Raw genomic sequence first — 114,501 nt, 5'->3', positions numbered from 1 at the left:
CTTCGGCGGCATGTGGGACCACTGGAACGTGCCGGTCAACGACTTTGACCCGACCGGCCAGTACAACCACCTGAAGACCTTCACCCAAGATCCGTTCTCGACGCACCGCACCATCCAGCTGCCGGCCGACCGCATCAACATCGGCAAGCACTCGACGGACCTGTTCGCCGACACCATGATCCAGGCGATCAAGGACCATCAGGACTCGACCCAGCCGTTCTTCATGTACGGCGCGTTCATGGCGCCGCACGACCCGCGGACCATGCCGGACAAGTACTCGGCCATGTACGATCCGGCCACCATCGAGCTGCCGGACAACTACCTGCCCCAGCACCCGTTCGAGTTTGACATGCGGGCCCAGCGCGACGAGTCGCTTGAAGCCTACCCGAGAAAAATCAGCGCCGTCAAGCAGCACATCGCCGATTACTACGGCATGATCACGCACATCGACGACCGCGTCGGTGACATCGTCGCGGCGCTTGAGGAAACCGGGCAGCTCGCAAACACCCTGATCGTCTACGTCGCCGACCACGGGATTTCCCTGGGCCAGCACGGCTTGATCGGCAAGCAAAACCTCTACGACAACTCGATTCGCATCCCGATGATTCTCGCCGGTCCAAACATCCCTAAGGACAAGCGCGTCGCCGGCAAGGCACTGCTGCTCGACATGATGCCGACGATTCTGGATTACGTCGGTCTGCCGATTCCAGACGGCGTGTTCGGCCACAGCCTGCTGCCGCAAATTCAAGGTCAGGCAGGCGGCCGCGACGAGGTTTACCTGCAGTTCACCGACAAGATTCGCGGCCTGGTGACCAAGGACTACAAGCTGATCGAGTACCGCACCGTGCAGGGGTCGCACACCCAGCTGTTCGACCGGCACCGGGACCCAAACGAGGAGTACGACCTGTCGCACACCGCGGCGGCTCAGCCGGTGATTGCCCGGCTGCGCAAGCGCATGTTCGAGCTGGCGGCGGCCCAAGGCGACCTGGACTTCTCGCAGGGTGAGGAATTCTGGTCCCGCGACGAGCGGTAGGAGGTCTCATGAAACCCAATATTTTGCTGATGATTGCCGACGACCAGCGCTTCAACACGATTCACGCGCTGGGCAATCCGGAGATCATCACCCCGCACTTCGACCAGTTGGTTCACCGCGGCACCAGCTTCACCGAGGCGTTCATCCCCGGCGGCTCAAGCGGGGCGGTTTGCATGCCCAGCCGCGCGATGCTTCACACCGGCCGCTACGTGACCAGCTGGGAGGACGCCGGCGATGACCTGCCGGCCGACCAGCCCCTGTTGGGTGAGCAGCTGCAAAAAGGCGGCTACGCGACGTTTGGCACCGGCAAGTGGCACAACGGCACCAACAGTTTTGCCCGCAGCTTCGGTGACGCGGCCAACGTGTATTTCGGCGGCATGTGGGACCACTGGAACGTGCCGGTCAGCGATTTTGACCCCACGGGCCGCTACGACCACGTCAAAAACTTCACCTACGATCCGTTCTCGACCAACACCGTCTGGCACCTGCCGGCCAATCGCATCAACGTCGGCAAGCACTCGACGGACCTGTTCGCCGACACCCTGATTCAGGCGATCAAGGACCGCAAGGATTCAACGCAGCCGTTCTTCATGTACGGCGCGTTCATGGCACCGCACGACCCGCGAACGATGCCGGACAAGTACTCGGCCATGTACGATCCGGAGCGCTTGACGCTGCCGGACAACTACCTGCCGCAGCACCCCTTCGAGTTCGACATTCGCGGCGAGCGCGACGAGCAGTTGGTCGACTACCCGCGGCCGATCAGCGAAGTGCGGCGCCACCTGGCCGACTACTACGCGATGATCACGCACATCGACGATCGCGTCGGTGACATCGTGGCGGCGCTTGAGGAAACCGGGCAACTCGCAAATACCCTGATCGTCTACGTCGCCGACCACGGCATCTCCTTGGGCCAGCACGGCCTGATGGGTAAGCAAAACCTCTACGACAACTCGATTCGCATCCCGATGATTCTCGCCGGCCCCAATATCCCTAAGGATAAGCGCGTCGCCGGCAAGGTACTGCTGCTCGACATGATGCCGACGATCTTGGATTACGCCGGCCTGCCGATTCCAGACGGCGTGTTCGGCCACAGCCTGCTGCCGCAGATTCAGGGCCAGGCAGGCGGCCGCGACGAGGTTTACCTGCAGTTCACCGATAAGATTCGCGGCCTGGTGACCAAGGACTACAAGCTGATCGAGTACCGCACCAAGGACGGCGCCCACACCCAGCTCTTCGATCGTCACTTGGATCCGGATGAAGAAGTTGATCTATCGCACACAGCCAAGGCGCAGCCGGTGATCGCCGCGATGCGCAAGCGCATGTTCGAGCTGGCGGCCGCCCAAGGCGACCTGAGCTTCAGCCAGGGCCAGCGCTTTTGGGCGCGGGAGGAAAAATGATGCGGTTAACCACGTACAACATTCGCTACGACACGCCGGTTGACGGCGACTGGGCCTGGGCGGCGCGGCGGCCCTATGTGATTGAGAACCTGCGGCGGCTGGCGCCGGACCTGTTTTGCGTCGAAGAGGCGCTGCCGCACCTGTACGCCGACCTGAACGCGCTGGCCGGCTTCGCCCATGTCGGCATTCCCCGAGACGGCGACGGCCAGGGGGAGGCGGCCGCGATTTACTACGACCCGGCCAAGTTCACCCTAGAAGATGCCGGGCACCAGTGGCTGTCGGCCACCCCGGCGGTGCCGTCGTTTTACCCCGGCACGGGCAACCGCCGCGTGTTTCAGTGGGCAAAGCTCCAAGAAGCGGCGTCCGGCCGCGAGTTTGTGGCGGTGACCGCGCATCTGGACGACGGTTCGGCCGCCGCACGAGTCGCCGGCGTTCGCCAGATTGGGGCCTTCTTGACCGCCCAGCAACCAGGGCTACCGGTGTTTGTCTGCGGGGACTTCAACATGGAGCCGGATGATCCGGCCTACGCGGCGATGCCGGCGAGCTTTCAAGACAGCCTGAAGGTGGCCGCGCAAGTCATTGACCCGCTGGGCGGCACCTGGATGGACGACCTGTCGTACGTCCCACATGCCAACCCGGTGATGCAGCGGCTGGATTACGTCTTCGTCCGGGACTTGGCCGTGTCAAGCTACGCCGTGGACACCACGGTCTCGGCGCCGGGCAAGTACGCGTCGGATCATTTTCCCGTGACCGTCGAACTGAATTTCAGGGAGGAAAACCATGACTGACAAGCCGAACATCTTGTTCATTCTGACCGACCAGCAGCGCAAGGACACGCTGAAGGCCTACGCCTCAGACGCGCTGTGCCAAACGCCGAACCTCGACGAGCTGGCCAAGCACGCGACCATTTTTGACAACTGCTACACCACCTGTCCGATCTGCACCCCGGCCCGGGCGACGCTGCAAACGGGGCTGTACCCGATGCACCACGGGATGCTGACCAACTCGTACAACGTCGGCAACATGGTCCAGGAGCTGCCGGATTCGCCGAAGCTCTTGTCGCGTCAGCTCAACGTCGCCGGCTACCAAACCGGCTACACCGGCAAGTGGCACCTGGGGTCTGGCATCTACAACGTCCAGCACGACGAATACCTGCAGCACTACATGGGTGACGTGCAGTTCGCCGAGTACGACAAGGGCTTTGACTCCGTGCCGACGCACATCGGCTACACCGGCGACGACTTTCCGGGCCACGGCTTCGGCGGCTTCGGCTACCCGGAATACCGCCAGTGGCTGAAAGATCAGGGCAAGGAAGTGACCATCGAACACCGCATCAACGGTTTTTACGAGGGGCACCAGGCCGGGCAAATCACCAGCGGCGTCGACACCTCGGTGGACCAGTACCTGATCGACCGCGCCGAGCATTACCTCGGTGAGTTCGCCAAGGCCGAAAAGCCTTGGTACTTCCAGCTCAACTTCTGGGGGCCGCACGAGCCGTACTTTGTGCCAAGCGAGTTTTTGCACAAGTACGACGACGTGAAGCTGCCGCCTTGGCCGAATTGGAAGGACCCGGCGGATTCGCCAAAGCCCAAGATTCACGACCTCAAGCGTGGCAACGTCGCCACTTGGGAAGAGCTTGAGCCGATCGTCAAGCACTACTACGCCGAGATCACGCACATCGACTACCAGATTGGCCGGCTGATCGCGTGGCTGAAGCAAAACGACCTGTACGACAACACGCTGATTATTTTCTCCGCCGACCACGGCGAGTCTTTGGGCATCCACGGTGGCCTGTTCGACAAGGCGATTTTCATGTACGAGGAAACCGTGACGGTGCCTTTGATGGTCAAGCTGCCACAGCAGACCGAATCCGCGCATGAACCGGCGCTTTTGAGCAACGCCGACATGTACTCCACCATCCTGGACTACGCCGGGGTGGGGAAGGCGGCGCGTGAGCGCGACGGCCAATCCTTCCGGCCGCTGCTTGAACACACGCCGGTCGCTTGGCCGCAAAACGTGGTGACCGAGTGCTCCGGCATTGGCTCCGTGCTGTTCTCCCAGCGCATGCTGCGCCAAGGGCAGTACAAGTACATCTTCAACTGCGGCGACATCGACGAGCTGTACGATCTGAGTACCGATCCGCACGAGGAGGTCAACCAGATTGACAACGTCGGCTACCAGAACTTGCTGCACACGCTGCGCATCGCGCTGCGCGATTGGATGATCGCGCATCACGACAATCTGATTTATGAATTCAACCACCTGCGCCTCCCCCTGAACGAACGGTACAGTGGTCGCGAGTTCTAACGACGCCGTAAGCAGGCGGCTGCGTGTGGCAGTTTGCGCATGCTGCCGCCTGCTTTGGCGTTGGCCTTCGTGGTGAGGGCAAAGAAAGGAATCGACTCATGAAAAAAACGGTCAACATACTGATTAAACCCGCCTCGGCGCTGTGCAACCTGCGCTGCAAGTACTGCTTTTACGCCAACATCTCAAGCATTCGTGAGGTGCGGTCCTACGGCAAGATGAAGCAGGCGGTGGTCGATGAGATGATTCCCAACATCTACCGGGACCTGAACGACGGCGACGAGCTGTCGATCGCCTTTCAAGGCGGCGAGCCGACCTTGGCCGGACTCAGCTACTTCGAGCACTTCATCGCCGTCATCAATCAGCAGCCCAAGAAGGTGACGGTGCATTACGCGATTCAGACCAACGGCACCATTATCACCAAGCTGTGGATGCCGCTGTTGCGCGACAACCACTTCCTGGTCGGGCTGTCGATCGACGGCGGTCCGATTTACCACGACCTCAACCGGGTCGACACCCACGGCCGCGGCACGTTTTGGCGCGTGTTGAAGACCAAGGAGTTGTTCGACGAATACGGGATTCAGTACAACATCCTCTGCGTGTTGACCAACGAGCTGGCCAAGCACCCGCAGAAGGTCTACAAGTTCTTCCAGGACCAAAACATCGAGTTCGTCCAGTTCATTCCGTGCCTGGACGACCTGGACGCAACCGAAAAAAGCGACTTCGCCTTGACCCCCGAGCGGTTCGGCAGCTTCTACCAGCAGCTGTTTCCCCTGTGGTTGCAGGAGCTTCGGGCCGGCAAGTACCGCAGCATCAAGCTGTTCGACGACGTGTTGAACCTGTTCGTCAAGGGGCAGGTCACCGCGTGTGGGCTGGCCGGCCAGTGCCAGATCCAGTACGTGATCGAGGCCGACGGGTCGGTTTACCCCTGCGACTTTTACGCCTTGGACAAGTACCGGTTGGGTTACATCCAAAAGCAGACGCTGCGCGAGCTGTTCGAGCAGCCCCTAGCCTTTGACTGGCTGCAAAACAAGCGTGAGCTGCCGAGCTACTGCGACAGCTGCCCGTTCAAGAAAATGTGCTGCGGCGGCTGCAAGCGCATGAAAGACGCGATGTACGTCGCCAAGTCCAACCGCTACTGCGGCTACCGCACGGTGCTTGAAACCGTGCTGCCCGACGCCCAGGCCATCATGGGCCTGGCCGCTACGGCCCAGCCGGCGGTGCCGGCGCAGGTCTGAGTGGGGTAGTGCTGAGGCGCAATCCATGAGACAATGAAAGCATCATGCGCGGTTCTGCGCAGAATTAATGAACGGGCACAGACCGTGGATAGGAAGGCATTGCATTGGAAAAACGACGTGAAAATATTGTGTTGGCAGCCTCGACGCTGGTTTTGGGGGTGGTGGCCGGCCTGGGGGCGGTGGTCCTCAGCGTTTTTCTCGATGTGATCGAGCAGCTGTTCCTGCACTTCCAGGAGTCGGCGGCCCACCCCTTCGCCACCGGGCTGACCCCGCTGCAGCAGGTGGGGGCGGTGCTTGGCGGCGGGATCGCCGCGGCCATCATCTGGTACGGGCTACACCGCTTCATGCGGCCGACCGTCGCGATTTCGGCTGGCATCGCCGGGCAGCGGATGCCGGTGTGGACCACCTTGGTGCATGACTTCACCCAAATTCTGTACGTCGGGGCCGGCGGCTCGGTCGGCCGCGAGCTGGCGCCGCGCGAGCTGGCCGCGATGCTGGCCCAGGCCTGGCAGCGCTTCTTGGCGCGACACGGCCTGCGCTTGGCCGAAGCCGATCGCAAGCTCCTAGTCGCCGCGGCGGCTGGGGCCGGCTTTGCCGGCGTCTACATCGCGCCGTTGACCGGTACGATGTTTGCCGTCGAGATCCTGCTGCACAAGGTCAGCAAGCGAACCGTGGTGGTCAGCTTCACCATGTCCGTGATTGCGATGCTGGTGGGGTCGCTTTTGAAGGGGTTTCGCCCGTACTACCTGGTCGGCGCGGCGTCGTTCGCACCCAAAACGGTGCTGGCGGTGCTAATCATCGCGCCAATCTGCGGCGCCATCGGCGGGTGGTTCCGCCGCGCGTTCAAGTGGGCCGGGGCCCATGCGACCCGCGGCCACCACATCCTGTGGCAGCTGCCGCTGGTGGCGGCCTTGACCGGCGCCATCGCCATCGGCTTTCCGCAGATCATGGGTAACGGCCGCGCCTTGGCCCAAACCGTGATGCAGGCCGACGCCGCCCGGCTGATTCCGCTGCTGCTGCTCGGGGCCGTGCTGAAGGGCCTAGTCACCGTGGCCACGCTGCGAGCCGGGGCGGCCGGAGGCACCCTGACGCCGTCGATTGCCATCGGGGCGACCCTTGGGGCGGTGATCGCGCTGAGCTTCGGCGGGTCGCTGGGACTGGTGTGGCAGCTGGCGGTGATCGGGGCCGCGGCGCTTCTGGCGGCCTCCCAGCAGGCCCCGTTCATGGCCATGTTCATGCTGATTGAGGTCAGCCACTTGGATTACTCGGCGATTTTGCCGCTGGGCCTGGCGGTGAGCCTCGCCATGGTCTTCGCTCGGCTGACCCTGGGCCCGGCCAAGCCGAACCGGGCCTGACCGGCCGCTTCTGGCGGCGCCACGCCGCAGACGCGTTGCCCCTTCCCAATTTCGAAAGGAGCCGCCAATGACCGTCATCTACCTGCTTTACGCCGTCATCATCCTCGCCGCCAACGTCTTGGGCGCCGTGGTGGGGATGGGCGGCGGCGTGTTGATCAAGCCGCTGCTCGATGCCATCGGGGCCCATCCGCTGGTCCAGATCAATTTCTTCTCGAGCGTGGCGGTTTTGACCATGGCCGCCGCGGCGACCTGGCGCAGGCGGGCCGGCACTGGCGCCGGTGTCGCCGTGCCGCTGGGGCTCGGTGCCGTGGTCGGCGGCCTGTTTGGGGACTGGGTCCTCAATGCGCTGTTGGCCGCATGGCCCAGCCACTCGGTGCTTCAGCTGCAGGCCGGGCTGACGATTTTGTCGCTGGTGCTGGCCTTGGCCTACTCGCTTTCGCCTAAGCCCTTGGGGACTGCGGCCGGGCCCTGGACCGTGGCCGGGGTTGCGGCGCTGGCGGGGGGCCTTGCGACTTTGATGGGCATCGGCGGCGGCCCAATTAACGTTGCCTTGTTCATGGCGGTGGCCGGGGTCGGCATCAAGCAGGCCGCCGGCTGGTCGCTTCAGACCATTTTGTTTTCGCAGCTGGCCAAGCTGCTGCAGGTGATCGCCTGGGGGCAGCTTTGGCGATTCGACCTAGCGGCGCTGTGGGTGATTGTCCCCACCGCCGCCTTGGGCGGCCTTTTGGGCGCTCAATTAAGTAAGCGCTTCAACGCGTCGCGGGTGACTTTGCTGTACCGCGGCGCCATCGGGTTAGTGATTGTGCTCAATGCCTACAACGCGCTGTGCGTGTTGCGGCTTGGGTGAGGACGGGAGGAAAAACATGAGTATCACATGGCAGGGAGTTCCTGAAAAATACCGGGCCGGCCTCGCCCGGGTCGCGGCGCTGCAACCAGACGTTGACCTGGCGGCCACGGTCAAGGTGGCCAAGCAGGCGACGCCGGGGCTGACCGTCGAACGCGACGGGGCGGATGGCATGATCACCTACGACAGCCCAAGCGACCTGATGCGGGCGGTGACGCTGTGGCTGGGCCACGCGCGAGGGCAAGGCGCCTTCACGCTAACCGAGCAGGCCCATTACCAGACGGTCGGGGTGATGATCGACGTTGCCCGCAACGCGGTGCCGAAGGTCCAAACGCTCAAGGACACCTTCGTGCGGCTGGCCAGCCTAGGCTACACCGAGGTCTGGCTGTACATGGAGGATTGCTTTGAGATTCCGGAGGAGCCGTACTTTGGCCACCAGCGCGGCCGCTACAGTCAGGCCGACCTGCACGAGCTGGCGCTAGCCGCGGATGCGGTGGGGCTGACCTTGGTGCCTGCGATTCAGACGCTGGCCCATCTGCGCAACCTGTTCAAGTGGCGGGCCTTTGATGACGTGATGGACGCGCCGGACTGCCTGTACGTGCAAAAGCCGGAGACCACTGTTTTTTTGCGCAACCTGCTCCGGGCGGCCAGCGCCCCGTTCTTGACCAAGAAGATTCACATCGGCATGGACGAGGCCTATAACCTCGGCCGCGGGCAGCTGCTGCGCGACCGCGGTCTGATTCCGCAAGAGGACCTGATGGTGGCCCACCTCAAAACCGTGGTGGGGCTGTGTGACGAGCTCGGACTGCACCCGGCGATGTGGAGCGACATGTGGTTCAAGATGGCCAGCCAACAGCACCGGCTGTACGACCCGGACACCGAGTTCTCCAAGGAACTGGTGGCCTCGATTCCGCCGGTGGCGCAGGTTTACTGGGATTACTACCACGACCAAGAGGCGCCTTACGACCGGATGTTTGAGCTGCATGCCAAGCTTCACCAGCGGGTGATTTTTGCCAGCGGCATCTGGACTTGGAACGGCCTGGCCCCGACCATGAAAACCATGCAGGTGACGCTTCGCGCCGGCATGGCCGCCGCGGCCAAGGCCGGAATTCAAGACGTCGTGACCACGATGTGGGGCGACGACGGCTCCGAGGTGCCGCTGAGGGCCGCGTGGCTGGGCCTTCAGACCTTCGCGGAGTACCAGTACCACGACGTCGTCTCGGACGCCTGGGCGGCCAGCCAGTTCGCGCTGATGCAAAGCCGAGACGAGGCGGCCTACATGCTGCTGGACAAGTTCGAAAACCAGCTGGCGGAAGGGGCGAACATGACCATCGATGATCCGGGCAAGATTTTGCTTTACGAGGATCTGCTGCTGCAGCGCTACCGCCAAAACCTCGCCGGCTTCGACTACGCGAGCTATTACGCCCAGCTGGCCACGGCGCTTGCGGCGGCGACCGTGACCCCGGCCGATGCGCCGATGTTCACCTACTACGCGCATTTGGCCCACCTGCTGAGCGTCAAGGCCACCGCCTTGGGCGAGCTGCAGACGCTGCTTGAGCGGGGCACGGCCGCACTGCCGCGTGTCACCGCCGCCTTGAATGACCTGAAGGCGGCACTGGTCGTCACCGTGGCCGAGTTTCGCCAGCTGTGGCATGCCGAGCGGCGCGGCCAGGGCTTTGAAATCATGGACCTGCGCCTCAACGGGCTGATCGGGCGCGTCGACACCACGCTTTGGCGGCTGGCGGCCTGGGGTCGCGGCGAGGACGCCTTGGAGGAGCTGCAGGCCCCGGTACTTGAGATGGACAAGTACACCAGCGGCCCGACCGGTCGCGGTCGCTACATCCAGATCATCTCCGCCTGCGGCATCTCGCAGAACATGTGACCACAGCCAAAAACGACCACCGGAATTGTCCGGTGGCCGTTTTTGACGTGGTCAGGTTACTGGCGGTCGTGTGGCAAAAGCTGCAGCTCGCTGGCAAGGGTCCCGCCTTGAGCTAGCGTTGCGTGGTCGATCTGATTGCCCAGCGGCTTGCCGTTGAAGGTGCGGTCGCCGACGAAGTTGAAGCCCGGGCGGTTGTTGGCCGCCGTCACGTGCAGGTCGCCTTTTGGCAGGTGCAACACGACGTCGTCCAACAGCGGCGCCCCCAGCACGTACCGACCGGAGCCCGGGGTGACTGGGTAAAAGCCCAGCGCTGAGAACAGCACCCAGCTGCTCATCGAGCCGTTGTCCTCGTCGCCGGGGTAACCGTCGGCCTTGGCCGAAAAGGCGGTGGTCAGCATGGTGCGAACCAGCACCTCGGTCGAGGCGGAGTCGCCGGCCAGCGTGAACAGGTACGGCAGGTGGAAGCTCGGCTGGTTGGAAATGGCAATCTGACCGAATGGTTGCGCGGCCAGCTCCCGCATTTCGTGGATGGTCTGGCCGTAGCTGCCGGTCAGGAAGTTGGCCGGCTGGTTGACCATGTGGTGCAGGTGTGCGACAAAGGCGTCCTTGCCGCCGGTCGCTTCGATCAGCCCCGGAATGTCTTGGTAGACGGCGAAGCTGTTTTGCCAGGCGGAGCCTTCCGTGTAGCCGTTGCCCCAGGCAATCGGCGTGAAGGCCTTGACGAACTGGCCGCTGCGGTCCTTGGCCCGCATCAGCTTGACGCTGGGGTCAAACACGTTGCGCCAGTTTTGGCTCTTTTTTTGGTAGTCGGTTTGCAGCGTGGTTTCACCCAAGGTGCCGGCGACCGCCGAGATCAGCCAGTCGGAGTAGGCGTAATCCAGCGTCTTGTTGACGGATTCGCCGATGTCGGCCGGCACGTAGCCCAGCTTCAGGTACTCGGCCAGCCCCTCACGGCCGTACTTGACGTCCTTGGAGATGGTGGTGGCACCTTGCTGCATCGCCGCCAGCAGCTTGGGCATCAAAGGCTTGGCGATGCCCTTGACCGCGGCGTCTGCGATCACCGCATCGACCATCGTGCCGGGCATCATGCCGCGTTCGTCAGGAGACAGCCAGCGCGGCAGGAAGCCGGTTTCCAGATACGAGTTGTAAAAGCCCTCGAGCATGTCGGCGTAAAGCGTTGGGTCCAGCAAGGACAACAACGGAAACAAGGTCTTGTAGGTATCCCAAAAGCCGTTGTTGGTGTAAAGCTTGCCCGGCCGCACTGTTTTGGCGGTGGTGTCGTAGTGAACCTCGTTGCCACTAGCGCTCAGCTCGTAAAACGTCATTGGAAACAGCGAGGCCCGGTACAAGTTGTGGTAGAACAAGGCGACGTGAGCCGAGTCGTGATCCGTCACCTCAACTTGCGCCAGCTTCTTGACCCAGGCGGCCTTGACCTGCGCGACCAGCGCGTGGTAGTCGGTCGCAGCCAGCGGCGCCAGGTTGACGGCGGCTTGGGCGGCATCAATGAACGAGGTGGCGAAGGTGACGGCCCCCGCCTCGGGCAGCGCAAGCACCAGGCGCCCCTTGCCGTTGGCCACGGTCAGCGGCGTCACCGTGGTCTCGGCCGGCAGCTGCAGGCTCACGAACATGGTGAAGTCAGGATCCTCGCTGGCGGCGAAGTTGGTCACGGCAAGGTCCAGCCGGTCACCATCATGTGCCAGCACCCGCAGACCCTTGGCGCTGATTTGAAGCAGGGGCGTTTGGCCGCTCAGCTGCAAGGCACCGCCGTACCGAGTGGCCGTCGCGCGAAGCGCAACTTGGGCCTCCTGGGCGAACACGGCCAGCTCGTGCGGCGCAAAGGTCGCAGTTGTGGGGTCGTAGGTCCCCAGGTAATCGGCGTCTGGGCTGGCCAGCGGGGTGAACAGCAGGCTGCTGTAATCGCCGACCCAGGGGCTTGGCTGGTGGGTCAGGCGAATGCCGGCGAAGCTTTTGGCGGTCGGGTCGAACCACCAGCTGGTGTCGTCTAAGGTGGTCTGAACCGCCAGGTAGTTCATGCCAAACGGCACACCGGTCAGGGGGAGGGTGTTGCCGTGCGAGAAGGTGTAGGTGCTTTGGGTGCCGATGCGGGTGTCAATGGATTCGGGATTCATTTCGGAAACCTCCAAAATAGTGAGTGACGAGACAAGTTGCAACAGCGCGGGTCAGCGCGGCGTCGCCGGGGCGGCCGTCGAGTCGCGGGCAACCAGCTTGACCGGCACGGTGACGCGCTTGGCCAAGCCTTTTTGCGGGTCGTTGATCTGGGACAGCATCAGGTCGACCGCCTGGCGACCCATTTCCGTGAAGTCCTGGGTCAGGGTGGTCAAAGACGGCGAGTTGGTCGCCGCCAGCTCGATGTCATCGAAGCCGACGATCGACAGGTCCAGTGGCAGCTGCCAACCGCGGCCCTGAAGCTCCCGCGCGACCTTGATCGCTTCGACGTCGTTGCCCATGATCAAGGCCGTGATGTGTTCGTGCTTGAGGTAGGCCGCGGTTTCGGCGACGGAAGCGAAGGTGCTCAGCGCCTCGGCCCACAGGAGCTGCTGGGTCGGCATCAGGTCGGTGGGCTGGTAGGCGTTCACGTAGCCGAAGAAGCGATCGGCGACGGTGCCAGTCCAATCCTGCCAAAAAGGGACCCGGCTGCAAAAGGCGATGCGCTTGTGGCCCAGCGCCTGCAGGTGCCGGGCGGCCAAGGCGCCGCCGGCCGTGTTGTCCGAGCAGACGCTGGGCAAGGCCAGGGTGCTCGGCGGTTCGTCGAACACGACGGTGGGGATGTGAAGCTGAGACAAGGTGATCAGGGTTGGCATGTCGGCCGACAGCTCCTGCGGGTAAAAGAACATGCCGGCGTAATGCTCGGTGAACGTGTCCAGCGCCAGGCGCTTGAACTGGCGCGTGGTGATTGTTTCCAGCCGCCAAGTGGTGCCGGCCAGCATCTGGGTGATGCCGCTTGCGTAGTCGCCCATTTTGGGGTTGGCGAACGGCAGCACCAAAAGCAAGGTCCGGGAGCGGTTGGCCGCATGAGGTTTGACAAAGCTGCCCTTGCCCTGCACGCGGTAGATCAGGTCTGCCTTGACCAGTTCGTTCAAGGCACGCTTGGTGGTGATGCGGCTGACGTGGTAGCGAATGGCCAGCGCGTTCTCGCTTGGTAGCAGGGCATCGGGCGCGTATTCGCCGCGCAGAATCGCGGTGCGAAGCTGATCGAATAGCTCTTGATATTTGGTCATGACGCCCTCCAGTTGGTATAACGTGATAGTCCGACTTTTTCAATTTTTGTGAACGCTTGCACCCATAATCTCATCTAACATGATATATTGCAAGTGTAAAAACATACCAAGGAGCACAAAAATGACAGACTACTTGACCAAAGGCGCCAGCGCCTACATTGATAAGATTGTCGCCTTGTGTGGCAACGAACACCAGGAATGGGCCGAGACCTTCGCCCTGACCTTCGCCGACACGCTGAAACACGCGCTTGTTGAAGACGGCACGTCGCGCATTTTTGTTCTGACCGGTGACATCCCGGCCATGTGGCAGCGCGACTCCACGGCGCAGATGCGGCCATACTTGGTTCCGGCCCGCACCGACCCCGAGCTGGCCGACACCATCGAAAAGGTGATCAACCGCCAGTTCTTCAACATGGCGATGGACCCTTACGCCAACGCCTTCAACCAAACCGCCAACAACGCCGGTCACCAAACCGATAAGACCACGATGAACCCGTGGATTTGGGAGCGCAAGTACGAGCTGGACTCTCTGTGCTACCCGGTGCAGTTGGCCTACCTGTTCTGGAAGAACACCGGCCGCACCAGCCACTTCAACGCCGGCTTCGAAGTCGCCATTGAAAAGCTCGTGCAGGTGATCGCGGCCGAGCAGGATCACGCCCACTCGCCTTACGCCTTTGAACGCACCGAGGACCGCCCGGAAGACACCCTGATCGACGGTGTCGGCCGGCCGGTGGCCAAAACCGGCATGAGCTGGAACGGCTTCCGCCCAAGCGACGACGCCTGCGTTTACGGCTACCTGATTCCAAGCAACCTCTTTGCCGTCGAGATTCTACGCCACTTGGCCGAGATCTACACCGAGGTGCTGCACCAGCCGGCGGAACGCTTCACCTACCTGGCCAACGCCATCGAGGCCGGCGTGGCGCGTTACGGCACCACGACCAACAAGGCCGGTGAGTCGATTTACGCCTTTGAAGTCGACGGTCTGGGCAACCAGCTGGTGATGGACGACGCCAACGTGCCGAACCTCCTGGCGCTACCGTACCTGGGCGCCGTGGCCGCGGATGATCCGACCTACGTCGCCACCCGCAAGACCATTTTGTCGCCGGAGAACCCGTACTACTACGCCGGCACCTACGGCCAGGGCCTGGGCTCTCCGCACACGCCGGCCGAGTACATCTGGCCGATTGCCAAGGCCGTCGAGGGGCTGACTTCCGGCGACCGCGCCGAAAAGGCCGCCATCCTGGACTCGCTGGTGGCCACCACCGCCGGCACCAAGATGATGCACGAAGGCTACAACGTCGAGGACCCGACGCAGTACACTCGCGAGTGGTTCTCCTGGGCCAACATGATGTTTTGTGAGCTGGTCATGGACTACTTCGGCGAGAACGTTAACGACACAAAAGACTGACGAGAGTCGGAAAGGAATCGTATGGCTAAGAAAAAAGTATTCATCGTTTCACACAGTCACTGGGATCGCGAGTGGTACATGGGGTACGAGAAGCACCACATGCGCCTGATCAGCCTAATCGACGACTTGTTCCACCTTTTTGAGACCGATCCGAACTTCGACTCCTTCCACCTGGACGGGCAAACCATCATCTTGGATGACTACCTGAAGGTGCGGCCGGAAAAACGCGCCGAGCTTGAAAAGTGGATTCAAAAGGGCAAGCTGCGCATCGGGCCGTTTTACATCCTGCAAGACGACTTTCTGATCAGCCCCGAGGCCAACGTTCGCAACACCCAATACGGGCTGGCCGCCTCCCAGAAGTGGGGCCACGCCCCGGTGCCGTTGGGCTACTTCCCGGACACCTTCGGCAACATGGGCCAGACCGCGCAGATGATGAAGCTCGCCGGGCTCGATACCGTGGCGTTCGGCCGCGGCGTGACGCCGACCGGGCTGAACAACCAAGTCGGCGGCAAGGGTGATTTTGACTCCACCTACTCCGAAATGTGGTGGGAAGGCCCGGACGCCAGCAAGGTCTTGGGCATCCTCTTTGCCAACTGGTACTCCAACGGCAACGAGATTCCAACCGACCGGGCAGAGGCCAAGGCATACTGGGACAAGCACTTGGCCGACGCCGAGCGCTTCGCCTCGACGCCAGACCTCCTGTTCATGAACGGGGTCGACCACCAGCCGGTGCAGCTGGATCTCAGCGAGGCCATCCGCGTGGCCAACGAGCTGTACCCGGACTACGAGTTCGTCCACAGCAACTTCCCAGCCTACATCGAGGCGCTGCGTCACGACCTGCCTAAGGACCTCTCGACGATTCACGGCGAGCTGACCTCTCAGGCCACCGACGGCTGGTACACGCTGGCCAACACCGCCAGCTCGCGCGTTTACCTGAAGCAAAACAACACCAAGACCGAACGCCTCTTGGAGGACCAGGTAGAGCCGCTTTTGGCCCTGAGCGACAGCGCCACCGCCGAGAACCAGGACCGCCTGGATTACGCCTGGCACTTCCTGCTTCAAAACCACCCGCACGACAGCATCTGCGGCTGCTCCGTCGATCCGGTTCACGAGCGCATGATGACCCGCTTCCACGCCGCGCAGCAGGTCGGCGAAAGCCTCAGTGAACAGGCACTGACGCGCTTTGCCCAGCAGCTGGACACCGCAAGCTTCGCTCCGGATGCCCACCCGTTCGTTTTGCTGAACACCGCCGGCGCCGCCAAGCGCCAGCCGGTGACGGTGGAAGTCGAGCTGGAACGCGCCTTGTTCAAGGACGGGGCCCCCAAGGCGCAGTACGATAAGTTGAACGCCTTGGCCCAGAACCTGCCGGCGTTGACCGTGGTCGACCAAAACGGCGATGCGGTGCCGGCCCTCATCCAAAACCCGCACGTTCGCTTCAACTACGAGCTGCCGGACCGTACGTTCCGGGTGCCGTTCATGGCCCTGTACGTCGACGTCCAAGTCGCAGCCGACCTGCCGGCCTTTGGCTGGCAGACGCTGGCCGTGGTACCAGGGGAGGCGGCTGCAATCGCCAAGCCAAAGGCGGCCAACGCGATTGAAAACGGCAAGCTGCGCGTGACCTTGGAGGCCGACAACAGCATCACCGTCGACGACCTGACCACCGGTCACCGCTACCAAGATGCCCTGTTGATCGAAGACACCGGTGACATGGGCAACGAGTACATCTACCGGCAGTCGGCCGACAAGCTGACCTTCACGTCCAAGGACGGCAAGGTGGCCGATGTGGTCACCAAGGCGACGGCCGTGGGTCAGGAGCTCGACTTCACGCTGACCTTGACCGTGCCGGATCAGGCGGCGGCAAGCCTCGATTATGAGCGCCAGGCGGTGATCGACATCACCAACCGCACCAGCAAGCGCGGCGACCACTACGTCGACCTGCCGCTGGCCGTCACGCTGCGGCTGGACCAAGACAACCGCGTCAGCGTGACGGTCCGGGGCAACAACACCGTCAAGGACCACCGGCTTCGTGCCGTTGTGGCCACCGGGCTGACCACCACGACCCACCAGGCGGAGTCGATTTTTGAAGTTGTCACCCGCAACAACCAGGTGGGGCCGAACTGGCAAAACCCAACCAACCCGCAGCACCAGCAGGCCTTCGCCACGGTGCATGACGGCAAGCGTGGTGTCGTGGTCGGCAACTTCGGTCTCAACGAGTACGAGGTCAGCCCGACCGGCGACCAAATCGCCGTGACGCTGCTGCGCTGCATCGGCGAAATGGGCGACTGGGGCTACTTCGCCACCCCGGCGGCCCAGTGCCAAGGCGACTTCACCGCCCAGTTCTCACTGGCCTTCACCGACGGCAGCGAGTCCGCGCAACTGGCGGCCTACCAGGCGGCACGGGCCGACCAGATTCCGGTGATCACCAAGCAGACCACCGCTCACGCCGGCAGCAAGCCGGCGGCGGCCACCTACCTGAGTGTCAGCGACCCGGCCTTTGCCGTCACTGCCACCAAGCAAGGCGCGGCCGGCCTGATTGTCCGCGGCTTCAACATGACCCAGGCGGCCAAGCCGTTGACGGTCACCCACGACGGGCAGACCGCAGCGGGGCTGCTGGATCTGGTCGACAAGCCGCTGACCGGTGCCGTTGACGCGGCGCTGCGCCCGGCCGAAATTCGGACCTACCTGTTCAAGTAACCGATTGCCACGAGAACCGCAGGCGTTGTCGCCTGGGGTTTTCGTAGTGTCTACGAGGAGGAAATCATGACTGAATGGCAAGGAGTTCCAAGCAAGTACCAAGACGCGGTCGCGCTGATCGCCGGCCAGCACCACGACAACGCCATTGACGCCAAGGTCGTCGTCAAGGCGGGTGAGCCGGGGCTGACCCTGACCCGCGATGGTGCGGCCGGCACCATCACGTACGGCACGGTTCACGAGCTGATGCGTGGCGTGACGCTGTGGCTGGGCCACGCGCAAAGCGAACGCAGCTTTGAGCTACACGAAACGCCGGCCTTCGACGAGGTCGGGGCGATGATCGACCTAGCTCGCAACGGCGTCTTGTCGGTACCGGGACTCAAGCAAGTGATCGTCCGGATGGCCAGCCTGGGCTACACCGAAATCTGGATGTACATGGAAGACGTGTTCGAAGTGCCGGAGGAGCCGTACTTCGGCCACCTGCGCGGCCGCTACAGTCAGTCCGACCTGCACGAGCTGGCGGTGTTTGCCGACCGCTTCGGGGTGCGATTGGTGCCGGCGATTCAGACGCTGGCACACCTGCAAAACGCGTTGAAGTGGCAGGCCTTTGAGGCGATCAAGGACACCCCAGACGTGCTGTGGGTCGAAAAGCCCGAAACCACCAAGTTCCTGCGTGAGCTGCTTCACGCGGCCACCGCGCCGTTTTTGACCAACAAGATTCACATCGGCATGGATGAGGCTTACGGCCTGGGCATGGGCAACCGGCCGATTAAGGAGGGCTTCGTCGATCAGCAGACGCTGATTCAGGCTCACCTGAAGACCGTCGTGAAGCTGTGCGATGAGCTGCACTTGGATCCTTACATGTGGAGCGACATGTGGTTCACCATCGCCAGTCCGACCCACACGATGTACGACGAAAGCGTCCACTTCTCGCCGGAATTCGTTAAGCAGATGCCGCACGTCGGGCAAGTTTACTGGGATTACTACCACGAAGACGTTGAGACCTACGCCGCCCGGCTGGCCCAGCACTTCGAGCTCAAACAGCCGGTGGTCTACGCCGGTGGGCTTTGGACCTGGCCGAGCCTGGCGCCGCACCAGGAGAAAATGCTGCAGTCCGTCCGTGCGGGCATGACTGGTGCCAAGCAGGCCGGCGTTCGGCAGGCCGTGGCGACGATGTGGTTCGACGACGGCGCCGAGACGCCGTTTGCCGCCGCGTGGCTGGGGCTTCAGACCTTCATCGAGTACCAGTACCACGACACCGTGACGCCGGAATTTTTGGCCAAGCAGTTCAAGCTGATGCAAGGCGAGGACGCTTCGGCCTTTATGCTGCTGGATGAATTCGATCACATCGAGGGCAACCCGGTCAACCTGTCCGGGGAGAACACCAGCAAGCTGGTGCTGTACGAGGACCTGCTTTTGCAAAAGTACCGGGTCAACCTGGGCAAGTTCAACCTGGCCGCGCATTACGACAAGCTGGCCGACCGGCTGGCAACGGTCCAGACCACAGAGACCAGCCGGCAGCTGTTCGCCTACTACCACGCCCTGGCCAAGGCACTGGCCCAAAAGGCGCGGGTCCTGAAGGCGCTCCAGCAGCTGATTCATCAGCCTAAGCGAGACGCCGGTACGGTCAAGGGTCAGCTCAAGGTTTACCAGGCCCTGCTCGGCGACGCGCTGGACGCGTACCGCCCGGTCTGGCACGACGAGCGGCGTGGCAACGGCTTTGAGGTGATGGACATCCGCTACGGCGGTCAGTTCGCCCGGATTCGCACCGTGCTGTGGCGGCTGGATCAGTGGGAGGAAGGCAACGACGACCTCGCCGAGCTCCACGCCCCGGCACTGGAGGCCGACAAGTGGACCAGCGGCCCAATCGGCCACGGCCTGTACATGCAAATCGCCAGCGCCTGCGACATTTCGCATTAACCAACCGCTTGCTGATTAGTCGCGATAATCGGTCAGGACCACGTGACGGCCCCGGTCGTCTCACAACAGAAGGTACCGCGCGTAGCGCGGTGCCTTTTTTGTGCCGCAAACGGTCGCGGGTGTTCGCAGTGCGAAGGCTTCGCCTAACGAATTGCGCCGTTTTGCGGCGACCTTCAGGCGACAGGTGGCGGGGAACTTTTGTAAGCCTTTTAGATTTTTGATACAATGCAAGGGGCGAATCGTGCGGCGGCCCCGCAATTGGTGCAGACCGATTGTGGGGTTGCGCCAGCGCCTGCGGGTGATAGAATGAACCCTTATGGGACCGGTCGCGCCGGTCCGTTCGAGAAAGGACGATGTACGATGTTAGGACGCGGGATTAATAGTGTGTTTACCAAGGTGTTTATCATGCTGATTTTGAACCTCCAATTCTGGCTGTTCACGATCATGGGGTTGGTGGTGCTGGGCGTCGGCCCGGCACTTCGAACCATCACGGAGCTGTTTGCGGCCAACGAGTGGCAGCTCGGCGAGTACCACTTCAAGGATAGCTGGCACCTATTCAAGGCGCATTTTTGGCAGGCCAACGGGCACTTTTGGCTGTTCGGGGCCGTGTTTGGCATTCTCGGCTACAGCCTGTACCTGTCGACGCAGCTGAAGTTCGGCTGGATGCTGTTCATCCAGTTCATCATCATGTTTGCGATGCTGCTGTGTGCGACCTCCGGGTTGTTCACGCTGTCGATTGAGAGCCACTACGAGATCAGCCTCAAAAACGCCTTTCGCCTGGCCATCGCCCAGTTCTTCCAGAACTTCCTGCAGCTGTTGGTGTACTTCGGCGGCCTCGGCGTGATCGCCATTTTGACCGCCAAGGCGATGGGGCTGATTGTGTTTTTGAGCATCGCGGCAGTCGTGGTGTGGACGCACATGCAATCCAGCCGCTGGTACGCGCAGATTGACGCGCAGCTGGCCTAAGCGGATGCGGCGGTCGAACTTTCAGCGCTTGATGCAGTGGTACACGCTGATTTTGAGCCTGATGGTGATCGGCGTCACCGTTGTCGCCGGCATCATCAGCGTCGACAGCTACAACCAGCAGATTCGCCAGGCCAAAACCTACGCCCGGCAGCGCGTGGCCAGCGCCTTGCTGCGCTACCAGGAGGTCACCACCGATTTTGCCCGGCAGCTGGGGGCCGATCAGTCCAACCTCAGCAGCCTCGAGGCGTATTTTGCTATGTCCGTGCCGGCCTATGCCAACTACGCCTTGGACGCGGCGGACAAGGGCGGCAACTACTTCAACTGGCCGCAGCAGGCCTCCAACTTCTTCACCAACCACGACGAGGTGGACAAGCTCGAGCTGGTTTTGACCTCCGGCAAGAACCACTACATGGCCACGCGTGAGCACCGCACCGGCAAGATTTTGCCCAAGGCGCAGGTGTCTTCGGGGGCCTTCGTCGCGCCGCTGATCAACAGCTCCTCGCAGTTGGATTCCGCCGGCACCCTGGGGCTGACCTTCAACGACTCCCGGCTGATTGCCCAGCTGCGCCAGAGCCAAAGCCCGGCTCACATGCAGATCCTCGTGGTCAACGACCGCGGGGCGCTTTTGACCCATTACGCCGATTCCTCGGTGACCGCCGGGGAAAAGGCCGACCTGATGGCCGCGTTCAAGAAAAACAAGCTGAACAGCAACAGCCAGTACACGCTCACCACTTACGAGGTGGGGGCGGCGACCGTCAACCAACAGGCCACGATGATTGTGGCCATCAACCGCTCGGGACTGGCCAACATGATGATCTGGCACATTCTGCCGATCGCCGGCCTCGGGCTGATGGTGCTGCTCTTGCTTGGCACCACGCTGTGGATCACCTTCCTGCGCTACCAGCGGCAGTTGAGCACCATTGTGACCACGGTGTCGGCCGTCAGCTCGGGCAACCTCAACGCGCAGGTGCCGATTGTCAGCTCGCACACCGACCTGGCGGAGCTGGCCTCGGGTATCAACACGATGCTGGACGACATCAACCAGTACATCAACACGATTTACAAGTTGCAGATGGCCCAGCAGCAGGCCAGCATGAAGGCCCTGCAGGCTCAGATCAACCCGCACTTCATGTCCAACACCCTGGAGTATATCCGCATGGCGGCGCTTGACGCCGATCAGCCGGACCTCGCACGGGTGGTGTACAGCTTCGCGGCGCTGTTGCGCAACAACACGGACCTCTCCGCGGTGGCGACGCTTGATTCCGAGCTGACCTTCATTGAAAAGTACATCTACTTGTATCAGGTTCGCTTCCCGGATCGCCTGGCCTACCAAGTCGAAATCGACCCGACGCTGCGCGACCTGGAGATGCCAAAATTCAGCCTGCAGCCGCTGGTCGAGAACTACTTCGTTCATGGCGTTGACTTTTCGCGCCACGACAACGCGATTTCGATCAAGGCCACGCGTACGGCCACCGGGGTTCGCATCGTGATTAAGGACAACGGCAAGGGTGTGATTCCCGCCGACTTGGCCCGGCTGAACGTCCGGATGACTGAGCCCTTGGGCAGCGCCCAGCACGAGTCGATCGGGTTGCAAAACGTGTATGCGCGAATGAGCAATTACTTTGGCCCAAGCTTCCGCATGCGCCTGCAGGGGAATGACCAAGGCGGCACCAGCGTGGTGGTCAGCTTCGAGTTCGATCCCCGCACCATGCGCCACAAAGAGGCGCTGCTGCCGACAGGGGATGCCCAGTAGGCGGCGTGGCGTGTGCCGCACCGGCCCAACGGGGGATACGACGACCGCAATCCTGCGCTGGTCCGACCAAGGGGCCGCGCTGTACCCCCTTTGAAAGGAGTCTCTTCATGAAACGTGTGATGGCTGTCGATGATGAATACATGATCCTTCGCGGGATTCCCAAGCTGATCGACTGGCAGGCGCTTGGTCTGACCATCGTCCAGACGGAGCAAAACCCGGTGGCCGCGCTGAATTACCTGCAGCACGAGCCGATTGACATCCTGCTGTCGGACATGAACATGCCCGAGATGGCCGGTCCCGAGTTCCTGGCCGCGGCCCGGCGGCTGCAGCCGAACATGCAGATCATCGTGCTGTCAGGCTACGGCGATTTTGATTACGTCAAGGCCGGCCTCGAGCAAGGAGCCATCAACTACTTGCGCAAGCCGATCGACCCAGACGAGCTGGTCCGGACCCTGCAAAAGGCCTTGCGCCAGCTGGCTCAGCACGACACCGCGGATCAAAACGCGCAGCTGGCCCATCAGGCCCTGACGCGCGAGCTCGTGACCGGCCGCCAAGAGGCCCGCTTCGACCACGCGGCAGAGGGCCTGCAGCTGAACCTGCCGGCCGCGGCCGAGTGGCGACTGCTTGCCATTTTGAACCCGCTGCAACGCACCGCCTTGCAAGCGGACCTAGCGACGCAGCGCGAGGTGGCCGGCTACTTTTCGGAGGGCCAAGACGTGATCGTGCTGTTCACCGGCACGACGATGCAGGTCCGCCAGTTTCTCGATCAGCTGCCGGACAGCGTCGGCCCGACCCGGCGGCCGGTGATCGTGTCGCCGGTGATCAAGGATCACCAGGCGATTGCCGATGTGTACCAAAGGGTGCGGTGGGCGATCAACCGCCGGTACTTTTTCGCGGTCGCCAACGGCCTGGTGATGCTGCCGGACAAGGAGGCGGGCCAAACCGTCAAGCTGCCGTCGGTGGACACGCTCAAAGGCGAGCTGCGCGACATCACCCCAAGCGGGTTGACCGACTGGCTGAAGCGGCGCTTCGATCAGATGGAGCAAGAAGACGCCTCAGTGGAGTTGACGCGCCAGGTGGCCGTAATCATTTTGCTGGCCATGCGGGCGCTGCACCCGAGCTACGAGCTGACCTCGGCCAGTTTTGGCCGCATCAACAACGCGGCGACGGTGGCCGACCTGACGACGGTTTTGTTGGAGACGGCCGCGGCGATGTCGCAGGCGGCCCAAAAGCGCTACTCTCGCAACGTCACCGAGGTGCTTGCCATCATTCAGTCGCGCTTCAAGGAGCCGCTGACGCTGGGCGAGATTGCCGGTGAGCTGCACCTGAGCCCGGTGTATCTGGGTCAGCAGTTCAAAAAAGAGGTGGGCCAAACCGTCGCCCAGTACCTCAACGACTACCGCATCAACCAGGCGATTCAGCTGCTGGAACGCACCGAAATGGACGTCAACGAAATCGCCCACGAGGTGGGGTACCAAACCGCCAGCTACTTCTTCAAGACCTTCAAAAAACAGCTCAACATGAGTCCGGGCGAGTACCGCGAGGTCGCCTTGACCGCGCCGAGCGAAAGCGGGAGCGACCAATGAAATTACGGGTGGCAACATTAAACATTGCAGGCGGCAACGAACCGGACCTGACGGCCATCACGCGGCTGTGCGAGCGCGAACGGCTGGACTTGGTCGGGTTGCAGGAGGTGGATCGCTTCACCAAGCGAGCCGATTACGACATGGCAGCCCTTTTGGCCGGCACGACCTTTGACTACCGCTTCGCCGCGGCGATGCCGCTTGATGGCGGTGAGTACGGCATCGCGACGTTGGCCAACGGCAAACTGGCGGATTCAAGCGTGGTCAGCTACCCGACGCACGGCCTGGAACCGCGGGTCTACCAGCGCAGCGTATTTGCGGCCGGTGACCGGCAGCTTGCGGTCTACAACACCCACCTGTCCTTCGAAACGCCGCAGCTGCGGCGCCAGCAAGCCGCGGTGCTGATGGCGGCGGTGCAGGCCGACCCGCTGCCGGTCGTTGTGTTCGGGGACTTCAACACCGACCAAAGCCGCAGTGAGTGGGCCATGTTCGACCCGCTGCGGCGGGTGAACGGCGATTGCGCTTGGTACGACAGCTTCATCGGCCAGGATCAGGCGATGAAGGTGATGAGCATCGACAACATCATGATGTCGTCGAGCCTCAACTACCAAGGGGCCCGACTGGTGCCGACCATCCTGTCCGATCACCGCATGCTTGAAGCGGAGCTGTTACTCGACTAAAATTTGACCACAATCTAGGGCAGGCGCCGTCACGGTGCCTGCCTTTTTGGACCGGAAAAGTCCGGTTTCTAGGCATTGCCCGCCGACTGCTCAAAAGTCGCCGCTGGGACCTTAAATTTGGCAACTAATCTCCATAATTTGGCCAGTCCACGCGACTTGAAAGCGCTTTATAATGTAAGCGTTAACAAATCTGCACGCGTGCTTTGCCTGCGACGGCAGGCGGGTTTACCATCGCACCATCATAGCTGAATAGCCCGAAATTTTCGGGTCACCGCATAATTCGTTTTGGTTGTTTGGGGTTCATTCAAATTATGTTCAGGAGGTATTTGTGATGAGAAAGTGGCAAAAGGGTTTGGCACTGGCAGGAACCGCGGCAGCGGCGCTCGCACTGGTGGCATGTGGCAAGAAGAGCAGCGACGGCTCCGGTTCTAGCAGCGGCAGCAAGGTGACCGTGACCATGTATCGCCCAGGGGACGTCCTGGACAACGACAAGGCCATGATGAAGATCGTCAACAAGGAGATTCAAAAGCAGTACCCGAACGTAACGCTCTCAATCAAGCCGCTGTCTTGGGGCGATTACGGCCAGAAGTTCAACGTGATGCTGACTTCCGGCGACTCGTTTGACCTGGCGTTTTCTTCCGGTAGTTACGTCGACAACGCACAAAAAGGCGCGTTCACCGATTTGACGCCGCTGTTGAAGAAGTACGCCAAGAAGGCCTACGACGCGATCAACCCGGCCTACTGGAAGGGCGTCACGGTCAACGGCAAGATTTACGGCTTCCCGACCAACGCCAATGTTTACTCCCAAGAGACGCTGACCTTCAACGACACGTTCCTGAAGAAGTACAACATCGACGTGTCCAAGGTTAACACCCTGCAGGATGCGACCCCGGCCCTGGCAGCGTTCCACAAGGCCAACCCTGGCGTCGCGGCGTTTGCCATCGGCAAGGGCTACCACGCCCCGGCCTTTGACGCGACGCACAGCTACGAGTACCCGCTGAGCAACGCCTACCCGTTCGTGATCGACCAGACCGGTGAATCGACCAAGGTGGTCAACCCGTACAGCACGGCGACGCTTCAAAAGAACCTGAAGACGCTGCACCAGTGGTACCAAGCCGGTTACATCCCAAAGGACGCGGCAACCTCCAGCACGGCCTACAACCTGCCTGAGGACACCTGGTTCGCACGTGTCGAGACCAACGGCCCATTCGACTACGGGGCAACCGCGTTGAACAACGCCCGGACCAACGGCAAGACCGTGACGGTGCGCCAGATTTCCAAGCCTTACAAGTCCACCTCCGATGCCCAAATGGCGATGTACGTGGTTTCCAAGTCCTCCAAGCACAAGAAGGAAGCCGTTGAGGTCCTCAACGCCATCAACACCAACAAGAAGATTTTGAACACGATGGTCTGGGGGATTGAAGGCAAGCAGTGGGAATTCACCGACAAGGCCAACGAGAAGATCAAGACGCTCGCGGGCTACAAGCAAAAGACCTACTACGGGGCTTGGATGACCGGTAACAACAAGCTGCTTTACACCAAGGATGAAGTGACCGACGCGATGATCAAGGATCGCGACGCCAAGATTGCCGCTGCCAAGCAGTCGGCGGGACTGGGCTTCGTGCCGGACACCACTTCCGTCAAGACCGAAATGACCAACATCTCGAACGTCATGAGCAAGTACTCCGACATCATCAACACCGGGACGGTTGAGCCGATTGCCGCCATCAAGAAGATGAACGCCGAGCTCAAGGGCGCCGGTTGGGACAAGGTGCAGGCGGAGATCCAAAAGCAGTACGACGAATTCCGCTCGAACAACTAAGCTTTCCGAAAAGGGACTGGAATCTTCCAGTCTCTTTTTACGGATTGCAGCGTGCAAACGCTCTTCTATATATTTGTTAAGTTAATTTACTAACTGAAAAGCGTTTGCTTTTATCGAAAACATTGAATTTGTGAAGTAACACCCATAATTTGGCAAGTCGTTAAACGTGTAAACGCTTTATACTAAATAGTGTAGTCGTGAGCCACAAAGGAGGGATGGCAATGCAGACGAAACAGTCCGCCGTCGTCGGGGGTAGCAAGAAGGGCTTCATCGCGAAGATGAAGAAGAACAGCACGTTTTTCCTACTGGTCGCACCGGGAACCATTTTCCTGATCATTTTCTTTTACATTCCCGTGTTGGCCAACGTCGTCGCGTTTCAGAATTTCCAGTACTCGGATGGAGGCTTCCTGTACAGCCTATTCCACAGCCCGTGGGTCGGGTTCCAGAACTTCATCTTCTTCTTCAAGTCCGCGGACTTCGGGCTTGTCCTGCGCAACACCGTGGGTTACAACTTGACCTTCCTGTTGCTCAACTTCTTCTTTGCCATCTTCTTCGGCATTGTGATGAGTCAGATGCGCAACATGAAGCTGCTACGGGTCTACCAGACCTCCATGCTGTTCCCGTACTTCCTGTCCTGGGCGATTCTGGCGTACTTCCTTTACGCCTTCTTGAGCGCGGATAAGGGGATTATCAACCACATGATCACCGGGGCAGGCGGCACCGCCATCGACTTTTACAACACCCCTTACGTCTGGCCGTTCATCATCGTCTTCATGGGCGTCTGGAAGGGGATCGGCTACAACAGTATCCTTTACTTCGCCACCGCCAGTGGGATTGACCCGTCGTACTACGATGCGGCCATGATGGATGGGGCCAACAAGTGGCAGCAGATCAAAAACGTCACGCTGCCGCACATTCTGCCGATTGCCACGTTGATGCTGATCATCAACATCGGCGGCATTTTCCGGTCAGACTTCGGGCTGTTCTACCTGCTGCCTCGCGCCTCGGGTACGTTGATCAACGTGACGCAGACGTTCGATACCTACGTCTACCGCGCCTTGACCACGACCAACGACATCGGCATGAGTACCGCGACTGGCTTGATCCAGTCGGTGGTCGGCTCGATTATGATCCTCGGTTCTAACGCGATTGTGCGGAAGCTGCAGCCGGATTCGGCGCTGTTTTAGGAGGCGATCACATGGCTAAGAAGAAAAAAGTGGTCAGCGCGGTCGACATCCGTAAGTTCAGCGCCGGCACGAACCTGTTTTTCAACATTTTCCTGGGACTCTTCGCCATCAGCTGTGTGGTCCCGTTCATCTTCATCATCATCTTGTCTTTGACCAAGGAATCGGACATCACGCTTTACGGGTACCAGTTCTGGCCGAAGCACTGGACGTTCGCTTCGTACGAGTACCTGACCGGGATGGGGGGCCAGGTGGCCAAGTCCTTCCTGGTGACGGTGATTGTCACGGTGGTCGGGACCATCATGAGCTCGACGTTCACGTCGACTTACGCCTACGCGATTTCGCGGCGTGACTTCGACTACAAGAAGTTCTTCACCATCTTCGCCTTGATTTCCATGCTGTTCACGCCAGGGATGGTGCCGAACTACTTGGTTGTCACCCAAATGCTGCACTTAAAGGACAGCATCTGGGCCCTGATTCTGCCGGCATCCTTCGGGGTGTTCAACGTGTTGATCATGCGGACCTTCTTCCTGACCAACATTCCGGAATCGATCATCGAATCCGCCCGGATTGACGGGGCGTCCGAGCTGAAGATTTTCCGCAGCATCGTGGTGCCGCTGGCGGTACCCGGGATTGCGACCATCTCCCTGTTCTCCGCCTTGGGCTACTGGAACGACTGGTTCAACGCGATGCTGTACACCGACAGCCCGAACGTGACGCCGCTGCAGTACCTGCTGGTTAAGATTCAAAACAACATTCAGATGCTGACCCAGCAGGCCGCGCAAGGCGGGTCGACCATGGCCGCCGGTACGGAAATTCCGTCCGAAGGCATGCGCTTCGCCGTCGTGGTGGTTGCGACCTTGCCAATCGCCTTGACGTACCCATTCTTCCAGAAGTACTTCGTCAAAGGCATGACCGTCGGCGGGGTCAAGGGCTAGCCCGACCGCGTCAACGCCTCAATCGCAACATGTTCTGTTCACACCGGACCTGGAGGCAGGGCCGGCCGGGGGCAGTAGGCACCACACCCCCCATGCCGTGTCCTGCCTTTAATGTTGCCTCGAGGCCTCGTGAAAGTTTTATCGAACTATTTTAACCTGGTGTACCAACTGGCTTAAACGCCAAAAATAAGTTTTCTGTAGGAGGAACTTAGCTTATGAGTAAGTGGCAAAAAGGATTAGCAATCGCAGGTACCGCGGCTGCGGCGCTCGCGCTGGCGGCGTGTGGCAAGAGCAACAGCAACGGTGACAGTGGCAGCAAGGGCAAGGTGACGGTCACCATGTACCGGCCCGGCGACGTCTTGACCAACGACAAGGCCATGATGAAGATCGTCAACAAGGAAATCCAGAAGCAGTACCCGAACGTCGAACTTTCGATCAAGCCGCTGTCTTGGGGTGATTACGGCCAAAAGTTCAACGTCATGCTGACTTCCGGTGATTCGTTCGACCTGGCGTTCTCATCAGGCAGCTACGTGGATAACGCCCACAAAGGCGCGTTCACGGACCTGACGCCACTTTTGAAGAAGTACGCCAAGAAGGCTTACGACGCGATCAACCCGGCCTACTGGAAGGGCGTCACGGTCAACGGCAAGATTTACGGCTTCCCGACCAACGCCAACGTCTTCTCCCAGGAAACCTTGACCTTCAACGACACCTTCCTGAAGAAGTACAACATCAGCGTCGACGACGTGAAGACCCTGCAAGACGCCACCCCGGCCTTGGCCGCTTTCCACAAGGCCAACCCTGGTGTTGCCGCCTTTGCCATCGGCAAGGGCTACCACGCCCCGGCCTTTGACGCGACGCACAGCTACGAGTACCCGCTGAGCAACGCCTACCCGTTCGTGATCGACCAGACCGGCAAGACCACGAAGGTTGAAAACCCGTACAACACCAAGACGATGCAAAAGAACCTGAAGACGCTGCACAGCTGGTACCAGGCCGGCTACATTCCAAAGGATGCGGCCACGTCCAGCACCCAGTACAACCTGCCTGAGGACACTTGGTTCACCCGCGTTGAGACGAACGGTCCCTTCGACTACGGCGCAACCGCTTTGAACAACGCCCGTGGTAACGGCAAGACCGTCACCGTCAAGCAGATTTCCAAGCCTTACAAGGCGACCTCCGATGCCCAAATGGCGATGTACGTGGTTTCCAAGTCCTCCAAGCACAAGAAGGAAGCCGTTGAAGTCCTCAACGCCATCAACACCAACAAGAAGATCCTGAACACCATGGTTTGGGGCATTCAGGGCAAGCAGTGGCAGTTCACCGACAAGGCCAACGAGAAGATCAAGACGCTCGCCGGCTACAAGGAAAAGACCTACTACGGCGCTTGGATGACCGGTAACAACAAGCTGCTTTACACCAAGGACGAAGTGACCGACGCGATGATCAAGGACCGCGACGACAAGATCGCCAATGCCAAGCAGTCGGCCGGCCTGGGCTTTGTTCCGGACACCACGTCTGTGAAGACCGAAATGACCAACATTGCCAACGTCATGAGCAAGTACTCCGACATTCTCAACACCGGGACCGCAGACCCGACGCCAACCATCGCCAAGATGGACGGTGAACTCAAGGCTGCCGGCTGGGAAAAGGTGCAAAAGCTCATTCAAAAGCAGTACAACGCCTTCTTGAAGAAGTAGGCACCACAACAAAGCGCGGCGGCAAGCCGCGCTTTTTGCGTGGCCGGTCATGGCTGCCCGGTCAAGGCTGCTCGGGCACAGCGCCGGGTCACGGGGGACCGGGGGCAATGCCTGGCCGGCACGGGACCCGTTGTTGTCGCCGGCAAAGTCTGCTACACTCAGGGGTACGAACGAATCGAGGAGGATGAACGTGGCAAAGACACCGGTAGCAAAAAACGAGGAACTGACGGTCACCGTTGAGGATCTGACCTACGAGGGCATGGGGGTGGCCAAGTTAGACGGGTACCCGCTGTTCATCGAAGGGGCGCTGCCCGGCGAGCAGGCCGTGATTCGGGTGACCAAGGCCGACAAGAAGTACGCCTTTGCGCGGCTGGTCAACTTGCTGACCACCTCGCCGGACCGCGTGACCCCGCGGGGCAGGGCCTACACGCAGACCGGCATCGCGCCGCTTCAGCACCTGGCCTACCCGGCGCAGCTGGCCTTCAAGGCGACGCAGATTCGCAACTTGTACCAAAAGGCTCACCTGGATGTGCCGGTGCTGGCCACGCTCGGCATGGCCCAGCCCTTCGGCTACCGCAATAAGGCGCAGATTCCGGTGCGTGACGTTAACGGTCAGGCGACCACCGGGTTTTACAAGCGCCGCACCCACGAGCTGGTACCGCTCGAGGATTTTTACATCCAAGACCCCAAAATCGATGCGGCGGTGCTGGTGGTGCGTGACCTGATGCGCCGCTACCAGGTACCGGCCTACGACGAGGCCAACAACCGCGGCGTGATTCGGCACATCATGGTGCGGCGGGGGTACTTCTCCCACCAGATGATGATCGTGCTGGTCGCCCGCACCTGGGCCGTACCATACCTCGACGAGCTGGTCGCCGGTATCACCGCCGCCTTGCCCGAGGTGGTGTCTGTGATCTTGAACCTCAACGAACGCGCGACCAACGTGATTTTGGGCAAAAAGACGCGGGTGCTGTACGGCACCCCGGACCTGGAAGACACGCTTTTGGGCAGCCGCTTTCGCATCAGTCCGCTCAGCTTCTACCAAGTCAACCCGCAGCAAACCGAGGTGCTTTACACCGAGGCGATTCGCCGCGCCGGCCTGACCGGGCACGAGGTCGTGATCGACGCCTACTCCGGCATCGGCACCATCAGCTTGACCATGGCGAAACACGCCAAGAAGGTCTACGGCGTCGAGGTGGTCCCAGAGGCCGTGGCCGACGCGCGTGAGAACGCGAAGCTCAACGGCATCGAAAACGCCGAGTTCGTGGTCGGCAAGGCCGAGGACGTGATGCAGCAGTGGAAGGACCAGGGTCTTCACGCCGACGTCTTGATGGTCGATCCACCGCGCAAGGGTCTGGCGCCGGAGTTCGTCGCGGCCGTCGGGGTGATGCTACCGCCTAAGATTGTGTACGTCTCCTGCAACCCGGCGACCTTGGCGCGAGACCTCGTCGCCTTGCAAGGCTTTGGCTACCGCGCCGACGCGACGCAGCCGGTCGACATGTTCCCGCAGACGACCTCGATTGAATCGGTCACGGTGCTGACGCGCTGATGGTTGGACCCGCTTCGGCGGGTCTTTTTGTTTGCGAGCGACGGCGAGCTTAAAAATTGACAGTCAAAATGGTAGGGCTTACACTGGCTGTGGATGATTATTCTAGGACAGGGGGGCGACCAAAGGCCTTGGTCACAGCACGCCTACTGTCCATGGGGAACGGTCCGGGACATAAGCATTCCCAGTACCCCGCTCATACCAAGCCGAATCTGGCTTTCAACACACGTGTTTTCGCGTAACGGCGCCCACCTGCGGGCCCGAATACCAGGGTTGGACCACCACCCACGCGCAGTCTGACTGCCTCTCCTACTCGCTTGCGAGGTAGCTGCGGAGGGGCTCGGCGCGTGGCTTGTTTCAGCGTGCTACCCGGTCGGCCACGGTCGGCCGGAGGCGATCAAATGACTACTGTCAACCAGTAAGAGGCGCGGGGCCGCCGAACACCAAGTGTTCGGTGGCTTCGTCCTGCCCGGCAACGTCGTCAGACGGGACCGGGTTTTTTTGCCCGGATTTGTGAAATTTGCAACTTTTGTCGGGGTCGCATGCGCCGTGCCAATGGTCATTCTGGCCAATCGCCGCTTGTGAAGCGAAGAAAACGTTTGACAAAAAGGCGCGAGGGACGGATAGTTAATCATTGTCAATGGCATATACATTCAATGCGGTTGAAGTTGTATGCAGTGACACGAAACCCGCCTCGGGCTGAGGCGATGAAGGAGTTGAAAGTGATTTGATGACCCGCGAATTTCGAAGCATTGCCAAGCACAAGGGGTTAATCGCGGCAATGCTTGTGATCTTGTTCATTCCCTTTGCCTATTCATTCTGTTTCCTGACCTCGGCGTGGGACCCGTACGGCAACACTGGCAAGATTCCGGTGGCCGTGGTCAACTTGGACCAACCGGCTACGCTGGAGGGTAAGACCATCAGCGCCGGCCGCGACACCGTGGCCCAGCTGAAGGACGACAAGCAGCTCAAGTGGGTTTTTTGCACCCCGGAAGCGGCCAAGAAGGGCTTGGCCCAAAATAAGTACTACACGGTGGTGACGCTGCCGAAGAACTTCTCGGCCAACGCGGCCACGGTGCTCGACGCGCATCCCAAGCAGATGAAGCTGACCTATCAGACCAACGGTTCCTTGAACTACGTGTCTGAGATCATCAGCCAAGTCGGCGCCGACAAGCTCAACGCGCAGATTCGCGAGAAGGTGACCACCGCCTTCGCCCAGGCCCTGTTCGCCAAGGTCTCCGAAATCGGCAGCAAGCTCAAGGAAGCCAAGGACGGCGCGGCCAAGCTGGTCGCCGGCCAAACCACGCTGAGCGATGGCCTGAGACAATACACCGGCGGCGTCAGCCAGGTCGATGACGGCCTGAGCCAGCTCAATGGCAAGGTGCCGGCCTTGGCCTCGGGCGTCGGCCAGCTGGCAGCGGGCGGCCAGCAGCTCCAAACCGGCCTGGGCCAGCTCAACAGTAAGGCCCCGGCCTTGGCAAGTGGCGTCGGTCAGCTCAACGGCGGCCTCGGTCAGCTGAACAGCAAGACGCCGGCGTTGGCCAGCGGGGTCGGCCAAATCGACGGCGGATTAGGCAAAATCAACGCGGAGGTCAACGGTGATACGCAAGACACCGACCTGGCCGCCGGCGTTTCGCAACTGACGACCGGCAGCGCCCAACTGGCAGATGCCTTGGGTCAGCTGAACGCCAAGGCCCCGGCCTTGACCGCCGGCATCACCCAGCTGCAGCAGGCCATCGCCGGATTTCAAAAGCAACTGGTCGACCAGAACTTGGTTGGCCGTGTGGAGAAGCTGAACAAAACCGTTCAGTCAAGCGTCAACCTGTTCAACATCGCCTACACGAGCTTCGGTACCGGGAGCTTTGGCACCATCAACATGCTGCTGCCGACGCAGATGGCCAGCTTGACCGACGCCCAAAAGAAGGCGACGGCTGAGGCCAAGAAGCTGGAGGTGGCGCAGACCAAGGCCAACGACGAGATGGAAGCGGTGATCGCCGCTTTACCCGAGGACCAGCAGGCCGCGGCCAAGGCGGCCTTTACCAAGGTCAAAGCCAGCCAGGCCACGACCCAAACGGCGCTGACCACGGCAGGTGGTTTGATCGACGTGGTTCACGCCCAGATGTCCGACACCGGCGTTGACGCGGCAGGCGACCCCAAGGGGCTGGCCGTCGCGGTCAAGACGCTGGCCGCCGGCTTGACCACCAAGAACCCGGATCCCACCGGTCAAAACAAGGACGGCTACACCTTCAGCGAGGCGATCGCGGCCCTGAACGACGGGGCGACCGAGCTGGACAACCAGGTCAATAAGACCGACAAGACGCCGGCCGAGCAGAAAAAGGACCTGCCGCTCAAGGCGGCGGCCGCCCAGATGGCGGCGGGGGCCAAGACCTTGGCCAAGGGGTTGCGTGATCTGAACAAAAAGGCCCCCGGTCTTGCCACCGGGATTTCACAGCTTTACGCGGGTAGTCACAAGCTCAACGCGGCGGTACCGGCCCTGCGCGGCGGCGTCTCCCAGCTTTACGCCGGCAGCACCCAGCTCAACAACGCCGTGCCGGCGCTGCAAAGCGGGGTCAAGCAGCTTTACGATGGCTCGGTCAAGGAAGCCAACGGCCTGAGCCAGCTCAACGGCCAGGTCCCAGCCTTGACCGATGGCGTCGGCCAGCTGTACGACGGCACCCAGCAGCTCACCGCCAAGAACAAGCAGCTCACCAGTGGGGCCGGCCAGCTGTTGGCCGGTAACACCCAGCTGAGCACCGGGCTTGACGACGGGTACCAGCAGATTGTCGCCACTAAGCTGACCAACCTGACGGCCAAAATGTTTGCGGCGCCTTCCACGGATGTGCAGCTGAAGTACACCGCGGTCAAGAACTACGGGGCGGCGCTTGCGCCTTACGTGCTGGCCCTTGCACTGTTCGTCGCCATCATCATTTTCAACTTCGCCTACCCGCTGAAGCGCAGCGACGATGACGACCGCAGCCCAATGCAGTGGCTGTTGGGCAAGCTAGCCGTTGGCACCCTGGTGGCCGCAGGGGCGGCCCTGATTGAGGCGACCCTGATGCTTGTGATGATGCACCTGCCGGTTGCCAACGTGGTCGGCTTCTACGGCATCACGCTGCTGTTCGCGCTGGCGGCGCAGTACCTGACCATGGTGTTGACGCTGGCGTTCAACCGCGTCGGCATTTTCATCGCCCTGGGGCTATTGACCCTGAGCGGCTCCGGCGGCCTGTTCCCGGCCGAAACCATCAGTCCGCTGTACGAGGCGACGCAAAAGTTCCTGCCGATGACCTACGCGATTAACGGCTACCGCGAGGTGATTACCGGCGGCATGGCGACCAGCACCACCGTCACCAGCGTGATCATTTTGCTGGCGGTTGGGCTGTTGTCCTTGGCCCTGATGATTCCGGCGGTGATGTGGCACCAAGGCGCAAAGGCCAGCGATTAGCCGTCGCCTAGAGACGGCAGGCGAGAAAGGAGGCGGCCGCATGGGCGACCCGCAGTTGCTGGATGACTACATTCGGATGTATTTTGAAACCTTCAAAAACATCGACGACCTGATCAACGCGCCGATGAAGGCGGATGGCCTGTCCTTTGAGCAGTTCTTCATCATGCACGACCTGGCGGCGGGCCACCAGCTGGCGATGACCGAGATTGCCCAGCGCCGCGGGGTCACCCGGGCCGCCATTTCCCGCCAGATCAAGGCGCTGATGGCCCGGGGGATGATCACTCAGGAGCGGCACGTCGCCGACCGCCGGCGGCTGCCGCTGGCGTTGACGGCAAGCGGCGCCGCGGTGGTTGAACGACTGGATGTCACCATCGCTTTGCGCTTCGAACGCTGGGTGACCATCCTGGGCGAGGCGGATGCCCGTGAGCTCTTGCGCCTGCTGCAAAAAGTCGGCGACAAGCTGATGCGCTCGACCAGTACAAGTTAAGACCTGCGCCAGCCGACTCCCCCCGGCTGGCGCTTTTTTGATTACCGGCCGGCGCCACAAGATTGTTCGGGCGGCCATTGCCATACCGGCCAGGCGTGGTAAGCTGAACTTATCAACGAAGGATGGTGCGTCAGATGACCCTTACCGTAATTGCAACGTTGCTGGTCGCCGGGCTTTTCGCCGGGCTCTTGAGCTCCATGGCCGGCCTGGCCAGCCTGGTGTCGTACCCGGTGCTGTTGGCGCTGGGGGTGCCGCCGGTGTCGGCCAACGTGACCAACACTGCGGCCCTAGTGTTCAACGGTATCGGCTCGGCGGTGTCATCGCGCCACGAGCTGCACCGCTACCCGCAACTGGCGCTTCAGGTCACCGCCTGGGCGTTGGCCGGGGGCCTGGTCGGCAGCCTGGTACTGGCCTTCGCGCCGGCCTCGAGCTTTGAAAAAGTGGTGCCGTTCTTGATTTTGCTCGCCGGGTTTTTGATGCTCGGGTCGATGCGGGTGCCGACGCATACCAGTGCCTTCACCGGCCGCAGCGGGCTGGTCATTCGCGACGTCGCCGTGTTCTTAGTCGGGGTCTACATCGGCTACTTCGGGGCGTCGGCCGGGGTGATCATGCTGGCGATTCTCAGCCTGACGCTGCCGGTGACCTTCGCTGAAACCACGGCGATCAAGAACTTCGCGGCGCTTTGCACCAACCTGATTTCGCTTGTAATCTACGCCTTCACCACCAAGATTTACTGGCTGATGGTGATTCCCCTGGGGATTGGGATGTTTGGTGGCGGCCTGCTCGGTCCGATCGTTGTGCGGCACGTGCCGGCGGCGTGGCTGCGCATCGGGGTCGCGATCGCGGCCTTTGGGTTAGCCGCCTACCTGTTTTACACCGCCTACCTCGCGTGAGCGGGCAATCAGAAAGGAAGTTACGTCATGACAACAGATAAAGAGTTGATGGTGGCCGGCAAGCTGTACTACTCCGGTGGCGCCGAGCTAACGGCCGGCCGGGCCCGGGCCCGGGAGCTGGTGTATCAGTTCAACCAAACGGCGCCAGCGGCGTTCGCCAAGCGCCAGGCGGTGCTGCGAGCGCTTTTCGACTGCCCCAGCGGCGACGCCTACGCGGAGGTGCCGATTCGCGTGGATTACGGCGAGAATGTTCACGTAGGCCGAAAGTTTTACGCCAATTATGAGTGCATCCTGTTGGACATCGCGCCGATCACCATAGGCGATCACGTGATGTTTGGACCGCGGGTGGGGCTCTACACCGCCGGCCACCCGCTGATTGCAGACATTCGCAACGAGGACCTGGAGTACGGCCACCCGATCACCATCGGGGATAACGTTTGGCTCGGCGGCAACGTCACGGTTTGCCCCGGGGTCACCATCGGTGCCAACACGGTGGTGGGGGCCGGGGCCGTGGTGACCCACGACCTGCCGGCCAACGTGATGGCCGCCGGCGTTCCTGCCAAGGTGCTGCGGCCGATTACCGAGGCGGACAAGGCCGACTGGGCCAGCCAAAAGGCCGAATACGAGCGGCTGATGGGGCCGGTTTCACGGGGCTAGGCGCCGCTAACTTCCGCCGCGGCCGGGCCGTCGTGACGCGGTGGCAACCGCCGCGGTCAGCGGCTTACAAGAAAGATTAGGAAGCCCAAAAAATATACTTGTTTTATGGTTCACGGCGGGTTACAGTATCTTGTGGGGTTTGAGCGAACGCTCGTTTTGTTGAGCGGATTTGACACCAAATTTCTAAACCAATAGAAAAGAGGCCACTCGAAATGAAGGCAAATGAACCGAAGAAGAAGCGCGAGGTCCTGCACTTTGCGGAGGAACCCGGGCAAAAGAGTTTGGATGAGGTGAACGGCAGCGTCGAGGTGCCCAAGAACGCCGGGTTCTTCCGCACCTTGATGGCCTACACCGGCCCGGGCGTCCTGATCGCCGTGGGGTACATGGACCCCGGTAACTGGATCACGTCAATTGCCGGTGGCGCCCAGTTCCAGTACCGGCTGCTGGCCGTCGTCCTGCTGTCCAGTTTGATCGCCATGCTGCTGCAAAGCATGGCCGCTAAACTGGGCATCGTGACGGGCAAGGACCTGGCGCAGCTGACGCGCGAGCACACCGGCAAGGTCTCAGGCTTTCTGCTGTGGATCGTCGCCGAACTGGCCATCATGGCCACCGACATCGCCGAAATCATCGGCTCGGCGATCGCCATCAAGCTGCTGTTCAACATTCCGTTGATCGTCGGCATCATCATCACCGCCGCAGACGTCTTGATCTTGCTGCTTTTGATGAAGCTGGGTTTTCGCAAGATCGAGGCGATTGTGGCGACCTTGGTCACCGTCATCTTGCTGGTGTTCGCCTACGAGGTGTTCCTAGCCAGCCCAAGCGTCACCGGCATCCTGGAGGGCTACATTCCGGTCAAGGAGATTTTGACCAACCACGGCATGCTGTACCTGACGCTTGGGATCGTCGGCGCGACCGTGATGCCGCACGACTTATACCTCGGGTCGTCGATTTCTCAGACCCGCAAGGTTGACCGCAGCAATCGCGACGAGCTCGCCCAGGCGGTGCGGTTCTCCACGATTGACTCCAACCTGCAGCTGTTCTTGGCGTTCATCGTCAACTCGCTGCTGCTGATCCTCGGGGCCGCGCTGTTTTACGGCACGAACTCCGACCTGGGCCGCTTCGTCGACCTGTTCCACGCGCTGAGCGACTCCCAGGTGGTCGGCGCCATCGCCAGCCCGGTGCTGTCGATGCTGTTCGCCGTCGCCCTGCTGTCGTCCGGTCAAAGCTCGACGATCACCGGCACCCTGGCCGGCCAGATCATCATGGAGGGCTTCATTCACCTGAAGATGCCGATGTGGGCCCAGCGCCTTTTGACGCGGCTGCTGTCCGTGACCCCGGTTTTGGTCTTTGCCATCTACTACCACGGCAACGAGGCCAAAATCGAGGACCTGCTGACCTTCTCGCAGGTGTTCCTGAGCGTCGCCTTGCCGTTCGCGGTGATTCCGCTGGTGGCGTTCACCTCCAACAAGGACCTGATGGGCGAGTTCACCAACAAGACCTGGGTGCGAATTTGCGCCTGGACCGCGACTTGGGTGCTGATCGCGCTGAACGTCTACCTGATTCTTCAGACACTGGGCATCGTGGGTTAGCTGCGCTGCTACAAAAGGCGATTGCGCCGGCCGTTGTGACGGCTGGCGCAATCGCCTTTTGTGTTTCGCCAACGCGGTGGAAGCCGAGCGACGCCTTGGCGTCAGAATCCGACGCGGCCCCAAACCATCCGCGCCGGGCCGTTCGGGCCGTCGCCCGTTCGGACTGGGCTTAGCGGTGCGAGCCGCTTTGCGGGTTGTCCTGCCCGTAGTAGGCGGTGCTGCCATGCTTGCGGTAGTAGTGCTTGTCCAGCAGGTACTGCGGCACGTGGCTGTCCTTGTGGCTGAGCATCAGCGCGTGGTAGTCGATTTCGGCCACCACCTCCAGCACCTTGGCGTTGTACACCGCCTGGGCCGGGGTGGGGCCCCAGGCGAAGGGACCGTGCTGCGCCACCAGCACCGCCGGCACCGCCAGCGGGTCGCGCTTATCGGCCCGGAAGGTCTCGACGATCGCTTCACCGGTTTCGGCCTCGTAGGCGCGTTGAATCTGGGCCTGGCTCAGCGGCGCGGTCACCGGCACGTCGCCGTAGAAGGTGTCGGCGGCCGTGGTGTTCAGGGCCGGCACCGGCAGCCCGGCGCTGGCGAAGGCCACGGCCCAAGGCGAGTGGGTGTGAACGATGCCGCCGATGTCTTGAAAGGCGTTGTACAAGACGACGTGCGTCGGCGTGTCGCTTGAGGGGTTCAGCTTGCCTTCCACCACGCGGCCCTGCAGGTCGACCACCACCATGTCGGCCGGCGTGAGCTCATCGTAGGCGACGCCCGACGGCTTGATCACGAACAGGCCGGCGTCGCGGTCGATGCCCGAGACGTTGCCCCAGGTGAAGGTGACCAGGCCCAGCTTGGGCAGCTGCATGTTGGCGTCATAGACGTCTTGTTTCAATTGTTCGAGCATTCGAATTCCTCCGTATCACTTGACGGCCGCCGTGCAATAAACTTGAGCTTCGGCGAACCATGGGTTAAAATTTATCCGCATCTATCAAAGGAGACACGAGCTTATGGAAAAAAAGTACCAGGCCGTGACGGCCGCCATCCGTGACTGGCTTGAACACGGGCAGTACGAAGACGACGCGAAGCTGCCGACCGAAAGCGCGTTGATGCAGCAGTTCGGCGTCAGCCGCCACACCATCCGCAAGGCGCTGGGTGAGCTTGAGGCCGCCAACTGGGTTTACCGGGTTCAAGGCGCCGGCACCTTCGTCACCGCCAAGGCGAAACGCACCGTCGCCCAGCCGCCGCGCGGTACCGTCGCGGTGGTCGCGACCTACCTGAACGACTACATTTTTCCGTCGATCATCGCCGGGGCCGAGCAGGTGCTGCGTCAGGCCGGGGTGTCTTTGATGCTGGCCAGCACCCACAACGACCCGGTACTTGAGGCCCAGACGCTGGCCACGCTGGCCGCTAATCCCGTGTCGGGGGTGATTATCGAGCCCAGCCAGTCGGCCTTTGGACTCGCCAACCGCGCCGGGTACCAAAAACTGCTCGCCGCCGGGGTGCCCGTTTTGACCATCAACGCCAAGGCGGCGGATCTGCCGATTCCAGCGCTTGTGATGGATGATTTTGAAGGCGGCCGCCTGGCGACGCAGTACTTGCTGGCGTGGCACCACGTGAACTTGCTGGGGGTGTTCAAAACCGATGATCGGCAAGGCGTCGACCGCATGAACGGCTTTGTCACCGCGCTGCAGCAGGCAGGGGGGCCAAGCACCGGCAGCTTCCTTCAGTACCGCACCGAAACCCCGGCCACCGCGCTTGAAGGCCAGCTGCAGCAGGTGTTGAGACGCGCCGACCGGCCGAGCGCCGTCGTGTGTTACAACGACGCGGTGGCCCAGCGCGTCGCGACCGTGGCGCAGCGGCTGGGGCTGGCGGTGCCGGGCGACCTGTCCTTGATTGGGTTTGACAATGCCGGGCTGACCACCGCCGGCGGCGAGGCGCTGACCTCGATTGCCCACCCTAAGACCCAGATGGGCCAGGATGCAGCGGCGCTGATGCTTAAGCTGCTCGCCGCCAAACCAGGTGCCGCAACGCCGCAGTCGCGGGTCTACCCACCGGTGGTGGTCGCAGGCGCGTCGGTGTCAGACCTCGGCGCCTAATTCATTGGGTGTTGCACCAGGCGCGTCGCCACTGACGCGCCTGTTTGTGTTTCCGGCTGCGCGGCCGTGGCGGCGCTGACGCGGTGATCACTGCGGGGGCTTGCGTGCGGTCGGGTCGTTGCGCCCGGTTGCCGATCACGACCACGCCGCGTGAAGCGGCAGGTCGCGGCCGGCCAGGCGCTGGGCAGGCAGGCCGCGCTGGTACTGGGCGATGTAGCGGTCGAATCCGGCGGCGCCGGTTGAAGTCGGCGCAAGCGTGGTGCCGGTCACGCCTTGAAAGACGCGGTGCGTCAGGTAGTCGTTCAGGTCCCCGTGGCCGCGCGAATCGCGCGTGAACGCCGCCAGCACGGCAGCGCCCCAGGCGCCGCCTTCACCGGCGTTTTGCAGCACCGTGATCGGCGTGGCCAAGGCGTCGGCCAGGGCCTGCTGGGCGATTTTAGGGGTGCGGAACAGGCCGCCTTGGGCGACCAAGTGCGTGGCGCGGATGCCTTCCGCCGCAAACAGGCGGTCGTTGCCGATTTTGAGCGGCGCGAAGGCGGCGAACAGCTGGCTTTGAATGAAGTTGGCCAGGGTGAAGTCGGCGTCCGGCGTTCGCACCGCCATCGGCCGCCCGGCGGTGACGCCCGTGATGTTTTCCCCCGACAGGTTGGCGTAGTTCAGCAGGCCGCCGGCATCCGGCGCCGCACCTTGGACCAGCGGCAGCAGCTTGGCGTAAAGCGCATCCGCAGGCAGTGACACGCCACATGCGGTTGCGACCGCCCCGAACAGGCCCATCCAGGCGTTGAGGTCGCTGGTGCAGTTGTTGGCGTGAACCATCGCCACCGGGGTCCCGGTGGGGGTGGTCACACAGTCGATGTCTGGCGACACCGTTTTAAGCGGCCGCGCCAGCACGGTCATGGCAAAGGCCGAGGTGCCGACCGAGACGTTGCCGCTGCCCGGTTCGACGCTGTTGGTCGCCACCATGCCGGTGCCGGCGTCACCTTCCGGCGGGGCCATCACCGCACCGGGTTGCAAGACGCCGGTGGGATCGAGCAGCCTGGCCCCGGCCTGGGTCAGCTGGCCGGCCGGGGTGCCGGCGGTCAAAGGCCTGGGCAGCAGGTCGCGCAGCGAAAGCGGGTAGCCGGCCGCCTGGGCCAGGCGGTCGAATGTGGCCAGCCGCTCCGGGTCGTAGTCGCCTGTTGCGGCCAGCGGGAACATGCCGGACGCGTCGCCGGCACCCAGGACCCGTCGACCGGTGAGCCGCCAGTGGATGTAGCCGGCCAGCGTGGTCAAAAAGGCGATCCGCGGCACATGGGTCTCGCGGTTTTGCATCGCCTGGTACAGGTGGGCGACGCTGAAGCGCTGCGGGATGTTGAAGGCGAGCGCGGCCGATAGCGCCGCGGCGGCCGGGGCCGTCGTGTTGTTGCGCCAGGTGCGAAACGGCATCAGAAGCCGCTCGGCTTCATCAAAGGCCAAGTAGCCGTGCATCATGGCGCTGATGCCGATGGCGGCGACTTGCGTCAGCGGCTCGCCCGTCGCGGCCAGGCGCTTGGCCGCAACCTGCGCCACGCAGTCTTGGATGCCGCGCCAGGCGTCGTCCAGGCTGTAGGTCCAGTTCCCGTCAATCAGCTGGTTGGCCCAGGCGTGGCTGCCGGTGGCCAAGGGGCTGGCTGAAGCATCGATCAGCACCGCCTTGATGCGGGTGGAGCCAAGCTCGATGCCTAAGCTGAGGCCTGCGGTGGTCTCTTCACTCAGCATGGCGACCCTCCAGCGTGTTGTCCAGGTCGACGAAGGTCAGCGCAAACAGTGCGGCGAGGTCCGCCAGCTGGCCCATAGTGAGCGTGGTGCTGAAGACGGTGTGGTGGCCGCCGCCGTTTTGAATCCAGGCGGTGGCGCCGCGGCGCAGCCCGGCCTTGGGCGTCCAAAGCTGCCGGGCAACCGGCAGGTGTGGGGCTTCGGCCTCGGCCGCCTTGGCCACAACGCGGTAGCCGATCAGGCGGTATTCGTCGCCGAAGTCCGAGACGGTGACGTCAATCGCGTCGCCGACCTGGCCGTCAAAGACCAGCCGTGCCGGGTCTTTGCGGTCACCGATGCCCAGCGGATGAACCTCAACGCGCGGCTTGGTGGTCGCAAGCGTCGGGTCGACCTCCAGCATATGGGAGCCCAGGATCACCTCGTGGCCCGGGCGCAGGTCCAGCGTGTAGTCCTCCATGAAGCCGGTGGCCTGGTTGCGGCTGGCGATTTTGAGCAGGCGATCAAGCGCCGCGGTCTTCCAGTCGCCTTCGCCGGCGAAGCCGTAGCCCTCGCGGTTCAGGAGCTGGACGGCCAGGCCCGGCAGCTGCTCAATGCCCCAGAGGTCCTCGAAGTTGGTGGTGAAGGCCGAGTAGCCGCCGCGCTCTAAGAAGCGCTGCAACGCGATCTTTTCCTTGAGCTGGTAGCGGACCTGCTTTTCGTAAAACGCCGGGTCGTTGTCACCGACGACCAGGTCGTAGCGGGCCTTCAGGTCGGCGTACTCAGCGTCGATGTCGGCCTCGTCAACGCGGGCCATCTCGTCCACCAGGTCACCGATGCCGTAGTAATCGACGGTCCAGCCCAGCTGAATCTGGGCTTCAATCTTGTCACCCTCGGTCACGGCGACGTTGCGCATGTTGTCGCCAAACCGTGCGACCTTGATGTTGAAGCTTTCGTTGTAGGCGACGGCCACAGCCATCCAGTCGGCGATCTCCTGCTGCACCGTCGCGTCACCCCAGAAGCCGTAGACGACCTTGTTGTGCTTGCGCAGCCGGGCGTTGATGAAGCCGTACTCGCGGTCGCCGTGGGCGCTTTGGTTGAGGTTCATGTAGTCCATATCGATGGTGGCCCACGGAATGTCTTGGCGGAACTGGGTGGCCAGGTGCAGCAGCGGCTTTTGGAGCAGCTTGGTGCCGCGGATCCAGTTCTTGGCCGGCGAGAAGGTGTGCATCCAGGTGATGACGCCGGCGCAGGTGTCATCGAAGTTGGCCTCCTTCATGCCGCGGGTGATGGTGGCCGCATCGATGGCGACCTCCTTGAAGACGACCGGGTAGGGCAGCGTCTTGGCGGCGTTCAGGGCGTCGACGATGTGTTCGGCGTCGTCGCGCACCTGCTGCAGGTCGGCCTCGCCGTACAGGGCTTGGGAGCCGACGATGAACCAGAAGCGATAAGACTCAGTTTTGAGCATGATTTGTTCTCCTTGGTGGTCGCGCGGACCGGGATATTGGTAGGGCTTTCGTCACGATACTAGAATATTTGTCCGGATAAGTCAATCGCAAGCGGCGATTACGTACAAATCGTCTCGGCAATCACCGCTGGAGATTACTACCGAAAATGGCCGGAATGGCTGCACGGTCAGCGATTCAATGCCGAATTTGCGAGGCACACACTTGTATTTTTGACCGCAAAAAGCTAAAATTTGTACGGATGTGAAGGACCGCGAGTGCGGTCGCAAAGCAAAATGTGACCGCTGCCATTGGGCGGCGGTGCGAGGAAAGGGAATAACTCACATGGCAGATTTTCGACAATGGGCGCCACACGCGCCGATGGGCTGGAACAGCTGGGATTGCTTCGGGGCCTCGGTCACCGAGGCCGAGGTGCGGGCCAATGCCGACTACATGGCCGCCCATCTGCGGCCCTTCGGCTACAATTACGTGGTCGTGGATATTCAGTGGTCCGAGCCGAACGCCGATGGCTGGGCCTACCACCCGTTCACCGCACTGACGATGGACGACCAGTGCCGGCTGATTCCGGCGCCCAACCGCTTCCCGTCGGCGACCACCGGCGGCTTCACCGCGCTTGCGGCCTACGTTCACGGTCTGGGGCTGAAGTTTGGCATTCACATGATGCGGGGGATTCCGCGCCAGGCGGTTCACCGCGACCTGACCTTTGGCAACGGTCGCTACCGGGCCCGTGACGTCGCCGCCAACAACATCTGCCGCTGGAACAGCGACATGTACGGCCTGGACATGACCCAGCCCGGGGCTCAGGCCTACTACGATTCGGTGATCGCGCTTTACGCAAGCTGGGGCGTCGACTTCATCAAGTGCGATGACATCGCCGACTCCACGCTGTACGGCATGTTGAAGCCGGAAATCATGGCGCTGCGTGCCGCCATCGACAAGACGGGGCGGCCGATGGTGCTGAGCCTGTCGCCCGGTCCGGCCGACATCAACGAAGGGGCCTTTTTGCAGCAAAACGCCAACATGTGGCGGCTGACCGACGACTTTTGGGACACGTGGCCGCAGCTTGCGGGGATGTTCCCAGTCGCCGCCAAGTGGGCGCCGTTCGTGCGGCCGGGCAGCTGGCCGGATCCGGACATGCTGCCGCTCGGCGCCATTTTGCAGCGGCAAGGCGGACCGCGTTCGCGCTTCACCACCGCCGAGGCGCAAACCATGCTAACGTTGTGGTCGCTGCTTCAGGCGCCGCTGTTTCTCGGCGGGGACCTGACGCACAGCGGCCCGGAGGAGGCGTTGTACACCAACCCCAAGCTCCTGGCGATGCGTCAGGACCTGAAGGGGGCCTGGCAGCAGTCGGCAGACGCCGCCCGGGTGACGTGGCAGGGCCAAGGGACGGCCAAGGCGTACACCGCGGTGTTCAACCTGTTGGACGTCGCCGTGCCGCTGCCGGCCGCGATCGGCGAACCCCTGTGGGCAGGCGACGCCATTGCACCGCATGGGGTGGCCGCCTGGGCCACGCCGCGAAGTTAAGTACAAAAACTGCCTTGTCGCTGAGACAAGGCAGTTTTTAGTGCGTTCTGGCAACGCCGGCCGATCCGCCGGCGCATAAAAAAACACCCACCGCGGTGGGTGGGTGCTGATTGTCAGACCAGGCGCTTGCGCAGGGCCCCGGACAGCCAGTCAACGGCTGTGACCATGATGATGATGCCGATCAAAATGATGCCGACACGCGACCAGGAACGGGTTTGAATCGCGAAAATCAAAGGCGTCCCGACCCCGCCGGCGCCGACCATCCCCAGAATCGAGGCGGAGCGAATCGCCAGCTCGAAGCGGTACAGGGTGTTGGAGACGAATTCCGGCAGCAGCTGCGGCAAGGAGGCCAGGATGGTGACATCCAGCCGGGTCCCGCCGGCCGCGGTGACGGATTCGCCGGCACCGTTGTCCATGTTTTCAATCGCTTCGGAGAACAGCTTGGCCAACATGCCGACGCTGTGGAAGCCGACGGCGAGCACCCCGGCGAAGGAGCCGGGGCCCACGGCCTTGATGAACATCAGGGCCATGACGATTTCTGGGAACGTCCGGATCGCGGTCAGCACGAACTTCCCGGAGCGAGACGTGAGCCAGAACTTGTTTTTGGTGTGGGCCGCCCAAAAGGCGAAGGGCAGGCTGATGATGGCGCTGATGAAGGTCCCGAGAAAGGCGATGCCCAAGGTTTCAAGCAGGGCGTGGGTGAGGTCTTCGCCGTCGCCGGTCCAGACGTACGACCAGTCCGGGTGAATCAGGCCGTTGAGCATGGACTTGGCCACGACAACGGCGTTTTCCTTGAGCTCGAAGCTCGGCATCCCGGTGAAGGACCAGACGATCAGTACGATGACGGCCGCCCAGCCCAGCCAAAACGGCCAGCGGTGCTGCGCCGGCTGTGCCGGCAGTTTTTTCATGTCTGTCATAGCAAGGCCTCCCGCATTTTACCACTGGTGTAATCGATCAACAGCACGACGATGAAGATGACCAGAACCATCAACCCTACGCGGTCGTAGCGAAACATCGATAAGGCTTGCTGCAGGTAGACCCCGATCCCGCCGGCCCCGAGGTACCCGAGGACGGTGGAGGCCCGGACGTTGATTTCAAAGGCGTACAGCACGTAAGAGACGAAGTAATTGGCAATCTGCGGCAAAACCGCGAAGCGAATGATCTCAAGCCGCCCGGCGCCGGCCGCTCGCACGGCCTCAAGCGGTCCGGGGTCGATGGTTTCGACGGCTTCGTAGAACAGCTTGCCGACCATGCCGAAGGTGAAAATTGCCAGGGTGATCACACCGGCAACCGGGCCGATGCCGACCACGGCCACGAAGAGGGCCGCGAGCATCAGATCCGGAATGGTCCGGACAATGTTCAGGATGAAGCGGAAGACGCCGACCACGATCTTGTTGGTCACGATGTTGCGGGCGACCAGCAAGGCGTATGGGAAGGCCAGCACCGAGCCGATCAAAGTCCCGATGACGGCCATCTTGATGGTCTCGATCATCGGCTGGAAGACGTAGGTGGTGTAGGACCAGTCCGGCTGGCACATCTCAACGAAAATCTTGGTGAACTCCCCGAAGTTTTCGAAGAACTTGCCCATGTGAGCGTCGGTGATGAACGCCGACCAGATCAGGCCGACCACCATGACGATGGTGAGTACCCATTTTTGCCAGGGGAAGGCACGTTTTGGTAAGGTCATCTTAACCCTCCTCTTCGCCGCTGTAGATCTGGGCCATTGTCGCGTCGTCGGCCTCTTTGACCGGGCCGTCGAAGACCTTTTCGCCGGCGCGGATGCCGACGATGCGGGTGCCGTACTCTTGGGCGAGTTCGACGTTGTGCAGGTTGATCAGAACGGTGATGCCCATCTCCTGGTTGATCCGGCGCAGGTCGTCCATCACGCGCTTGGTGGTCTGCGGGTCGAGGCTGGCGATCGGTTCGTCGGCCAAGATGATGCGCGGGGCCTGAGTCAGCGCCCGGGCGATGGAGACGCGCTGCTGCTGACCACCGGACAGCTGATCGGCGCGGGTGTAGACCTTGTCCTCAAGCTCGACGGTCTGAAGCGCCTCGTAAGCGCGTTGCTTGTCCGCCTCGCTGAACAGGCCGAACATCATCTTCCAAGTCGGGTAGTAGCCGACGCGACCGGTCAGGACGTTTTTCAGCACGGTGGCGCGACGCACCAGGTTGAAGTTTTGGAAAATCATCCCGATCTTGCGCCGAATGTGCAGCAGCTGCTTCCCACGTGCCTTGGTGATGGACTCGCCGTCGATGCGGATGTCCCCGTTGGAGATATCGTGCAGGCGGTTCACGGCACGCATGAGGGTACTCTTACCGGCACCACTCAGGCCCACGACGACAACGAATTCGCCAGGCATGATCGTCAAGTTGATGTCTTTGAGGCCAACGACCCCATTGTCATAAATCTTGTTGACATGGTCGAATTCAATGACGGGCTTTGGTTCTGACATGTGTTTTCCTCCTGAAAACGCGGCCACGCATTTGATCGTGGCCGCGTCTAAGTATTGCCGCAAAGCGGCGTCGTGATTGCTCACGAGAATTGTTTATGTAACGCCCCGAACCCCGGGGCGGGGGGATCTGGCGCGGTCAGTGCCAAGTCTTAGTGTACTACTTAGAACCGCGCTTGGCGATCACTTACTTACCGGTCTCGGCAATCTTGTCGTACTTGCGCACGATGTTGAAGTTGGAGTCCTTGCCGTTGACGTAACCTTCGTGGGTGTAAACCGAGGAGATGATCGCGTGGCCCTTCTTGGACTTGACGATCTTCTTGAAGGCCGCGGCTAACTTCTTGCGGAAGGCGGTGCTCATGTCGGAGCGAACGGAGATGGTGTCGTTCGGAATCGGCTTGGTGAAGTAGATCGGCACAACCTTGTCCATGATGTCTGGGACATCCTTCTTGACGATGGTCCGCGCGTCTTCGAAGACGAAGGCGGCATCGGTATCGCCGTTCAGAACGGACATGACGCCTTGGTCGTGGCCCTTAACGGTGACCAGCGTGTCATCTTTGGCGATGTCCACGCCTTTTTGCTTGAGTTCGGCAACAGGCCAGATGTAGCCGGCGGAACTGGTGACGTCTTGAACCGCAATCTTCTTGCCCTTGAGGTCCTTGTAAGACTTGATACCGGAACCCTTCTTGACGATGATCATCGAGCGGTAGGAGTCGACTAGCTTGTCGGTGTTCACCCCACCCGGCTGCTTGATGCCGAAGCGCTGAGCCTGCAGCAGCACGTCTGCGGCGCCTTGCTTGTGGGCGACCACGTAGCCGTCGGGTGGCAGGAAACCAACATCGACTTGTTTGGAGTCCATGGCTTCAACAATCGAGTTGTAGTCGGTCGAAACAGAAACCTTAACCGGAATGTTCAGTTCGGCTTTCAGGAGCTTTTCCAGCGGCTTGGCCTTGGCCTCGATCGTGTCGGCCTGAGAAGAAGGTACGAATTGAATGTTCAATGACTTTGGCGTGTAGTCCTTGCTGCCCTTATCGGACGAGCTCGACTTGCTGCTGCAAGCGGCAAGGGATGCAGCGGCAAGAAGGAGCGTGCCGGTGACGGCAAGTGTCTTCCAGATCTTCATTCTATATGGTCCCCCAGTAAGTTATTGTCTGTGCAATTGCGCAGCTTTGGCAAAATCCGAACGATATGTATCTGGTGCCGATGATCAGGCGGCGAAGTCCGAATTTCAACTGCCAAGAGCAGTATAAAACGGGATAAGGTTAAATTCAACCGCAACTTCGCGCAATTTTCAAAAAATGTTCGGCAAGAACCGAACGTTTCCACAATTTCTTCAATATTCATTTACTCAGATATTGTTTTTGAAACCGCAACCGATTTCATTTTCACGGTGCCACGACCGGTCCGGCGCCACACAAAAGGCCCGGCAAAGGGGCCGGGCCGATTCTCACTGTTATTTATTTAATGGAAGAAAGCGGCTTCACGCCGACACCAGCAGCGCCGGGCGGCCGGTGAAGTAGCCCTGAATCAAGTCGGGATGAAACCGTGCGGTGATGAAGTCGTATTCGGCCTGCGTCTCGATGCCTTCGATCGCCAGCAGCTTGCCGTTGCGGGTGGCCTGATCCGCCCAAAATTCAAGCGCCGGCAGCACCTGCGCCAGGCAGGCGAAGGGTCTCAGGTTCTGCAGGGCGAACTTGTACTCTTGCACGTCGCGGTTGAGCAGGAGCATCAGCGCGGAATCGTTGGCCGCCGTGCCGACGTCGTCCAGCACCACGGTGAAGCCGGCCGCCGCGAAGCGGTGGGCGGCGACCGCGAGGGCCTGGGTGGAGACGCTGGAATCCGGACGTTCCGTCAGCTCGATGTACAGGGCAATCGGGGTTGTCGCCTGGGCGCGGGCAATCGCGGCCAGGTAGGCGGGATCGATGAACTGGCGCCGTTCGAGGTTGAACGAGACCAGCCGCACACTGGCCGGGAGCCCGGCGACGGTGTCGATCAAAAGCCGCTCAAGCGTGGCCGCGGTAATCGCGTTAAAGTCGGTCGGCAGCCGCCATTCGTTGCCGACGCGCTGACGCATGAACAGCTCGTAGCCGACCGGCCGGCCGCTTGCGTCGCTTGGATTGAACTTGGGTTGGCCAAAGAATTGAAGCATCGCCGAGACTCCTTTCACTGGATGGGCCGGCCCAGTTTTGCGGTCGGCAGCCGCAAAACAAAAGCGTGTACACCTGCAAGTTGTACCCATCCATTCACTACGCCCATTCTAACGCGGGAAAGGCGAGGGGTCAATGCGCTTTGTGGCTGGATTGGAACCGTTTTTTCGGGTAAAGTAAGGAGGGCGCCGCCGGGGCCAATGGCCGTGCCGACGATCCGCACGTGACTACAGAATTGAACGCCATGTGATACAGCGAACGAATTGGTGTTACGCAATTTCCCCCTTTTCATGCGAACAGGTTTGTGGTATCCTTTGCAACAGCAAACAAGGGAGGCAACACATGACAGCGCAACAATACGGTGGCGACTTGATCGTCGACAGCCTGGCCAACCACCAGGTGGATTACGTTTTTGGGATTCCCGGGGCCAAGATCGACCGGGTGTTCGAACGGCTGGCTCACCCGGTGAACGCCAAGGCACCTAAGCTGATTGTGGCGCGGCACGAGCAAAACGCCGCGTTCATGGCCCAAGGCGTCGGCCGGCTGACCGGCAAGCCCGGGGTGGTGATCACCACCTCCGGCCCCGGGGCCTCGAACCTCGCCACCGGGCTGGTGACCGCAACGGCGGAAGGCGATCCGGTGGTCGCCATCGCCGGCCAGGTTCGCCGCGCGGATCTGCAACGCGCCGCGCATCAGAGCATGAAAAACGCGGAGCTGTTCGCCCCAATCACCAAGTACTCGGTGGAGGTTCAAGACCCGGACAACGTCAGCGAAACCATCGCCAACGCGTTTCGCGCCGCCGAGTCCGGCAAGCAAGGCGCGAGCTTCGTCTCCGTGCCACAGGACGTGACCGACAGCCCGGTCACGACGCAGGCGATTCGGCCGCTGGCCGCGCCGCGCCTCGGGCCGGCCAGCCCGACGGACATGACCTACCTGGCTCGGGCCATCAAGGAGGCCCAGCTGCCCGTGCTGCTTTTGGGGATGCGGGCGTCCTCGCAGGAAGTGACCGCGGCGATTCGCGACCTGTTGGCCGTGACCGAGCTGCCGGTGGTCGAAACCTTCCAAGGCGCCGGCATCATTCCCCAGGCGCTTGAGCGTAACTTCTTCGGCCGCGTCGGGCTGTTTCGCAACCAGCCGGGCGATCAGCTGCTGCAGCGCAGCGACCTGGTGGTGGCCATCGGCTACGACCCGATTGAATACGAGCCGCGCAACTGGAACCCGGCCGGCGACTCGCGGGTGATCGTGATCGACTCGCTGGCCGCCGAAATCGACCACAACTTCCAGCCGGAAACCGAGCTGGTCGGCGACATCGCGCAGACGCTGGCGGTGCTGACGCCGCTTTTGCGCGGCTATCAGGTCGCCCCTGGGGCTAAGGACTACCTGGCGTCGCTTCAGACCAAGCTGGCTGAGCGTGACGTCCCGCCGGTCGCCGGCAAGGATGGGCTGGTCCACCCGCTGGCAATCGTGGCCGCCCTCCAGCAGCGCGTCGACGACCACATGACCGTCGCCGTCGATGTCGGCAGCTTTTACATCTGGATGGCGCGGCACTTCCGCAGCTACGAGCCGCGGCGGCTGCTGTTTTCCAACGGCATGCAGACGCTTGGCGTCGCCTTGCCTTGGGCGATTGCCGCCACCCTGGTGCGACCGGGGGAAAAGGCCGTGTCCGTCTCCGGTGACGGCGGCTTCCTGTTTTCCGGACAGGAGCTGGAAACGGCCGTGCGGCTTCACGCCAACCTGGTTCACATCATCTGGAACGACGGTCACTACGACATGGTCAAGTTCCAAGAGGAGATGAAGTACGGCCACGCGGCTGGCACCAGCTTCGGCCCGGTCGATTTTGTCGCCTACGCCGAAAGCTTCGGCGCCAAGGGCCTGCGGGTCAACCGGCCAGAGGACCTGGCCGCGGTGCTGGATGAGGCCTTCGCCGCAGACGGGCCGGTGGTCGTGGACATTCCGGTGGATTACAGCGACAACCCGTCGCTTGGGGCCGCAATGCTCGAGGATCAATTCTACTAAACCACGAACCGCGCGGGGGGACTCGCGCGGTTTCGCGTAACTTATAACATGGAGGCAAACATGACAGTGATGTATCAGCACGGCACCTTGGCGAACCTGGTGCCTGGGGGATTTGAAGGCACGATGACGCTTGAGGCGCTGTTGACCCACGGCGATACTGGAATCGGTACTCTTGAGGGGCTGGACGGCGAGCTGGTGATTCTTGACGGCACGGTGTATCAGGTGACGGCAAAAGGCGCGGTGCTGACGCCGCCGGCGACCGCCACGGTGCCCTTCGCCAACGTTCACCCGGCGGCCTTTGCGCCGGGTCAGCCCTTCGCCGCCGGCGGCATGGCCGATGCCGTGCGGCAGTTCGTAACGGCGATTGGGTCGGTCAACCGCTTCGCCGCCGTCAAGCTGACCGGCCGCTTCCAGACGGTGTCGGCCCGGGCGGTCAAGGCCCAGGTCGCGCCTTACCCAAGCCTGGTTGCGACCGCGGCCGACCAGGCGGTGTTTGACCGCTCAGCGGTGAGCGGCACCCTGATCGGCTACTTTGCGCCGGCGCTATACGGCGGCATGGCCGTGCCCGGGTTCCACCTGCATTTTCTGGCGGCGGACCACACGTTTGGCGGCCACGTCCTGGACTTCGGGGCCGTCAGCGGGACCTTGGCCGTTCAGCGCTTCGCAGACGTGCAGCTGCACTTGCCCGACGCGCCGGCGTTTTTGGCCCGGGACCTGGGCGGCGACGACGTGTTGGGGCAGATTGCCAAGGCCGAGGGCTCGCAAAAGTAGTTGACAGCGTTTTCAGCCAACGCTAGAATTGAGCCGTTGGGGGAAAGGGGAATCTCTATGCGACTCGCACCAGCGACCAAAGTGTTCATGTACATGCTGACCATGTCCGGCACGGACGCGGTTTCGACCGACCCGGTGTGGCAGGAGCGTTACCACATGGATCCGCACCGCACGATCGGCCGCCTGATTCACCGGGGGCTGATTCACCAGGTGCCGGACGGCTACACGCTGACGCCGAAGGGCCAAGCCGCGCTGCAAGACATCGCCGACTGGCTGTGGATTCACGAGTATTACCTGCCGGACGTGATCGATTTCACTCGCCTGCGCCGCCACGCCTGGCAGCCCAGGCTGAGCGGCTACCCGCTGCTGCACGCGGGGCTTGAGGCCGCCGCGGCCAGACACCTTGACGACAGTGCCTACCTGGCGGTGATCTTGCGCCACCAGCTGCGCCTGGAGTACGACACGCAGCACGATCGCGCCGCCATCTGCACCCTGATGGCGCTGATCGATCAGGACCTCGACCTGCGCGGCCCGGTCACCATTGCGACCTTCAGTTACCAGACCACTTGGGCCAAAATGACCCAGTTTGAAAAGCAGATGCTCAAGTCGCTGTTGAGCCGGCTGGAGTGGACCTTGGCGGATTTTGAGATGCACTTTTCCGCCTGGTTGGACCAGCAGCCGCGCCAGCCGCGGTTGTTCACGCGCTTTGAGCTGATGACCATTGTGATGTACGAGCTGAGCAACAACGTCGGCGCCTTGACTAGGCTGTACGCCAGCGCCGCGCAACGAAGCTGCCCGGCAAGCCTGCCCTTGGGTGAGCAGATGTTATCGTGAGACGTAAAATGCCTTCCGGATTGCGGAAGGCATTTTTGCGTGGCTACGGTATCAGCAACAGCCGCCTTTTTTCGGTCGCGTCCCCGACCAGCCGGTGGGCTAACGGCGCCTGGCCCAGCGGCAGGGTCCGGTAGGCCAGCGGCTGCAAGGCCGCGGCGTGGGCGGTCAAAAAGTCGTTGGCTGCCGTCAGCTCGGCCAGGCTGGCGTGGCTGATGACAAAGCCGGTCAGGCGCTGGCGCTGCATGTAAAACCGCGGCAGGTCAAAGCTCGCCAAGGGCGTTGGCGGCGTGGCCATCACGATCACCTGACCGCCCGGGGCCAACACGTCCAGGGCGGCCTGAAGCGGGACCCGCCCCGAGGTGTCGACCACGGCGGCAACGGGCGCTTTGAGGTGGTCTGCCCAGCCTTCGTGGTAGTCGCTGGGGGTGGCCCCAAGCGCCGCCACGGTAGCAAAATCCCGCGGGTGGCAGGTCGCAAGCACGGCTAAGCCGGTCAGCTTGGCGAGTTGAATCAGCAGCCGCCCGACGTGGCCGGCCCCGCCGGCCACCAGCAGGGTCGCGCCGGCCGGGAGGTTGAGCAGCTGGTTGACGATGATCGCCGCCGTGGCGCCAGGGTGTACCAGCGCCAGCCAGCCGTTGGGGTCAACCGCCGGCAGCGGCCACAGCCGGTTTGCGGCCACCACCGCGTATTGGGCGGCGACGCCCTGGCGCCCGGCGTAACCGGCGCTGTTGGTCCAGACCCGCTGACCTAGGGTGAAGCCGGTGACGCCGGGCCCAAGCGCGACCACGGTTCCCCAGGCGTCGCGGCTTAGAATCAGTGGAAAATGGGTCTCGGTGCGGAAGGTGCCGGCGCGAACGTAGGCGTCGACGCGGTCGACCGCCGCGGCCTTGACGCGAATCAAGACGGTGCCTGGGGTCACCGGCGGCAGCGGCAGTTCGCCGACGTGAATCCGGTCAGGCCCCCCGAACGCGGTGATGTAGGCGGCTTGCATGTTGGTAGGTAAGGTTGTCGTAGACATTGGCTCGCTCCTTGGTGCAGGTGGTGCCTGCAAGGCCAGTCTACCACGTCAGGCGCTCAGGTGCTTGGGCCGCGTCAGCACCCAGGCCAGGGCGGTTTCAAGCCCGGCCAAGATAACCAGCACCACCAGCGTTTGGCGGGTGCCGGCGGCCGTGCCGACGGCGACTGCGGCCTGGGCCTGGGCCCCGGCCACCAGGCTTGCGGCCAGGCTGGTGCCGACGGCGGCGAAGAACTGCTGGGCGGTGTTGAAAATGGCGTTGCCATCGGGATGATCGGGCGCGGCCAGCGTGTTCAGGCCGCTGGTCATCAAGTTGCCGTAGCTCAGGCCCATGCCCAGCATGAACACGGCGTACCACACCAAAATGGCGAAGTCGCCGAGCCTCGGCGTCGCCAGCAGGCCGACCACGCCGGCCAAGACGATGATTGCGCCGAGGCGCAGCGGCAGCCGGGCCCCGAGGCGGTCGAGCAGCCGCCCAGACAGCGGCCCGGCGATCGCCCCCAGCGCCGCGCCGGGCAGCACCACCAGCCCGGCAATCAGCGCCGAGTGGTGGTTGACCAGCTGGATGGCGTTGGGCAGCAGGAAGGACAGGCTCAGCGCCGCGGTTTGCAGGCAGGCAAAGGCAATCAGCCACGCGGTGAAGCGGCGGTTGGCAAACAGGTGCAGGTTCAAAATCGGCGCTTGAACCCGGCCGCTGCGCCAGACGAAGGCCACAAGCGCCAAGACGCCGACCAGCAAGGCGCCGGCGACTTGAACGCGCCAAAATTCGCTGGCCCCCATGTTGGCCAGGCCGTAGATCAACCCGGCGAAGGTCAGGCTGATCAACGCGACGCTGAGCGGGTCAAGCGGGGTTGCCACCGGCTTTGTGACCTGGTGAATGCAGGTGACGCCAAGCACCAGCGAAAGCACAAGCACCGGCAGCAGGAAGACGAAGACGTAGCGCCAACCCAGCGTGGCGACCACCACGCCGCCGAAGGTCGGGCCGATCGCCGGCGCCACGCCGGTGATCATGGTGCCGACCCCCATCATGGTGCCGATCAAGGGTCTTGGCACCTGCTCCAAAATGATGTTGAACATCAAGGGCAACGCGATGCCGGTGCCGAGGCCCTGAATGGCCCGGCCCAATAGCAGCACCCAAAAGCTCGGTGCGGTGCCGTCCAGCACGACGCCGAGGATGAAGAAGCTGATGGCGACCAGAAACAGGTGCTTGGCGGCAAAGCGCCGCTTGAGGGTGGCCGACAGCGGCACCAAGGCGGCGACCACCAGCAGGTATACGGTGGTCAGCCACTGCACGGTGCTGGTGGTGACATGAAATTCGGTCATCAGGGTGGGAAAGGTGATGTTCATCGCCGTTTCGACAATCACACCGCAAAAGGACATCAGCCCGGTGGCGACGATGGCGAGAACTGTAGAACGGGTGAGCTTTGTTGGTTCAGTCATGAGTCAGATCGCTTCCTGTAATTTGAGTGAATTGGGTCAGCATTTCCACGAACAACGCGCGTTGCGCCGGGGTGAAGGCGGTGGTCATCGCGGCTTGCTGCGCCGCGATGTAGGCCGACACCCCGTCTTGGACGCCCTTGGCCTTGGCGGTCAGCACCACCGCCTTTTGCCGCGCGTCATGCGCCGCGGGGGTGCGGGTGATCAGCCCGGCCCGTTCCATGCGCTGAAGTAATAGCGTCGCCGACGACCGCTGAATGTTGAACTCGGCTTCGATGTCGCGCTGCAAAGCGGCGGGGTGATTGGCCAGGAAATGGATGATGGACATCTGCATCCCGGTGAGGTCGAAGCGCTTGGCGTAGGCATCCATGCCTCGCGCCATTTGGTTGGCGGCGTGTTTGATCAGCTTGCCGTAATCGGTCATGTGGCACCTCCTGAATTTTGCTAGTTAGCTAACAATGACGAGTGTAGCGCAATGTTGGTTAGCTCGCAAACGTTTTTTGCCGCAAAAAAAAAACCGCCGCAACTCAGCGACGGCCCAAATTACTTGCGGCGCGATAGCACCAGCGCGGCCACGGCGATCAGGCCGCCGCTGCAGGCGAAGGTCGCGCTGAAGCCAAAGCGGCTGACCGCCCAGCCCAAAAGCGGGAACAAGACGATCATGCACACCGAGTACAACAGCGAGGCGACCGACAGCAAAGTCGCGCGTTGGGCGCTTGGAATCAAGGCGTTGTAGTAGACGTCAAACACCGGCGGTAGCAGGGCCGACAAGGCGTAAACCGCCAAGTAAACCGCAGCCAGGACCCAGGAGGCGGTCGACCAAGCCGCAAGCAAGGCGACGGCTAGCCCCGCGGTCAACCCGAAAAGCACGCGCTGGCGCGACCGGTGCAACAGCTTGGGGCTGAACTGAATGGCGGCGATGGCGACCAAGGACGCCGCGCCGAGCAGCGCCGTGATCACCCAGCTGGCAAACCCGCGGGTGGTCATAACGTTTTGGAAGTAGTAGTAATAGCCGGTGGCCACGGCGCTGAAGCTGGCGTCAAAGAGCATCAAAGACCGCAGCCGGCGGTCGTGGCGCAGGACCTGCCAGGCCGTCGTCACGATGCTTGCGATGGTCTGGCGCGTCGCCGGGGCTTGGTGGCTAGCCGGCTCCTCCAGCCGCCACACCGCCGCCATCGCGGCGATGGCCAAGGCGATGGCGATCCCGTAGGTGGCCTCAAAGTGCCAGTGGGTCATCGCCCCGGCGATCATCAGGCCGCCGCTTGACGACAGCTCGATCACGGTGTTGAGGCGGCTGGTCACCTGCGGCCAACGCGCGGTGGCCCCAGCGGCCTTGAGCGATTCGTACAGCAGGGCCTCAAGCGTTCCGGACTGCAGGTTGAAGGACCAGGCCGAAAACACGAAGCTCAAGGCGAACCACCAAAACCCGCCGTTGAAAAGCATCATGGCGGCGGACACTAGGGCGGCGACGCGGCTCAAGGTCAGCATCCGGCGGTAGGTGAAGCGGTCGGCCAACACGCCGGATGGCACCTCAAACAGGAACGAGGCGACGTGAAACAGGCTTTCGCACAGGCCGATGGCCACTAGGCTCAGGCCCATCTGGCCCAGGTAGATGACCCACAGTTGGGTGATGCCGCAAAACGCGAAGAAGCTGTAGGCGTAAGCGGCGCGTAATTGAGTTTTCAGTTGCATCATTTTTCTCCATCAAAAAGGCGCAAACGACACCGCTTGCGCCAGCGGCGACCAAAAAAGGGTAGACTTCGCCCCTAGGCCGCCAAAATGTACGTAATTGTGTAAATAATCACTTGATAGGCATGGGTCATGATGCATCCTCCGAAATCGATAGGCGTAGCATACCGCAAACATTTCACCGATGCAATGCCAATGGCGTTCGAAATCTGGTAATATGGACGCAGACATTAAAATTTGCGACAAAGGAAGAGAACCTTGACGAACAAAACCCTGATCTTCGGCTCGGCGCTGGTCGATGCCTTGATGAATGTCCCAAACGTCCCGCTCACCGGCGGCAACGCCCTCGGCGATTTCCTGGAGTACCAAGTCGGCGGTTGCGCGATCAACGCCTACTGCGCGATGCGAGCGGCCGGTGAAACCGCCGACTTGTTCGTGCCGGTGGGTCACGGCGCCAACGCCGACCGCATTGCCGCCCACATTCAGCGCATCGGCGAGGTGCCGCACGTGATCGCCGGGGCCCCCGACAACGGTTGGACCGTCGCGATGATCGAGCCCAATGGCGAACGCACCTTCATCGTGCTGCCGGGCATGGAAAAATTGATTCGCAAAGACTGGCTGGCCAGCCTCGACATACCGAGCTACGACCTGCTGTACCTCAGCGGGTTTCAGCTGACCCAGCCGCACGTCGCAGAAGACGTGGTGGCAACCTATCTCAAGCGCCGCACAGACGCCACCGTGCTGTTCGACGTCGCCGCGCGGATTCAAAGCGTCGACCCCGCACTGCTGCTGACGCTGCTCAAGTCCGGGGTGATGGTTCACTGCAACGAAGTCGAGCTGCCTCAGGTGGCCAAGGGTGACACATTCGAGGCGCAGGTCGCCTACCTGCACGACTTGACGCACCAGCCGGTGGTGGTGACGCTCGGGGCCCGTGGCACCTACTACTACGTCTCCGACAGCACCCAAGGCATCGTCCCGGGTGAAAAGGTGCGGGTGGTCAACACGGTCGGCGCCGGCGACTCCCACTGCGGCGGGATGCTGGCGGGGCTGGCCAAGGGCCTGTCGGTGCCGGATGCCATCGCCATCGCCAACCGCCTGGCCGCCAAGGTCTGCGGCATGCAGGCCAACATGCTGCCGGTGTTCGGCTAGACGCAATCGCGCGGCGGTGCTCACCGGCGGCGCCGCCGGACCGCCAATGAGCGGCCGACCGCGGGACCACGAGCTAGACCCCACAATCACCAGGCCGGACCGCCGGCATCACAAAAGCCCCTGCTCACAACTTCGTGAGCAGGGGCTTTGTCGCGCTATTTGAAGTCCAGCCAGGCCTGGAAGCTGTGCCAGTTCTTGCTGGTGATTAAGATGCGATCCAGGGTACCCTTGTGCGGGTTGGCCGTGGTGATCACGCGCTGGGCGAGGTTGAACACGCCGTCCATTTCGATCTGCTGGTTGAGGAACCGCACATTGTTCTTGGTGATCGTGCCGTACGGGGAGGCGAAGTAACGCGCGTCCTCACCGAAGTGGCGCCGGTAGGTTTCCTGGGAGCGTTCGTAGTCTTCCTGGAAGTCGAGCTCGTAGGCCGGCAGTGCCCCGACCGGCTTGTCGTTTCTCAGGTAGTGCATGTCGTCGGTGTGCAAGGCGATGGTCGCCAGGCCCGAGTCGTGCATCTCCTTGAGCTGCGCCCAGGTGGCGAGCTTTTGGTCGGCGTCGTACTGGCCGACCTTGCTGGTGATGATGAACGCGGTGAAGGGGATGTTGTTGTCGCGCAGGTACGGGTAGGCGTTTTTGAAGGCGCTTTCGGCGATGTCGTCGAAGGTCAACACGACGTACTTGCCGATCGGCTGAATCTGAGACGCCATCATGTCTTGGGCCTGGTCCATCGAGATAATCTCGGCGCCGGATTCCTCGATCGCCTGAATCTGCTTGATGAAGTCGTGCTTGGTGATGTTGTACTCGCTCAGTTGGTTGTTGTTGCTCATGCCTCGCGCCACGCGCAGGCTGACTTGGTCGCTCAAAATGCGGTGGTAGGACAAAATGGCGATGCCGTCCTCCTTGAGGGTCTCCTCGCTTGGAATCTCAAAGCCCGATTCCACCTCGGAGTGAACTCGCAGCTCCTGGGTGCCGATGGTGAAGCCGACCGCAATCAGGGCAATCGTGAAAATGATCATCACGGCCCAGCGTTTGATCCGCTTGGTCATGTTAATTCTCCTTTCCGTGGGTCCAAAGCACCCGCATCAGCGCCAGGCCGGAGATGATGGTGATGATCCAGCCCAGGCTCTTGACGATTGTGGCGCCAAGTTGCCACTCGATGTTGAAGAGGTTGTAAAGCGGGGCGACAAAGTCGTTGAAGTAGCCGATGTCGAACAGCACGTTGAGCGCCAGCAGGCCGGCGATGGCGGTCCACATCAGGGTGAGCCACAGCACGTTGACGCTTGTGGCCCAGCGGTTGGTGGCGTAGATCACTTTAACGCGCATCGGTTGTCTTTCCTTTCATTTGGCCCAGCGACCGGCTGCGGTCGGCGGATTCCCAGCGACCGTGTTCGATCGGGGTGTACACCATTTTCAGCACCGCGGTCACCAGTGAGTAGAGGTTCAAAAACCAGTAGAAGAACAGGTACATCGGGGTGTAAAGGAACATCCGCAGGCGCAGCTTCGCCTTTTTGACCGACATCAGCATGCCGGCGAAGAACTGCAGCAGGCCGATGAAGAAGATCATCAAGATCACGTTGCCGTCCAGCTGCACGGCCTGGTTCATGAAGGTCGAAACCACGAAGAAGGTCATGGAAAACAGGGTGCCGAACGACCAGAGAATCGAGGTCAGCATTTCGTACAGCAGCCAGGTGTTCGGCTGCCACGGGCGAAACAGCAGGCGCCAGTTGGCCACCAGCACCTGCAGGCCGCCGTATGCCCAGCGCTGGCGCTGCTTGAGCAGGGCCTTGATGGTAGACGGCACCAGAATCCAGGTCGTGGCCTGGGGCTGGTAGGCCACGCGCCACTTCTTCAGCTTCATGCGCCAGGTGATGTCGATGTCTTCGGTTTGCACGTTTTCGTTCCAGCCGGACACGCTTTGAAGCGCGGCCTTGCGGTAGAGCACCAGCACACCGGACAAGGTCAGGATGTTGGCGGTGAAAAACATCTGGGCGCGTTTGATCAAGTCGATGATCGCCACGTACTCCATGGTCTGCATCTTCTCGACGATCACGCCGCGGTTCAACACAACCGGCTTGCCGGTCACCGCGCCAACGCGGTCGTCGGCCTTGAGCGAGCTCAGCAGGTGATCGATCGCCTTGGGGTCGATCAGGGAATCCGAGTCGACGCACAGGATGTACTCACCGTTGGCCGCCTTGGCACCGGCATTCAAGGCCGCCGCCTTGCCGCCGTTTTGCGACTGCGCCACGATGGTCATCGGCACCCGGCGAAACTTTTGCTTCAGGGCCCGCATCACCAGCAGCGTGTTGTCGGTGGAGCAGTCGTCCACCAAGATCAGCTCGAGGTTGCGGTGCCCCTGCTGGCAAAGCGCCTGGACGGTTTCGTGAAGCGTGGCCTCCTCGTTGTAGCAGGGCACGATTACGCTCACGAGGTCCGTGTGCGTTGCCTGGGACGGGCGCGGAGACGTTAAGCGGTAAAACAGGGTCCCAATCAGCCAGACCAAGGTCATGGTGAGCGGGTACAGCAGAATAAAACTGGTTAGCATCAGCGTAGCCTCCCTTTGAGTTAGTTGCATCGCCTACCACTAAAGCTTAGCATGGTACCCGCTCTAAAATAAAATTAATCGACTATTATTTATCCCCGTCAACGATTATCTCTATAATCGATTATTAATATTCTCATGATGACGGCCGGAAGTGGCCGGCAATCGCATTCGATGATGGCACGGCTTCTCATTGATGCTGCCGCACAAAAATCCCGATCACCGCGGGGCGGCAATCGGGATTGGGTGTTGGTTAATTCAAAACGAACCCGGCGGTGGCCCGCAGCGCAAACGCGCGCCGCGCCGCTTCGCTCGGTGAGCTCGTGCCGACCCTTGGGTGGGGGGCCAGCCGCGGGTGACCGACGGCGCATTCAAAGCGCCACTTCGTCGCGTCCGGCCAAAACCCGCCGGCGGTCAAGAAGGCAAGCGTCGCCGCACCGGGGTTGCTCAGGCCGCACCACAGCCGCGTCGCGCCTTGGGCGGTCGCGGCCTTCGCGGCATGGGCCAGCAGGGCGCGGCCCAGGCCCTGGCGGCGAAAGGCGGGGCGGATGTAGAGGCTTGCGACCTCGAGGTGATCGGGCCCCAGCTGCTCGGATTGGGCGTCGCCGAGGTTCAGCCGCGTGAAGCCGGCCAGCCGGCTGCCGGCGAACACGAACGCGAATTCCGTGTTCGGTGTGGCCAAGGCCGCCCTCAGCGCCTGGCCGGCCGGCGTCTTCTCGCCGGTCATTTCGACTTGTAGCCCCTGCAGCTGATCGATGTCGGCCAGGGTGCAGGGCCGAATGGTGATCCCCATGTTTTTCCCTCCAAAGCGCGGCCGCGGCCGCAAAAAACTGACAAATGAAGAGTCTACCACCAATGCCCAGCGACTGCACGGCTGGAGGGGCTTACATGGCGAAATTCTCATTCCCACCGCGGCCGGTCGCCCGTGGCGGAACTTTGTGAACGATGGTACAATGTGGAAAAAGTGAGCCGACGAAGGGAGAGACGCGGATGGAGGAACAGTCCTTGTTTGAACGCACCGGGGATGAGCATCACGGGTGGCACTGGGCCCAAACGCCGCCGCGTCGCGCCTGCCAGGTCAGGGTGCGGCTGCGGGTGCTGGATCATCCGGTGGTGATCGCAGGCGACTTGCAGCTGGCCCGAGTCGAGTCGCTGGCCGGGGGGGTGCGGGTGGTGAACTTCCTGCGTTACGGCACCGAAATCGACCGCAAGAGCTGCGTGGTCGCGGGGCGGCCGCTGCCTTTGGTCGGTCACCAGACGCTTTTGGTGGTGATGAAGCACCCCAACGGCACCGCCGATACCGTGTTGGACGACACGGCGGTGCGGGTTTGCTTGGACGCGCCGGCCTGCTACGGCCGAATCGTGCTGGTCAACGTGGTGCCGGTGGTCTGCGGCAACGCCCGTTACTTGCGGCCCAAGGCGCTTTTGGAAGACGCCGCCACCTATGGGGCCAACCACTGGCAGCAGGTCAGCCTAACCGGCGAACGCCGGCCGCTGACCGCGGCCAAGCTGCGGGCCTGCGATGCCCACAACCCGAAAATGGTCGCGCAAACCACCGGGGATTGCGCGGTGCCCGGCCTGCGCAACGCCGCGGTGATTCGCCAGATCCTGCTTTTGCGGCCGGATGCCGACGTGCTGCTGGCCACCGGCGCCTTGCGCTGCGCAATCGAAACCGGGGGGCAGGCGCTGGGGCTGGCCTACCGCCACCTGCTGGCGACGCTTGCGCCGTTGGCCGACCTTAAGCGGCTCTACGTGCTGGGGGTCTGCGCCGACCGCCAGTACGGCAAGAGCCCGTGCCCGCAAAACCCGCGCGACGCGGTGCCTTTGGTCGATGGGGCCTGGGTCATGCACCCCGTGGCGCTTGGCCGTTGCGGCCGCCGGCAGGTGCTGGTGCCAAAGGACTAGATAGGGTCGTCTCTGCAAATCCACGCTGCGGCGCCACCGCACCAGCGCGACGGCGCCGGGCCGGGGTGGGGCAGCGTCGCCCCGTTGACGTTGCGCAACCATCCCGCAAGCAAGGCGGCACGACGCGACCGCGTCGGGCGGCCCCACCACTCCGCAAGGCAGCGCCACCACACCGCGTCGGGCGGCCCAACCATCCCGCAAGCAAGGCGGCCCAACCAGGCCGCCTTTTTGGTGGGCCAGGGCGGTGGAAGCGGTCGCATGGCACCACATGTGGGGTGTTCACGGCTGAACAAGCACCACATTTTGCGGTTGCGGCCTTTACAAATGCCCGAGACGGGTCGATAATGGTCCCCATGCTGCTTTTGCAGACGAGACAAAAAAGGGGACTTATTCATTATGACGCATGAGAATTACGGAACTTGGTTGCTGAATCAACTCAAGGGCTGGCCGCAGCAGAACTACTACCTCTTCTGGTTCGCCCTGGGCTGTCAGATCATGACGCTGGTGAACGCGCCGATCACGGCGGTGTCTTTGGTCACCTTCATCGGCACGACCATCGGGGTGCTGTGCGTCCTGGCCATCAACGCCACCAAGGCCGTCAACGGCTGGTTGGGGCTGATTTCGGCCGCCTGCTTTATTTTTGTTGGCTTCACCGCCAAGAACTACCTGTCGATTTTTGAGCAAATCGCCTACGTGGTGACCCTCGACCTGCCGGTGTTGATCAGCGTTCGCAGCTGGAACGACGACACCAAGAACCACCTGCGCAAGTTCGGCGCCAAGGAGTGGGCGCTTTCCTTGGGCTTCACCCTGGTGGTCTGGGCGCTGTCGGCCTACCTGATCGGCAACTTCACCAACGACCCGCGGCCGATTTACGACGGCATGGCCTTTGCGATTTCCTTGACCGGCGGAATCGTCTGCTTCCTGCGCTACTCCAACCAGTACTTCTGGTGGCTGTTTTCCGGCATCGCCCAGCTGATTTTGTGGGGCATCACCTACGCGCAAGGCGACGCCAGCCTGGGCATGGCGATCAACTCCAGCATCTACGTCATCAACGACATCTTGGCCTTCACGATCAGCCCGTGGTTCAACGCCGGTCGCCGCAAAATGGGCCTGAACGAAATCAAGTGAGAATGCCCGGCGTGTTTCTGGTATAGTAGAAGTCGCCGGTTTACGGAGGAATCAGATGACAGACAAAAGCAAGGCGCGGTTGCCCCTGGCTAAGCTTTACCTGGGCAGCCCGTGGTTCAACGCCACGCAAAAGGCCCGGGTAAACGACGCCAAGGCGGCGCTTGATCACAACGACACGGTGGCCTTGGTGCATTTTCCCTTCGACTGGGAGTACCAGGATCAGGCGGCCGCGGCCACGCAGATGTCGCGGCTGTGGATCGATGCGACCTACAACAACGACCTGTCGGCCATGACGACCGCCGACGCCGGGGTGTTTCTCTACGACCTGGATTCGGAGGATGCCGGCTGCGCCTTTGAAATCGGCTACCTCAGGGCCCTGCACAAGCCCGTGATCTTGGTGCCGCTGGCCGCCAACCTGGCGGACAAAAAGCTCAACTTGATGCTGGCGGCCGGGGTCACGACCTTCGTCCAAGACATCGCGGCGCTTTCGACCTTCGACTTCAACCACCTGCCCAGCGAGCCGGCCCATCCGTTTCCGGTATTTTGATTCAACATTATAGGAGGAGTAACACATGATCTATATTCTCGGCAGTATCGGCGCCGGCAAGACGTCTTTGACTCGGCTATTGTCGGCGGATCTCGCCGCCCCGGCTTACTACGAAGACGTCGAGGGCAATGGCATGATCGCCAACATGCTCCAGAAGTTCTACGACGCCGGTGCCGACAGCCGCAAGACCACCGGCACGATTTTGCAGATTGCCTTTTTGACCTTCCGCTACCAGCAGCTCAAAAAGGCCGTGATGCAGGAGAACGCCGTGATGGACTCCTCGCTTGAATCCGACTTCGTGATGGCCTCGCAGCTGCACAAGAACGGCGAAATCGACGATGCCGACTTCAACATCTACGTCACGCTGTCCCAGGAGATGCAAGCCAACGTCAACGGCAGCCCGTGGAACGGCCTGCCGGACCTGGCCATTTACCTCCAAATCGACCCGGAGCACGAAATCGAAGAGATTCAAGGCCGCGGTCGCGAGATGGAAGACATCCGCGAGAAGCCGGAGCTTGTGGCCTACTACAACCGCGTCAACGCCGCCTACCGCGACTGGGCCAAGGGCTACACCCGCTCGACTTTGATCACGGTTGACCGCGACCACTATGACTTCGTCAACAACCCAAAAGACCGCAACGCGGTGCTGGATCAGATCGAAGGTAAGCTGGTCGAGCTGGGCAAGCTCGCCCCGAGCCGCTTCGCCGAAATTCGCGCCGCCCGGGCCATCTGAGGGCAGCGTTAAGATTCAAAATGGGACCACCGACTTGGGCAAAGCCGGTGGTCCCATTTTGCGTGGCCGATCCGCGAAACAAAAACAGGGCCGCGCCACGCGCGGTCCTGTCGGGGTGTTACTTCTTGGCGGCGGCGGTCAGAACCTGGCCGACCGCCGGAATCTGACCCAGCGAGTCGACGGCGGTGCTTGGCATCACCACGGTGTTGGCCGTGCCCTTGGCCAGCGCTTCCAGGGCCTCGACGTTCTTGTACTTCAGGTACATGTCGCCGTCCTTGGCCAGCCCGGCGTTGATCGAGTTGATCTGGTCCTTGACCGCCTCGGCGATCAGGCGCTGGGATTCCGCGCGGCCCTGGGCCTCGAGAATCTGGGTCTGCTTGTTGGCCTCGGCCTGCAGGATGTCGGCCTGCTTTTCACCTTCGGCCTTGGCAATCGCGCTTTGCTTGAGCCCCTCGGCCTCCATGATGTTGGCTTCCTTCTCACGCGACGCCCGCAGCAGCTTGTTCATCGACTCTTGGATGGTCTTGTCGACCTGGATGGAATCGATGTTGACGCGGTCCACGTTCAGCCCGTAGCCGGCGGTGGTGGCGGCAATCTGCTGGAACAGGGTCTGGTTGATGGTTTCGGTGCCGTTCAAGACGTCGTTGAGGTCCATGTTGCCGATGATGCCGCGCAGGTTGGCGCGGGTGTCTTGGACCATGGACAAAACGGAGTCCTTGTTCTGGTAAACGTACGCGTTGACGTCGGTGATGTGGTACTTCAGGGTCTCGGAAATCCGCACCACGACGTTATCCTTGGTGATCACTTCCTGCTCGTCGACCTTCAGCGGAATCTGCTTCATGTTGACGATTTCGGTGATGCGGTAGATGATCGGCGGCACGACGTGAAAGCCCGGCTGCAGCGTTTGAACATACTTCCCCAAGCGTTCGACGATGCCGACCTCACCGGTGTGAATGATGGCCACACTGCTCAGTAACATGACGACGGCGATGACCACAACGATGCCAACAACCGTCCACAAAATAATCTGTCCCATAGTAACTCCTCCTTATTTGCGGGTCGCCCCGCACCTCAGTACTGTAAGTCCCGTTCGGCGTTGCGAACCCGCAACGCCAGCGGGGTCACCCCCACGATGACCACCAAGTCACCGGGGCGCGACCCATCGAGGACTAGGTAGTGGTAGTGAATGCCGTACAGACACACGACGTCGCCCGTCTCGGGCAGGGTGAACGTGTCACCGATCAAACGCTCATCTAGCATGTCCCCACCTCCCGGCACCCGAATTCGACCACGCGCTAACTCCATGATAAGGCTTACTCGAGGATGAGACAATGATAACCCCTGGCCGCGCAGGATAATCGGTCCAGAGGCTGATTTTGATTCCGCCTTTCGGCCGCCGCGATATTCGGTATAATAATGACGGAGGTGAGCACCATCGCAGGGAAGCGGCCGATCTACGCAGACACATACGATAAAAAACACCGCCGCATCCGCGGCAGCCTGATCTTGGTCGCCTTGATGCTCGTGGCGCTTGGCGCCTGGTGGGGGGTGCGGCACTGGCCGACCCACCAGGCGCAAGGCGGGGCGGTGCAAGGGGTGATGCTCGACGCCGACGATGGCTACCAAGACTTTGCGGCGCTGCAAGACGCCGGGGTCGGCTTCGCCTACCTCAAGGCCACGCAAGGCGCCAGCTACTTCGACGACGCCTTCACCGTCAATTACGACAGAAGCGTCGGCGCCCAGCTGCGCATCGGCGTCTACCACTACTTCAGCTTCGACTCACCGCCGGACGCCCAGGCCCAGCAGTTTCTCAAGCAGACCAAGCGCGACTGGGGGAGCTTGCCGATCGGTGTTTACCTAACCTACTACGGGGATTACGCCGCCCGGCCGCCGGCTAAGGCGCAGCTTGTCGCCGCCTTGACGCGCTTCATCGCGCTGATCAAGGCCGCCACCGGCAAAACCTGCCTGGTGATGGCAAGCCCCCGGGTGTTGCGGGCCGTGGCGGCGGTGCCGGGGCCCCGGCTTGCCATCGGCGGCAGCCGGCCCAAGCAGGCCGAGTACTGGCAGCAAGGCACGTTGAGCGTCGACGACCAGACACTTGCGGCGGTGGCGTTTTTGGGCACGAAGCAGGAATTCACCGCTCAGCGCTGATTGCGAGCTGATAAATTGACGGCCAGCACAGCAGCTGTTACGATAGCCTCAGATGGACATCAGGCCCGTGGTTCGGCAAACGCGTTGTCGATGCAATCCGCGGACTTCGGCAGACGATCCGGTGGCAAGCGCCACGTCGCCTCACCCAGACCAGGCTTCACCAGCCCTTCCATTGATGGAATTAGCGGAACCCGCCGAGTCGCCGACGGGAATCATTAAGGGTAGCGGATTCTCGACCCGGTCGCCGCACGCCTTGCGTCCTACTCCTCGGAGCCAGCTGCGGACGCAAGAGACGGCCGGCACGCGCACCGGCCAGCACGCTCACACCGCAAGTCGCCCGGCGGTTCCGGGTGGTGTGTGCTGGCAACAGGCCGCGTCCTTGCACCACCGGCAGTATTGGGTCAGTTGTGGTTGACCCGACCGCACGCCTGTACCGACGCTTAGCGTTTCGCCCACCGTGGGCCGACGCCCGGCAGGCGGGGCAGGCCGCGGTCCGGCCGCCGACGATTGGCCGGTAGCACCACCCAACGCATCAGGTCCGGTACGGGGCTTCCCCGCGCCGGATTTGGTGCGTTTTTTTGCGCGTTGGTGCCGATGATGGTCGCATACTTTGCTTTACAAAGTACCAGGCCACGGGTATACTGCCTTGTGGAATCGAACACAAGCCTCGCGCTTGCGCTTGACCTCAATTAGGGTATAGTTGGCGTATCCGCGGGATGACCGCAAAGGGAGGCACACCATGGCAGTTGCGATTGCATTGACCAATGTTCAAAAATCATTCGGCGCCAAGCAGGTACTCAAGGACGTTTCGTTTTCGATCGAACCCGGCACCATCGTCGGCTACATCGGCCCCAACGGCGCGGGCAAAAGCACGACGGTCAAGATTATCTTGGGCCTGTTGACCCAAGACGCCGGCACCATCGAGCTGATGGGCCAGCCGGTGCGGCCGGATGACCCCAGCTACAAGCAGCACATTGGCTACGTGCCGGAAAGCGCCGACGTGTTCGATGCCTTGACCGCGCGGGAGTACCTGACCTTGATCGGCCAGCTGTACGGGCTGAGCGAGCAGGACGCTGAGGACAAAGCGGTGGCCCTGGCCGGCATCGTCGGCCTGGCCCCGGCGCTTGATCGGCGCATCACCGCCTACTCCAAGGGGATGCGCCAGCTGGTGTTGATCATCGCCAGCCTCTTGCACGACCCGGACGTCTTGTTTTGGGACGAGCCGCTCAACGGGCTGGACGCCAACACCGTGCTGGTGATCGAGGAGATCTTGGTCGAGTTGAAAAAACGCGGCAAGACGATTTTTTACTCCAGCCACATCATGGACGTGGTGCAAAAGCTCTCCGATCGCATCATCTTGCTCAACGACGGGCAGGTGCAGGCGGATGGGACCTTCAGCGCGATCACCAACGGCGCCGACACCAACCTGCAGGAGCTGTTCAACGAGCTGACCGGCTTTGCCGAGCACGGCGAAAAGGCCAAGGCCTTCGTCGACATCGTGACGGGAGGGGTCGGCCATGAGTGAGCTACCACGCGGATTGGGCTTTTTGACCGCGCTGCGCAAGCCGCTCACGGCCGGCGGGGTCGACTTCGAGCAGTTCGCGCTGATCGTCTCGGCCAAGTTCAAGCTGGCCGCCCGCAGCAAAAGCGGCATCGGCGTGTCCTACCGCAAGAAGAAGGCGGACGCGCCGGATCACGGGTTGCGCAACACCTTCTTGTTGAACCTGCTGATCGGGGTGGTGATCGGCGTCACGCTGTTTTTGCCGCTGCCCTTGATGACGCAGTTGACCGCGTTTTACACCACGCTGTTTGTGATGTTTTTCCTTCAAATGCTGTCGGGCTACTCCAGCCTGATCTTGGATCCGCGGGACCGGCGCATCTTTGCGGTGCGGGGGGTGGCCGACCGGACGCTCAATGCCGCGCGGTTGGCGGTGGTCGTGTTCTTCCTGGCGGTGACGCTGGTGGCGCTGGCGGTGCCAAGCTTGGTGGTGCTGACGCTGCAGCACGGGCCGCTGGTGTTGGTCGGCGCGGCGCTTGGCGCGGTGATGCTGGCCGTGTTCGCCTTTGTCTTGTCGCTGTTTTTGTACCTACTGGTGCTGCGCTTCTTTGACGGCGAGCGGCTGCGCAACATCTTGAACGTCGTGCAGATCGGGCTGATCGTCTTGATGTACGCGGCCAGTCAGCTGCCCAACTTGGTCGGCGTCGACACCATGGCCAAAATCGACCTGGCGATGCCGACGCGCCTCTTGTGGTGGTACGTGCCGGCCGCCCCGGTGTGGTTCGCCGGACCGGCGCTGCTGTTTGACGGCGTGTTCAAGCCCGTCAGTCTGGTGTTGACCGGCCTGGCGGTGGGGGTCACCGCGGCCTTGGTCGCGGCCTACTTCACTCACGCTGCGCAGTTCGAGCAGTCGCTTGAGAAACTGGAGCAAAGCTCGAATCAAAACCGCAAGCACTCCTGGTGGTTCACCACCACCAGGCGGCTGTTGACCACCCGCGGCGCCGAGGCCACCTACTTCACCCTGGGCTGGCGCATGATGCAATACGAGCGCGACTTCAAGCTGCGCGTTTACCCGCAGCTGGCTTACGGCTTCATGATCCCGGTGATCTTGGGGGCGGGGCTGTTGCGCGGCGCCAATCACCTGGCCATCCTCCATTTCCTGCCGTACCTGGGCATCGGCCTGGTGATCGCGCTGCCGACGGCGATCGTCAACCTGTCGTTTTCACACCAGCCCGAGGCGATGGGCATCTTTCGCACCGTGCCGTTCGCCACGCACGGGCTGCTGCTGCGCGGCGTGATCACCGCGCTGTTTGCCAAGCTGATTTTGCCCTTTGAGCTTTTGTGGCTGGTGGTCTTCGTGCCGTTCACCGGCGTTCACGCGCTGTCGGCCGGGGTGTTGACGGTGGCGATGACTTGGATGTTTGCGCTGTTGTTCGGGCGCATGATTGTCGGCCGCACCCTGCCGTTTTCAAGCGAGTTCACCGCGCAAAAAGGGGCGACCAACGGCATCGTCGGCGTCGGCGCGGTTTTGGTCGGGATGATCATCATGATGGCGATCGTCGTGGCCGGGGGGCTCCTTTTCACCGTCTGGTTCGACCTGGGGCTGGCCGTGGTGTTCGCCTTGATCGGCTGGCTGCTGTGGCGGGCCTATCCGCAAGGCATTCGCTACGACTTGTTGCTGCGCGGCTGACCTGCGCAGGCCACGACGCGGCGAGACCCATTGGGCCTCGCCGCGTTTTTGGTGCCGCTAAAAGGGCAGCCCGGCGTTGGTTTCGATGTCGCGGGGGCGCCGCTCGATCAAGTCACCGGTGGCCGGCCAGCGCTCCTTGGTGAAGCCGTAGTAGTCGATGGTCAGCTGGGTGTGGGCCTTGATGCCTGCGATCACCGCCGCGAAGACGTCGATGTCCTCGGTTTCCAGGCTGTGCAGCGGCCGCGATTTTTGCCGCTCGCCGCGGCGTTGCGACCAAAAGAAGAAGCTGAACTCGTGGTCGTAGGGGTTATGCACCGCCGTCAGCCAGTAGCGGGTCTTCGGGGCCCGGGTGAACAGCGCGTCGATGCGTTCGTTGATCAGCTTGATGTCTTGTTGGGTACTCATGTCCTCACCTCATCCCCATTATACGAACAAGTGTTCCCTTACGCAAGGTGACAAAAGCGTTCGTTCAATCTGCCGCCAAGCGCTGGCGCCGCGGCCGCCGTGATGGCACAATGAAGAAGAGGTGAGGCAGATGAGAAAACTCCTGATTGGCCTGGTGGTCCTGGTGGCCCTGGCCTTTGGCGGCTACAAGTTCATCGAGGTGACCAGCTACGGCGGCACCACGTACTACACGAAGGTTGTGACTACCGGCCAAAAAATCGTGCAACGCGCCGACGACGGGGCGACCTGGACCGACTACCGCTACCGGCAGTCGGCCTACACCAAGGATGGGGCGGCCAAAACCATCACCTTCAACGGCAACAAGTCCCGGCCGCTGCGCCAAGGGGCCTACCTGCGCCTGACGGTGAATGACCAAAAAGGCGTGACCCGCTGGGCGGCGGTGCCCAAAAGCGCGGTTCCCGCGGCCGCCTTGGCCAAGCTACCGTGAGGGCCGCTTGCGGCATGCGAGACGCCCCCAGTCCTGCGGTGCTCAGAGCCATCTAGCCAAGCGCGGCGCCGCGCCGGCGGTCGGTGCTGCGGCAGCCAACGGTCGCTGGCACCAGCGCAAAAACCAGCGCAGCCCCGCGGCGATCACATTGTGGTCGCCGCGGGGCTGCGCTGGTTTGATTAGGACTGCGGGTCGGCGTTGGGGTCGATCACCTGGTAGGTCGCGTCCTCGGCCTCATCGTACACGGTGGCCGGTCCGGTTGGCCCCGAGGTGATGATCAAAGAGTAGCCGTAGTGATCGAGGAAGGTCAGCTTCTCGGTGGTGATGCCGGTGACCTGGCCGGGCAAGGCGCGGCCGTCGATTTTAATCGTCAGGTCGGGGTCGACGGCCAGCTGGTGGGTCTTGTTGGTCTGTTCGTCAAGAAAGGCGAACTTGCCCGTGTACTGGTGGGCGAGCTGCAAAACCGGGTTTGCCGGCTGCGTTTTGGGGCCACCCTTGCCCACCAGGCGCAGCAAGCCGGTCAATAGATGTGGTTTGTGAAATGCCATCCCGAACGCCTCCTCCAAGTTATAGGTCCATCATAACACGCGCATGCAATAACCGGTCATCAGTTGCACTGCAATTTCATTGCAGGCCTGTTACAATGTAGTAAAACCACTCGGGAGGCAATTATGAAGCTAGGAGTTATCGGCACCAATTGGATCACGGCCCAGTTCGTCGCCGCGGCGCAGGCCACCGGGGCCTACACGCTGGCGGCCGTGTACTCGCGGCACCTGGCCACCGCCACGGCCTTCATCGAAAAAACGGCGCCGGCCGCGGCCTTCACCGACCTCGCCGCGTTTTTGGCCAGCGACTTGGACGTCGTGTACATCGCCAGCCCCAACAGCCTGCACCCGACCCAGACGCTTCAGGCGGTGGCGGCCGGCAAGCACGTGATCGTCGAAAAGCCGATGGTCACAACCGTGGGCGAGCTGGCGGCGATTCAGGCGGCCCAGGCGGCGCATCCCGGCGTCTTCGTGTTCGAGGCGGCGCGGCACGTCTACGACCCCAACTTCACGGTGATTCAAGACTTCGTGGCCAGCCACCCCATCAGCGGCGCCAGCTTGGCCTACGCCAAGTACAGCTCGCGCTACGACGCCTACCTAGCCGGGGAGAACCCCAACATTTTCTCCCCGGCCTTTGCCGGTGGGGCGCTGATGGACCTGGGGGTCTACCTGGTCTACGCCGCCGTCGCGTGGTTCGGTGAGCCCGAGGCGGCCCAGTACCTGCCGCGCAAGCTGGCCAACGGCATCGACGGCGCCGGCATCGCGCGGCTGGCCTACCCGGACTTTGACGTGACGCTGGTCGCTGGCAAGACCTACAACAGTACCGCACCCAGCGAGATATACACCGGCAAGCAGACGCTGGTCTTCGACTCGCCCGGCGAGCTGAACCGCGTGGTGCTGCAAGACGGCAGTGGCAGCCACGACCTGACGATGGCCAAGGCCAAAAACCCGATGCAAGACGAGGCCCGCGCCTTCGCCGAGATCATCGAACAAGGCGACACGGCCCGGGCTCGCGCGGCGATGGCGCTGGCGGCCAAGGTTCACCACGTGATGGCGCAGCTGCGCCAAAGCGGCGACATTCACTTCACGAACGACCCAGAATAGAGGCAAATTATGACGATTGCAACCCCGTTTCAGACCCTGTGGCAGCAGGCCGGCTTTAAAGAAGAGACCCCCATCCAGCAGGCGGTGGCCAAGCCCTTGCGCGAGGACGAATCCATCGTCGGCCTGGCGCCGACCGGCTCGGGCAAGACCCTAGCGTTCGGCCTGCCGCTGCTTGAAAAAGCGCTGCCGCAAGCCGGCGTTCAGATTGTGATTTTGGCCCCGTCCCAGGAGCTGGCCGTGCAGACGCGCGACGTGCTGCGGCCCTACGCCGCGGCGGTCGGCCTGTCGATCGTGGCGGTCACCGGTTCCGCCAACGTCAAGCGTCAGCTGGAGCAGCTGAAGAAAAAGCCCGAGGTGATTGTCGCCACGGCCGGCCGGCTCCTGGAGCTGGTGGCCGCCGGCAAGGTGCGGCTGCACACGTTGGCGACGCTGGTGGTCGACGAGGCCGACGAGCTTTTGCGCGACCCCGGGCTAGGGCAGGTGCGGGACCTGGCGATGGAGGCCCCAAGTGACGTGCAGCTGGCCTTTTTCTCCGCCACGCCGAGCCCGATGTTTGAAGACCTGGCCAAGTGGTTCGGCCAGGACGTGCGGGTGATTGACGTTCGCGCCATCGACCACACCCAAGGCGCGGTGCGGCACCTGTTCGTGCAGACGGACAACGCGCATCGCGAGACTTGGTTGCGCCACCTCGCGCATCTGGACAAGTTTCAGGCGCTGGTGTTTTTCAACCAGAACGCGGTGATGGAAAAAGTCGCCCGGACCCTGTCGCACCAGCAGATCAAGTTTGCCGTGCTGTCCAAAACGGACCGGGCGGCCAACCGCGCCAAGGCGCTGACCGATTTTCGCAAGGGCCGGCTGACGCTGCTTTTGGTCACCGACATGGCCGGCCGTGGCCTGGACATCCCCAAGCTCCCGGCGGTGATCAACTACCAGACGCCGACGCGCAAGGAGGCCTACATCCACCGCGCCGGTCGTACCGGCCGCATGGGCGAGCCCGGCACCGTGGTCACCATCGGCGATGACCACGACAAGCGCAACCTGCGCCACCTGGTGCCGCAATACGACATTCGCCGCGCCTTTTTGGTCGACGGCAAGCTCAGTTTAACCCCGCCGCCGCGCGAGAATGCGGCAGGGGCGGCCGGTGTTGTCGCTGACGCCGCGGCCGCCACCGCCGCCGCGCCGACTCGGCCGTCGCGGCCTGCAGCCAAGGCGCAGCCGGCCTCCGGCAAGCGGGAGGCCGTGGCCTCTGTTCGCAAGCCGCACAAGAAGGCGCGAGCCCGTGACCAAAAGAACAAGGGCAAGCGCAAGCCGCACTGACTTGTTCCCACCAATCCAAACGGGTACACTAGACTAAAGCGGTCTCATCAGGGGCCGGTGGTGGCAGCACCACAGAGGGAGGTTACGCATGGAATTGCAACGCACGGTCAACGCACCGGCCAGCTACATTTACCAAACCATCATCGATTCGGTGCTTTACGACATCAAGCAGTCAACCGGTAACAGCCTGGCGCCGGGCGCCTTGAACGGCTACGAGTACCAGAAGAAAATGGGCAAGAACGGGCGCGGTCGCGTCAAAATCACCAAGGCCGACAAGAATCGCGCCTACGCCTTCGAAACCCGCATCGGCCGCGGCACCTACTACGTCGAATACGACCTGCAGGAAACCCAGGACAACGAGACCAAGGTGACCTACCACGAAAACACGCTTTACGCGGATAAAATGCGGGAGTGGAACCAGATGCTGGTGATGATCTTCTTGGGCCACCGCCGCAAGCGCCGCATCCAGTACATGCTGGACACGATGGCCCAGCAGTACCAGGCCGGCGCGTAACTTTCTGAAAAAAAACTTTCGCGCCACGCCAATCGGTGGTATATTTAAGTTGCACGGCAACCGGCATATTGCGGTGCATCGGATATGGTGTCTTTGCATGTCTAGCGTTTGACGCCATAGGAGCGGTCCGGACTTACGGTAACGTTGAGTCCGGGCTGTTTTTTTGTCGCGTCAGGCGCGTGAATGGCCGCCAGCTGCGGCCAGTCACCGGGCGGTAGGGCAGTGCCAGCAGCTTTGGCAATTGCGTTGACTCGCCAAAACATTTATAATGGTTGGGTTCGCGATAGTAGCTCACCTGGATAGAGCAATGGTTTCCTAAACCATAGGTAGAGGGTTCGAGTCCCCCCTGTCGCATTTTTATAAGTTTTGTGGAATGCGAAGGAAGTCCAAACGCCGAGAAATCGGCGTTTTTGTTTTGCGGAAAAGTAGGGGATTGAAGCTCGTGTGGTTTTGGTGTGGTCTTCTTTGGTCGGAAACCACACAAGCAACCACACGAAAACGCAATTACTTGCGGCACAAGCGATGCGCCGGTGATAGAAGTTTATCCAGTGAGTCGGCCACACGGTCGTTGTCACGTGCCTTTACCTCCGCAATCTCATGGACAAGATCGTCAGGGTCGTTTGCAGGTTCTTGTGGCCGAGTCGTTTGGAGACGCTCAGAACGTCGATGCCGGCATGGATCAGGATTGAACCATGGGTGTGGCGTAGTCCATGCGTTATGATGGTGTTTCGTGTCTTTGCCCGCTCGCTCAAGACACGCAGCGTTGTGTTGGCGGAGGCTAGTGAACGTCATCGGGAGTCTCGTAGATCAGCAGGTGCTGTAAAGGATTGATTCCCGCCCAATGTTCGCCTACGACCGAGTAAGGGAAGCAGTAATTCGAAACCTGAAGTGAGTGATGAGAACTTCGCGGCCGTTAATAATCTTGGCAAGTATCGATTGATTGACTAAGTATGCGAACAAATTCAATGGTACAATAAGCATTGAATATGAGGAATGTTGGAGGAGCTCAAATGACTGAAGAATCGGGCATCGCCTATTGCCCTGAGTGCGGAGCGAAGGTACCTGAAAACGCGAAATTCTGTGTAAAGTGCGGTCATAACCTTGGAACTCAAGAACCAAAAACTCAGAGCGCGCCTGTCACAGAGGTGCAGACTGAGGTGACCGCAGTGTCAGAAGTTGCACAGGATACGCGTACCGCTGTAGACAACTTCTACAACTGGCCCAATTGGCTAAAGTTTTTCGTGACGCTCGCAATTGCATCCTTTTTGTCTATTTTCATAGGTCGAATTTCGTACGTAGTTTCATTTGTGCTTGGATTTATCTTTTTTAAGCCCAAAAAATAGTCTGTATATGTTAGGAAACGATAATGTGGCCGAAAGAAATGATGCAGTCAATAAAATAGTGCCTAGTAGACAAGTAAAAGGAAAATACATGTTAATTCTGATCCTTTCACTGCTTGTAACGGTTGTCTCAACCTGGTACAGAAGTGTCTCCACAAGCACAGGCAGCGTCGTTGAGGGCAACATATTTGCGATGAAAACAGAGCATAATGGTGAGTGGAAAGATACCGGTTATCTCGTGTTTGGCGGTAAGGAAAACGGGTATGGTGCGCTATTCATAAGTAAGAACTCGCAGTCATACGTCGATGACTTAAACTCTTCAGGTCAATTAGCGGAAATGCTTTCTTATCAGTCAAGTAACTATAACAGATTCTGGGACATTGAGAGTAATGCCAAAAATCTCAAATGGACTAACGGAATGTCTGATGACTCCGACCCCGATGATGCGACTTTTCATGACACATCGATGGAGATATCTAAAATCTCTGGTATTTTCACTAAGAAACTAACTGGTGTCTTCCATGATACTACTTTCGATTTCCCACCAGAAACCGTCAATGCAGTTTTGGTCAAATATTCAAAGATTAAGAACTAGGAGGTGCCCGTTTGAAAAGAGTAATTGTGCTTGCATTGTCGATCATCTTGATCGCGGGATGTAGCGCCCACCGTGCTAGTAATGCGGAGAAGCTACAGCAGGCGTCGCGCAGCTCTGAGTCTAAACTAGTACATAAGAGGAGCTCTGCAAAAAAGGAAACCAAAGCAGTGTCTTATCATCAACTGTCCAAGGTAGATAGGGATAAGGTATTTTTCCGCTTTAAAGCCACACAAGATTCGTCTGAGGCGACATCTGGCACGAATGGCCAAGGCGATTCTCCGTGCTTTGTGGATATGGAGATCACCAATAAAACAGAAAAGAAGGTCACTCTGGATACCAGTAAAATTCTCCTTTATGAGTCCCAACAAGACCCAGAAAAGCCGGCGGTCTCAAAAATACTAACGATTGCACCCGGGAAGTCTAAAATGGTCGAACGCATCTTTGACAATATGAACCCACAGTACTTCGTTGGTGGCGGCACCTTCATATACTTAAGCAATGAATTCCCACTTGCTTATACCTACATGGCATTTAAAGGAAATGGTAGTACTTCTGACAGCCTGAAGAACAAAGAAGCGATTGAACACAATAGAGAGGCTGAAGAAGTAGCATCTGGTGATGAGGCTGATGACGAGTCTGGAAGTCAAAAGAGTGCGAAGTATACAAGTCAACAACTGGCCTTGTTGGCACAGATTTTCGGACAGCAGGATAGGAGTGACGTTGTCGTAAAGGATACGCTCAGCAGTCTTCGAGATTCAACAATCACCTATTCAGCTGATACCAACACTACAGGTAATAGTTCTGTGGGAACGCCGCTCTCCTATGAGGAATACAGGGTTTCTGGTGACACTTTGATGATTATGCACCCTGCAGGTCAGGGGTCGGACGCATGGTCTGGTGACGTCAATTTGAATGAGGCACTTCATGCAGTATTTGTTCAAAATGGTGCTCTAGCTCATTTGGTACTGAGTAGTATGCAGGCAGAATAGAGAACATACACCCGCGGCCCTGACTTCTCCAACAACGAAAATGTAATTCACCTACGAGTATCTGCCACGTATCAGTAATTTTTGCGAAAAGCTGATGCGAATATGCGACTATGTCATAATTTATTATTGATATCGGTACGTGAAGGAAGTGACAGTGTGGTAGGGTGGAGGACAACGGGTAGCGAGCCCACCGGGTTGCGTTCGAAAAGAATAAGTAGATAATCCTCGGGACACAGAACTCCTGTCGCAGCGAGACGGATCACAACAATGCCTAGTGTGATCCGTTTTTGAGTTAAGGTTATGTTTCACTCAGACGCGCCGAATAAGGTTACAACCGTCAACCCCCGGCCTTACACTGGCAGTAAGGGCCGAGAGGGGGATTGCGCGGTTAGAGCGGTGATCCTAGCCACCAATCGGTCCGTTGGAAGGTCATCTCAGACCCAGCGAAAGGAGCAGACGCATGTTAATGAATCTGATGACGACGGCCGGCGCCACGCTAGTGTTGTGGTGCGGCTTGGCGGCCCTGCTCACCGGCATCAACCACACGACGCTGCAGCGGCTGGTGAACCTGGCCCAAAGAGACAGCGCCCATGTCTGGTGGGCAAAGCCTGGGCTGTGGTGGCACGAAACCACCCATGCGCTGGTGGGGGCGTTGTTTGGGCTGCGGGTCGCGGAATTCTCGCTGCGCGCCCGGGGCGAGACGGCCGGGCACGTGACCTTTCGGCTGCGGCGGTGGTCGTGGTGGCAGCACCTCGGACTGTTTTTGGCGGCGGGGGCCCCGGTGTGGACCAGCGCGTGTGCGATTTTGCTGGTCGGCAAGGCGGTTTGGTGGCCGCGCGTCGCCTGGGCCGCCATCGGCCAATCGACGCTCGCCCCGAACTGGCCCGGCGTGCTCGCCTGGGGCCTGATGAGCCTGGCGCTGAGCCTGGGCGCGGTGTTGTCCGTGGCGGATTTGCGGCAGCTGCTGCGCGGAACGCCGGCCGCGGCGGCGCTGCTAGTGGTGGTGTTTGCGGTGCTGGCCTGGGCCTGGCCAACGGGGCTTGCGGCCTGGCGGCGGCTCAACGGGCTGCTGGCGGTGGCTGGCCTCGTGGTGGCCGGGCTCAGCACCGGTTTGAGCCTGCTGACCGCGGGGTTTGCGCGGCGCTGACTGGGGCTACCGCGGGAGGGGTCCCGCGGCGCCAAACCTTGCCGGCGCCGCGTTGCCCGAGGCGTCTGCCTTGCCTTGCAGCGCGTCAATCGGTTAGGCTTGAATTAAGGCGGAAAACCGCACTCAACTAGGCAAAGTTGAGGTGATTCACCGGTGTCGGCGGCGATGCGTCATTCGGTTGCCCACCGCGCCTGCCGCACCCCGGTCGACCAAAGGACCGCTGCGTGGCGGCACAGCCCAAATGACCCCCTGCATCGCGCAAAGGATGCAGGGGGTCGCTGTGTATGACGGCTTGTCACAATCCGCCTTTGGTCCGATGGCACGGTGCAGGCGGTGTGCGACAATGCGTTAGTTGTCGCACCCGTCGGCGCCTGGCGGTGGCAGCTGCACCAGGCCGACCTTAGCCAAAAGCGCGATGGTCGCCTCGAGGTGATCGGCCAGCGCCTTGTGGTCGGCTGCCGAGAGGCCGGCCAACCGCTCGGCCAGCTTGGCCTGAACGAGGGTCATCTGCTTTTCGGCCAGCGCCTTGCCGGCCGCGGTGCGCATCACGTTGACCTTGCGCCGGTTGGCCTGGTTGTGCTCGCGCCGCACCAGGTCGTGGGCCTCGAGCTGACCGACGGTGCGGGACAGCTGCGGGGCAGAGACCCCAAGCTCGTGGGCCAGCTCCGACATGGTGATGCCGGGGCGGCTGTATACGGTGATGACGGTGATCAGCTCAAGCTCGCTGAGGCCCAGCGGGGTCTGCGACAGGCTTTGAATCACGGCCTGGGCCAGGGTGGTGAATAAGTTGGCGAACAGCGCGGTGTCCGAGAATCGGTGATCGGGTTTCAATGCGTCAGCTCCTTTGTCTTCCCCAGTGTAGCATCATCACCGATATTTATCAATCGTGAACAGTTGACTTTTGTTAACTGTTCAAGTAACATGAACGCATACCAACCCAGATTCGCGAAGAAAGAAGTGTAGACCGTGCTCGAACTCAAACACATCAAGAAGTACTACCACGTCGGCGACACCCTGACCAAGGCGCAAGACGACGTGTCCGTGGCCTTTCGTCAGCAGGAGTTCGTGGCCATCCTGGGCCCCAGTGGCTCAGGCAAAACCACGATGCTCAACATTATCGGCGGCTTGGACCGCTACGACTCAGGCGACCTGTTGATCAAGGGCAAGTCGACCAAAGACTTCAAGGACGCCGATTGGGACGCCTACCGCAACAACTCGGTCGGCTTCATTTTCCAGTCCTACAACCTGATTTCCCACCTGTCGATTATGGAAAACGTCGAGATGGGGATGACCCTGTCCGGCGTTCCCGCGGCGGAGAAGAAGCACCGGGCGGAAGATGCGTTGATTCGCGTCGGGCTCAAGGCCCACATGCACAAGAACCCCCAGCAGTTGTCGGGCGGCCAGATGCAGCGCGTCGCCATCGCCCGGGCGATTGCCAACGACCCCGAGATTTTGCTGGCCGACGAGCCGACCGGGGCGCTTGACTCCGAGACCTCCGAGGAGATTATGAAGCTGATCAAGGACCTGTCGCGCGAGCGGTTGGTCATCATGGTCACCCACAACCCGGAGCTGGCCCACAAGTACGCCGACCGCGTGATCGAGTTCGCGGATGGCAAGATCGAGCACGACTCCAACCCGCACGTCGAGCACGAAAAAACCGACCAGTTCAAGCTCAACCACACCAAGATGAGCTACTTCACGGCGCTGCGCCTGTCTTTCAACAACATTCGCACCAAGAAGGGCCGCACGTTTTTGACCGTGTTCGCCTCAAGCATCGGCATCATCGGCATCGCGGTGGTCTTGGCCCTGTCCAACGGGTTCCAAAAGCAGATCAACAAGACCCAAAGCGAGGCGATGGCCTCGATGCCGGTGACCATCTCGCAAACCGGTACCGACACGTCTGCGATGATGACCGGCACCAAGACCAAGACCTTCGCCAAGACCAAAACCGTCACGGCCGCCAAGTCGGATGCCGAAAAGGCGCAGCACGTCAACAAGCTGACCGCCAGCTACCTGAGCTACGTCAACAAGCTGCCCAAGGCCGACGCCAAAAACATCGCGGTCACCTACGGCACGGGGCTGAACCTGCTGCGCCAGGTCAACGGCAAGTACCAAAGCGTGACCTTCTCCACCACTAACCCGGACAGCAAAACGATCAACGCCCAGGCGATGATGGCGGCCTCGACCGGCATCGGCGGCACGGTGTACCCGATCGACCGCGACGGCGGCCAAAGCTTCCTGAAGACCTACTACAAGGTGATCGCCGGCAAGTACCCGACCAAGGCGACGGACATCGTGTTGGTGATCAACAAGGACAACACGGTGGACATCAACGCGCTAAAGAACCTCGGCTTTGACGTCAGCGAGAACCAAAAGCTTGATTTTACCGACCTCGTCGGCACCAAGGTCAAGCTGGTGGCCAACGACGATTACTACCAGAAGCTGCCGACCGGGACCTACATGCCGACGCAAGACCTCGCCAAGGCGGCGAGCGCCGCAAGCACCAAGACCCTGACCATCAGCGGCATCATCCGGGTGAAGTCGAAGAACTCCGACGGGCTGTTGGCCAGCGGCATCGCCTACAGCGCGGCCTTGACCAAGCAGGTTTTGTCCGCCAACGCCGATTCGGCCATCGTGACGGCGCAAAAGGCGGCCGCGACCAACGTGATCACGGGCCAAAGCATGGACGCCGCGACCAAAACGGCGCTGGTGACCAGCCTCGGCGGCAGCGACACGCCGACCTCGATTCAGATTTACCCGACGACCTTCAAGCTCAAGGACAAGGTTTTGACCTACCTGGACAAGTACAACAAGGGTAAGACCAAGGCCAACCGCGTGATCTACACCGATCTCGCCGGCACGGTGTCCGACATGACCGGGGGCTTGATGGATGCGATCACCTACGTGCTGGTGGCCTTTGCCGGCATCAGCCTGGTGACCTCGATGATCATGATCGCCATCATCACCTACACCAGTGTCTTGGAGCGAACCAAGGAAATTGGGGTACTCAAGGCGCTGGGGGCCCGCAAGAAGGACATCACCCGGGTGTTCGACGCCGAGACCCTGATCCTGGGCTTTGGTGCCGGGGTGTTCGGCATCTTCGTGGCCTGGGCGTTGACCTTCCCGATTAACGCGGTGCTGTTGAGCGTCACCAGCCTCTCCGGCGTGGCGGTGCTCAACCCGGTTCACGCGATTGTGCTGGTCTTGATCAGCACGGTGTTGACCATTCTCGGCGGCCATGTGCCGGCCCGGATGGCGGCCAAAAAAGACGCGGCGATCGCGCTGCGAGCCGAATAGGCCAATTGCTGGCGCCGCAGCTCCCACTTACCGGGGGCTGCGGCGCTTTTGGCGTGGTCGGGCTGGGCAAAGGCGGTCGCTTGTCTGGTTGTTCGAAGATTATGATTGAAAAACCCGCCGCTTACTGATACCGTACAGGTAGACCTGTCACCGTTTTGCTCACGCGCGTTTGGGGGAACTCGCATGCCAACCATGACGTTTTTTAAGCAACCGATTTTTGCCTGGACAGGGGACCAGGCCCGACTCGCCGGTTACGAGCTGCTCGCCCGCACCCGCTACGGCGGGGCGTGGGAGCTGCCGCTCAACGTCGAGGCGATGTCACCGGACCAGCTGGTGGCCTTGACGCAGGCGGTGATCCGAACGCTTGGGGAGACCACGCCCAGCCTGAGTCTCAACCTGCACCCGCGCCAGTTCGTTCGCCCGGCGTTCGCCGCGGCGGTGGCGGCGCTGAACGCCGGCTGCAAGCCGCAGCTTCAAGTCGAGCTGACGTCCAAGCGCGACGCCTTGGTGCCTAACCGCGAGCTGATCGGCGCGGCGCAGCGCTTCGCCGCCAGCGGCGTGGCCGTCGTGGTCGACGATGTCGGGGCCGGGCAGAATTTGCCCGGGCTGGTGGAGGGGTTGACGCCTTACGCCAGCACCTACAAGTTTGCGCTGCAGGATCTGCAACCGGTGCTTGCGCCGGCCGATGTGCTGGACCGCCTGACGTTTTGGGCCCAACGCGCGGCGGCGGCGGGGGTGACGCTTGTGATCGAGGGCGTCGAGTCCGCCGGCGACCTTGCGGCATTGCGTGCGGCGTGGCCGGGGGCACAGCTTCAAGGCCGCTACCTGGGCGAGCCGGTGCCGGCGGTGAGTCGGGTGGTGCGAACGCGGCGGTGAGCGGGTACCCGGTCGCCGCGGCGCGGCGCGGCGTTGACCGCTCGCCGGTGGCGTGGTAGATTAGAGGTAATCAATAGACATGCTCAACTGCCATCGGCAGCACGACCCGTTCGCATACCAGATGCGTGCGGGCCGTTTTGGTTTCGGGAGGGAACACGATGCTCAGGTATTTTGGTCAACCCAAGTACAAGAACGCGGCGCCGCTGGTCAAAATCGGCTACGAGCTGCTTTTGCGGGAGTTCAAGCGCGGCCGCTGGCAGCTGCCGGCGGACTTCAACAGCTACCCGCCCGACGACATCGCGCGGCTGCTCGCGCAGACGCTGGCGGCGATGCCGGTCACGCTGGACTTGGTCTCGTTCAACCTCAGTCAGACCCAGTTCGTCGATGACGCCTTCATTCAGGCGTTGCGGCGGGTTCAGGCCTTTCGGCACATGAACCTGTTCGTCGAGCTGACCGAGGCGCAGGAGGGCATCACGCTGGCGGCGCTGCAGACGGCGGCGGATGCCTACGTCGCCGCCGGCATCCGGGTGGTGCTCGACGATGTCGGCACCGGCGCCAATCAAGACGCGCTGGTCTCCGCCTTGATGCCTTACACCAGCGAGTATAAGTTCGCCTTGCAGAACTTCCCGGGCCAAAAAACGGCACCGGGTACCCAGGCCCTGCTTGCGACCTGGCGGCAACGCGCGACCAAGGACGGCAAGCTCTTTGCCATCGAGGGGCTGGAGGATGACCACGACCTCACGCTGATCGAGGCCTACCACCCCGATGTGCTGCAGGGCTACCATTACGGGCGGCCAGAGCTGATGGCCATCGGCTGACCCATCGGTTTTTTGAAAAAAAGTTGGCAAAGGGTTGCACAAGGCCGCCCTGAATGGTATTCTAATTTCTGTATTCAAGACGAAAACTGCTCACCTTTCCGCAAGCCCTGTTGGCAGGAAAGGACGACCCGTACGCAAGGGAACTTCCCCGTTGCGGCGGGTTTTTTTGCTCTTGAAACGGTTGCACCGGCTCTCCCCCAAACTGCCGGCGCCACTCACTGACATTAATCTCGGCTCCCCAAGCCGACAAGGTCAACTGTGCAGCCCGCAAGGGAGTTGACCGTTATCCTGACAGCTGGCCATCTTTTTGATGGCCTTTTTGCGTGTTGTGCTTGTATCGCTCGTGCAAGTCGCGTACGCTAATGGTAACTTGCGCGGCGGCTGCCGCGGTGAGCTTGGGGGAGCGTTCATGCAGACGATTTGGGGAGAAGCTTGGTCGTTAGGTGCCGCGGCCGGGGTCACGCTGTTTTTTGCGACGGGGTTTGTCGCCAGCTACACGGCCTACTGGCAGCACCTGCTGGCCGAGCGTCAGCCGCTGCGGCGGTGGGGGGTGGCCATTGCCGCAATCGCCTTGGCCGCGGCCCTGTACTTGGTCAACACGGTCAGCGTTGACCGCGCCTTGATGTTTCACAACATGGCCTTGTTCATCTTGGTCTTCATCACGCTGGATGAGGGGACTTCTAGCGGCGAATTTGGGCTCCGCGCCGCCGCCTTGCTGGCGATGCTGGCCTACCACCACGCCGGTAATCTTCAGGGACCGGCTTTTTGGCTTGCCGCCGGGCTGATCGTCTTGTGGCTGGCTGTGGTGCGGCGGCTGGGCCACGCGATCCGCTACCACGTGGCACGGCACATCCTGGCCTTTTCCGTGGTGGGGCTTGTTTACTGGCCATTCTTGCTGCTGCCGCTGCGGCGGCTCACCGAGCTTGGGGTGGGGCTTGGGCTGTATTCGCTGACGGTGGTGGCGACCGGCGTGGCGCTGCGCCGCAACCGCCTGTTTCGCCGCATCAGCGCCGACAACGCCAGGCAGGCGACCTACGACGCGCTGACCAACGCCAAGAACTACGCGACCTTCCAGCGCGACTTAGTGACGGCGTTCGCGCACGCCCAGGCCACGGGGCAGCCTTTGGCGATGATGGCCATCGACTTGGATCACTTCAAGCAGCTCAACGATCACTACGGCCACTTGGCCGGCAACGCGCTGTTGGCCGGGGTGGCCGACGCGCTGCGCGGGGTGTTGGGGGAGTTCACCCTTTACCGCACCGGCGGCGAGGAGTTCAACGTGCTGCTGCCGGGCGTTTTGGCGCCGGCCGCCGCGGCGCTTGCGACCACCTGCTGGGCCACCGTGCGAGGCCGCACGTTTCAGGTCGCGACCGCCGATGTGCGGCTCAGTCTGTCCATCGGCGTCGCCAGCCTGCAGGCGGCGGATCAAAGCGTCGATGCGCTGTTCGCCAAGGCCGACGATTCGCTGTACCAAAGCAAGCACGCCGGCCGCGACACGGTGACCGTCGATGGGCAAACCGAGCGGCGGGCGACGCGGCCAGCGATTGAGACCTACACGTTCTACACGCAAGCGGTGGTGGACGTCACCGCCGAAGCGCGGCGGGTGGCCAGTGTGATCGAGGTGGGGCGTTACGCTTACGACGTCGAGCGCTGGCTGACGCTGCCCGAGCCCGTGCCGCTGGCCAACCAGCTCGCCTTTGCGGCCACCTGCGCGATTGCGACACCGGTGGTGGTGACCGTCAGCGCCAGCAACCTGGCGGCACCGGCTGTGCTGGCCGCCCTTGAGGCACACGTCGCGGCGCATCCGAAGCTGCCGCGGCCCGAGCTGCGGCTGACCGCGCTGCCCGAGCCCAAGGCCTGGGCCGCGCTTCAGGCCGCCGGTTTTCGGGTGGGGGCGGTGTGCGAGCCGACGGCGGTGCCGGCGGCGCTTCACCTCGGGCTGGCCGCGCTGTGGGTCGATGACGCGGGGTTGGCCGCCGCCTTTGGGCCCAGTGAGTGCCACCGCCTGATCGCCACCGCTCGGGCCAAGGGGTGCGAGCTGGTGGCCACCGGGATTGAGAACGCGGCGGCCGCTGAGGCCTTTGGCACGGCGCGTGGTGGCCGCCTCGCCAGCGGGTACTACTTCGACCGCCCGGCGTTGCCGCGCTTCAGCTGAGCGGCGCCGGGTCATTGCGCCTGACGATTCAGGGCTCAGGCGCTGATCCAAGCCTTTTGGTGTGGCGCCATCAGTTGGGTTGAGCGGCCATGGTTGCCCTGAACACCGCCAACACGCCAAAAACCCCGCTCGCAGCGTCGCGAGCGGGGTTTTTGGCGGTGGTCAGATGGAGCAGCTTTCGCACGCGTTGGCGCCGATTTCGTCGGCGTCATCCGTGAATGTGCGGATGTAGTAGATCGACTTGATGCCCTTGGCGTGGGCGTAGTTGCGCAGGATGTTCAGGTCGCGCGTGGTCATCTTGTCGGTGCGGCCGGCCTTCCACGGGTAGATGCCGGCGGGGATGGTCGAGCGCATGAACAGGGTCATCGACATGCCCTGGTCGACGTGCTGCTGGGCCGCGGCGTAAACGTCGATCACCTTGCACATGTTGGTGTCGTAGGCGCTTTGGTAGTACGGCAGGGTGTCGTTGGCCAGGCCGCTGGCCGGGTAGTAAATGGTGCCGATGGTCTTCTCCTGGCGGTCCTCGATGCGGTTGACAATCGGGTGGAGGCTGGAGCTGGTGTCATTGATGTAGGAAATCGAGCCGTTCGGCGCCACCGCCATGCGGTTTTGGTGGTACAGGCCGTCTTTCATCACGGCCTCCTTCAGGGCCTGCCAGTCGGCCTTGGTCGGCAGGTGAATGCCTGCGAACTGCGAAGCCACCTCGGGGAACTTCGGGGCCCAATCTTGGTTCAGGTACTTGTCAAAGTAGGTGCCATCGGCGTACTTGGAGGCCGCGAAGTTGTCAAACACCTGGCCGCGCTCCTGGGCAATCTTGTTGGAGGCCTTGAGCGTGTAGTAGTTCAACAGCAGGAAGTACTGGTTGGTGAAGTCCAAGGACTCCGGCGAGCCGTAGTGCATGTGGTGCTTGGCGAAGTAGGTGTGCAGGCCCATGGCGCCAAGCCCGATGCTGTGGGCCAGGTCGTTGCCGTTTTGAACGCTTGGGACCACGTCGATTTCGGAGTGGTCGGTGACGAAGGTCAAGGCGCGAACCATCGCGTCGACCGAGCGCTCGAAGTCGGGACTCTTCATCAGGTTGGGAATGTTGGTCGACCCCAGGTTGCAGGAGACGTCGGTGCCCATGATGTCGTATTCTTGGCGGTTGTTCAACAGGCTTGGCGTCTGCACCTGCATGATCTCGGAGCACAGGTTGCTCATGATGATCTTGCCCTTGATCGGCGAGGCGGCGTTGGCCGTGTCGACGTTGAGGATGTAAGGGTAGCCGGATTCCTGTTGCAGCTTGGAGATTTCGGTTTCAAGGTCGCGGGCGCGAATCTTGGTCTTCTTGATCCGCGGGTTGGCGACCAGGTTGTCGTACTCCTTGGTGATGTCCAGGTAGGAGAACGGCTGGCCGTACTCGCGCTCGACGGAGTAAGGCGAAAACAGGTACATGTCGCGGTCTTCTCGCACCAGCTCGTAGAACTTGTCGGGAACGATGGTGCCCAGGCTCAGGGTCTTGACGCGGTACTTTTCGTCGGCGTTTTCCTTCTTGGCCCCGAGAAATGAGATGATGTCGGGGTGGAACACGTTGAGGTAGACGACCCCGGCGCCTTGACGCTGGCCCAGCTGGTTGGAGTAAGAGAAGCTGTCTTCAAGCAGCTTCATCACCGGCAAAACGCCGCTGGCGGCGCCTTCGATGCCCTTGATCGGGGCCCCCGCTTCGCGCAGGTTGGACAAGGTGATGCCGACGCCACCGCCGATGCGCGACAGCTCAAGCGCGGAGTTGACGGCGCGGCCGATCGCGTTCATGTCGTCGGTGATCTGAAGGAGGAAACAGGACACCAGCTCGCCGCGCCGGGCCCGCCCCGCGTTCAAAAAGGACGGGGTGGCCGGTTGGTAGCGCTGGTGAATCATTTCGTCGGCCAGCGTTTCGGCCAGCTGCTCGTCGCCGTCGCCGAAAAACAAGGCGTTGGCGAAGACCCGGTCGGGGAAATTCTCGAGGTACTGCTGGTTGTCGTCGGTTTTCAGCGCGTACTGGGCGTAGAACTTGTAGGCCGCCATGAAGGACTGAAAGGCAAAGCCGGCGTGCTGCAGCTTGTCGTTGAGCTGATCCATGAACGCCTGGCTGTACTTGGCCAAGAAGCCTTGTTCATAGTAGTCATGCGTCGTCAGGTAGTTCAGCCGCGCGGCCAGGTTCGGGAATTGCATGGTGTTGGGGTCGACGTTCTCCTTGAAGAAGGCGGCCAAGGCCTCCTTGTCCTTGTTCAGGGGAATCTGCCCGTTGACGGGAATGTTGATCTCGTTGTTTAATTTGAAGTAAGTGACCTGCTCTGGGTCGATGTCTTTGAGTCCCATGTGCGTGCTCCTTTTTCGCCGGGTGAGCGGCGCTTTATAACTTGCCGATAACGGTATAATACTGTATATTGTGGTTGCGGTCAATTGATGACCTACATATTGAAACCAATTGCGTGCGTGCCAGCCGCGCGGCCGGCACGCAGAGGGAGTTAAACATGACATTCACCGACAATTACCAGGCAATCAACTGGGACCGCGTGAGCGACGATGTCGACAAGGCGACCTGGGAGAAGCTTACCGAGCAGTTTTGGCTCGACACCCGCGTTCCCGTGTCCAACGACATGGACGACTGGCGCGAGCTGGACGACGTTCACCAGTGGGTCGTCGGCCACGTCTTCGGCGGCCTGACCCTGCTGGACACGGTGCAAAGCCAAGACGGCATGCGGGCTTTGACCCAAGGCGCCATCACGCCGCACGAAAAGGCCGTGCTCAACAACATTCAGTTCATGGAAAGCGTCCACGCTAAGTCTTACTCGACGATTTTCTCCACGCTGAACACGCAAAGCGAAATCGATGAGATTTTCAAGTGGTCCGACTCCGAGGAGTACCTCCAAAACAAGGCCAAGTGGATCGTGGACTTGTACCGCAACGATCCGGATCCGCTGCACAAGAAGGTCGCTAACGTCTTCTTGGAAACCTGCCTGTTTTACTCCGGCTTCTACACGCCGCTGTACTACCTGGGCAATAACAAGCTCAACAACGTCGCCGAGATCATCAAGCTGATCCTGCGCGACGAGTCCGTTCACGGGACTTACATCGGCTACAAGTACCAGATCGGCTACAACCAGCTGAGTGCCGCCGAGAAGCAAAAGCAAGACGACTGGGCCTACGACCTGCTGTACAAGCTGTACGAAAACGAGCAGAAGTACGCGGGGCTGTGCTACGACCAGGTCGGCTGGACCCAAGAGGTGATGACCTTCGTCGAGTACAACGCCAACAAGGCCCTGATGAACCTGGGCAAGGACGGGCTGTTCCCGACGACGGCTAGCGACGTCAACCCGATCATCATGAACGGCATCAACACCACGACCTCCAACCACGACTTCTTCTCCCAGGTCGGCAACGGCTACCTGCTGGGGCAAGTCGAGGCGATGAGCGATGACGACTACAACATCGACGTGATCGCCGACCCCAAGGACGGTGACAACCAGTGATCAACCTGTTTTACGTGTCGATTTCCGGCAACACCCGCGCCTTTGTCAAGCGGCTGGTGGCCTATGCGAGCAAGGTTCACCAGGCCGACGCCAGCCAACCCGAGATTCATGCCGTCGAGTACACCGAGTCTTTGGACTCGGACATCATGGATCACCCGTTCTTTGCGATGGTGCCGACCTACCTGGACGGCGGTGACGGCATCAACAACGGCGTTCGCGAGGTGATGACCCTGGACTTTCGCGACGAGCTGGACCAGGCGGATCCGGCGAACCTGCTGGGCATCGTGGGTTCCGGCAACCGCAACTTCAACGCCCAGTTCGGCCTGACCGCCAAGCACTACGCCCGGCGCTACAACTCCCCGGTGATCGGGCTGTTCGAGCTGCGCGGCAACGACGAGGAGGCCGCTCGCATCTATACCGCCTTGTGCAAGTACCAGGTCGACTTCGCCCGGCGCGGGGTTAAACGGGCATTGGCGCGTTAATTCAACAGCAGGACCACTGCGAAGCAGCGGTCCTTTTTTGCCGGCTAAATTGAAAAAAAGCCCAAAATACTTGTGAATAAATGATCTGGCACCCACCGCTGGCGGCTGCTAGGTTGTGACAAGACACGAATTTCAAAAAATATTTTTGGAAAAATTATAATCGGCGACGTGGCGATGATAAAGCTTATGGCTGCGGCGGCGCGAGGGGGTGAGACCGGACATGCGGCCGCCAAAAGCGGGAATTAAATTAATGATTACCCCCGTGAACGAATTAAAGTAAGCGGCCTCAGGGCGAAGCGGCGGCCGGTGTGGTTTGCAACAGGCTTTGGAAGCTGTTATAGTTACAACATGAAAGTTACATAGCGGCTGGCTTTGAGCGGCCGCCCGCTGTGTGACTGTCACCCGCTTGACCCGGCGTGGGAACTGGGGCAAGCGATGATCCCGCACCTGCACTGTGGGATCGGCTTCGGCTGCTTGGGGCAGTGCGAGGAGGATTACCAACTTTTGTCAGTGAAAGAATCATGGGGGAACTATCTTTTTGAATAAATCTTTTGTTCGTGTGTTGACTGCTACCGTGACGACTTTGGTTGTCGCAAGTGGGGTTGTCTTTGCCTTGACCTCCAACGAAACCGCCGCGGAAGCCACGCCGACGCACGTTTCGGCCGTCTCTGTTCAGCGTTCGCACGAGACGACCGCGGCCAAGCCGGTCAGCCAGACCAAGACAACGTCGGCTGAGCACAAGGCCGCCGCCTCTGCCAAGGCGACGGATCAGGCCAAGGCCGCTCAAGACGCGAAGGCGCCTGCTTCAAGTAAGCAGGCGGCAGCGACCACCGCGGCCAAGGCGACCGCAGCGACTAAGACTAAGTCGCCGGCGGCGGCGACCACGGCGACTGCGGCGGCTTCAAGCACCACCGAGCGGGCCGCAACGACCGCGACGCACACGCAGGCCGCCCCTGCGCAGGCAACCGCCCAGACGACGGCGACCGCAGCGCCTGCACATCGCACCGCAACGGTCGCGCGCCGGGCAACGCCGGTTCGCCGCACCGCGGCGCCGGCGGCCGCAACCGGGTTCACGGTTGGGGGCCACAGCTTTGGCATTCGCGCGTTCAGCGGCGTTGGCCAAGTGCCGGGCGACAGCTACGTCTATCAGTGGACCGCCGTTGCCAACCACTACCTGATCGAGTACACCGGTGCGGCGCATGCCTACCTCGCCGGCGTCGGCATCGGCTCCGCGGTTAGTGTCAACGGCCATGTCTACCATGTCCGTAAGATTAGCTACAGCGTGGCCAACAACCAGGCCAGCGTCACCAACATGCTCGCGCAAAAACGCGCGATCGGTGGCATCTCGTTTCAGACCTGCGTCCCGAACGGGCAAGCCGTGCCACCTTTGAACATCTACTATGCCAACTAGACTTTCCGCCTCGGCCGTGCCGGGGCTTTTTTGATGCCGCCTGGGCGAGCTCAAAATTTGACGGTTGAAATAACGGGGCTTACACTGATTGTGGATGATTATTCTAGGACAGGGAGGCGGCCAAAGGCCTTGGTCGTTGCGCGTCCACTGCCCCAGAGGGAATGGCCGGAGCATAAGCATCTCCAGTACCCCCGCCCATACCAAGCCGAACCTGGCTTTCAACACACGTGTTTTCGCGTTACGGCGCCCCTCGCTGGGCCCGAATACCAGGGTGAACGCCAACACCCACGCGCAGTCTGACTGTCTCTCCTACTCGCTTGCGAGGTAGCTGCGGAGGGGCTCGGCGCGTGGCTTGTTTCAAGCGGCCTTGAACGCAGCACCACTGCGAGGTCAACACCGCAAGATTGCAACGAAGCAGCAAAAATACCGAGGCTGCCGGGGTTCTAGGACCCACGGTGGCTTCGGCGCGTCCGGTACATCGTTGCCGGACGTTTTTTGATGGCACCAAAAAAGCCTCGGCGGTCTGCCGAGGCGTCAGCGGCTGGCCTAGGCCCAGTCGCCGTTTCTGAAAATCGCCACGCGGGTGCCATCGGCCTTGACGCCGTCGATGGCCATCTGCGCCGAGCCCATCATGAAGTCGACGTGGGTGTCGGCGTCGTTGAGCCCGGCTTCGGTCAGCTGCGCCGTCGTCATGTCGGTGCCCCCCTTGATGCAGAAGGGGTAGGCTTGGCCCAGCGCCATGTGATCGGAGGCGTTCTCGTCGTACAGCGTGTTGAAGAAAATGATGCCCGACTGGCTGATCGGGGACGGATCCGGCACCAGCGACACTTCGCCGAGCGACCGCGCCCCGCGAATCGCCAGCAGGTGCTGAAGGGTGGCATCGCCGCGCTCGGCGTGGGCCGCGACGACCTGGCCGTGCTCGAAGCGAAACTGCATGCCCTCCAAAATGTTGCCCGCGTAAGACAGCGGTTTGGTCGAGGTGACCGTGCCGTCGATGCGCCGGCAGTCCGGTACGGTGAAGACCTCTTCGGTTGGCATGTTGGGAATGAAGGCCTCACCCCGTGGATTGCGGGCGCCGGCGGCCGTCCAGATGTGGTTGGCCGGCAAGCCGACGGAAAGCTTCGTGCCGGGGGCAGTGTACTCGAGGTGATCGAAGTTCTCCTGGTTGAGCCACGCCGCCTTTTCGTTCAGCTTGGCGACATGCGCGGCCCATGCGGCCTCAGGATCGTCTTGGTAGATGCGAACGGTTTTGAAAATCGCGTCCCACAGCTGGTCGACGGCCGCTGCGGCGGTGGCCGCTTCTGGGAAGACCTTTTGGGCCCACTTGGTACCGGCCGCCCCGGCGATGGTCCAGGAGATGCGCTCGGCGGAAATTGCCGCCGACAGTTTGGCGTAGACCTTTTGGAAACCGGCCTGGTAGCCGGCGACTCGCGCGTTGTCGATGCCGGCCAGGTTGTCCGGGTCGCTGGACATGATGGTGATGCGCTTGGCGTTGTGGGCCAGCCAGTAGTCCATCTGGGCCTGCACTTGCGGCGGCTGGTTTGCCAGTCGGTCGTCGGCGAGGTTGGCGATGTCCAGGCGGCGAATCGCGTCGTCTTGCCACCACATCGACACCTCGGCGGCGCCGCGGGCGTAGGCGGTTTCGGCGATCAGGTGGGCCAGCTCGGTCTGGTCGGTGCCAATCTGCAGGTAGACCGTGTCGCCTTGGCCGACGCCGGCGCCGAGGTCGACGATCAGTGCGGCGTACTTCTTCAGGTTCGCCTCAAAGTTGGGTAAAGTCATTTTGGTTGCCTCCTTTTGCGTGCGGCGTGGCCACACTGCCTTGATTTTACCATAATGGCGCTCGGCGCGGTGAATAACGGTGAGGCGGCACCGCGACCCGGCGACAAGGCGCATTCAAGCGTTATTTGTGAACGACGCGGTCTTGTTTTGGCGACCCCCAAAATACTTTTCGATAAGGATTGCGTTTTCCTAAGGCTTTGGTAAAATAACGATGACATCAGGCAAAGGTGTGCATCGCCTGGGTCGTGATTCAGAAGTGGGGGAACTTTATGGCTAGAAAGAAAACGATCACACGCGATCAGATTCTGACGGCCGCTTATGAGCTCGTTGTGGAGGAGGGGTTCAAGCGCTTCACGGCGCGGAACATCGCCCGGCGCATGGCGTGTTCGACGCAGCCGATTTACCTTGAATTCGCCAACATGGCCGAGCTGCGCCAGGCGGTTGTCGATCAGATCAAGCAGACCCTGACCAGCAAGCTGAGTCGGCGCTACACCACCGACCCGATTGTGGATCTGGGGCTTGCCTACATTAACTTTGCGCTTGATAATCAGGCGCTGTACCGCGCGGTGTTTGTCGAAGATCACTTCGGCATCGCCGCCATGCGGGCCTACGCGCTGGATCACGCCATCGCCAAGCTGGACGGCTATCCGCCGGCCGCGAAGCTTTCGCGAACCCAGCGGCAAAACGCGGTGACCGGGGTCTGGATTGTGGCGACGGGGATCGCCAACCTGGTTGCACCGGGGTTCATCGATATCTCACCGGAGCAGATGATCGCCATGCTCAAGGCGGTCACCTGCGACTTCATCAAAAACGACCGCTTCGGTGAGCAGGCGGTCGGCATCGACCTCACCGCAGCCGTGGCGGGGCGAGCCTAATTCAGTGTAAGCGTAAGGTCGAGGCGGGAGTGCCTCGACTTTTTTGGTGGCGCGACTGACGCCAAAACGGCGCCGGCCTCCAAAAGGAGAGCCGGCGCCGCGGGGCATGCTTATTTGCGTGTGAACTTGACCACGGCCTCGCACCGCGCGGTCTGGGGGAACATATCGACCGATTGGATGTAGTCGACTTGGTAGGCCCCCGTCAGCTTGACCAGGTCACGGGCGAGCGTCGACGGGTTGCAGGAGATGTAGACGAACTTCTTGGGCCGCGCCTTGAGCAAGGCGGTGATGAAGGCGGGCTCCAGTCCCGCTCGCGGTGGATCGACCACTACGGCGTCGGGCCTGAAGCCGGCCCGCAGCCACTGGGGAAACACGGTTTCGGCCGTTCCGACCTCGTAATGCGCGTTTTGAATGCCGTTTTGCGCCGCGTTGCGGTTGGCGTCGGCCACCGCCGCGGGAATCGTGTCCATGCCGCGAACTTCCTTGGCGTGTTGCGCCAAGCTGAGGCCGATGGTGCCGATGCCGGCGTATGCGTCGACCAGCGTTTCGTTGGGAGCCAGCGAGAGCGCTTCGAGCGCGGTTTGGTACAGCGTTGGGGTCTGGGACGGGTTCAGCTGCAAAAAGGCCTGCGGCGACAGCGCGAAGTCAAGTCCCATCAGCCGCTCGGTGATGGTGGCCTGGCCGGCCAGCAGCGTGCTGGTCGGCCCCCACACCAGACTGGTTTGATCTGGGTTGACGTTTTGCATCACCGTGACCACCGCCGGTAGCTCGGCTTGAATGGCGGCGAGCAGCGCGGCCTGGTGGGGCAGCTTGGCGGTGTGGGTGATGAGGGTTACCTGGACCTCACCGGTGCTGGCGGATTCACGCACCACCAGGGTCTTGACGATGCCGCGGTTGTGCTTTTCGTCGTAAATCGGGACGTTGAGCCGCTCGAGAATCTGGCAAAGCCGGGTGATGACGGCCATTGTTTGGGGCATCTGGGTCGCAAACCGCGTCAGTGGAACCAGGGTGTGCGACTGCGGGGCGTAAAGCCCGGCGACCACGTGGCCGTCGATCACGCGAACCGGGAACTGCGCCTTGTTGCGGTAGTGCAGTGGCTGGGGTGCGGCGATGGTCGGCCGCAAGTCGTAGTGCTGCCAGCCGGCCGGCTTGTACTTGGCCAGGCTTTGGGCGACGACATCGCGCTTGAAGGCCAGCTGTGCCGGGTAGGCGAGATGCGCAAGCTCGATGCCCCCGACCTTGCCGTACAGCGGGTCGACCGGCGTGACGCGGTCCTTGGACGCGCTTTTGACGCGGTGTGTGGTGGCCTCAAGGTAGCGCTCATGCACCGCGGTGACCGTGGCCACCACCACTTCCCCCGGCAAGGCGCCGGTGACGAAGGTGATCTTGCGCTTGTAGTAACCGATACCGGCGCCGTTGATGTCCAGGCGCTTGATGGTCAGCGGGAAGCGCTGGCCGACTGTGACAGAATTTTCCATGGTGTCCTCCTTGCGTTGCCTCCATTATACCCGATAATCCACCGGCGCGGCGGCTGGCGGGAAACTTGGCTTGCGCGTATAATGGGAGCAACAATGTTTCACCAAAGGAGCAGACCCATGGAGATTACGTACCCGCAAAACGGCCAGATGAGAGCACCGGTGTTCGTGTTTCACAACGCCGAGACCCATGTGCTCAGCCCGGGCCAGACCCTTGAGCTGACGGTTCGCCGCGGGGATGTGGTCAAGTTTCGCGTCGGCCGCTTCACCGCGACCCACCAGATCGCGTTCCAGTCGCCGCAGGCCAGCTTTGCCATCACGCCCAACAAGCAGTTGCAGCTCGCCTTTGTCGCCGGGATGATGATTCTGGCGGCGGCCTTGTATTGGTTCAAGCAGTTGAACAACGGTTGGCTGACGCTGCTGGTGGCCGTCGCGCTTGGCGGCTACGAGCTGATGAATTACTTCACCGGCTACAAGGCGGTGCCCAGCCACCACGGTCGCCGGGTCTGAACGCCGAACGCCCCGCCTTGGCGTAAGCCGGGCGGGGCGCGTGTTTTTAGGTGCGACGGGCGTGTTGCAGCACGGTCATCAGGTGGAAAAAGTCGTTGTCATCGGCGTCGGTCGCCCACTGGACCAGCTGGATGTGGGCCAAGGCGGCCTCGCCGTAGTAGGCGCGAAGGATGCCGGTGTCCGACAGCGCCGTGATGATGAGATCCGGGCGGTGCTTGGGGTCTGGAACCAGCAGCCGCACAAAGTCGAGCCCGTTGAGAAACTGCATCAAGTCGCGGTTGACGAAGGTGCCGCTGTCCACAAAGACCGCGATGTTGAGCATGTGATCCGCGTTGAGCACCGGGAACTCCGGGGCAATCACGCTGTACAAGTCGCGGTGCAGGCACGGGTAGTACTGGTGAAACACGCTGGCCGGGTCGCCCGGCGTCAGGCCGTTGAAGTAGCGGCGAATCAGCTGCGGCAGCCGGCCGTTGTCGGCGTCTTGCTCGGGCCGCCGCAAGAAGTCCAGCCGCTTGGCAAAGGCCCCGTCGGCCACGTAGCAGCTCAGGGCCATGCGGTGCAGGTTGATTGAAAGCACCGCGTGGCGTGACGGGGCGGCCTCGCGGGTGGTCGGATCGCTGGCGTCGATCATGGCGTCCAACAGCCCCGAAGCGAAGCGGCCAATCGCGTGATCCCCGGCGCGAAAGGCGGTCATGATGCGGTCTTGCACCGGGCTGACCGCGGCGTCAAAGGACAGAAAGTGAACGCGGCAGAAGTAGTAGAAGTCGCGCTCGGCTGCCCTGATCGGCTGCGGCAGCGTCGCAAAGCGTGACGGGGTGTAGATCAAAGGCGCAAGCGTCATCCCGGCGTCGGCGACAACGCCTTGCCAGCGCTTGTTCGGCGCCAGCGCGTGGCCGTTATCGAGCCGCAGGGCCTGGACCGCCAGCACCATCAAGTCGAGCTTGGTCGCGCGTCCGGGCGCAAACCACGTCGGGTCGGCGGCGGTGATGGCGGCAAAATCCGCCTTGGCCTGCTGGAAGCGCCGGGTGCCAAAGGGCCAGCCGACGCCGCGAAAGGCCAGCTGATAAAACGTCAAAAGCAACAGCCGCACCCGCAGCTCGCTGCCTTCAAGCGCCCAGGTGACGGCGTTCATGGTCACGCCGCACTGCGCCATGTAGGCTTTGAACGGGGCGATCTTGCGCCGCAGGGTCGGCAGGCTGATGCCCTCCTGCTGGCAAAAGGCGTGGACATCGAAGCCGCCGCTGCGAAACAGCTGGTCGAAGAAGCGAAAGGCGACCGTGTCGGCCAGCAGGTGGTAGCGGTACGTGTCGACCGACACGCCGCCGCCGACCGCGCGAAAGTCGGCTTCGTTGAGGTCGGCGATGGCGCGGTGCTGCATCAGCTGCAGCGCCACCATGATGTCTTGAAAGGCGTTGTAGGTCTGCGAGTAGCTGAGCTTGCTTTCGTGGGCCAGGCGGTTGATGGTGAAGCCGCTGTCCTGCAAGGCCTTCAGGTAGCGGAACACCCGGTAGTTCGTGCTGGCCCGCTTATCAAAAAAGTTATCCTCAAACACGCGTTTCACCCCGTCACTCCAAATTACTTGTATTATAACATAACTCACGTGAGCGCCGGTTCGCCGGCTGCTTGGAAAGGACTCGCCATGCCGACAATCACCAGCATCAGCGCCCAGAAACGGCCGGGTCGCTACAACATTTTCCTGGATGGGCACTACGCCTTTCCCGTCAGCGAAAGCACGCTGATCCAGTTCATGCTGGCCAAGGGGATGGCGGTCGATGCCCAGCTTGAGGCCGCCATCAAAACGGCGGAGGTCAACGCCGCGGCCAACGCGGTGGCGCTCGACTATTTGAGCCACCAGATGCGATCCATCAAGGAGGTGCGGCTGCGGCTGCAAAAAGAGGACCTGCCCAAAAGCGCCATTGACCCGGTGATCGCCCGGCTGGTCGACTTGCATTACCTGGACGACGCCAAGTTCGCCGCGGCCTTTTTGCACGACAACCTGTTGCTGGGCAGCCGCGGTCCCAAGCTCGCCAAGGCGGCGCTGGTTCAAAAAGGGATCTCCCAGGCGCTGTGCGAGCAGGCGCTGGCGGCGGTGCCGGCCAGCGATTGGGCCGCGGTGGCCGCTCGCGTGGCGGCCAAGGCCGCGCGGCAAAACGCGAGAAAGCCGCTCAACGACCGGCGCCAAAAAATCCGGCTGGCGCTGATGCAAAAGGGGTTTGACACCGACCAAAGTGCCGGGGCACTGGCCGGCTTGGCGCTTGAGCGCGACGTTGCCCAGGAGCAAACGGCGCTTGAGGCCGCCGCGGCCAAGCAGTGGCGGCTCAAGCGCCAGTACGAGGGCTACGAGCGGCGCAACCGGGTCAAGCAGGCGCTGTTTCGCAAGGGCTATGAGCTGGACGCCATCGATGCGGTGCTAACCGCGCTTGAGGCTCACGAGGCCGACTGAGGCCAGGCGCCGCGGCGCGATTTTGCGGTGGGGGCAAAGTTTGTTATACTGACTGTGAGAAAAACTGAAAGCGGGTTGACTATGCGGATCCCCAAGGAAGGCGACTACATCGCCATTCAAAGCTACAAGCACCCCGGGCTGCTGCACCGCACCTGGCGCGACACCATGGTGCTCAAGACCTCCGAGGACGCCTTAATCGGCTGCAACGACCACACGCTGGTCACCGAATCGGACGGCCGGCGGTGGCTGACGCGGGAGCCGGCCATCGTGTACTTCCACAAGCATTACTGGTTCAACGTGATCGCGATGATTCGAGAGGGCGGGGTGTCTTATTACTGCAACCTGGCCAGCCCCGCGACCATGGACCAAGAGGCGCTCAAGTACATCGATTACGACCTGGACGTCAAGGTCTTCCCGGATGGGGAAAAGCGCCTGCTGGACGTCGACGAGTACGAGGCGCATCGCCGCAAGTGGCAGTACCCGACCACTACCGACCGCATTTTGAAGGCCAACGTGCGGGTGCTGGTCGATTGGATCAACCACGGCAAAGGGCCGTTCTCGCAGGCCTACATCGACTTGTGGTACAACCGCTACCTGCAGCTTTCGCACCGGGTCTGAGCAAGGAGACAACATGACAGCATTACTGAATCAGGTACCACAAAAGTTCATCGGCAAGGTTTACACCGTGGTCGACAGCGACCAGATGGGGACGTTTTACGCCTGCTGGGAAGAATTCGCCCAAAACCACTGGTTTGATCAGCTCGACGCCCTGACGCCGGCGCCGAACCGCAGCTACATGGTGATTTTCTCGCCTTACGGGCAGTTCCAGTACTGGATCGGCAGCATCGTCCCAGACGACGCGAAGGCCCCGGTCGGATTCGAAAGTTTTCAGATGCCGGCCGGCACCATCGGCAAGACCGCGGCCAAGGCCTCGGGTGTGTTGAACCAGCTGCCGGTTCAGACCAGCTTCAACAAAGGGCTGGAAATGCTTGAAAAGGCCGGCTTCCCGATTCCCCAGCACATCGGCCAAACCAGCCACCCGTACTACTTTGAGCGCTACGACCTGACGAACGGGGCCGTGAGCGACGTGCAGTACATTTTGTACATCAACGAAGACGAGCTTGAAGGCTACGACGAGTTCGATTGACGACAACGCCCCCGCCTAATTGCTAGGCGGGGGCGTTGTGCTACAGGGTGAGGGCCATTTCGCGGTGCTGAATGCCGGCCTCGGTGAACTCGGGTAAAGCCGTCAGGTGGTAGCCCAGGCGCTTGTAAAAGCCGACCGCCTGGACTTGGGCCCCGAGGCGCAGCTCGGCTGCGCCGTGAGCCGCGGCGAACTCGGCCAGATGGGCCAACAGCGCCTCGCCGACGCCGTGGTGACGGTAAGGGGCAAGCACCGCCACGCGCTGGACGTGGTAGCCGTACTCGGCCGGCAACAGCCGCGCGGTGGCCAGGGCCAAGCCGTTCTCGTAGGCGACGAAGTGAAGCGCGTTGGCCTCGTTTGCATCGACTTCCAGGTCGTGGGGGACGCCTTGCTCCGTCACGAAGACGGTTTGGCGAATTGCCAAAGCGTCTTGGTAGGTTGCAGACGTCAGGTCACGGGTCACGTTGAATTCCATCACAATCACAGCTTTCATTAATAGTGACGCCATTATAGCATTCACAAGCCACCGTCACACCCCAAGGAGGCAAAAACATGTTTGAAAAGCTGCGCCGCTCCAAGCTGATGTACTGGTCGCTTGAGGCCCTGATCGTCGCGCTGCTCCTGATTGCGCTGTCGCACCTGAGCTTTTTGGTGGCGCCGATCGCGGCCTTCTTCTCGACGCTTCTGGTGCCGCTGATCACCGCCGGCTTCTTGTACTACCTGTTCAACCCGCTGGTTAAGCTTTTGGGGCGGCTGCACATTCCCCGAGGCGCCGCAATCGCCTTGGTGTTCGTGGCGGTTTTGTCCGGCTTTGTGCTGATCGTCGCTGCCATCATTCCCAACCTAGTCAACCAAGTGACGCAGCTGATCACCGGGCTGCCGGATTTTCTGGTCACGCTGCGGGCCTTCATTCACCGGCTGGCGCGTTACCAGTGGTACCAGCAATTCGACGTCGAAAGCGTCGTGGCCAAGCTCAAGGTCCAACCCAGCACCTTGCTCAACCAGGTGCTGGGCAACTTCTCCTCCGGGCTACCCGGGCTGATCGGCAGCGTCGCGGCCGTGGTGGTCAACGTGATCACGGTGCCGGTGGTGCTATTTTACATGCTCAAGGACGGCGACCGCTTGGTGCCGGCGGTACAACGCCTTTTGCCCGGGCGCTACCAGCAAGAGGTCGCCACGGTGTTTTCCCGGATGAACCAGACGCTGTCGCATTACATCGCCGGGCAGGCGATCGAGTGCCTGTTCGTCGGTACCTTCACCTTCATCGGCTACCTCCTGATCGGGCTACCCTACGCCTTTTTGTTGGGCTTCGTCGCCGGCGTCTTCACCATCGTGCCGTACCTTGGGCCGTACTTGGGCATCGCCCCGGCCCTGGCGGTGGCGGCGACCACTGGGTGGGGGCAGGTTGCCTTGGTGATCGTGGTGGTGCTGATCGTGCAGCAAACCGACGGCAACCTGATCTACCCCAACGTGATCGGGCGCAGCCTGGACATTCACCCGCTGACCATCATTGTCTTGCTGCTGGTCGCCGGCAACTTGTACGGCATCATGGGGACCATTTTGGCGGTGCCGGTATACGCCGTCGCCAAGACCGTGGTGTCTTACGCGCTGGAGCTTTACGCCTTTCACCGCACCCAGCGCAAAAAGGCCCAGCTACTGGGGGCCAAGCTGCACCGGCCTTGAAATCCGGCGGTGGGCTTGCTATACTCAATGCACCTTTGCCGGGTTTTGTGCCGGCAACGACAATTGGAGGACTTGTGAGATGGAAAGCACACCTGCCAGTCTGTGGCCCCAGCTGGGGCTGATTGCGCTACTGACGGTACTGAACGCCTGCTTTGCCGCCGCCGAAATCGCGGTGGTGTCTTTGAGCCGCAGCAAGGTGGCCGCCCAGGCCAAGGCCGGCGATCGCAAGGCCGCTCGCCTCGTCGCCATCATGGACGACTCGACCAACTTCCTGGCGACCATCCAAGTCGGCATCACCTTTGCTGGCTTCCTGTCCTCGGCCCAGGCGGCGACCACCATCGCCGCCCGGCTGGCGCCGCTTTTGCCGCTGCCCGGGGCCAAGGAGGTGGCAGTGGTGCTGGTCACGGTCGGCTTGTCTTACGTCTCCTTGGTGTTCGGGGAGCTTTACCCCAAGCGCCTGGCGCTGGCCTCGACCGAGGCGGTGGCCAAGGCGGCGGTGACGCCGATCAGCGTGTTGAGCCTGGTGCTGCGGCCCTTCGTCTGGCTGCTGGCGGCCTCGACCAACCTGCTGATGCGCCTGACGCCGTTGAAGCACCACGAAGACGCCAACCAGGTGACGCGCGACGAAATGGTGTCGGTGATCGAATCCGGCAAGCAAAGCGGGGCGATCGACGCCGGCGAGTACGAAATGCTCGAAGGCATCATCGGCCTGAACGACACGTTGGCCAGCGCCGTGATGGTGCCGCGCATCGACGCGTTCATGGTCTCGGCCGACATTCCCGATCAAGACGCGATCGATCAGATTCTGGCCAACATCTACTCCCGCATTCCGGTTTACGCCGGCGACAAGGACAAGGTGATCGGCGTGGTTCACATCAAAAACCTGCTGAAGGCCGCCCGGCGCGACGGCTTCGATCACGTTCGGCTGGAACAGGTGATGACCCCACCGCTGTTCGTGCCCGAAACCATTCCGGTGCCGGCGCTTCTGCTCACCATGCGCCAGCAGCAGCAGCAGCTGGCCGTCCTGCTCGATGAGTACGGCGGGGTGGTCGGCCTGGCCACCATCGAGGACTTGGTGGAAGAGATTGTCGGCGACATCGACGACGAGTCGGACTCCGCCACCGTTGAGGTCACCCGGCTGGGCGACGCCGACTTCCTGGTGTCCGGGCGCATGACGCTCAATGACTTCAACGCGCGGTTCAACACGGCGCTTGAAGAGCCCGACGTCGACACGGTCGCCGGTTTTGTGATCACGCGGCTTGGCGCCTTGCCTTCCGCGGTCAAGCCGACCACGCTGACGCTTGAGAACGGCATGACGCTGACCACCGGCCGCATGGTGGGGCCGCGGCTGGTCGACTTGCGGCTGCACGTGCCGCAGCCGGCGGCCACCGAGGCGGCCACCCCCTGAGCGGCAAGTTTGGCCAGCCCTCTATACACGCAGCCGCTCTTTCATTATAATTGAGTACTAGACAAGACCCTGCCGTCGCAGGGCTTTTTTTCGGCATGGAGGCAAGCGGATGTAAAGCAGCAGCGGTAAACGACGACTGGACCCACGAAAGGAAGTACCAATGAAACCACAGGAATTAAAAGACGCCGTCGCCAAGCGACGCACCTTCGCGATCATCTCGCACCCGGATGCCGGGAAAACCACAATCACCGAGCAGCTGCTGCTGTTCGGTGGCGTCATCCGCGAGGCCGGCACGGTCAAGGCCAAAAAAACCGGCCACTTCGCCAAGTCCGACTGGATGGCGATTGAAAAGCAGCGCGGCATCTCCGTCACCAGCTCCGTCATGCAGTTCGGCTTCCACGGCAAGCGCATCAACATCTTGGACACCCCAGGGCACGAGGATTTCTCGGAAGACACCTACCGCACCCTGATGGCCGTCGACGCGGCGGTCATGGTGATCGACTCCGCCAAGGGGATCGAGGCGCAGACCAAAAAGCTGTTCAAGGTCGTCAAAAAGCGCGGCATTCCGATTTTCACCTTCATGAACAAGCTGGACCGCGACGGGCGCGAACCACTGGACCTGATTGCCGAACTCGAGGAGCTTTTGGGCATTGAGGGCTACGCGATGAACTGGCCGATCGGCATGGGCAAGGGGCTGGTCGGCCTGTACGACCGGGTCGACTCGCGCATCGAGCTGTACCGCGAGAACGAGGCCGGCGAGCGCTACCTGCCGCTGACCGACGGCAAGTTGGCGCCAAGCGAACCCTTGGTCAACGAATCAATCTACCAAGACACGCTGAGCGACATCGAGCTGCTCAATGACGCAGGCAACCAGTTCGACCTCAAAAAGGTCATGAAGGGGGACCAGACGCCGGTGTTCTTCGGCTCCGCGCTGACGAACTTCGGGGTCGCAACCTTCTTGAACCACTTCGTCGAAATGGCGCCGGAGCCGGGCGAGCACGTCCTGCAAGACGGCCGGACGCTTGCGCCGACCGCGCCGGACTTTTCCGGCTTCGTGTTCAAGATTCAGGCTAACATGAACCCCAACCATCGCGACCGCATCGCCTTTGTCCGCATCGGTGCCGGCGAGTTCGACCGCGGCATGGACGTGACGCTGCAACGCACGGGCAAGCCGCTGCGGCTGAACAACGCGACGGAGTTCATGTCGGATGCCCGTGAGCAGGTGTCAACGGCGGTGGCCGGCGACATCGTCGGGCTGTACGACACCGGCAACTTCCAGATCGGCGACACGATCTACGCCGGCAAGCAACCGGTCGAGTACGAGGCGCTGCCGCAGTTCACCCCGGAGCTGTTCATGCGCGTGACCGCCAAGAACGTGATGAAACAAAAGTCCTTCCACAAGGGGATGCAGCAGCTGGTGCAAGAAGGCGCGGTTCAGCTTTACAAGACCTATGCGACCGGTGAGTACATCCTCGGGGCGGTCGGTCAGCTGCAGTTTGAAGTGTTTAAGTTCCGGATGCAAAACGAGTACAACTCCGAGGTCGTGATGACCCCGATCGGCAGCCGGGTGGCCCGGTGGATCGACCCCACCCAGCTGGACGAGCGGATGTCCAGCTCGCGCAACCTGCTGGTCAAAGACGTTCATGACGCGCCGCTGTTTTTGTTCGAGAATCAGTACGCCCTGCGCTGGTTCGCCGATAAGTACCCCGATGTCACGCTAACCGCCAAGCTGTAATGCAGAAAGGAAGTTCCTCATGACAGAATCTAACGACGACAACACCCGCTCCGTGCATGCAATCACCAACGACGACCTGCTCGCCAAGTGGCGCTCGTTTTCGCTCGACAACACCGAAGACAACATGAGCGCCTTCTTGGAGGAGCTGATCGAGCGGTCCACGCTGCTGATGGTGGTGATGTCCGAGGCCCCGCTTGAGATCGCAGCTAACGGCGACACCACCGTGCCGGCCGACGCGGAGCTCGAGTTCCCGCTTCTGACCACCACCAAGGACGAGAAAATCCAGCCGCTGTTCACCGACTGGCTGTCCGTCAACCAGCTGTACGACAACTGGAACGACAACGGCCTGGCCGACAACGTCAAGAAGTCGGCGGTGATTCCGGTCGGCTTCTTGGACATCGCCAAGCTGATCACGGACAACGAGGACGTGGCCGGCATGGTGATCAATCCCTTCGAGGACAACATCAACTTCGACCGCGAGGCGCTGGCCGATTTAGGTAAGCAGGCCGACGCGCGGCAGGAGCACCCGGATCAGACCCAGGTGGCCGTATCCGAGCCCAGCACGGTACCTGCCGGGCTGTGGCTGGCGGTTGAAACCGAGCTGGCGGAACACGCCGAGATCAAACGCGCCTGGCTGCGGCAGCTGGACTTCGCCGATCAGTCCCACCTGTTGCTGATCATCGACGCGCCGGACCAAGACGAGGCCGCCACCCAGGCGCTGATCGATGCGCTGAACGCGGCGGCGGTCGGCGTGTTGGGCGAAGACGCCAAGCTCGGCATGACCGCGGCGCCGTTGGACAAGGATTCCACGCCGCTGGTGCAGGGGTCGACCCCAGCTTACCAGGCTTAAGCAAGCTGGCCAAAAAAGCACTTCCCGCAACAATTGGGAAGTGCTTTTTTGCCGTCTGGGCGCTCAGTCGGCGTAACGCGCCTGGATGAACAGGTCGCCTTGCAGGCGCAGCCAGCGGCTGCCGTTGGCTGCAGTCACGCTGGCAACGGCCATCACCCGGTCGCCGTTCGCCAGTCGCAGCGGCGCGACGTCACCGTACGGCGCCAGCCACTGGGTGATTCCATGGGGGCCGCAGGTGATGGTCACGCCTTGGCGCAGGGCCGTTTCGGTGTAGGCGAACTGCGCGTCGGGTTGCGGTACGGGGGCCTGAGCCAGGCGGTAGGGGTCGGCGCTTTGCGGCCTGGTGTCTGCGGCGGTCAGCCACTGGGCGCCTCCGATGTTGAGCCACACCTGGCCGCTGCTTTCTCTGGCCATCGCGAACACGCGCCAGAAGGTGTGGGCCGGCAGCTTCGTGGCCAGCGGCTGGTTGAAGTCGGGTTGGGCGAAGGTGGCCTTGGCCGTGAGCAGCTCGATGAAGGCCGCGGCCGGCGGGGTGCCGGGCGTCAGCCGGGCGAGGTCGTAGGTGAAGGTCACCTGCTGGCTGGTTTCGGTGAAGTGGCCGGTTTGGGTCTGGACAGCGGCGTGGGCCGCGAGCTCGGCTAGGGCCTGAGTGGTGAAGGCCGCGTTCAGCTTGCCGATCAGGATCTCTGGGTTGGCCAAAAGCCGACCGCCCTCGTCTCGGTGGTAGACCACCACCGGGGCCGCGACGCGGGGCAGGTAGCGGTAGCAGATGACATGCGGCGCGGCGGGAAACTGGGCGGTGAAGCCGTCGATGCCAGTCAGCACGAAGCCTGGAATCAGCGGTACGTCGATAGCGACGGGCTGGCCGATGGCGCCGTACAGCACCTGCTGCGGCGCAAGCGTGCGTCCCTCGCGATCTTCAAACCGCACGGTCAGCCGCACCCGCGCCGCGGTGGGGCCGGTCACCGCCGGCACCGTCGGTCGTGGCGTCACTGGGGCCGCCGGCGCGGGTGCGGTCGGTTGCCGCCGTGGCAGTTTGGGCTTTTGCGTCGGGGCCAAAACCGGCGTCGGGCGCAGCCAGGCCCGTAACTTGGCGAATAATCCCATGCTACCCTCCTTGAGAACAAACAACGCCGGCCGCAGCCGACGTCGTTAGTGCTTCGGCCGCAGCGTGACTTCGGCCAGCTTATCGCCGCGAATCACCGTGGCGTCGTTGAACGCGACGCCGCAAAGCTTCTCAAGCGCAAAGGCAATCTCGGCGTCCTTGATGTTGCGGGTGTCGCTTGTGAACAGCAGCTCGTCATGCGTGGGGGCCTTGGTGAAAATGACCGTCACGTTGCCCAGCGAGTAGACCTTAATGTAGGTCGCATCGGTGTGGGCAAGCTGTTGGGTGACTAAGTGCGGGTAACTGTTGGTGATGTCGATCAAACGCATATCGTGTACCCCCGTTCTTTTATCTACTTTCATTATAAAAGACTTCGCCGCGAAATACTACATCTGCGGCGCCAGCCGGACAGTTTCTGTCGCGGTTGGTGGCGGGACGCTGGGTTGCGCCGCTCGGCGGCGTTATTTTGGCGGCTCAGGCGCGGTCCTCTGGGGCAACTGCGCGGATCACCTTGCAGGGGACGCCAGCGGCCATCACGTTGGCCGGGACGTCCTTGGTGACCACGCTGCCGGCGCCGATCACCGTGTTGCGGCCGATGGTGACGCCGGGCAGCACCTTGACGCCGGTGCAAAGCCACACGTTGTCTTCGATGGTGATCGGGTGGGTGTACTCCAGCCCCTGGATGCGTTCCGGTACGTTTTGCGAGTGGGTCTCGGTGATCAAGGCGACGTCCGGGGCGATGAACACGTTGTCGCCGATGGTGATCTTGCCGCTGTCCATCAGCCGGCCGTTCACGTTCATGAAGAAGTTGTCGCCGACCACGGTGTTGGTGCCATAGGTGGTGAACAGCGGCTGCTCGATCACGCAATTGGCGCCGACGTGGCCCAAAAGCCCACGCAAGGCCGCGGTGCGTTCGGCCTTTTGCAGCGGGTGGAGGTGGTTGTAATCGTACAACCGGCGGGTCGTCTCCGCGCGTTCGGCCGTCAGTGCGGCGTCGTTGGGCTGGTACAGCTCACCGGCAAAGGACTTTTCTTTCTCGGATTTGGTCATGATGAACACCCCTTTGAATTGGCTTCCATTTCGATTGTCGCACGTCTTAGAGCCCGCGACAAGGGCGTCGCATCGGTTCCTGGCAGGTGGCCGTAAGCCAACCACTATTTAGTTTGACAAACTAGCGGGACGGGCGTATGCTGCACTAGTCAGGCTGACTAACTAGGAGGCAACATGAAACAGACACAACTGCTGCGTGGGGTTTTAGAAGGCTGTGTGTTGGCCATTATCGCCAGGCGAGCGACTTACGGTTACGAGCTGATGCAGGCGCTGCACGACTATGGGTTCACCTCGATTGTCGGCGGAACGCTGTACCCCATGTTGGCTAAGCTCGAGGCCAGCGGTGACTTGCGTGGGGTTCAGCAGGCCTCACCGGACGGCCCGATGCGCAAGTACTTCACGCTGACGACGCAAGGCGCAAAGACGCTGGCGGCTTTTCAGGCGGATTGGGCCAGCTTTGGGGCCCAGGTGGCCCGGGTGATGGCCGACACCAAGGAGGGGCAAGATGACAAGACGAGATGACGAAGCGCAACTCGATGCGCTGCAAAACACGCTGCACCCAAGCGACCGCGTGTGGTTCAGCCGGGTGCGGCTGGCCATGCAGGCGCTGGGGTGGACCCGCGACCGGGCCGCGGTGGTGGCCCAGCTGCTGGCGCTGGCGCAGGACCTGCAGTCCGCTGAGGCCGCCGGCGAGTCGGCCGAAGCCTACTTCGGCCAGGATCCACAGGGGATGACCAAGGCAATTCTGCGCGAGCTACCGCTGCGGCCCTGGCGGTTTTGGTTACGCGGTGGGGCGGTGGTTACCGGGCTGGGGTGGCTGATGATGCTGCTGGGGGCCGCCGGCCGCCAGTCGGTGCTCGCGCTGCACCTGGGGGCGGCCGGCGGGATGATCGCCATCACGGTGGCCGTCGTCGCCCTGCTTGCGCGTTGGGCCGCGGCCGTCGCCTTCACGCCGGGCCACGGCTGGTGGGAAACGGGCGCCTCGCTGGCGGCGCTTGGCGGCGGCTGGCTCGCTGTGGTCGTGGCCCTGATCGTGTGGCAGCCGGGGCCAGCGGTGGCCGTCCCGGCGCCTTGGAACCTGGTGCTGATTGCCGGCAGCTGCGCGGTGGCGCTGGGATGGCTCGGGTGGGTGGCCGTTCGCCATCACATGCTGGGGGTGCTTGCGCCCGAGATGCTGTTGCTGGTGATGTTTGCCATCAACGCGCTGGTGCGGCAGTTCAACCAGAACCGCGGTGCGGCCATGACGTCTGGGCAGGCGGGGTGGTTGGTCGCTGTTTTGTGGACGCTGTTGATCGCCTACCTCGGCGCCAGCGCCTGGGTGGGGCGGCGGTCACACCGAGTCGCCCGTCACGGCAGCAGGTGACAGACCGCTCGGCAACGCGAGCGGGTTAGCGGGACTTGGCGCAGCGGCCGGTAGTCGTTGGTCGAATACGTCTGAACGCCAAAAAAGCCGGCAGCCGTCTGATGACGGTTGTCGGCTTTTGCGTGGCGCTAGGCGCCGGCCTCTGAAATGGCAATTTCGCCATTGCTGATGCGGGCCTCCAGTGCCTTGGCCTGCGGGTGGTCGAGGTAGAAATCGGCGACGCGGTCTTCAATCTGCTCCTGGATGACGCGGCGCAGTGGCCGGGCCCCCATGGCGGGATCGTAGCCGAGGGTGACCAGCTTCTCCTTGACCGGGTCGGTGACGTGAATCGTCAGGCCCTGATCGTGGATGTTGGCGTTGGTCTGGTCGATCATGAGCGACACAATCTTGAGCAGGGACTCCTTGGTCAGCGGCTTGAATTCGATGATATCGTCGAAGCGGTTCAGGAATTCAGGCTTGAAGTAGTTGCCCAGTTGGCCCAAGACGCTCTTGGTGGTGCCGTTCAAAGACGCCCCGAAGCCCACGTTGGCCTCGGCGTCGGTCGAACCGGCGTTGGAGGTCATGATGATGATGGTGTCCTTGAAGGAAACGGTGCGGCCCTGGCTGTCGGTCAGGCGGCCGTCGTCGAGAATCTGTAGGAACATGTTCATCACATCCGGGTGGGCCTTTTCGATTTCGTCCAGCAGAATCAGGCTGTACGGATTACGCCGCACCTGCTCGGTCAGCTGGCCGGCCTCTTCGTAGCCGACGTAGCCCGGAGGGGAACCGATCAGCTTGGACACGCTGAACTTTTCCATGTACTCCGACATGTCGAAGCGAATCATCGCCTCCTGGGAGCCGAAGAGCTCCTTGGCCAACTGTTTGGCCAGCTCCGTTTTGCCGACGCCGGTGGGGCCGACGAACAGGAAGCTGCCGATGGGGCGGCCGGTCTTGTTGAAGCCGATGCGGTTGCGGCGAATGGCGCGGGCGACCTTGTCGACGGCGTCGTCTTGCCCGATCACGTTGGCTTCGAGGTGCGGGGCCAGGTCTTTGAGCTGCTGGGCCTCTTGGTTGCGCAGCTCACCGACTGGGATGTTGGTCTTTTGCTCGACAATCTGCTCCATGTCCTTATCGGTCACGGTCGGGGTGTCGGCGTTTGCGTCCTGCTTTTGCTGATCTTGCATCTTCTGAAGCTTGGTGACCTGGTCGCGGTAAAACGCGGCCTTTTCGTAGTCCTCTTGCTTCAGCGCGGCTTGCTTTTGCTTTTCGGCGTCGTCAATCTTGGCCTGTACGGTCTTGGGATCGGCCACGGTGATGGTCAGGTTCTTGCGCGAGCCGGCCTCATCCAGCAAGTCGATGGCCTTGTCGGGCAAAAAGCGGTCTTGGATGTAGCGGCTGGACAGGGTGACGGCGGCCTGAATCGCGGCCGGCGTGTAGGTGACGTGGTGGTAATCTTCGTAGCGCTTTTGGATACCTTCGAGGATTTTGACGGTTTCGGCCTCGGTCGGCTCGTCGACGGTGACGGGCTGCAGGCGCCGGGCCAAGGCGCTGTCTTTTTCAATCTGGCGGTACTCGTTGTTGGTGGTGGCGCCGACCAGTTGCATCTCGCCACGCGCCAACGCCGGCTTGATCACGTTGCCGGCGTCCATGCCGCCTTCCGCGTTGCCGGCCCCGACGATTTCGTGAATCTCGTCGATGAACAAAATGACGTTGGGACTCTTCTTCAGCTCGGTCAACAGCTGCTGCATGCGCTGCTCGAACTGGCCGCGAATGCCGGTGCCTTGCACCAGCGACACGACGTCGAGTTGGATGACCTGGCGCTCTTGCAGCTTGGCCGGCACGTCACCGTTGGCGATCTTCAGCGCGAGGCCTTCGACCACCGCGGTCTTGCCGACCCCGGCCTCACCGATCAGCACCGGGTTGTTCTTGGTGCGTCGGTTCAGAATTTCGATTACCCGGGCAATTTCGGCGTCGCGGCCGATCACGGGATCGATCTCACCGTTTTTGGCCTTGTCGGTCAGGTTGACCCCGAACTGCGCGAGCACGCTGTTGCCGCCGCCACGGTTGTTGTTGCCACCGCGGCCGGCCTGCGTCGGCGGGGTCTGTGCGGTTGGGGATTCGGGCTGGCCCGAATTTTGCCCCTGGCTCATCGCCTTGAACAGGTCGTCAAGGCTGTTGAAGCCGAAGGGGTCGTTGCTTGCATTGGTTGGATTCATAGAACCTCCTGCTTGCGCCTTGAGCTGCTGGTAGCAGTTTTGGCACAGGTTGATCTCTTGGCGTTGACCATTCACGCTGGTGTACAGGTGAATGGTCGCTGGATTTTGATGGCAGTTCTCACAGAGCATCGCGATCACGACCTTTCTTTGTGGGGGAGACCCCCTTGTCAAAAAAAGCTTTGACCTTTCTTGACCAAGGACTAGTATACAACAGCGGGTTAAATTTGCAAGCACTCTGGATGCGAGAGTGCTAAAAAATTTGACGAAACCCTTTTCTTATCGGTTTTGATTGCGGTTTCACTCGCATAATGCTAGCATAATCTTGTACGTCAAAGCGCGTCAACTCCAAAGGTTGGCGCTTTAAAGGAGGCAGGCGAATGGCACCGGACTACCAGCAGCTGATGGACGAGTTACGCGCAGGGTCGCGCAGCGAAATCGAGGTGACCCCGGAAACTTTCGGGGCGTTTCGGACCGCTTGGACCGACTATCCCAACCGCGACGAGATCGTGGGGCAGGCCAAACGCGGCGGTAACATCGTCTACCGTTACAAATCCGGGTCGGGAGATTAAAAAGCGACTTCAGACTTGCCGTGAAAACGGAATGATGGTAAGGTTTACAAGAGATAGAATTGTCCATTCTATTCGGAAAAGACTTTTTATGCGAAGGAGCAGATTACTCATGGAAAAACGCGAATTTAATGTCATTGCAGAAACAGGGATCCACGCACGTCCGGCTACCCTTTTGGTTCAGGCCGCAAGCAAGTTCAACTCCGACATCAACTTGGAATACAAGGGGAAGAGCGTCAACTTGAAGTCCATCATGGGCGTGATGTCCCTGGGCGTTGGCCAAGGTGCCGACGTGACCATCTCCGCTGAAGGTGCCGACGAAGCCGATGCCATCAACGCCATCGAAGAAACGATGAAAAAGGAAGGTCTGTCTGACTAATGACAAAGCAACTCAAAGGGATCGCTGCTAGTGACGGCATCGCAACTGCGAAGGCCTACATGTTAGTGCAACCCGATTTGTCATTTTCTCAGTCTACAATTGAAGATCCAGAAAAAGAAATCGACCGTTTGCACGACGCACTGGACCAAAGCAACGGCGAGCTGAAGATTATCCGCGAAAAGGCGGCGGAGTCACTGGGTGAGGAAGAGGCGCAAGTCTTCGACGCACACATGATGATTCTGGCAGATCCGGAGTTCACCGGCGCGATCGAATCGAAAATCAAAGACGACAAGGTCAATGCTGAAACCGCACTGAAGTCGGTTTCCGATATGTTCATCGCCACCTTCGAGGCGATGGTCGACAACCCGTACATGCAAGAACGCGCCGCGGACATCCGCGACGTGGCCACCCGCATTTTGGCCCACTTGCTTGGCCGGCCGCTGCCGAACCCGGCGCTGATCGACTCCGAGGTCATCGTGGTTGCCCACGACCTGACCCCGTCCGACACGGCGCAGCTCAACAAGAAGTACGTTAAGGCGTTCGTCACCGACATCGGTGGCCGCACCGCCCACTCCGCGATTATGGCCCGCTCCCTTGAGATCCCAGCCGTTGTTGGGACCCAAGAGATCACGACCAGCGTCAAGGAAGGGCAGCTCTTAACCGTTGACGGCTTGACCGGCGACATCACCATCGACCCAAGCGAGGCGCAGGTCGTGGCATCCCAGAAGGAAGCCAAGGCTTACGCGGATCAAAAGGCCGAATGGGCGCTGCTCAAAACCGCCAAGTCCGTCACCGCCGATGGCAAGCACTTCGACATCGCCGCCAACATCGGCACGCCCAAGGACCTCGATGGGGTCTTGGCCAACGGCGCCGAGGCGATCGGCTTGTACCGCACCGAATTCCTGTACATGGACTCCGCAGAACTGCCGACGGAAGACGATCAGTTCGAGGCCTACAAGAAGGTTCTCGAAACGATGAGCCCGAAGCCGGTTGTGGTGCGCACCATGGATATCGGTGGGGACAAGCACCTGCCGTACCTGCCGCTGCCAGAGGAGCAAAACCCATTCCTGGGTTACCGCGCGATTCGGATTTCGCTTGATAAGCAGGACATCTTCCGCACCCAGTTGCGCGCCTTGCTGCGTGCCTCCGCGTTTGGTGAACTGCGCATCATGTTCCCGATGATCGCCACGATTCAGGAATTCGAAGCCGCCAAGGCCATTTTCCTCGAAGAAAAGGGCAAGCTGGAGGCCGACGGCGTCAAGGTTTCCGATAGCATCCAACTGGGGATGATGATCGAAATCCCGGCCGCCGCGGTCCTGGCTGACCAATTCGCCAAGCACGTCGACTTCTTCTCCATCGGCACCAACGACCTGATCCAATACACCATGGCCGCTGACCGCGGGAACGAGCACGTGTCCTACCTCTACCAGCCTTACAACCCATCCATCCTGCGCCTGATCAAGAACGTCATTGACGCGGCACACAAGGAAGGCAAGTGGGCCGGCATGTGTGGGGAAGCCGCCGGTGACCCGATCATGGTCCCAATCCTCTTGGGGATGGGCCTGGACGAGTACTCGATGTCTGCGACCTCTGTACTTAAGATTCGCAGCCTGATGAAGCGGCTGTCTACCGCGGACATGGCGGAGTTGGCCGACAAGGCGATCAACGATTCCATTTCCAACGACGACAACAAAAAATTAGTCGAGGCCTACACCAAGTAGGTCGCGGTAAGAGCCCGGAGACGGGCTCTTTTTTTGGCTCTTCGTCAAGTGGAGTTGATACAGATTTATGAGAGTGCCTGGGCCTTAATCGGTCTGGGTGCTCTTTTATTAGTGCCATTTGGTTTGAACCAGACGCGTTCCAAGAAAATGCGGTTGATGAAGTTCATCCAGTTCTTATACCCGTATGCTGTGTTTTTGATTCGTTTGATCTGA

100 protein-coding genes and 1 tRNA gene (1 of these 101 only partly in view) are annotated in these 114,501 nt (G+C 61.6%); 68 read left to right on the top strand and 33 right to left on the bottom strand.

Annotated elements, in window-relative coordinates; translation table 11 throughout:
- From NUH19_RS08920 to NUH19_RS08885, 8 genes are all read left to right on the top strand, one after another.
- Positions 1–1,033: the 3' portion of a sulfatase family protein gene (locus NUH19_RS08920; protein ID WP_262316205.1), read on the top strand. 359 nt of this gene lie to the left of the window's left edge; only the last 1,033 of its 1,392 coding nucleotides appear in the window; the start codon falls outside the window, past its left edge; it ends in the stop codon at positions 1,031–1,033.
- 8 nt (positions 1,034–1,041) lie between these two features.
- Positions 1,042–2,433 carry a sulfatase family protein gene (locus NUH19_RS08915; RefSeq protein ID WP_262316204.1) on the top strand — a complete coding sequence of 464 codons (1,392 nt, stop codon included), beginning with the start codon at positions 1,042–1,044 and terminating at the stop codon, positions 2,431–2,433.
- Complete coding sequence (locus NUH19_RS08910) at positions 2,430–3,221, top strand: endonuclease/exonuclease/phosphatase family protein (protein WP_262316203.1); 792 nt, start codon at positions 2,430–2,432, stop codon at positions 3,219–3,221. Before NUH19_RS08915 ends, NUH19_RS08910 begins: the two co-directional genes overlap by 4 nt.
- The gene (locus NUH19_RS08905) at positions 3,214–4,740 is read left to right on the top strand and encodes a sulfatase-like hydrolase/transferase (protein ID WP_262316202.1); all 1,527 of its coding nucleotides are present in this window, start codon (positions 3,214–3,216) and stop codon (positions 4,738–4,740) included. Before NUH19_RS08910 ends, NUH19_RS08905 begins: the two co-directional genes overlap by 8 nt.
- Before the next feature lie 98 nt (positions 4,741–4,838).
- The gene (locus tag NUH19_RS08900; protein ID WP_262316201.1) at positions 4,839–5,975 is read left to right on the top strand and encodes a radical SAM/SPASM domain-containing protein; all 1,137 of its coding nucleotides are present in this window, start codon (positions 4,839–4,841) and stop codon (positions 5,973–5,975) included.
- Positions 5,976–6,079: 104 nt separating this feature from the next.
- Positions 6,080–7,330 carry a chloride channel protein gene (locus NUH19_RS08895; protein WP_276580262.1) on the top strand — a complete coding sequence of 417 codons (1,251 nt, stop codon included), beginning with the start codon at positions 6,080–6,082 and terminating at the stop codon, positions 7,328–7,330.
- 67 nt (positions 7,331–7,397) lie between these two features.
- Positions 7,398–8,177: a sulfite exporter TauE/SafE family protein gene (locus NUH19_RS08890; protein WP_262316200.1), complete on the top strand. Its 780-nt coding sequence runs from the start codon at positions 7,398–7,400 to the stop codon at positions 8,175–8,177.
- A gap of 16 nt (positions 8,178–8,193) precedes the next feature.
- A complete protein-coding gene (locus tag NUH19_RS08885) occupies positions 8,194–10,056 on the top strand; it encodes a beta-N-acetylhexosaminidase (RefSeq protein ID WP_262316199.1) in 1,863 nt (620 codons plus the stop codon).
- Between the two features lie 56 nt (positions 10,057–10,112).
- Here the strand turns inward: NUH19_RS08885 and NUH19_RS08880 are convergent, their stop codons facing one another.
- Both NUH19_RS08880 and NUH19_RS08875 read right to left on the bottom strand, forming a co-directional pair.
- The gene (locus NUH19_RS08880) at positions 10,113–12,185 is read right to left on the bottom strand and encodes a GH92 family glycosyl hydrolase (RefSeq protein ID WP_262316198.1); all 2,073 of its coding nucleotides are present in this window, start codon (positions 12,183–12,185) and stop codon (positions 10,113–10,115) included.
- Positions 12,186–12,236: 51 nt separating this feature from the next.
- Complete coding sequence (locus NUH19_RS08875; protein ID WP_262316197.1) at positions 12,237–13,295, bottom strand: GntR family transcriptional regulator; 1,059 nt, start codon at positions 13,293–13,295, stop codon at positions 12,237–12,239.
- Between the two features lie 121 nt (positions 13,296–13,416).
- On the opposite strand from NUH19_RS08875, the gene NUH19_RS08870 reads away from it, so the two are divergent.
- The 17 genes from NUH19_RS08870 to NUH19_RS08790 all read left to right on the top strand — a co-directional run bounded on the left by NUH19_RS08870 (position 13,417) and on the right by NUH19_RS08790 (position 38,554).
- Positions 13,417–14,703: a glycoside hydrolase family 125 protein gene (locus NUH19_RS08870; RefSeq protein WP_262316196.1), complete on the top strand. Its 1,287-nt coding sequence runs from the start codon at positions 13,417–13,419 to the stop codon at positions 14,701–14,703.
- Positions 14,704–14,724: 21 nt separating this feature from the next.
- Positions 14,725–17,397, top strand: a complete 2,673-nt coding sequence (locus NUH19_RS08865) for an alpha-mannosidase (protein ID WP_262316195.1) — start codon at positions 14,725–14,727, stop codon at positions 17,395–17,397.
- Between the two features lie 66 nt (positions 17,398–17,463).
- Entirely contained in the window at positions 17,464–19,314 is a 1,851-nt protein-coding gene (locus tag NUH19_RS08860; RefSeq protein WP_262316194.1) for a family 20 glycosylhydrolase, read from the top strand.
- Positions 19,315–19,719: 405 nt separating this feature from the next.
- The gene (locus NUH19_RS08855) at positions 19,720–20,280 is read left to right on the top strand and encodes a YesL family protein (RefSeq protein ID WP_262316193.1); all 561 of its coding nucleotides are present in this window, start codon (positions 19,720–19,722) and stop codon (positions 20,278–20,280) included.
- Between the two features lie 31 nt (positions 20,281–20,311).
- The gene (locus NUH19_RS08850; RefSeq protein ID WP_262316212.1) at positions 20,312–22,033 is read left to right on the top strand and encodes a sensor histidine kinase; all 1,722 of its coding nucleotides are present in this window, start codon (positions 20,312–20,314) and stop codon (positions 22,031–22,033) included.
- Between the two features lie 107 nt (positions 22,034–22,140).
- The gene (locus tag NUH19_RS08845) at positions 22,141–23,619 is read left to right on the top strand and encodes a response regulator transcription factor (protein WP_262316192.1); all 1,479 of its coding nucleotides are present in this window, start codon (positions 22,141–22,143) and stop codon (positions 23,617–23,619) included.
- Entirely contained in the window at positions 23,616–24,296 is a 681-nt protein-coding gene (locus NUH19_RS08840; RefSeq protein ID WP_262316191.1) for an endonuclease/exonuclease/phosphatase family protein, read from the top strand. The genes NUH19_RS08845 and NUH19_RS08840 overlap by 4 nt, the downstream gene beginning before the upstream one ends.
- A 331-nt stretch (positions 24,297–24,627) precedes the next feature.
- Positions 24,628–26,118 carry an ABC transporter substrate-binding protein gene (locus NUH19_RS08835; RefSeq protein WP_262316190.1) on the top strand — a complete coding sequence of 497 codons (1,491 nt, stop codon included), beginning with the start codon at positions 24,628–24,630 and terminating at the stop codon, positions 26,116–26,118.
- Positions 26,119–26,339: 221 nt separating this feature from the next.
- Positions 26,340–27,305, top strand: coding sequence for an ABC transporter permease (locus NUH19_RS08830; RefSeq protein ID WP_420844681.1), 966 nt, complete (start codon positions 26,340–26,342; stop codon positions 27,303–27,305).
- An 11-nt stretch (positions 27,306–27,316) separates the two neighbouring features.
- Positions 27,317–28,240 carry a carbohydrate ABC transporter permease gene (locus NUH19_RS08825; RefSeq protein ID WP_262316189.1) on the top strand — a complete coding sequence of 308 codons (924 nt, stop codon included), beginning with the start codon at positions 27,317–27,319 and terminating at the stop codon, positions 28,238–28,240.
- A gap of 215 nt (positions 28,241–28,455) precedes the next feature.
- Complete coding sequence (locus NUH19_RS08820) at positions 28,456–29,940, top strand: ABC transporter substrate-binding protein (protein ID WP_262316188.1); 1,485 nt, start codon at positions 28,456–28,458, stop codon at positions 29,938–29,940.
- A 184-nt stretch (positions 29,941–30,124) separates the two neighbouring features.
- Complete coding sequence (rlmD, locus tag NUH19_RS08815) at positions 30,125–31,489, top strand: 23S rRNA (uracil(1939)-C(5))-methyltransferase RlmD (RefSeq protein WP_262316187.1); 1,365 nt, start codon at positions 30,125–30,127, stop codon at positions 31,487–31,489.
- A gap of 727 nt (positions 31,490–32,216) precedes the next feature.
- Positions 32,217–34,928, top strand: a complete 2,712-nt coding sequence (locus tag NUH19_RS08810) for a YhgE/Pip family protein (protein WP_262316186.1) — start codon at positions 32,217–32,219, stop codon at positions 34,926–34,928.
- A 40-nt stretch (positions 34,929–34,968) separates the two neighbouring features.
- Positions 34,969–35,415: a MarR family winged helix-turn-helix transcriptional regulator gene (locus NUH19_RS08805; RefSeq protein WP_262316185.1), complete on the top strand. Its 447-nt coding sequence runs from the start codon at positions 34,969–34,971 to the stop codon at positions 35,413–35,415.
- A 134-nt stretch (positions 35,416–35,549) separates the two neighbouring features.
- Complete coding sequence (locus tag NUH19_RS08800; RefSeq protein WP_262316184.1) at positions 35,550–36,308, top strand: sulfite exporter TauE/SafE family protein; 759 nt, start codon at positions 35,550–35,552, stop codon at positions 36,306–36,308.
- Between the two features lie 27 nt (positions 36,309–36,335).
- Positions 36,336–36,965 (top strand): sugar O-acetyltransferase, encoded by a 630-nt coding sequence (locus NUH19_RS08795; protein WP_262316183.1) that lies wholly within the window; start codon positions 36,336–36,338, stop codon positions 36,963–36,965.
- 212 nt (positions 36,966–37,177) lie between these two features.
- Positions 37,178–38,554: an Nramp family divalent metal transporter gene (locus tag NUH19_RS08790; protein ID WP_262316182.1), complete on the top strand. Its 1,377-nt coding sequence runs from the start codon at positions 37,178–37,180 to the stop codon at positions 38,552–38,554.
- 169 nt (positions 38,555–38,723) lie between these two features.
- Here NUH19_RS08790 and NUH19_RS08785 read toward each other — a convergent pair whose 3' ends face one another.
- Positions 38,724–39,443 (bottom strand): L-ribulose-5-phosphate 4-epimerase, encoded by a 720-nt coding sequence (locus NUH19_RS08785; RefSeq protein WP_262316181.1) that lies wholly within the window; start codon positions 39,441–39,443, stop codon positions 38,724–38,726.
- Positions 39,444–39,546: 103 nt separating this feature from the next.
- Here NUH19_RS08785 and NUH19_RS08780 point away from each other — a divergent pair, with 103 nt between their 5' ends.
- Complete coding sequence (locus NUH19_RS08780; protein WP_262316180.1) at positions 39,547–40,635, top strand: GntR family transcriptional regulator; 1,089 nt, start codon at positions 39,547–39,549, stop codon at positions 40,633–40,635.
- A gap of 135 nt (positions 40,636–40,770) precedes the next feature.
- Here NUH19_RS08780 and NUH19_RS08775 read toward each other — a convergent pair whose 3' ends face one another.
- Together NUH19_RS08775 and araA are read right to left on the bottom strand one after the other, a co-directional pair.
- Entirely contained in the window at positions 40,771–42,372 is a 1,602-nt protein-coding gene (locus NUH19_RS08775) for an FGGY-family carbohydrate kinase (RefSeq protein WP_262316179.1), read from the bottom strand.
- Positions 42,362–43,813: an L-arabinose isomerase gene (araA, locus tag NUH19_RS08770; RefSeq protein WP_262316178.1), complete on the bottom strand. Its 1,452-nt coding sequence runs from the start codon at positions 43,811–43,813 to the stop codon at positions 42,362–42,364. The genes NUH19_RS08775 and araA overlap by 11 nt, the downstream gene beginning before the upstream one ends.
- A gap of 322 nt (positions 43,814–44,135) precedes the next feature.
- Between araA and NUH19_RS08765 the strand changes: the two genes are divergently transcribed.
- Entirely contained in the window at positions 44,136–45,335 is a 1,200-nt protein-coding gene (locus NUH19_RS08765) for a glycoside hydrolase family 27 protein (protein WP_262316177.1), read from the top strand.
- 113 nt (positions 45,336–45,448) lie between these two features.
- On the opposite strand, the gene phnE (NUH19_RS08760) is transcribed toward NUH19_RS08765, so the two are convergent.
- The 5 genes from phnE (NUH19_RS08760) to NUH19_RS08740 all read right to left on the bottom strand — a co-directional run bounded on the left by phnE (NUH19_RS08760) (position 45,449) and on the right by NUH19_RS08740 (position 49,934).
- Entirely contained in the window at positions 45,449–46,252 is an 804-nt protein-coding gene (gene phnE / locus NUH19_RS08760; protein ID WP_262316176.1) for a phosphonate ABC transporter, permease protein PhnE, read from the bottom strand.
- Positions 46,249–47,022, bottom strand: a complete 774-nt coding sequence (gene phnE / locus NUH19_RS08755; protein WP_262316175.1) for a phosphonate ABC transporter, permease protein PhnE — start codon at positions 47,020–47,022, stop codon at positions 46,249–46,251. The genes phnE (NUH19_RS08760) and phnE (NUH19_RS08755) overlap by 4 nt, the downstream gene beginning before the upstream one ends.
- Before the next feature lies 1 nt (position 47,023).
- Positions 47,024–47,788, bottom strand: a complete 765-nt coding sequence (gene phnC, locus NUH19_RS08750) for a phosphonate ABC transporter ATP-binding protein (protein ID WP_262316174.1) — start codon at positions 47,786–47,788, stop codon at positions 47,024–47,026.
- 184 nt (positions 47,789–47,972) lie between these two features.
- Positions 47,973–48,908, bottom strand: a complete 936-nt coding sequence (locus tag NUH19_RS08745; RefSeq protein WP_262316173.1) for a phosphate/phosphite/phosphonate ABC transporter substrate-binding protein — start codon at positions 48,906–48,908, stop codon at positions 47,973–47,975.
- A gap of 357 nt (positions 48,909–49,265) precedes the next feature.
- The gene (locus NUH19_RS08740) at positions 49,266–49,934 is read right to left on the bottom strand and encodes an EAL domain-containing protein (protein WP_262316172.1); all 669 of its coding nucleotides are present in this window, start codon (positions 49,932–49,934) and stop codon (positions 49,266–49,268) included.
- 340 nt (positions 49,935–50,274) lie between these two features.
- Between NUH19_RS08740 and alsS the strand changes: the two genes are divergently transcribed.
- From alsS to NUH19_RS08725, 3 genes are read left to right on the top strand one after another with little or no spacing between them, the layout of a single operon-like run.
- Positions 50,275–51,948, top strand: coding sequence for an acetolactate synthase AlsS (gene alsS / locus NUH19_RS08735; protein ID WP_262316171.1), 1,674 nt, complete (start codon positions 50,275–50,277; stop codon positions 51,946–51,948).
- Positions 51,949–52,008: 60 nt separating this feature from the next.
- Positions 52,009–52,719, top strand: a complete 711-nt coding sequence (gene budA / locus NUH19_RS08730) for an acetolactate decarboxylase (protein WP_262316170.1) — start codon at positions 52,009–52,011, stop codon at positions 52,717–52,719.
- Between the two features lie 57 nt (positions 52,720–52,776).
- Positions 52,777–53,553 (top strand): hypothetical protein, encoded by a 777-nt coding sequence (locus tag NUH19_RS08725; protein WP_262316169.1) that lies wholly within the window; start codon positions 52,777–52,779, stop codon positions 53,551–53,553.
- A 43-nt stretch (positions 53,554–53,596) separates the two neighbouring features.
- Here the strand turns inward: NUH19_RS08725 and NUH19_RS08720 are convergent, their stop codons facing one another.
- From NUH19_RS08720 to NUH19_RS08705, 4 genes are all read right to left on the bottom strand, one after another.
- Positions 53,597–54,571: an alcohol dehydrogenase catalytic domain-containing protein gene (locus NUH19_RS08720; protein ID WP_262316168.1), complete on the bottom strand. Its 975-nt coding sequence runs from the start codon at positions 54,569–54,571 to the stop codon at positions 53,597–53,599.
- Between the two features lie 48 nt (positions 54,572–54,619).
- Entirely contained in the window at positions 54,620–56,008 is a 1,389-nt protein-coding gene (locus NUH19_RS08715) for an MFS transporter (RefSeq protein ID WP_262316167.1), read from the bottom strand.
- On the bottom strand, positions 56,001–56,429 hold the full coding sequence (locus NUH19_RS08710) for a MarR family winged helix-turn-helix transcriptional regulator (RefSeq protein ID WP_262316166.1): 429 nt from the start codon (positions 56,427–56,429) through the stop codon (positions 56,001–56,003). Before NUH19_RS08710 ends, NUH19_RS08715 begins: the two co-directional genes overlap by 8 nt.
- Positions 56,430–56,548: 119 nt before the next feature.
- Positions 56,549–57,697: an MFS transporter gene (locus NUH19_RS08705; protein ID WP_262316165.1), complete on the bottom strand. Its 1,149-nt coding sequence runs from the start codon at positions 57,695–57,697 to the stop codon at positions 56,549–56,551.
- A gap of 255 nt (positions 57,698–57,952) precedes the next feature.
- Here NUH19_RS08705 and NUH19_RS08700 point away from each other — a divergent pair, with 255 nt between their 5' ends.
- A complete protein-coding gene (locus tag NUH19_RS08700; protein ID WP_262316164.1) occupies positions 57,953–58,843 on the top strand; it encodes a PfkB family carbohydrate kinase in 891 nt (296 codons plus the stop codon).
- 155 nt (positions 58,844–58,998) lie between these two features.
- On the opposite strand, the gene NUH19_RS08695 is transcribed toward NUH19_RS08700, so the two are convergent.
- From NUH19_RS08695 to NUH19_RS08680, 4 genes are all read right to left on the bottom strand, one after another.
- Complete coding sequence (locus tag NUH19_RS08695) at positions 58,999–59,889, bottom strand: polysaccharide deacetylase family protein (protein WP_262316163.1); 891 nt, start codon at positions 59,887–59,889, stop codon at positions 58,999–59,001.
- Position 59,890: 1 nt separating this feature from the next.
- Positions 59,891–60,166, bottom strand: coding sequence for a hypothetical protein (locus tag NUH19_RS08690; RefSeq protein ID WP_262316162.1), 276 nt, complete (start codon positions 60,164–60,166; stop codon positions 59,891–59,893).
- Positions 60,156–61,385, bottom strand: coding sequence for a glycosyltransferase family 2 protein (locus NUH19_RS08685; RefSeq protein ID WP_262316161.1), 1,230 nt, complete (start codon positions 61,383–61,385; stop codon positions 60,156–60,158). The genes NUH19_RS08690 and NUH19_RS08685 overlap by 11 nt, the downstream gene beginning before the upstream one ends.
- Positions 61,386–61,635: 250 nt before the next feature.
- Entirely contained in the window at positions 61,636–62,175 is a 540-nt protein-coding gene (locus NUH19_RS08680; RefSeq protein ID WP_262316160.1) for a GNAT family N-acetyltransferase, read from the bottom strand.
- Between the two features lie 212 nt (positions 62,176–62,387).
- Here NUH19_RS08680 and NUH19_RS08675 point away from each other — a divergent pair, with 212 nt between their 5' ends.
- From NUH19_RS08675 to NUH19_RS08660, 4 genes are all read left to right on the top strand, one after another.
- The gene (locus NUH19_RS08675; RefSeq protein ID WP_262316159.1) at positions 62,388–63,287 is read left to right on the top strand and encodes a hypothetical protein; all 900 of its coding nucleotides are present in this window, start codon (positions 62,388–62,390) and stop codon (positions 63,285–63,287) included.
- Positions 63,288–63,680: 393 nt separating this feature from the next.
- Positions 63,681–64,415 (top strand): nicotinamide riboside transporter PnuC, encoded by a 735-nt coding sequence (pnuC, locus tag NUH19_RS08670; protein ID WP_262316210.1) that lies wholly within the window; start codon positions 63,681–63,683, stop codon positions 64,413–64,415.
- Positions 64,416–64,470: 55 nt separating this feature from the next.
- The gene (locus tag NUH19_RS08665) at positions 64,471–64,962 is read left to right on the top strand and encodes a nucleoside 2-deoxyribosyltransferase (protein ID WP_262316158.1); all 492 of its coding nucleotides are present in this window, start codon (positions 64,471–64,473) and stop codon (positions 64,960–64,962) included.
- Positions 64,963–64,987: 25 nt separating this feature from the next.
- Complete coding sequence (locus NUH19_RS08660) at positions 64,988–65,695, top strand: deoxynucleoside kinase (RefSeq protein WP_262316157.1); 708 nt, start codon at positions 64,988–64,990, stop codon at positions 65,693–65,695.
- Between the two features lie 118 nt (positions 65,696–65,813).
- Here the strand turns inward: NUH19_RS08660 and NUH19_RS08655 are convergent, their stop codons facing one another.
- Entirely contained in the window at positions 65,814–66,731 is a 918-nt protein-coding gene (locus NUH19_RS08655; RefSeq protein WP_262316156.1) for an SPFH domain-containing protein, read from the bottom strand.
- 35 nt (positions 66,732–66,766) lie between these two features.
- Positions 66,767–66,955, bottom strand: a complete 189-nt coding sequence (locus tag NUH19_RS08650; protein WP_262316155.1) for a hypothetical protein — start codon at positions 66,953–66,955, stop codon at positions 66,767–66,769.
- A 156-nt stretch (positions 66,956–67,111) separates the two neighbouring features.
- Between NUH19_RS08650 and NUH19_RS08645 the strand changes: the two genes are divergently transcribed.
- The 3 genes from NUH19_RS08645 (at position 67,112) to NUH19_RS08635 (ending at position 71,034) form a co-directional block, all read left to right on the top strand.
- Positions 67,112–67,846 (top strand): GH25 family lysozyme, encoded by a 735-nt coding sequence (locus NUH19_RS08645; RefSeq protein WP_262316154.1) that lies wholly within the window; start codon positions 67,112–67,114, stop codon positions 67,844–67,846.
- A gap of 739 nt (positions 67,847–68,585) precedes the next feature.
- Positions 68,586–69,371: an ABC transporter ATP-binding protein gene (locus NUH19_RS08640; RefSeq protein ID WP_262316153.1), complete on the top strand. Its 786-nt coding sequence runs from the start codon at positions 68,586–68,588 to the stop codon at positions 69,369–69,371.
- Positions 69,364–71,034 (top strand): ABC transporter permease, encoded by a 1,671-nt coding sequence (locus NUH19_RS08635; protein WP_262316152.1) that lies wholly within the window; start codon positions 69,364–69,366, stop codon positions 71,032–71,034. Before NUH19_RS08640 ends, NUH19_RS08635 begins: the two co-directional genes overlap by 8 nt.
- A 57-nt stretch (positions 71,035–71,091) precedes the next feature.
- Here the strand turns inward: NUH19_RS08635 and NUH19_RS08630 are convergent, their stop codons facing one another.
- Positions 71,092–71,439: an acetyl-CoA carboxylase gene (locus NUH19_RS08630; protein ID WP_262316151.1), complete on the bottom strand. Its 348-nt coding sequence runs from the start codon at positions 71,437–71,439 to the stop codon at positions 71,092–71,094.
- Between the two features lie 130 nt (positions 71,440–71,569).
- Here NUH19_RS08630 and NUH19_RS08625 point away from each other — a divergent pair, with 130 nt between their 5' ends.
- Positions 71,570–71,926: a YxeA family protein gene (locus tag NUH19_RS08625; protein ID WP_262316150.1), complete on the top strand. Its 357-nt coding sequence runs from the start codon at positions 71,570–71,572 to the stop codon at positions 71,924–71,926.
- A gap of 179 nt (positions 71,927–72,105) precedes the next feature.
- Here NUH19_RS08625 and NUH19_RS08620 read toward each other — a convergent pair whose 3' ends face one another.
- Positions 72,106–72,474 (bottom strand): DUF4828 domain-containing protein, encoded by a 369-nt coding sequence (locus tag NUH19_RS08620; RefSeq protein WP_338085553.1) that lies wholly within the window; start codon positions 72,472–72,474, stop codon positions 72,106–72,108.
- 120 nt (positions 72,475–72,594) lie between these two features.
- On the opposite strand from NUH19_RS08620, the gene NUH19_RS08615 reads away from it, so the two are divergent.
- From NUH19_RS08615 to NUH19_RS08600, 4 genes are all read left to right on the top strand, one after another.
- A complete protein-coding gene (locus tag NUH19_RS08615; RefSeq protein WP_262316209.1) occupies positions 72,595–73,575 on the top strand; it encodes a Gfo/Idh/MocA family protein in 981 nt (326 codons plus the stop codon).
- A gap of 9 nt (positions 73,576–73,584) precedes the next feature.
- Positions 73,585–74,892, top strand: coding sequence for a DEAD/DEAH box helicase (locus NUH19_RS08610; protein ID WP_262316149.1), 1,308 nt, complete (start codon positions 73,585–73,587; stop codon positions 74,890–74,892).
- A gap of 88 nt (positions 74,893–74,980) precedes the next feature.
- Positions 74,981–75,406 (top strand): DUF3284 domain-containing protein, encoded by a 426-nt coding sequence (locus NUH19_RS08605; protein ID WP_262316148.1) that lies wholly within the window; start codon positions 74,981–74,983, stop codon positions 75,404–75,406.
- Positions 75,407–75,686: 280 nt separating this feature from the next.
- Positions 75,687–75,760, top strand: a tRNA-Arg gene (locus NUH19_RS08600).
- A gap of 227 nt (positions 75,761–75,987) precedes the next feature.
- On the opposite strand, the gene NUH19_RS13195 is transcribed toward NUH19_RS08600, so the two are convergent.
- Positions 75,988–76,167 (bottom strand): tyrosine-type recombinase/integrase, encoded by a 180-nt coding sequence (locus NUH19_RS13195; protein ID WP_420844682.1) that lies wholly within the window; start codon positions 76,165–76,167, stop codon positions 75,988–75,990.
- Between the two features lie 249 nt (positions 76,168–76,416).
- On the opposite strand from NUH19_RS13195, the gene NUH19_RS08595 reads away from it, so the two are divergent.
- From NUH19_RS08595 to NUH19_RS08580, 4 genes are all read left to right on the top strand, one after another.
- On the top strand, positions 76,417–76,749 hold the full coding sequence (locus NUH19_RS08595; protein WP_262316147.1) for a zinc ribbon domain-containing protein: 333 nt from the start codon (positions 76,417–76,419) through the stop codon (positions 76,747–76,749).
- A gap of 88 nt (positions 76,750–76,837) precedes the next feature.
- Positions 76,838–77,341 carry a hypothetical protein gene (locus NUH19_RS08590; RefSeq protein WP_262316146.1) on the top strand — a complete coding sequence of 168 codons (504 nt, stop codon included), beginning with the start codon at positions 76,838–76,840 and terminating at the stop codon, positions 77,339–77,341.
- 11 nt (positions 77,342–77,352) lie between these two features.
- Positions 77,353–78,330 carry a hypothetical protein gene (locus NUH19_RS08585; RefSeq protein ID WP_262316145.1) on the top strand — a complete coding sequence of 326 codons (978 nt, stop codon included), beginning with the start codon at positions 77,353–77,355 and terminating at the stop codon, positions 78,328–78,330.
- Between the two features lie 460 nt (positions 78,331–78,790).
- Positions 78,791–79,477 (top strand): hypothetical protein, encoded by a 687-nt coding sequence (locus NUH19_RS08580; RefSeq protein WP_262316144.1) that lies wholly within the window; start codon positions 78,791–78,793, stop codon positions 79,475–79,477.
- A gap of 348 nt (positions 79,478–79,825) precedes the next feature.
- On the opposite strand, the gene NUH19_RS08575 is transcribed toward NUH19_RS08580, so the two are convergent.
- Positions 79,826–80,308, bottom strand: a complete 483-nt coding sequence (locus NUH19_RS08575) for a MarR family winged helix-turn-helix transcriptional regulator (protein WP_262316143.1) — start codon at positions 80,306–80,308, stop codon at positions 79,826–79,828.
- A gap of 135 nt (positions 80,309–80,443) precedes the next feature.
- On the opposite strand from NUH19_RS08575, the gene NUH19_RS08570 reads away from it, so the two are divergent.
- From NUH19_RS08570 to NUH19_RS08555, 4 genes are all read left to right on the top strand, one after another.
- Positions 80,444–82,774 carry an ABC transporter ATP-binding protein/permease gene (locus NUH19_RS08570; protein ID WP_262316142.1) on the top strand — a complete coding sequence of 777 codons (2,331 nt, stop codon included), beginning with the start codon at positions 80,444–80,446 and terminating at the stop codon, positions 82,772–82,774.
- 183 nt (positions 82,775–82,957) lie between these two features.
- A complete protein-coding gene (locus tag NUH19_RS08565) occupies positions 82,958–83,650 on the top strand; it encodes an EAL domain-containing protein (protein ID WP_262316141.1) in 693 nt (230 codons plus the stop codon).
- A gap of 158 nt (positions 83,651–83,808) precedes the next feature.
- A complete protein-coding gene (locus tag NUH19_RS08560; protein ID WP_262316140.1) occupies positions 83,809–84,468 on the top strand; it encodes an EAL domain-containing protein in 660 nt (219 codons plus the stop codon).
- 409 nt (positions 84,469–84,877) lie between these two features.
- Positions 84,878–86,623 (top strand): GGDEF domain-containing protein, encoded by a 1,746-nt coding sequence (locus tag NUH19_RS08555; RefSeq protein WP_262316139.1) that lies wholly within the window; start codon positions 84,878–84,880, stop codon positions 86,621–86,623.
- A 162-nt stretch (positions 86,624–86,785) separates the two neighbouring features.
- Here NUH19_RS08555 and nrdE read toward each other — a convergent pair whose 3' ends face one another.
- Positions 86,786–88,957, bottom strand: a complete 2,172-nt coding sequence (gene nrdE, locus NUH19_RS08550; protein WP_262316138.1) for a class 1b ribonucleoside-diphosphate reductase subunit alpha — start codon at positions 88,955–88,957, stop codon at positions 86,786–86,788.
- Positions 88,958–89,112: 155 nt separating this feature from the next.
- On the opposite strand from nrdE, the gene nrdF reads away from it, so the two are divergent.
- From nrdF to NUH19_RS08535, 3 genes are all read left to right on the top strand, one after another.
- Positions 89,113–90,111: a class 1b ribonucleoside-diphosphate reductase subunit beta gene (gene nrdF / locus NUH19_RS08545; RefSeq protein WP_262316137.1), complete on the top strand. Its 999-nt coding sequence runs from the start codon at positions 89,113–89,115 to the stop codon at positions 90,109–90,111.
- A complete protein-coding gene (locus tag NUH19_RS08540) occupies positions 90,108–90,593 on the top strand; it encodes a class Ib ribonucleoside-diphosphate reductase assembly flavoprotein NrdI (protein WP_262316136.1) in 486 nt (161 codons plus the stop codon). Before nrdF ends, NUH19_RS08540 begins: the two co-directional genes overlap by 4 nt.
- A 538-nt stretch (positions 90,594–91,131) precedes the next feature.
- On the top strand, positions 91,132–92,004 hold the full coding sequence (locus tag NUH19_RS08535) for a hypothetical protein (protein ID WP_262316135.1): 873 nt from the start codon (positions 91,132–91,134) through the stop codon (positions 92,002–92,004).
- A 546-nt stretch (positions 92,005–92,550) separates the two neighbouring features.
- On the opposite strand, the gene NUH19_RS08530 is transcribed toward NUH19_RS08535, so the two are convergent.
- Entirely contained in the window at positions 92,551–93,786 is a 1,236-nt protein-coding gene (locus tag NUH19_RS08530; RefSeq protein WP_262316134.1) for an aminopeptidase, read from the bottom strand.
- Positions 93,787–94,055: 269 nt separating this feature from the next.
- On the opposite strand from NUH19_RS08530, the gene NUH19_RS08525 reads away from it, so the two are divergent.
- Positions 94,056–94,661: a TetR/AcrR family transcriptional regulator gene (locus NUH19_RS08525; protein ID WP_262316133.1), complete on the top strand. Its 606-nt coding sequence runs from the start codon at positions 94,056–94,058 to the stop codon at positions 94,659–94,661.
- Positions 94,662–94,771: 110 nt separating this feature from the next.
- Here the strand turns inward: NUH19_RS08525 and rlmD (NUH19_RS08520) are convergent, their stop codons facing one another.
- Positions 94,772–96,139: a 23S rRNA (uracil(1939)-C(5))-methyltransferase RlmD gene (rlmD, locus tag NUH19_RS08520; RefSeq protein WP_262316132.1), complete on the bottom strand. Its 1,368-nt coding sequence runs from the start codon at positions 96,137–96,139 to the stop codon at positions 94,772–94,774.
- A 117-nt stretch (positions 96,140–96,256) separates the two neighbouring features.
- Between rlmD (NUH19_RS08520) and NUH19_RS08515 the strand changes: the two genes are divergently transcribed.
- Positions 96,257–96,646: a hypothetical protein gene (locus tag NUH19_RS08515; protein ID WP_262316131.1), complete on the top strand. Its 390-nt coding sequence runs from the start codon at positions 96,257–96,259 to the stop codon at positions 96,644–96,646.
- Between the two features lie 46 nt (positions 96,647–96,692).
- Here NUH19_RS08515 and NUH19_RS08510 read toward each other — a convergent pair whose 3' ends face one another.
- The gene (locus NUH19_RS08510) at positions 96,693–98,207 is read right to left on the bottom strand and encodes a helix-turn-helix domain-containing protein (protein WP_262316130.1); all 1,515 of its coding nucleotides are present in this window, start codon (positions 98,205–98,207) and stop codon (positions 96,693–96,695) included.
- 78 nt (positions 98,208–98,285) lie between these two features.
- On the opposite strand from NUH19_RS08510, the gene recX reads away from it, so the two are divergent.
- The 3 genes from recX (at position 98,286) to NUH19_RS08495 (ending at position 100,236) form a co-directional block, all read left to right on the top strand.
- Entirely contained in the window at positions 98,286–99,089 is an 804-nt protein-coding gene (gene recX / locus NUH19_RS08505; protein WP_262316129.1) for a recombination regulator RecX, read from the top strand.
- Between the two features lie 81 nt (positions 99,090–99,170).
- A complete protein-coding gene (ntdP, locus tag NUH19_RS08500; RefSeq protein WP_262316208.1) occupies positions 99,171–99,707 on the top strand; it encodes a nucleoside tri-diphosphate phosphatase in 537 nt (178 codons plus the stop codon).
- Between the two features lie 13 nt (positions 99,708–99,720).
- A complete protein-coding gene (locus NUH19_RS08495; protein ID WP_262316128.1) occupies positions 99,721–100,236 on the top strand; it encodes a GyrI-like domain-containing protein in 516 nt (171 codons plus the stop codon).
- A gap of 40 nt (positions 100,237–100,276) precedes the next feature.
- On the opposite strand, the gene NUH19_RS08490 is transcribed toward NUH19_RS08495, so the two are convergent.
- Positions 100,277–100,708 carry a GNAT family N-acetyltransferase gene (locus tag NUH19_RS08490; RefSeq protein ID WP_338085556.1) on the bottom strand — a complete coding sequence of 144 codons (432 nt, stop codon included), beginning with the start codon at positions 100,706–100,708 and terminating at the stop codon, positions 100,277–100,279.
- Between the two features lie 77 nt (positions 100,709–100,785).
- Here NUH19_RS08490 and NUH19_RS08485 point away from each other — a divergent pair, with 77 nt between their 5' ends.
- The 4 genes from NUH19_RS08485 to NUH19_RS08470 all read left to right on the top strand — a co-directional run bounded on the left by NUH19_RS08485 (position 100,786) and on the right by NUH19_RS08470 (position 105,909).
- Positions 100,786–101,916, top strand: a complete 1,131-nt coding sequence (locus NUH19_RS08485; RefSeq protein ID WP_262316126.1) for an AI-2E family transporter — start codon at positions 100,786–100,788, stop codon at positions 101,914–101,916.
- 79 nt (positions 101,917–101,995) lie between these two features.
- Positions 101,996–103,324 carry a hemolysin family protein gene (locus NUH19_RS08480; RefSeq protein WP_262316125.1) on the top strand — a complete coding sequence of 443 codons (1,329 nt, stop codon included), beginning with the start codon at positions 101,996–101,998 and terminating at the stop codon, positions 103,322–103,324.
- A gap of 160 nt (positions 103,325–103,484) precedes the next feature.
- Positions 103,485–105,059, top strand: a complete 1,575-nt coding sequence (locus NUH19_RS08475) for a peptide chain release factor 3 (protein ID WP_262316124.1) — start codon at positions 103,485–103,487, stop codon at positions 105,057–105,059.
- Positions 105,060–105,078: 19 nt separating this feature from the next.
- Complete coding sequence (locus NUH19_RS08470; protein WP_262316123.1) at positions 105,079–105,909, top strand: enhanced serine sensitivity protein SseB; 831 nt, start codon at positions 105,079–105,081, stop codon at positions 105,907–105,909.
- 63 nt (positions 105,910–105,972) lie between these two features.
- On the opposite strand, the gene NUH19_RS08465 is transcribed toward NUH19_RS08470, so the two are convergent.
- The 3 genes from NUH19_RS08465 to NUH19_RS08455 form a co-directional block, all read right to left on the bottom strand.
- Positions 105,973–107,016: a MucBP domain-containing protein gene (locus NUH19_RS08465; protein WP_262316122.1), complete on the bottom strand. Its 1,044-nt coding sequence runs from the start codon at positions 107,014–107,016 to the stop codon at positions 105,973–105,975.
- Positions 107,017–107,061: 45 nt separating this feature from the next.
- Positions 107,062–107,343: a DUF1827 family protein gene (locus tag NUH19_RS08460; RefSeq protein ID WP_262316121.1), complete on the bottom strand. Its 282-nt coding sequence runs from the start codon at positions 107,341–107,343 to the stop codon at positions 107,062–107,064.
- A gap of 145 nt (positions 107,344–107,488) precedes the next feature.
- Entirely contained in the window at positions 107,489–108,064 is a 576-nt protein-coding gene (locus NUH19_RS08455; protein WP_262316120.1) for a sugar O-acetyltransferase, read from the bottom strand.
- 174 nt (positions 108,065–108,238) lie between these two features.
- Between NUH19_RS08455 and NUH19_RS08450 the strand changes: the two genes are divergently transcribed.
- Entirely contained in the window at positions 108,239–108,586 is a 348-nt protein-coding gene (locus NUH19_RS08450; protein WP_262316119.1) for a PadR family transcriptional regulator, read from the top strand.
- Positions 108,570–109,427, top strand: coding sequence for a hypothetical protein (locus NUH19_RS08445; protein ID WP_262316118.1), 858 nt, complete (start codon positions 108,570–108,572; stop codon positions 109,425–109,427). Before NUH19_RS08450 ends, NUH19_RS08445 begins: the two co-directional genes overlap by 17 nt.
- Before the next feature lie 128 nt (positions 109,428–109,555).
- On the opposite strand, the gene NUH19_RS08440 is transcribed toward NUH19_RS08445, so the two are convergent.
- Positions 109,556–111,751, bottom strand: a complete 2,196-nt coding sequence (locus NUH19_RS08440; protein WP_262316117.1) for an ATP-dependent Clp protease ATP-binding subunit — start codon at positions 111,749–111,751, stop codon at positions 109,556–109,558.
- Between the two features lie 248 nt (positions 111,752–111,999).
- On the opposite strand from NUH19_RS08440, the gene NUH19_RS08435 reads away from it, so the two are divergent.
- The 3 genes from NUH19_RS08435 to ptsP all read left to right on the top strand — a co-directional run bounded on the left by NUH19_RS08435 (position 112,000) and on the right by ptsP (position 114,288).
- Positions 112,000–112,191: a hypothetical protein gene (locus tag NUH19_RS08435; RefSeq protein WP_262316116.1), complete on the top strand. Its 192-nt coding sequence runs from the start codon at positions 112,000–112,002 to the stop codon at positions 112,189–112,191.
- Between the two features lie 109 nt (positions 112,192–112,300).
- Positions 112,301–112,567 carry a phosphocarrier protein HPr gene (locus NUH19_RS08430; protein ID WP_262316115.1) on the top strand — a complete coding sequence of 89 codons (267 nt, stop codon included), beginning with the start codon at positions 112,301–112,303 and terminating at the stop codon, positions 112,565–112,567.
- Positions 112,567–114,288, top strand: a complete 1,722-nt coding sequence (gene ptsP, locus NUH19_RS08425) for a phosphoenolpyruvate--protein phosphotransferase (protein WP_262316114.1) — start codon at positions 112,567–112,569, stop codon at positions 114,286–114,288. Before NUH19_RS08430 ends, ptsP begins: the two co-directional genes overlap by 1 nt.
- The last annotated feature ends 213 nt before the right edge of the window (positions 114,289–114,501 follow it).

The organism is Lacticaseibacillus parakribbianus, assembly GCF_025490915.1.
GTDB lineage: Bacteria > Bacillota > Bacilli > Lactobacillales > Lactobacillaceae > Lacticaseibacillus > Lacticaseibacillus parakribbianus.
This window is presented reverse-complemented; position numbering and strand designations above follow the sequence as displayed.

Excerpts from the sequence above, each read along its gene's own strand:
- NUH19_RS08610 (WP_262316149.1), top strand. The coding sequence starts at position 73,585 with ATGACGATTGCAACCCCGTTTCAGACCCTGTGGCAGCAGGCCGGCTTT.
- NUH19_RS08590 (WP_262316146.1), top strand. The coding sequence starts at position 76,838 with ATGTTAATTCTGATCCTTTCACTGCTTGTAACGGTTGTCTCAACCTGG.
- NUH19_RS08595 (WP_262316147.1), top strand. The coding sequence starts at position 76,417 with ATGACTGAAGAATCGGGCATCGCCTATTGCCCTGAGTGCGGAGCGAAG.
- NUH19_RS08710 (WP_262316166.1), bottom strand. The coding sequence starts at position 56,429 with ATGACCGATTACGGCAAGCTGATCAAACACGCCGCCAACCAAATGGCG.
- NUH19_RS08630 (WP_262316151.1), bottom strand. The coding sequence starts at position 71,439 with ATGAGTACCCAACAAGACATCAAGCTGATCAACGAACGCATCGACGCG.
- NUH19_RS08900 (WP_262316201.1), top strand. The coding sequence starts at position 4,839 with ATGAAAAAAACGGTCAACATACTGATTAAACCCGCCTCGGCGCTGTGC.
- NUH19_RS08860 (WP_262316194.1), top strand. The coding sequence starts at position 17,464 with ATGACTGAATGGCAAGGAGTTCCAAGCAAGTACCAAGACGCGGTCGCG.
- budA (WP_262316170.1), top strand. The coding sequence starts at position 52,009 with ATGACAGTGATGTATCAGCACGGCACCTTGGCGAACCTGGTGCCTGGG.
- NUH19_RS08430 (WP_262316115.1), top strand. The coding sequence starts at position 112,301 with ATGGAAAAACGCGAATTTAATGTCATTGCAGAAACAGGGATCCACGCA.
- araA (WP_262316178.1), bottom strand. The coding sequence starts at position 43,813 with ATGCTCAAAACTGAGTCTTATCGCTTCTGGTTCATCGTCGGCTCCCAA.
- NUH19_RS08875 (WP_262316197.1), bottom strand. The coding sequence starts at position 13,295 with ATGACCAAATATCAAGAGCTATTCGATCAGCTTCGCACCGCGATTCTG.
- NUH19_RS08880 (WP_262316198.1), bottom strand. The coding sequence starts at position 12,185 with ATGAATCCCGAATCCATTGACACCCGCATCGGCACCCAAAGCACCTAC.
- NUH19_RS08475 (WP_262316124.1), top strand. The coding sequence starts at position 103,485 with ATGAAACCACAGGAATTAAAAGACGCCGTCGCCAAGCGACGCACCTTC.
- NUH19_RS08780 (WP_262316180.1), top strand. The coding sequence starts at position 39,547 with ATGGAAAAAAAGTACCAGGCCGTGACGGCCGCCATCCGTGACTGGCTT.
- NUH19_RS08660 (WP_262316157.1), top strand. The coding sequence starts at position 64,988 with ATGATCTATATTCTCGGCAGTATCGGCGCCGGCAAGACGTCTTTGACT.
- NUH19_RS08680 (WP_262316160.1), bottom strand. The coding sequence starts at position 62,175 with ATGGGGATCACCATTCGGCCCTGCACCCTGGCCGACATCGATCAGCTG.
- NUH19_RS08840 (WP_262316191.1), top strand. The coding sequence starts at position 23,616 with ATGAAATTACGGGTGGCAACATTAAACATTGCAGGCGGCAACGAACCG.
- NUH19_RS08695 (WP_262316163.1), bottom strand. The coding sequence starts at position 59,889 with ATGACCAAGCGGATCAAACGCTGGGCCGTGATGATCATTTTCACGATT.
- NUH19_RS08650 (WP_262316155.1), bottom strand. The coding sequence starts at position 66,955 with ATGCTAGATGAGCGTTTGATCGGTGACACGTTCACCCTGCCCGAGACG.
- NUH19_RS08830 (WP_420844681.1), top strand. The coding sequence starts at position 26,340 with ATGCAGACGAAACAGTCCGCCGTCGTCGGGGGTAGCAAGAAGGGCTTC.
- recX (WP_262316129.1), top strand. The coding sequence starts at position 98,286 with ATGCCGACAATCACCAGCATCAGCGCCCAGAAACGGCCGGGTCGCTAC.
- NUH19_RS08915 (WP_262316204.1), top strand. The coding sequence starts at position 1,042 with ATGAAACCCAATATTTTGCTGATGATTGCCGACGACCAGCGCTTCAAC.
- NUH19_RS08805 (WP_262316185.1), top strand. The coding sequence starts at position 34,969 with ATGGGCGACCCGCAGTTGCTGGATGACTACATTCGGATGTATTTTGAA.
- phnE (WP_262316176.1), bottom strand. The coding sequence starts at position 46,252 with ATGACAGACATGAAAAAACTGCCGGCACAGCCGGCGCAGCACCGCTGG.
- NUH19_RS08565 (WP_262316141.1), top strand. The coding sequence starts at position 82,958 with ATGCCAACCATGACGTTTTTTAAGCAACCGATTTTTGCCTGGACAGGG.
- NUH19_RS08870 (WP_262316196.1), top strand. The coding sequence starts at position 13,417 with ATGACAGACTACTTGACCAAAGGCGCCAGCGCCTACATTGATAAGATT.
- NUH19_RS08485 (WP_262316126.1), top strand. The coding sequence starts at position 100,786 with ATGTTTGAAAAGCTGCGCCGCTCCAAGCTGATGTACTGGTCGCTTGAG.
- alsS (WP_262316171.1), top strand. The coding sequence starts at position 50,275 with ATGACAGCGCAACAATACGGTGGCGACTTGATCGTCGACAGCCTGGCC.
- NUH19_RS08530 (WP_262316134.1), bottom strand. The coding sequence starts at position 93,786 with ATGACTTTACCCAACTTTGAGGCGAACCTGAAGAAGTACGCCGCACTG.
- NUH19_RS08865 (WP_262316195.1), top strand. The coding sequence starts at position 14,725 with ATGGCTAAGAAAAAAGTATTCATCGTTTCACACAGTCACTGGGATCGC.
- NUH19_RS08655 (WP_262316156.1), bottom strand. The coding sequence starts at position 66,731 with ATGGGACAGATTATTTTGTGGACGGTTGTTGGCATCGTTGTGGTCATC.
- NUH19_RS08910 (WP_262316203.1), top strand. The coding sequence starts at position 2,430 with ATGATGCGGTTAACCACGTACAACATTCGCTACGACACGCCGGTTGAC.
- NUH19_RS08620 (WP_338085553.1), bottom strand. The coding sequence starts at position 72,474 with ATGGCATTTCACAAACCACATCTATTGACCGGCTTGCTGCGCCTGGTG.
- NUH19_RS08785 (WP_262316181.1), bottom strand. The coding sequence starts at position 39,443 with ATGCTCGAACAATTGAAACAAGACGTCTATGACGCCAACATGCAGCTG.
- NUH19_RS08845 (WP_262316192.1), top strand. The coding sequence starts at position 22,141 with ATGAAACGTGTGATGGCTGTCGATGATGAATACATGATCCTTCGCGGG.
- NUH19_RS08555 (WP_262316139.1), top strand. The coding sequence starts at position 84,878 with ATGCAGACGATTTGGGGAGAAGCTTGGTCGTTAGGTGCCGCGGCCGGG.
- NUH19_RS08885 (WP_262316199.1), top strand. The coding sequence starts at position 8,194 with ATGAGTATCACATGGCAGGGAGTTCCTGAAAAATACCGGGCCGGCCTC.
- phnE (WP_262316175.1), bottom strand. The coding sequence starts at position 47,022 with ATGACCTTACCAAAACGTGCCTTCCCCTGGCAAAAATGGGTACTCACC.
- NUH19_RS08850 (WP_262316212.1), top strand. The coding sequence starts at position 20,312 with ATGCAGTGGTACACGCTGATTTTGAGCCTGATGGTGATCGGCGTCACC.
- NUH19_RS08480 (WP_262316125.1), top strand. The coding sequence starts at position 101,996 with ATGGAAAGCACACCTGCCAGTCTGTGGCCCCAGCTGGGGCTGATTGCG.
- NUH19_RS08810 (WP_262316186.1), top strand. The coding sequence starts at position 32,217 with ATGACCCGCGAATTTCGAAGCATTGCCAAGCACAAGGGGTTAATCGCG.
- phnC (WP_262316174.1), bottom strand. The coding sequence starts at position 47,788 with ATGTCAGAACCAAAGCCCGTCATTGAATTCGACCATGTCAACAAGATT.
- NUH19_RS08905 (WP_262316202.1), top strand. The coding sequence starts at position 3,214 with ATGACTGACAAGCCGAACATCTTGTTCATTCTGACCGACCAGCAGCGC.
- NUH19_RS08765 (WP_262316177.1), top strand. The coding sequence starts at position 44,136 with ATGGCAGATTTTCGACAATGGGCGCCACACGCGCCGATGGGCTGGAAC.
- NUH19_RS08470 (WP_262316123.1), top strand. The coding sequence starts at position 105,079 with ATGACAGAATCTAACGACGACAACACCCGCTCCGTGCATGCAATCACC.
- NUH19_RS08465 (WP_262316122.1), bottom strand. The coding sequence starts at position 107,016 with ATGGGATTATTCGCCAAGTTACGGGCCTGGCTGCGCCCGACGCCGGTT.
- NUH19_RS08795 (WP_262316183.1), top strand. The coding sequence starts at position 36,336 with ATGACAACAGATAAAGAGTTGATGGTGGCCGGCAAGCTGTACTACTCC.
- NUH19_RS08775 (WP_262316179.1), bottom strand. The coding sequence starts at position 42,372 with ATGCTGAGTGAAGAGACCACCGCAGGCCTCAGCTTAGGCATCGAGCTT.
- NUH19_RS08835 (WP_262316190.1), top strand. The coding sequence starts at position 24,628 with ATGAGAAAGTGGCAAAAGGGTTTGGCACTGGCAGGAACCGCGGCAGCG.
- NUH19_RS08455 (WP_262316120.1), bottom strand. The coding sequence starts at position 108,064 with ATGACCAAATCCGAGAAAGAAAAGTCCTTTGCCGGTGAGCTGTACCAG.
- NUH19_RS08635 (WP_262316152.1), top strand. The coding sequence starts at position 69,364 with ATGAGTGAGCTACCACGCGGATTGGGCTTTTTGACCGCGCTGCGCAAG.
- NUH19_RS08740 (WP_262316172.1), bottom strand. The coding sequence starts at position 49,934 with ATGCTTCAATTCTTTGGCCAACCCAAGTTCAATCCAAGCGACGCAAGC.
- NUH19_RS08435 (WP_262316116.1), top strand. The coding sequence starts at position 112,000 with ATGGCACCGGACTACCAGCAGCTGATGGACGAGTTACGCGCAGGGTCG.
- ntdP (WP_262316208.1), top strand. The coding sequence starts at position 99,171 with ATGCGGATCCCCAAGGAAGGCGACTACATCGCCATTCAAAGCTACAAG.
- nrdE (WP_262316138.1), bottom strand. The coding sequence starts at position 88,957 with ATGGGACTCAAAGACATCGACCCAGAGCAGGTCACTTACTTCAAATTA.
- rlmD (WP_262316132.1), bottom strand. The coding sequence starts at position 96,139 with ATGGAAAATTCTGTCACAGTCGGCCAGCGCTTCCCGCTGACCATCAAG.
- NUH19_RS08745 (WP_262316173.1), bottom strand. The coding sequence starts at position 48,908 with ATGAAGATCTGGAAGACACTTGCCGTCACCGGCACGCTCCTTCTTGCC.
- NUH19_RS08640 (WP_262316153.1), top strand. The coding sequence starts at position 68,586 with ATGGCAGTTGCGATTGCATTGACCAATGTTCAAAAATCATTCGGCGCC.
- NUH19_RS08665 (WP_262316158.1), top strand. The coding sequence starts at position 64,471 with ATGACAGACAAAAGCAAGGCGCGGTTGCCCCTGGCTAAGCTTTACCTG.
- ptsP (WP_262316114.1), top strand. The coding sequence starts at position 112,567 with ATGACAAAGCAACTCAAAGGGATCGCTGCTAGTGACGGCATCGCAACT.
- NUH19_RS08490 (WP_338085556.1), bottom strand. The coding sequence starts at position 100,708 with ATGGAATTCAACGTGACCCGTGACCTGACGTCTGCAACCTACCAAGAC.
- NUH19_RS08825 (WP_262316189.1), top strand. The coding sequence starts at position 27,317 with ATGGCTAAGAAGAAAAAAGTGGTCAGCGCGGTCGACATCCGTAAGTTC.
- NUH19_RS08525 (WP_262316133.1), top strand. The coding sequence starts at position 94,056 with ATGGCTAGAAAGAAAACGATCACACGCGATCAGATTCTGACGGCCGCT.
- NUH19_RS08605 (WP_262316148.1), top strand. The coding sequence starts at position 74,981 with ATGGAATTGCAACGCACGGTCAACGCACCGGCCAGCTACATTTACCAA.
- NUH19_RS08625 (WP_262316150.1), top strand. The coding sequence starts at position 71,570 with ATGAGAAAACTCCTGATTGGCCTGGTGGTCCTGGTGGCCCTGGCCTTT.
- NUH19_RS08725 (WP_262316169.1), top strand. The coding sequence starts at position 52,777 with ATGCGACTCGCACCAGCGACCAAAGTGTTCATGTACATGCTGACCATG.
- NUH19_RS08460 (WP_262316121.1), bottom strand. The coding sequence starts at position 107,343 with ATGCGTTTGATCGACATCACCAACAGTTACCCGCACTTAGTCACCCAA.
- rlmD (WP_262316187.1), top strand. The coding sequence starts at position 30,125 with ATGAACGTGGCAAAGACACCGGTAGCAAAAAACGAGGAACTGACGGTC.
- NUH19_RS08495 (WP_262316128.1), top strand. The coding sequence starts at position 99,721 with ATGACAGCATTACTGAATCAGGTACCACAAAAGTTCATCGGCAAGGTT.
- NUH19_RS08800 (WP_262316184.1), top strand. The coding sequence starts at position 35,550 with ATGACCCTTACCGTAATTGCAACGTTGCTGGTCGCCGGGCTTTTCGCC.
- NUH19_RS08705 (WP_262316165.1), bottom strand. The coding sequence starts at position 57,697 with ATGCAACTGAAAACTCAATTACGCGCCGCTTACGCCTACAGCTTCTTC.
- NUH19_RS08690 (WP_262316162.1), bottom strand. The coding sequence starts at position 60,166 with ATGCGCGTTAAAGTGATCTACGCCACCAACCGCTGGGCCACAAGCGTC.
- NUH19_RS08560 (WP_262316140.1), top strand. The coding sequence starts at position 83,809 with ATGCTCAGGTATTTTGGTCAACCCAAGTACAAGAACGCGGCGCCGCTG.
- nrdF (WP_262316137.1), top strand. The coding sequence starts at position 89,113 with ATGACATTCACCGACAATTACCAGGCAATCAACTGGGACCGCGTGAGC.
- NUH19_RS08685 (WP_262316161.1), bottom strand. The coding sequence starts at position 61,385 with ATGCTAACCAGTTTTATTCTGCTGTACCCGCTCACCATGACCTTGGTC.
- NUH19_RS08580 (WP_262316144.1), top strand. The coding sequence starts at position 78,791 with ATGTTAATGAATCTGATGACGACGGCCGGCGCCACGCTAGTGTTGTGG.
- NUH19_RS08855 (WP_262316193.1), top strand. The coding sequence starts at position 19,720 with ATGCTGATTTTGAACCTCCAATTCTGGCTGTTCACGATCATGGGGTTG.
- NUH19_RS08720 (WP_262316168.1), bottom strand. The coding sequence starts at position 54,571 with ATGTCTACGACAACCTTACCTACCAACATGCAAGCCGCCTACATCACC.
- NUH19_RS08445 (WP_262316118.1), top strand. The coding sequence starts at position 108,570 with ATGACAAGACGAGATGACGAAGCGCAACTCGATGCGCTGCAAAACACG.
- NUH19_RS08790 (WP_262316182.1), top strand. The coding sequence starts at position 37,178 with ATGAAGGCAAATGAACCGAAGAAGAAGCGCGAGGTCCTGCACTTTGCG.
- NUH19_RS08440 (WP_262316117.1), bottom strand. The coding sequence starts at position 111,751 with ATGCTCTGTGAGAACTGCCATCAAAATCCAGCGACCATTCACCTGTAC.
- NUH19_RS08715 (WP_262316167.1), bottom strand. The coding sequence starts at position 56,008 with ATGACTGAACCAACAAAGCTCACCCGTTCTACAGTTCTCGCCATCGTC.
- NUH19_RS08645 (WP_262316154.1), top strand. The coding sequence starts at position 67,112 with ATGACGGAGGTGAGCACCATCGCAGGGAAGCGGCCGATCTACGCAGAC.
- NUH19_RS08450 (WP_262316119.1), top strand. The coding sequence starts at position 108,239 with ATGAAACAGACACAACTGCTGCGTGGGGTTTTAGAAGGCTGTGTGTTG.
- NUH19_RS08890 (WP_262316200.1), top strand. The coding sequence starts at position 7,398 with ATGACCGTCATCTACCTGCTTTACGCCGTCATCATCCTCGCCGCCAAC.
- NUH19_RS08820 (WP_262316188.1), top strand. The coding sequence starts at position 28,456 with ATGAGTAAGTGGCAAAAAGGATTAGCAATCGCAGGTACCGCGGCTGCG.
- NUH19_RS08515 (WP_262316131.1), top strand. The coding sequence starts at position 96,257 with ATGGAGATTACGTACCCGCAAAACGGCCAGATGAGAGCACCGGTGTTC.